Here is a 113572-nt window from a genome sequence, read left to right on the forward strand (position 1 = left end):
GAGCGGACGCGGCGGAGCGGGCATGGATGAGGATGGTCCTCGAGCGGCACCTGGCCTCGTACGAGCCCCTGTCGGATCAGCACGCGGCCCGTCTGGTCGCCGACGTCCAGAGCGTCGGCCTGCGGGACTACGCGGCGGCGATCATCACCCGCGGTCACGCCCGCGAGCACGGCGAGCTGTGGCGGGAGGTGACTACCCGCACCCCCGCTGAACTGCGGGCGCCGGCGGCGAGCCTGGCCGCCTACTCGTACTTCATGGGCGGCGACGGGCTCTCGACCCGCTTGGCCCTCCAACAGGCTCCTGAGGACTACCCACTGGCCCGCCTCATCGACACCCTCGCCCGCTCCGGCGGCAACCCGAACACGATGCCGATGCTCGGTGAGCTGCTCGCGACCCCAGAACCGCCCAGCCCGCTCGCCGACAGCCGCAGCGCCCCGTCCCCATCCCCGGGTGCACGGGCCCAGAGGGCCACCCCGCCGTCGCAGAACCCGCGGCGGCACAACCCCGGAGCGGCTCGGTGAACCGCGCGCCGGCTCGACACGAGTCGGACCTCGACGAGCGGCTCGGGCGCGAGCCGACACGTTCGCCCGAGGGAGGGGCCGATGGCCAGGCGTGAATACGAGTCCATGCACGAGGCCGCAGCACGAACAGGGGTGAGCGTCCGGACCTTGCGTCGTCGAATCGCAGCGGGTCAGTTGCGCGCGTACCGCAGCGGTCCTCGCATCATCCGACTCGACCCCAAGGACGTCGATGGGCTCTTGGTACCGATGGTCACCGTCACTACCGCCGGCCATTTCGCTCGGCGGTGATCCGGCTCGGATGCACCTCCAAGCTGCAGCGGAGCACGACGTCTCCGGGTTGATGGCTGCACTCGCACCCATCGAGTTCGCTATGTCCAGCGCTGGACGATCCGGCGCCGCATGCCGAGCTCCCAGGGGTCGTTGCTGGGGATTGTCCTGCAATGCGATTCCGGATGCAGGAGTGGTGACGTCACCGGGAGTCGACGAATGCGGCCAGCCGCCCGTGGGTTCCGCGCAGGGAGTCTCAGACACGCCGACGATGGTCAGGTTTGGGCGCGCAGTGGGCTTCAGATCCGGCCAGGTGGCCTTCAGTCTGCGTCACGACGCTTCGCGTCGTGATCGTGGCGCCATCTGTCACACCACTGACACACAGGCGGAGAACGACACAAAAGGGCAGGTCAGAGCGATCTAGGGGAAGTTCCCGCCACCTAGACGGGCAACCTCACGGTCACCGGCTGTCCGTGCAACACGATGTCGGACTCAATCGGGGTTTGCGGACTTGGGCAGTCAGGGCCTTGGGCTGCCCCCGGCCAGCTCGGACATTCTCGCGGCTATCGCGGCATCGCGGCCCTGGGCGGCGTGCTGATAGCGCAACGCGGCTTGCGGGGTGGAGTGACCGAGGCGGGCCATCAGCTCCGCAAGCGTGGCGCCGCTCTGCGCCGCCAGGACTGCGCCGGAGTGGCGCAGGTCGTGCCATCGAAGATCCGGGCGGCCCGCCGTGGCACGGGCTCGGTAGAACGACGTGTAGAGCGTCGAGGGCGCCAGGTTTGACACACCGTCCGCGGCGGGGAAGAGCAGTGCGTCAGGGGAGCCGTCGGTTAGCTCGTCGAGGTGGTGCTGAATTGAGGGCACGATGTGCGGGGGAATCGCGACGTCGCGTGAGCTGGCATCGCTCTTCGGGTCTCCGACGATGACGACGCCGTCGGCCCGCACGACGCCCCGGCGGACGCGGACCGTGCCCGCGTCGATGTCGACGTCTCTTCGGCGTAGCTCGGTCAGCTCGCCGAATCTCAGGGCCGTCCACGAGCCGAGCAGCGTCATTGCCCGGTACTTCTCGGGCATTGCCTGGACGAGGACAGCCAACTCGTCAAGTGATGCGGGCCGAATGGCGCGACGCCGTTTGGCGTTTCCCGCACCCCTGATCTGGCATGGGTTCACGGTGGCGTAGCGCTTCTCCACTGCGTGGTTCATCAGCGTACGTAGGAGGCTGTAGGCATGCGCCCGATAGGTGGGCGTCGCAGGATTGAGGGATGAATGCCAGTCCTCAACCATCTCGGGCGTGAGGGCCCGCACCTTCACGTTGCCGAGCGTGGGGTCGATGAATCGGGCTACGAGGTCTCGGTAGTGCGCCAGGGTGCGCGGTTTGAGCGGCTTGGACCGGGGGAGGGCGAGCCATCGGTCGGCGAGTTGCGCGACGGTGAGGTCTCCCTTGGCCCCGTCCGGGTTCCACACGTCGCGGGTGATATCGGCTCGACGCAGCGCCAGCCAGGCTTGCGCGTCGCCCTTTGTATGGAAGGTCGTGGGCGCCTTGTGTTCGCGCCCGTCTGGGCCGGTGTAGCGGGCCTGCCATCGTCCCGAGGGGAGTCGGCGGGTACTTCCAAACGATGCGCGCCGACCCTTGCTGTTGCCGCCTCCGGTGTGGGTCTCGCGCGTCACTGGGTCTCCACTCAACATCGACGGCACGTGCCAGATTCGTGCCAGAACGAGAGACTATCTCAGTCCATTTCTGTCCGCTACTGTCATTGGCAGCAGTCGGGAAATCGCAGGCCAGAGGCCTATTGCCGCAGGTTGAGGCGCGTCCCGAGTGTATGCGTGAATCTGGTTCAAACCCAGTATCGCCCACCATGGAACCGCAGGTCAGGCCCCCTTTCGAGGGGGCCTGACGCATTCCGGGACGTGCCCCGTCCCGTGGCGGTGGGTATCGCCGGCATCGCCGGTCGGCAACGGCTGTTGACGCACCGGCGTCAGGCCACCGCCGGGTCCCCGCGGTCAGCTCGCCTCGACGACTCCCATCATCCCGAGGTCCTCGTGGTCGAGGATGTGGCAGTGGTAGACGGTGCGGCCGCCGTGGTCCCGGATCGGTACCCGCACGGTCACCTCGGCCCGAGCGGGGACGATGACGACGTCGCGCCAGTCCGGTGGGTCGGGGTCGGAGCCCAGGAGCTGCATCGGCCACACGTGGAGGTGGAACGGGTGGTCCATCGTCGTCGTGTTGACGAGCGTCCACTCCTCGACCGTACCCAGCTGCAGCCGTTGGTCCACGCGGGCGGGGTCGAAGGTCTGCCCGTCGAAGCCGAACTCGGTCATCCCCATCCCCATCGTGCCTCCGGTCATCGTGACAGTCCGCGACCGGTCCACCACCGCGCCACGCAGGTCGGGCACCGCCGCCCCCGGGCCGGCCCACGGAACCGCCCGGGTGGATCCGCCGGACGAGCCGACGACGACGTTCGCCAGGACCGTCTCCGACGACGAGTCCCCACCCCCCGAGCCGCCCATCCCCATCCCCATCCCCATCCCCATGTCGCCACGGTCATGGGCCAGGGTGCGCAGGATCGTCGACCCGGCCTCGGCGGGTGACACGAGGACGTCGACGCGGTTGCCCGGGGCCAGGAGGAGGCGGTCGCGCGCTCGCGGCGCCTGGAGCGCCTGCCCGTCGTACCCCAGCAGCTGCCAAGAGTGCCCGTCGAGCCGCAGGTCGAGGAAGCGGGAGACGCACGTGTTGACGACGCGCCACCGCTCGGTGCTGCCCGCCACGACCTCGAGAGTCGGCTGCTGCACCCCGTTGACGAGCACGAGCTCGCCCTCCCGGCCGAGCATCGCGTCCATGTGACCGGCCGGGGCGACCGTGCCGTCGCCGGTCAGGGTGGTGTCGCTGACGACGAGCACCCGGTCGCGGTCGACCGTCGGGTCGTCGGGGCCCGCGACGACGATCGCGCCGAGCAGGCCGCCGAACACCTGGTCGGTGACCGTGCCGTGGTGGTGCGGGTGGTACCAGAAGGTGCCCGCCGGGTGGTCCTCGGGAACGAGGTACTCGTAGTCGGCCCACTCCCCCGGGCGCACGACGCGGAAGACGTTGTCGCTGCGCCCTTCCGGGGAGACGTGCAGGCCGTGCGTGTGAAGGTTGGTCGGTCGGTCCAACCGGTTGCGCAGGCTGACCCGAAGGGTGTCACCGGCCCGGACGAGAAGGGTGGGGCCGGGGCTTCCCCCGTTGTAGCCGAGGGCCCGGGTGCTCCTTCCCGCGAGTGTCACGCCGGGCGCGGCCTCGAGCGTCACGTCGAGGACACCGCCGGAGCTGGCGAGGACCGGGGGTTCGGCGAACGCGGTGTCCCCGGACCCGGACGTGCCGACGGCCTGCCACGTGCTCCACCCCCCGACCGCGGCGGCCGCGGCTCCGAGCCCGCCGAGGGTGAGCAGGCGCCGACGGCTGAACCGCGCGGACGTGGTGTCGCCGGTCACCGTCGCCTCCGCCCGACCGCCCACCAGGCGGCCAGGGAGAGGAGGGCGACGAGGAGCACGGCGGCCCCCCAGCCGCGGAGACCGCCGATCCCGGGACCGGCGGAGGCGGAGGCGAGGGCTGCGGTCGTCACGAGGGGGACCCGGCGCGGGAGACGTCCATGGTCCCCACCCTGCCCCCGCTGTGTGGAGCCGCGACCGCCTTCCCATGAAGAAGCCGTGAAGGTGCGTGCCGCCGGACCGGCGCACGCGGGGCCGCGGCACCCGGTGAGGGACGGATGACGGACACCGCCTGCGCACTCACCTCGCCCGTGACGACTCCGTCGGCTGCGACAGCCCGAGGAGTCCCGCGGGATCCTCCCATCGAGCGGCGCTCAGAGCAGCCGGTCGAGCGACCGGCCCAGGTCGAGGGTGCGGACGACGTGGTCACCCACGACGAGCAGCACCTCGACCTGGCCCCCGGTGCGAGTGGCGTGCAGAGCCGTCGCCCGGCCGACGGGGCGTTCTCCCTGCGTCCACGAGGCGCCGCCGTCCTCGCTGAGGGCCAGTCGCCCGGAGACCCCCACCCCGACGACGGTGTCCGGCTCGGCCCAGGTGACGGCGACGAGCAGCTCTGGCGCCGTGACGCGCGTCCAGGAGGCACCCCGGTCGATGCTCGCCAGCAGACCCTTCTCCGTGGTGGCGAGCAGCCGGTCACCCGACGGCGAGGCGGCGAGGGTGTGCGGCTCGGCCGGGAGGGTGCGCACCTGCCACGAGGAGCCGTCCGCACCCACCCGCAGGGAGCCGTCGAACCCGGCCACGACGCCCGGGGCGGCGGTCAGGGCGTGGAAGTCGGACTCGCCGGCTCGCGACAGGACGGTCCAGGACGCGCCCATGTCGTCGGAGCGGATGAGCCCGACCGGCTGCTCGAGGTCGACGCCGGCGCCCGGGTGGCCCGACCCGAGGTACCTGCCGTCCGGGGCGATGGCGAAGCCCATGAGGTCGACGACCGGACCCACCGGGACGGGGCCGCCCGGGTCGAGGCGGAACAGCCCGCCGTGGGTCGCGAGGAGGACGTCGCCGCTGCCCGGGTCGCGGGCCAGCCCGTGGACGTGGCCCATCGGTCGTGGCCGTGCGCCGGGTCGACCGGAGGGCGCTGGTGGAGTGGGGGTCGGCGTCGCGCCGGTCGCCCCGCTCGGCGCGACCCGGGGGCTGCGGTCCGGGTCGCCGGAGGACGTTCCGCAGGCCACGAGGGACAGGCCGAGGAGGATGGTCGCGCTGACGGACGCCACCCTTCGGGTCGGCGGGGTCGAGGTCGGCGCGGTCGGCATCGTGGCGGGCTCCGGGTCAGGACGGTCGGCGGTCAGGGCGTCGCCGGCGGTGCCCCCATCGGACGGGCACCGCATCAGCGACGTGTTCAGGGACCATGAAGAAACGACGAAGGATCGCGACCCGACCGCCGCTGCGTGGCCGCGGTGGGTCGTCGTCGGACAGACTGCCGGGGTGCCCGCCCCGGATGAGACCCCGTCGGCCACCGTCCTCGTCGTCGACGACGAGACCGCGTTGGCCACCCTGGTGTGCACCTATCTCGAGCGGGCCGGATATGACACGGCGCGGGTGGCCACCGGCCCGGACGCCGTCCGCACCGCGCGAGAGCTCGACCCGGACGTCGTCGTCCTCGACCTCGGACTGCCCGGGCTGGACGGGGTCGAGGTCTGCCGTCAGGTCCGGACCTTCAGCGACTGCTACATCCTCATGCTCACGGCGCGCTCGGAGGAGACCGACCGCCTCATCGGCCTGTCCGTGGGAGCCGACGACTACATGACCAAGCCGTTCAGCGTCCGCGAGCTCGTCGCGAGGGTCCACGTGCTGCTGCGTCGACCGCGTCGGAGCCAGGGCGCCGACGAGGCGGACACCCGGGTCTTCGGCGACCTGCGGATCGACCCCGGAGCCCGGCAGGTCTTCCTCGAGGACGTGCCCGTCGAGCTCACCCGGACCGAGTTCGACCTCCTCGAGGTCCTCTCCAGCCGGCCCCGCTACGCCTGGGCTCGCCGGCAGCTCATCGACGAGGTCTGGGACCCGGCGTGGGTCGGCGACGAGCACATCGTCGACGTCCACGTCGCGCACCTGCGCCGCAAGCTGGGCGACGACGCCGGGGAGGCGCGGTTCGTCGAGACCGTCCGTGGCGTCGGGTACCGGATGCTGCCGCCGTGAGCGCCGCACAGCCCGGTCGCTGGGACGGCTTCGCCACCCGCCTCATGCTCGCGCAGCTCGGGGTTCTCGTGGCCAGCGTGGTCACGGCCGCCGCGGTGGCGGCGGCCGTCGGTCCGCGGCTCTTCCACGAACACCTGTTGCGGGCCCGGGGATCGCTCAACGACAGCCAGGTCACCCACGTCGAGCGGGCCTATCTCGACTCCAGCCTCCTCGCCTTCGGCATCGCCTTCGTCATCGCCCTCGCCAGCGCAGGACTCGTCACCTGGGTCGTGGCGCGTCGGCTGCGCCGCCCGCTCGAGGACCTGTCCTCGGCGGCCCGGGCGATCGCCGGCGGGCGGTACGACCGGCGGGTGGGACCCACCGGCGCCGGGGCGGAGCTCGACGTCTTCGCCCGCTCCTTCAACGAGATGGCGATGCGGCTGCAGACCACGGAGGACACACGGCGGCGCCTCCTCGCCGACCTCGCGCACGAGATGCGGACCCCGCTCGCCACGTGCTCGGCCTACCTCGAGGCGCTCGACGACGGGGTCGCGACCTGGGGTCCGGAGGCCAGCGGGGTGATGGCCCAGCAGGTGACGCGGCTGTCGCGGCTGGCCGCCGACCTCGAGGACGTCAGCCGCGCCGAGGAGGGCCGGCTGACCCTCGACCTCAGGCCCGTGCCCGTGCAGCGCCTCCTCGACACCGCGGTCGCCACCGTCCGGCCGCGCTACGAGGACAAGGGCGTCTCCCTGGGGTTCCGGGGTGGCGCGGGACCGGTGCCGACGGTGCGCGTCGACGCCCAACGCCTGGGCCAGGTGCTGACCAACCTCCTCGACAACGCGCTGCGCCACACCCCGGCCGGCGGGCAGGTGTGGGTCGCTGCGGAGCTCGACGTCGACGAGGTCGTCGTCACCGTGCAGGACGACGGGGAGGGCATCGCCGACGACCAGCTGCCGCACGTCTTCGAGCGGTTCTACCGAGGAGACACCGCGCGCGACCGCACCGACCGTGGGTCCGGCATCGGTCTGACCATCAGCCGGGCCATCGTCGATGCCCACGACGGCTCGCTCACGGCGCGGAGCGCCGGCACGGGCCACGGGGCGACGCTCGAGGTGCGGCTGCCGGCGCATCGGGGGAGCGACGGATGACCGGCCTCGTCCTGAGCGCCGCCGTGGGCCTCACCGCGGTGCTCGTGGTGTACGCCGCACACTGGCTGCTCGTGCCGTGGCGGCGTCCGCTCCGGCCCCTGCCGTTCCAGTCCGGGTGGGAACCGGAGGCCCACGCGCTGTCCCGCTACCACGTGCGCTGGTACCTCGCGACACTCCTCTTCCTCGCCTTCGACGTCGAGATGCTCTTCATGTACCCCTGGGCCGTCGTCGTCGCGGCCCTCGGCGCCAGCGCCGTGACCGAGATGTTCGTCTTCCTCGGCGCCCTCCTCGTGGCCGTCGTGTGGGCCTGGCGGGAGGGGGCGCTGCGATGGGTCTGAGGCGGTGGCTGACCGGGCGCGCGGTGCGCGCCACGCGGGTGCTCGTCCTCGAGTGCCCCGGCTTCTGGGACGTGCGGGTCGCCGCCGAGCGTGCCCTGTCAGCGCGCGGCTGGCGGGTGGCCGACTCGCCGGCCAGCGCCGACGTGCTCCTCGTCGCCGGCCCGGCGACCGGCGAGCTCGCGGAGGTCGTCGAGCGGCTCTGGGACGCCCTGCCCGGCCCGCGCGCCCGCACGAACCTGATCGACGTGGCCGCCGCCGGGGAGGCGCTGGACGCGGCGGAGCGCCACCTGCGGGACGAGGACGCCCAGCGCGCCGACGCCGAGGCACGGCCGGGGCCGGCCGCCGACGGCGAGGTCGGCGGCACGGGCCACGAGTCGATGGACCACGAGTCGATGGACCACGGGCACCCGGGTCACGAGGGGATGGACCACGGCGACATGGACATGGCGCCGGACGGCATCCCCCTCGCGGAGGGGTCCGAGGAGGACCGCGACGGGCTCGAGATGGACGAGCTGCCGCTGCGGCTCGGGCCGGTCCTGCCGGGGTGGCCCGCCGGGCTCGTCCTCGAGGTCACCCTGCACGGTGACCTCGTCGTCGGTGCCGTGGGGCGCCTCGTCGGCGACCCCGCGGCCGGGGAGCCCGGCGACGTCGGACCGGCCGCCGCGCGGTGGTGCGACGACGTGGCGTCGGTGCTCGCCCTCGCCGGGGACGACGTCGGGGCCTCCGGCGCCCGGCGGGCGCGTGACGCCGTGCTGGACGGGAGGGAGGACGTCGCGGCCAGCCTCGTCCGAGCCCTCCGGCATCGGGTCGAGCAGTCGTGGACCCTGCGCTGGTCGTTGGGCGGCGCCGCACCCGTCACGGCGGACCGGGCGCTGGAGATCGGGGCGGGCGGCGACGTCGTCGGGGACTGTCGTGACCGGCTGCTCGTCCTGCTCGACCGGGCGGCCGGAGGGGCCAGGGCGGGCCATCAGGCCGTCCCGCCCGAGACGGTGGCGTCCCTCGTCACGGGCCTCGACCTCGGGGTCGCGCGGCTGCTCGTCGCGAGCCTCGGGTCCGCCACCGCCCAGGAGGCCGTCGATGCCTGACGCCGCCTCCTCGCTGACGACCGTCGGTCCGGCCGGTGTGCTCGTCTGGGCCGCCGTCCTGGTCGCCCTGGCCGTCGGAGCCGTCGTGCTCGACGGCCTCGTCGACGCGCGGGCCGAGCGGGTCCGGCTGCGGCCGAGCCTGACCCGACCGCTCGACGAGACGGCGCGCCTCCTCCGCCAGCGCCGACGGGCCCCCGTGTCGGCCGACAGCCTGCTCTGGCGGGTCGGGGGTGGCGGCCTGGTCGTCGCCGCGCTGCTCATGGTGGCGGTCGTCCCGCTCGGGGACCGGGTGCTGTCCGACCTCGACGTCGGCCTCGTCTGGTTCAACACCATGGACGTCCTCGTCTGGGCCCTCGTCTGGCTGCTGGGCTGGGGCGCGAACTCCGCGCACTCGCTGATCGGTGGGTACCGGTTCCTCGCCCTCGCCCTGGCCTACGAGCTGCCGCTGATGTTCGCGCTCGTCGCCCCCGCGGTCGGTGCCGCCAGCCTCGACGTCGGTGTGGTCGCGGCAGCCCAGTCGGGGCTGTGGTTCGTCGTCTGGATGCCGGTCGCGTTCGCGGTCTACTGCCTCGGCGTCGTCGCGTTCTCGGTCTGGGGGCCCTTCGCGCTCCCGGCGGGACGCGACATCGCCGGCGGGGTGCTCGCCGAGCTGAACGGCGTCGACCGGCTCCTCGTCCAGGCGGGAAGGTACGCGCTCCTCGCCGCCGGCGCGCTCTTCGCCGTGCCGATGTTCCTCGGCGGGGGCGCGGGCCCGCTGCTGCCCGGGTGGGCGTGGGTGCCGCTCAAGGCAGCCGTGCTGCTCGCGGTGCTCGTCGGCGTCCGGCGCCGGCTGCCGTCCCTCCGGCCGGAGCGGTTCATGGAGGTCGGGTGGGTCGTCCTGCTGCCCGCCGTTCTCGTCCAGGACCTCGTCGTCGCGGTCGTCGCCGCGGGAAGGGGGTGACCGGGTGCTCGTCGACATCGCCTTCTGGCTGCTCGGCGCCGTGGCCGTCGCCTCGGCGGTGGCCGTGTTCGTCGTGGACTCGATGGCCCGCGCCACCTACGCCCTCGCGCTGTCCTTCGTGGCGGTGGGCCTCGCGCTGCTCCTGCTGCAGCAGAACTACGTCGGGGTCGTCACGGTCCTCATGATGGTCATGGAGATGGCCGTCATGGCGGTGTACATGGTCATGTACATGGGGATGAACCCCGCCCTCATGCCCATGTCCATGGTCCACGACAAGCGGGTGGCCCTCGTGGTCTCGGTGCTCGCCTTCGTGGTCCTCGGCGCCGGCGCGGTGCTCGTGCCCTGGCCGACGCGTCGGGGGGCCCCGTCGCCCGACGTCACGGCCGCCCTCGGAGAGGCCCTCATGGGCCGGCACATGCTCGTCATGGTGGTCGTCAGCCCGGTCATGGTCGCCACGATCGTCGGGGGCATCGTCCTGGCCGCCGGCCGGTCCCGCTACGACCGTCTCGGCGACGACCTCGACGTGCGGCCGCCGCGCGACCCCGAGCGCGGGGGAGTGGACCGATGACCCTCCAGACCGTCCTGCTCGTCGCCGCGGCACTGTTCGGCGTCGGGCTCTACGGCGCGATCTCGCAGCAGGTCGTCGTCATGGTGATGATGGGCCTCGAGGTCATGGTCAACGCCGTGCTCCTCGCCGCGGGGGCGATGTGGTGGTTCCTCGCGCCCGACCCCACGGGGCAGGTGCTCCTCCTCGTGGTGCTCGCCGCCATGACCGTCGAGATGGCCATGGGCTTCGCCGTCGCGACCCTCGTCCACCGCCACCGGGGGAGCGACATGACCGACTCCGCGACGGACCTCTCCGGATGAGGTGGGCCGCCGCATGACCACCGCCCAGGCAGCCCTCTGGGCGCTCGTCGTGCTGCCCGCGGCCGCCGGCGGAGTGCTCCTGCTCGCCCCCGGGCCGGCCCGACGGCCGTGGGTCGCCCCGACCGTGGGTGTCGGGGTCGCGACCGTCACGAGCGTCCTCGCCGTCGTCGTCGTCGTGGCCCGCCCGGTGGCCGGCGTGCCGTTCCTCGCCGGGTCCGAGTTCGCTCTCGCCGTCGACGGGCCGGCGGCGGTCCTCGCCCCGGTCGTCGCGGTCGTCGCGACGCTCGCCCTGGTCGGCGGGTCCGCCGACGTCCGCGGTGCACGCCCGCGCTTCCACGGGCTGATGCTCCTCTTCACCGCAGGAGCCTTGCTCACCGTGACGGCGACGACCCTGCCGACGCTGCTCCTCGCCTGGGAGGTCATGGGGGCCACCTCGTACGCGCTCATCGGCTTCGTCTGGCGAGACGCCCGGCGCGTCGCCTCGGGCCTCACGGCGTTCCTCACGACCCGTGCCGCCGACCTCGGCCTCTACCTGGCGGCGGGCGCCGCCCTCGCCGGTGGCGCGGGGCTAGGCCTGGACCACCTCGCCGTGGCACCGGCCGGCTGGCGGGACGTCGTGGCCGGGGGCGTCCTCGTCGCCGCGCTCGGCAAGGCGGCCCAGCTGGTGCTCGCCTTCTGGCTCTCCCGGGCGATGGACGGGCCGGCCCCGGTCAGCGCGCTCCTGCACTCCGCCGCCATGGTCGCGATGGGCGGCTACCTGCTCCTGCGGCTCGACGGCCTGCTGCTCGCGACCTCCTGGGCGGGGTCCGTCACCGCCTGGTCCGGGGCCCTGACGACCGTCGCCCTCGGTGCGGTCGCGCTCGGACAGCGCGACCTCAAGCAGCTGCTCGCGGCCTCCACGTCCGCCCAGCTCGGCTTCGTCGTGCTCGCCGCGGGCGTCGGCGCCACGTCCGCCGGGGTCGGGCACCTCGTGGCGCACGCGGCGACGAAGGCGGCGCTCTTCCTCGCGGCGGGTGCCTGGCTCTCGGCGCTCGGCACGAAGTCCCTCGAGGGCCTGCGAGGCACGGTGGCGCAGTGGCCGGTCGTGCGGGTCGCGGCGACCGTCGCCCTGCTGTCCCTCGCCGGGCTGCCGCCGCTGTCGCTCTGGGCCACCAAGGACCTGGTCCTGGCGGCGGTCTTCGAGCAGTCGCCCGCCCTCGGCGTGGTCGCCGTCGTCGGTGCCGCGCTGTCGGCGGCGTACGCCGGGGTCGTCGTCCGCGTCCTGTGGGCCCCGGTGCGGGGCGGGGAGGCCGAGCGTGCCCGGACGCTGCGCGGCAGCGAGGAGGAAGCGCGAGGAACGGTCCCGGTCTCGCTCGGTGTGGCGGTCGCCGTCCTCGCCGCGGGGGCCGCACTGCTCGGGGGCGTCGCCGTCCCCGTCGTCGCCGAGCGGCTGGGTGCCGTCGTCGGCGGGCCGCTCACGCAGCCCACGACCGCGGCGATGGTCGGTAGTGGGGTGCTGTCGCTGCTCGTGCTCGCTTTCGTCGGGTGGGGACGCGCCCGGCTGGTCGGCCGCCCGGCCCGGGTGCTGCTCGCCTGGGGCGGGGTCGAGGCGGCCGTCCACGCGGTCCTCGTCCGTCCCACCCTCCGCCTGGCGCACGCCCTCGACCGGGTCGACGGGCAGCTCTCGGTCGCCGTCGTCGGCGCCGCCACCGCGACGCGCCGGCTGGCGGCCGTCGTCGGGGCAGCGGACGACCGCCGGGTGCGCGGGGCCGTCCTCGCGGTGGCGGCCTCGGTCCGCCGCGCCGGTGCGCTCGCCCGACGCCCGCAGACCGGCCAGCTGCACCAGTACTACGTCCAGGCCGTCGCGCTCGTCGCGCTCGGCACCGTCCTGATCCTCGTCGTGAGGTGAGCGTGCTCTCCCTGACCGTCTTCCTCCCGCTCGCGGCCGCGGGCCTGCTCCTCCTGCCGGGAGCGGCGCCGGCCGTCGCCCGCTGGGGCTGGGTCGCCGCCTCGGCGCTCGAGGTGGTCCTCGTGGGCGTCCTCTGGGCGCGGTACGACACCCCGCCGCCCGGCACCCTCGCGTTCGACGAGCAGGTGCCGTGGATCCCCGGGGTCCACGCCAGCTACCACGTGGGGCTGGACGGCCTGTCGCTGCCGCTCGTCGCCATGACGGCCGTGGTCTTCCTCGCGTGCGCCGTGTACTCCGTCCGCGACCCCGATCGGCCGCGCTCCCGGGCGGCCCTCTTCCTCGCGCTCGAGACCGTCAGCCTCGGCGTCTTCGCGGCCGCCGACCTCATCCTCTTCTTCGCCTTCTTCGACCTCACGATCGTCGGCATGTACGTCGTCATCGCGGGCTGGGGGCACGGTGACCGGGCCCGCTCGGCGCTCCAGTTCTTCCTCTACACCTTCCTCGGCTCCCTCGCCCTCCTCGCCGGCTTCATCGGCCTCTACCTCGCCGCCGACCCGCACACCTTCGACCTGCTCGAGCTGCGGCGCCAGGGGCCCTTCGCCGGAGGTGGCACGACCGCAGCCGTCGTGCTCGGCGCGATCCTGCTGGGCTTGGCCGTCAAGACCCCGACCGTGCCGTTCCACACCTGGCTGCCCCCGGCGCACACCGACGCCCCGGCCGTCGGGTCCGCCGTGCTCGCCGGTGTCCTCCTCAAGCTCGGGACGTACGGCTTCGTCCGGCTCGGCATGACCCTGCTGCCGGACGCCTGGCGGGCGTGGGCGTGGGTCGTCCTCGCCGTCGGCCTCGTGTCGGTGCTGTGGGGAGCGCTCGTCGCCCTCGCGCAGCGCGACCTCAAGCGGATGATCGCCTACACCTCGGTCAACCACATGGGCTACGTCGTCCTCGCCGTCGGCGCGGCAGGGGTCGTCACCGACGGCTCGGCCCGCGCCCGGGAGATCGCGGTCACCGGCGCCGTCACCCAGATGGTGAGCCACGGCCTGGTCACGGCCGCGCTCTTCCTCGTCGCCGGCGTGTTCCTGGACCGCGCCGGGACGTACGAGATCGACCGCTTCGGCGGGCTCGCCGGGACGGCACCGCGGACGACCGCGCTGTTCGCGGTCGGCGCGTTCGCGTCCCTCGGCCTCCCCGCGCTGTCCGGGTTCGTCGCCGAGTTCCAGATCTTCACCGGGAGCATCGCCACCGTCCCGTGGAGCGCCGTCGGGCTGCTCGGCATCCTCCTCGTCGCGGCCGTGCTCCTGTGGACCCTCCAACGGGTGTTCACCGGCGACCTCGGCCCGAGCTCGCGGGGGTTCACCGACGTGCGGGGACCCGAGCTGTGGGCCGTCGCGCCGTTGCTCGTGCTCTCTCTCGTCATCGGCCTCGTCCCGCGTCCGCTCCTCGACGTCGTCGAGCCCGCTGCCGCTTCCGTCGTCGACCTCGTCGGGCGCTGACCGGTGGAGTCCATGGCCATGCGGCCGCTCGCGATGCTCCCGGAGATGGTCCTCTTCGGGGCCGGCCTGGCCTGCCTGCTCGGTGGTTCGTTCACGCCGCGCCTGCGGCAGTGGCGGCTGCGGGTCCTCGCGAGCGCGGCCCTGGTGGGCGGCGCCGTGGCTGCGGCGGTCGGGTCGGGCTCTCCCGGGCCGGCGTTCGACGGCGCCTTCGTCGTCGACACGACGACGACGGTGGCACGGGTGGTGGTCGCCCTGGCGACCCTGCTCGTCCTGCTCCTGGGGGGAGACGAGCTCGCGGGTGACGACCGCGAGAGCGAGACGTATGCCCTCGTCCTCTTCGCCGCGACGGGGGCGCTCGTCCTCGCGGGCGCGCAGGACCTCCTCGTCGTCGCCGTCGGGTTCCTCCTCGCCAGCCTGCCGGTCTACGCCCTCGTCGGCCTGCGACGGTCGACCCGAGGTGCGGAGGCCGCCCTGAAGACGTATCTCCTCGGCGCCCTCGTCGGCATCCTCCTGCTGCTGGGCGTGACCCTCCTGTACGGGCTCGCCGGGACCACCGGCTACCTCGATCTCGCGATGAGGCTGGACGGCCTGCCGACCGTCGTCGTCGCGGCGGGCGCGGTCCTCGTCGTCGCCGGCCTGGCCTTCGAGGCCGGCGCGGTGCCCGCCCACTTCTGGGTGCCGGACGCGGCGCAGGGAGCGACGGGGCTCGCGGCGGTGTTCGTCACGACGGTGCCCAAGGTGGGTGCGGTCGTCGCGCTCTGGCGCCTCGTCCTCGCCCTCCCGGACACCGTGGCATGGGGGGCGCTCGTCGCGGCCCTCGCGGTCGCGAGCATGACGCTGGGCAACCTCGCGGCGTTCGCGCAGCAGGACCCGCGGCGGCTGCTCGGCTGGTCCACCGTGAGCCAGGCCGGCTACCTCCTCGTGCCGGTCGCGGTCGCGGGGCACAGTGACCTCGCCCTGCCCTCGCTGCTCGTCTACCTCGCCGGGTACGCCGTGACGAACGTCGGCGCGTTCGCGGTGACGGTCGCGCTTCCCGACGTCCGTGACCTCGCCGGTTACGCGGGACTGGTCCGCGCGCGGCCGGGGCTGGCAGTGGCGCTCGTCGTGGCACTCCTCGGCCTGGTCGGGACCCCGCCGACCGCGGTGTTCGTGGGCAAGCTGACCACGGCCACGGCAGCCTGGGACGGCGGAATGCCCTGGCTCGCCGTCGCTGTCCTCCTCAACTCGCTCGCGTCGCTCTACTACTACCTGCGATGGGTCGCGCCGTCGCTCGGACGGGCGCAACCGGCCGCGGCCTCGGCGAGGCCGTGGGCCGCTCGGACGGCCTACCTGGCGAGCGCGCTGGCGGTGCTCCTGGGTGTGCTGGCCGGTCCGCTCTGGGCGGCCGCCACGTGAGGTGAGGCCGGGCGTCATCGGAACTTCACGGGATCCACACGCAGCGCACAGGGACGGGGAGGACCGTGGAGGCCTCGGACGAAGGAGGTGCTCCACGTGTTCGGTCACGACGGGATGGGCTACGTGGGCTGGTGGGGACTGGGACTGGGGATGGTGGTGTTCTGGGCCCTGGTGATCGTCGGGATCGTGCTCGCCGTGCGCTGGGCGGCGGGACCGAGGAGCCCGGATGCCGGGGCCGCGCCGCATCGTCCGCCACGCGACGCGGACCGCCCCGACGCGCAGTGGATCCTCGACCAGCGCTACGCCCGCGGCGAGATCGACGAGCAGGAGTACCGCCGGCGGCGGGACGTCCTGCGCGGCGACTGACGGCGTCCGTCGGTCGGAACGCAGCAGCGTCCGCGTCGAGTCGGCCGCCACCGCGTCGCCTTCCGGCGACTCCACCAAGGGATGCTCGAGTGGCGCCTCGCCGGGCTCCCCGCCGACCAGGACGCGGCGTGGCCCCGGTCGACGGCGCCCGGCCCGCGATCGTTGGTCAGAGGTCGACCTCACGCTCACCGGCGAGCACCCGGGCGAGGACGGCTCCGGGCTGGTCGCCGAGCAGGCTCGACGCCACCCATCGGGCGGCGAGACCGTCGAACGCGGCGTGGTGGCGCAGCATCGAGTGGCTCCCCCCGCGCACGGTGACGAGACCACTGCGCCTGCCGAGGCCGTTCGCGGCGGCACGGACCCGGTCGACCGAGGCGACGCGGTCGGCGTCCCCGTGCACGAGGAGGACGTCGCGCCCGTCCACCGGGCCGACGGGGTCGGCCGGGCCGAGCCACGTCGCGAGACCCACCACCGAGCGCACGGCGGGGTCGTCGGCGGCGAGGAGCGCGGCCCGTCCGCCGAGGCTGTGGCCGACGAGGGCCACCGGCCGGTCGGCGCCGAAGCGCTCCCGGACCTGCCCGAGTGCCCAGCGCGCGTCGTCGACGGGGGATGGGCGCGTCCCCCAGCCACGGGTCGAGTTGAGCAGCCGCAGGACGGCGAGCCGTCCCCGTCCGGCGCGGGCGAGGCGCGTGGCGACGGGCACCATCCGGAGCACCGACAGCTGGGCCGGGCTGACGTCGACGGACCCGGGTCGCGCGCCGCCGCCGTGGAGGACGAGGACGACGCCCGCGGGGTCCGAGGGCGCCGTCGAGTCCACGAGCCGCGAGCGAACACCGTCCATGGGGGGACCGGTACCCGGGTGCGACGTCGGCCAACCGGACGGCCCCGTGGCGGGACCTTCGGCACTGGCGCCGGACGATCACGGTCGCGACGATCGTTGCCGTGGTATCCCCCCACCCGGCGACCCGGCACCGGTGGTCCGGGCCGGGACCCATCGAGCCCGCGGACGTCGAGCTGGCGGTGCTCGACCGCGACGGCGTCGTCGTGGCGGTCAACGACGCATGGGAGCGCTTCAGGGAGGCCAACGGCGGCAGCTCCGCGGCGTGCGGACCCGGCGCGTCCTACCTCGCGGCGTGCGAGGTCGCCGGGGACGGGGTGTCGGGGCAGGTGGCCGCCGTGCTGCGCGGTCTGTGCGCCGGCGAGCGCAGCGCCCCGGTGACGTTCACCATCCCGTGTGACGGACCCGCGAGCGGGCGCTGGTTCGACCTCGTCCTCTCGCCACGTCCCGACGACGCCGGGCACTCGGTCGGCTGCGTCGTGACCCTCACCCCCGTGGCCGCCCCGGCGCGGGTGCCGCGGGCGACGGTCGAGGACCTGACCGTCCTCGAGGACCCGCTGGTGCGGGAGATCCTCGAGAGAGCTCCCGATGCCACGCTCCTGGTCGCCGAGGACGGGTCGGTGGCCTACCTCAACCACCGGCTCGAGGAGATCTCGGGCTACTCCCGGGCGCAGCTCCTCGGGGAGTCCTTCGACCTGCTCGTGCCGCTGTCGGTCCGCGACCGCCACCGGACCTGGGAGCGGGCCTTTCGGAACGCCCCCAGGGTGCGGGTCATGGCGGAGGGTGGCGACGCGGCACTGCGGCGTGCGGACGGTGCCGAGGTGCCCGTCGAGATCGCCCTCTCGTCGGTCGAGGCCGAGGGCCACCGGCTCGTCCTCGCCAGTCTGCGGGACACCACGCGGCAGCGTGCGGAGGACCGCGCGCGACGCCGGCTGCTCCAGATGCTCGACATGGTGTCCGAGTCGGTGTTCGTCGTCGACGCCTCGAGCGGACGGATCGAGTACGCCAGCAGCGGAGCGAGCCAGCTGCTCGGTCGCACGCGTGAGCAGCTGTGCGCCGTGAGCCTCTACGACATCTCGCCGTCGGCGAGCCGTGCACGGGCGCGTTCCGTGCTCGCCGAGCACGAGCGCGAGGGACCCGGCCACGTGCACGCGCTCGAGGTGGTCCGGCGGGCCGCCGACGGCACCGACATCCCGTGCGACTCCTGGGGGCGCCTCGTGGTCACCGAGACCGGTGAGCGGAAGTTCCTCGTCGTGGAGCGGGACGCCCGGCCCCGGCTGACGGCCGAGCGGCGCAGCGGGCAGCGGGTCGAGCTCGCCGAGCTGGTGACCGACCTCATGGGCCTCGCCCTCTCGGGCACATCCCTCGCCGACCTGCACTCTGCCCTCGTCGCGGGCGTCGCGCAGCTCCTCGACTCCGAGAACGCCAGCCTCGTCGTGCACGACCCCCGAGCGCACCGGTTCACGACGCTGGCGGCGGTCGGCCCGGCGGCGACGACGCACCTCCGGGGCCGGGTGCGGCTCGACGCCGACACGCTCGGGGAGTGGGTCCGGGCCGGGGTGCCCCGTCGGCTCGCTGACCCTCCGCCGACCATGCCCCCCGCGTTGCGGCGGCGCGTGGGTCCCGGGCTCGTCGTCCCCTTCCACGACCCGTCCGGCCTCACCGGACTGCTCACGACGTTCCGCGCGGCGGGTCGGGCGCCCTTCGAGGCCGCGGACGAGGACCTCCTGGTCGACCTGTCCCGCGACATGACGATGGTGCTGACACTCGGGCAGAACCGGATCCACCACGAGCGACTCGCGCTCCTCGAGGAACGCCAGCGCATCTCGCGTGACCTGCACGACACCGTCCTCCAGGACGTCATCGCCCTCGGGATGATGGCTGCGCGCCCGAGCGACGACGACCCGGACCCGACCCGGCCGGGCATTGCTCGCGACGAGCTGCTCGAGCGGCTCGAGGCGGTGGTGCGTGACCTGCGGCTCATCGCCTTCGAGGCGCGTCCCGAGGACGACGCGACGTCCTTCACGCGCGGGGTCGCCCACACCGTCGCCGAGGTGGGACGGGTCCTCGGTCACCAGCCGCTGCTCGCGACCGAGGGGGACCTGGAGGGACTGCCCGTGGAGGTTCGCAGGCAGGTGCTGCCCGTGCTCCGGGAGGCCCTGTCCAACGTCGCCCGGCACGCCCGGGCCCGCAGCACCACCGTCACCCTCCGGGTCGCTGCCGACCGGCTGACCCTCGTCGTGGCCGACGACGGTCGGGGGTTCGCGGTGACGGCGCCCGGCGGCTCGGGGCTGGAGACCATGAGCGCGCGCGCGACGTCGCTCGGCGGGAGCTCGACGTGCACCTCGGCGCCGGGGCGTGCGACGGAGCTGGTCTGGTCCGTCCCGCTGCCCGGCTCGGGGCCGGGCTCAGGTCGCTCGTGAGGGGACGACGAGGACCGGGCACGGCGGGTGGGGGGTCAGGCCGGCACTCGTCGACCCGAGCAGCAGCCCGACGAACCCGCCACGGCCCCGCGTGCCGACGACCACCAGCCGGGCGATGCGCGCCTCACGGCGGAGCACCTCCGCGGGGCGACCCCGCTCGACGACCTCGCGGACCTCGACCTCGGGGTGCTCCTCGCGGTAGCCGGCCAACATCTCCGCGAGGGCGACGCGGTGCTCCTCCCTGACCTGCTCGGCGTCGACGTCCCACTCCGGGCCGGCCGTCAGCGGGTCCTCCTCGTGCCAGGTGCACACGTGCACGGCCACGAGGGGCGCGCGCCGACGGGAGGCCTCGGCGAAGGCGGCGGCCACGGCCGGGGCGCAGTGCGGGTCCGGGTCGACGCCGAGGACGATCGGCCCGGTGCCCCGTGAGGCGGGTTGCGGTGGCACGACGAGCACCGGACAGGCCGCGTGCGCCACGACCTGGTGCATGGTCCCCCCGACGACGGTCGCCGCACCGCGGCCCAGGTGGCCCGAGCCGACGACGACGAGCTCGGCGGTCGTGCTCGCCGCGACGAGCGCGCGCGCCGGCCGGTCGAGGACCGTCTCGGCGGTGACCCGCCGCGCGCCGAGGGACTCGAGGTCACGACGGACGGCGGCCAGCCGCGTGTCCTGGCGTGCCAGTCGGTCGGTGGTCCACGGGACGATGCCGACGTCGGCCGCGTTGACGAGGTGCACCCCGCGGTCGGTGCCCATCGACACCTCGGCGGCCGCCGCGAGCACCGCCTCACACGGCGCGTCGACGTCGACACCGACGACGACGGGGTTCCTGCTCGGGGCCTTCGGTGCGTCCATGGCGGTCCTCCTCACCCCTCGCCCCCACGATCCCGCCGGGCGGGCCGCGGCCGGAAGGGGCAAAGGTCCCGGCCGTCGGCGCCCCGGGGTGGTGCCCGCGCCGGCCCGGCGCGTGACCGGGACGACGGCCCCGACCTGCGGATCCGCCGACCGTGGTGGATGATCGAACCGCCTCATCCCCTGCTCACGAGGGTTCCCTGCATGCTCGTGCGGTTCCTGTCCTTCGGCCTCGCCCATGCCGCGGCCACGCTCCTCGCACGGAGCCGACGTGAGGTGCTGGTCATCGGTGCGGCGACGGGGGTCGTCGGGACCCTCGGGACCGCACTGGCCGGGAGTGAGGACCGGTGAGCGGTTCGCGACACCGACTGCAGCGAGGCACGGGGATCTTCGTGGTCCTCATGGCCGCGGCGGCCGGCGGCATGCTCTGGTTCGCCCTGACCCTGACCGGCCCCGCGACGAGGACCCCACCCGCCGAGGGCGTGCTCTTCGGGGTCTGGCAGGTCCTGTACGACACCCAGGCACCCTCGACGCAGCTGCTCGTCGCGGCCGTGGCCATCGCCCTCCTCCTCGCCGCCGGCGTGGCGCTGGTGGAGAGCCGGATCGCCACCCGGTACCGGCGCTCCGACGACGCGGGCGGGACGCCACTCGCGGCGAAGCCGGTCATGGCGCGCACCGCCGGCGTCCACCACGGGCCGGTCACGGTGACCGTCCTCATCCCGGCGCACGACGAGGAGGACCGGATCGCCGCGACGCTCGCCTCGCTGCAGGAGCAGACGAGACCTCCGGACCGGGTCGTCGTCGTCGCCGACAACTGCACCGACCGGACCGAGGAGCTCGCCCGGGCCGCCGGCGTCGAGGTGTTCCGCACCGTCGACAACACCCACAAGAAGGCCGGCGGACTCAACCAGGCGCTGGCCGTGCTGCTGCCGGAGCTGGGCGAGAACGACACGGTGATGGTCATGGATGCCGACACCGTCATCGGGCGCGAGTACCTCGCGACGGCCGAGAGCCGGATGACCGACGACCGGGCGCTCATGGCCATCGGCGGCCTGTTCACCGGCGAACCGGGGCACGGCGTGCTCGGGCAGTTCCAGCGCAACGAATACATCCGCTACGACAGGGACATCCGACGCCGTCGGGGCCGGCTCTTCGTGCTCACCGGAACGGCGTCGATCTTCCGGTCGCGGGCGCTGGCCGAGGTCGCCGCCCAACGGGGGAGGCTGCTCCCGGGCGTCCCCGGCGACGTGTACGACACGGTCGCGCTCACGGAGGACAACGAGCTGACCCTCGCCCTGAAGTCGCTCGGCGCGTTGATGACCTCTCCCGCGCAGTGCACCGTGGTCACCGAGGTGATGCCCACCTGGCGCGCCATCTGGCACCAGAGGCTGCGGTGGCAGCGCGGGGCGCTGGAGAACCTCGGGGCCTACGGCATCACCCCGCAGACATGGCGGTACTGGGTGCAGCAGTTCGGCATCGGCTACGGCGCTGTCGCGCTCCTCAGCTACTACGCCGCCGTCTTCACCATGGCGATGTCCCTCGACCGGTGGGTCTGGTTCCCGTTCTGGCTGGGCATCGGCGCCGTGTTCATGGTCGAGCGGGTCGTGAGCGCCTGGCGCGGGGGGTGGGCCGCGAGGGTCCTCGCCGCGACCCTCCTTCCCGAGCTCGCCTACGCCACGTTCCTCAACGTCGTGTTCCTCAAGGGTGTGTTCGACATCCTCCTGGGCCGACAGGCCCAGTGGTCGCACATCTCCCGTTCCGCCGACGGCAAGGTCGTCGTCAAGGGTGGTGGTCAGGGATGAGCGCGGGGATCCTGTTCCCCGAGAGCACGATCTTCAGCACGTGGTTCAGCGTCCTGAGCGTCTTCGTGGCCATCAACACGGTCATCTACGTGGCCCTCGCGGTGGCGAAGATCCTGCCCAGGGTCTACCCGCGGGAGTGGGTACCCCGCCGCTACACCAGGGGACAGACGCGGAGCATCCACCCCGACGCGGACGATCCCGGACCACGAGGCTCCTGACGGTCCGGTCATGGCCATCGCGGTGGCGGACGGGCTGACAACGTTGTCCCACAGGCAAAATCGTTTACATCACACGTAACCGGTGAGTAGCTGTGACAAGTCTCTCCGTTCGCGCCGCAGGGTGACGAAGGTCTCCCGGGTCGAAGCGCTTCCACCGTGGACCCCCCGGCCGCGCGTACGGTGCAATGGCTGTCTCGCAGGGCGGGACGCACGTGGCCGTGCGCCCGCCCTCGGGTTGACCTGCGTGACGACCGAAAAGGGTGAGCATTGTGGCCGACCTGGAGAAGTCCCTGGATGATGCGGGGCTGACCAACAGCAGCGTGCGGGAGTACGTCCGGTACTGGGCGGACTTCCTGGGCGCCCAGCGCATCGAGGTGGTGTCCGCGTCCGACGACGCCCGCCTCATCCGGGAGTCCCTCGACGCGGGGGAGATCCAGCCGGCCGGCGAAGGCCTGTACTACTCGCGCAGCTATGCCAAGGACACCGCGCGCTCGGAGGAGCGCACGATCGTCGCGACGAGCCGCCCGGAGGACGAGGGCGTCTACAACAACTGGCGGCACAGCGACGAGATCCGCCCGGTGGTCGAGGGCCACATGAAGGGCGCCATGGCGGGCAAGACGATGTACGTCATCCCCTACCTCATGGCCCCGCCCGGCAGCCCGCTCGAGCGGTTCGCCGCGGGTGTCGAGATCACCGACAACCGCACCGTGTGCCTCCACATGATCCGGATGGCGCGGGTCGGGGTGAACCACATCAACGAGCTCGCCGACCAGGACATGTTCGTGCGCGCGGTGCACGTCACCGGCGACCTGCCGAACCTCGGCCAGGGCACCCCGGACGACAAGCGCTACTTCGTGACGGTCGCCGACGAGCGGACCATCCTGCACTTCGGCTCCAGCTACGGCGGCAACGCCCTGCTCGGCAAGATCGCGCACGGCCTGCGCCAGGCCGCCTACGACGGCTGGGCCTCGGGGGAGTTCCTCGGCGAGCAGTTCATGCTCCTCGGCATCACCGACAAGGAGACCGGCGAGACCCACCACGTCTGCGGCGGCTTCCCGAGCGCGTCCGGCAAGACCAACCTCGCGATGACGCTCGCCCCCGACGCCCTCGGCGACCGCTACCACGTCTCCTTCTACGGCGACGACATCGCGTGGCTGTGGGTCGGCGAGGACGGCAACCTGTACGGGCTCAACCCGGAGAACGGCGTCTTCGGCGTCGCCAAGGACACCAACGAGAAGACCAACCCGACCGCCCTGGACTCCATCGCGCCGGGGACGCAGGCACTGTTCACCAACGTCGCCTACAACGAGGACACCCACGAGGTGTGGTGGGAGGGCAAGACCCCGCACCACCCGCAGGACGCCACCGGCTGGCGGGACTGGAAGGGCGAGCTGATCGCCGAGCGCAACCCCGACGAGGCCGGCGACCCGTGGGCGCACCCGAACAGCCGGTTCACGACGACCCTGGCCAACGTCCCCAACGTCGCGCCCGACTTCGAGGACCCGAAGGGCGTCAAGATCGACGCGATCATCTTCGGTGGTCGCACCCGCGACCGCTAGCCGCTCGTGCGGGCCATCACCGACCTCGCGGAGGGCGTCTACGACGGGCTGACCCTCGGCGCCGAGGCGACCTTCGCGGCGGAGGGCGTCGACGGCAAGCTGCGCTACGACCCCATGTCGATGCGGCCGTTCATGTCCTACCCCGAGGGCCCCTACGCAGCGCACTGGCTCAAGATCGTCGGCGCCGCGAAGGACCAGCCGATCTTCGCCCACGTCAACTGGTTCCAGCGCGACGCCGAGGACGGCCACTTCCTCTGGCCCGGCTACCGCGAGAACCTGCGTGCGCTGCTCTGGCTCGTCCAGCTGAAGAAGGGCGAGGTCACCGGTCGGCGCACGGCGGTCGGCATCCTCCCGCGCGAGGAGGAGCTCGACCTCTCCGGGCTCGACCTCGACGAGGGCGACCTCGAGACCATCCTCACCGTCGACGTCGAGCGCTGGCGCGAGGAGATCGGGCACCGCGAGGAGCACCTCAACCAGTTCGCGAACCTCCCCGAGGAGATCTGGGAGGCCCACCGCCGGGTCGCCGCCGCCCTCGAGGCCGAGGCCACCGTCACCGCCTGACCCGCGCGCCTCGAGGCCCGGTCCCCGCAGCACGCCGCGCGGGGCCCGGGCCTCGTGCGCGTCGGTCCTACGATGCTCGGCGTGGCGGTCGCTCGGTTCGGGAACCTCGAGGCGCACGGCGTCGAGGCCGTGGCCCACGACCCCGAGGCGCTGACCGGTGGCTTCTGGGTCGTCGTCGTCACCTTCGAGGGTGGGCTCACGGCGGTCCGGATGCGTGAGGTGCGCCGGCGCCCGCCGCCGAGCGACCGGGGCGACGGCTGGCCGAGGCTCGACGGTCCGTGGTCGAGCAGCCTCGAGCGCGGCGCCTACGTCGCCGGTGTGGAGGAGGTCCGCGAGCGGATCGCGGCCGGCACGGTCTACCAGGTCAACCTTTGCCGCGTCCTCGAGCACGACCTGCCCGAGGACGCGTCGCTGCTGGGGCTCGGAGAGGTCCTCGCCAGGGGCAACCCGGCACCCTTCGCCGCGACCCTCGACCTGCCCGAGGCGGGGCTCGAGGTGGCCTGCGCCTCACCCGAGCTCTACCTCGAACGACGCGGCGACCGGCTGCTGTCCGGACCGATCAAGGGGACCGCGACGAACCGGGACACCCTGCTGCCCAAGGACTGGTCCGAGAACGTCATGATCGTCGACCTCGTCCGCAACGACCTCGGGCACCTCTGCCTCCCGGGCAGCGTCGACGTCGAGGCCCTCTGCCGGGTCGAGGAGCACCCCGGCCTGGTCCACCTCACCTCCGACGTCGCCGGGCGGATGCGCCCCGGGACGACGTGGCGCGACGTCCTCGCCGCCACCTTTCCCCCGGGGTCGGTGAGCGGCGCACCGAAGCACACCGCCCTGCAGGCCATCGCCGACCTCGAGCCGGTGCCGCGCGGCCCGTACTGCGGTGCGGTCGGCTGGGTCGACGCCGACCGGGACGAGGCCGTGCTGGCCGTCGGCATCCGCACGTTCTGGGCGGCCCGGCGCGACGACGGCCGGCGGGTGCTGCGCTTCGGCACGGGCGCCGGCATCACGTGGGGCAGCTCGGCCGCGCACGAGTGGGACGAGACCGAGCTCAAGGCGGCGCGCCTCGTCGCCCTTGCGACGGGTCGGGTCGGCGCGTCTGGGAGGCTGTGACCCATGACGGACATCCGCGTCTGGGTCGACGGTGCCCGCGTCCCGGCCGACCGCCCGGCGGTGAGCGCCGTCGACCACGGCGTCACGGTCGGCGACGGCGCCTTCGAGACGGCGAAGGTCGAGGGGGGAGCGCCGTTCGCCGTGAGCCGGCACCTGGCCCGGATGGACCGCTCGACCGACGGCCTCGGCCTCCCGAGGGCTGACCACGACCGCATCCGCGAGGGCATCGCGGCGGTGCTCGACGGTGACCCGATCGACTTCGGCCGGCTGCGGTGGACGGTCACCGGGGGGCGCGGGCCGCTCGGCTCGGACCGCCTCGACTCCGGGCTCACGTACATCGTCACCGCGGTCGCGCACGCCCGGCCGCCGGCCTCGGGGGCGGTCGTCACCGTGCCCTGGGTGCGCAACGAGCGCTCCGCGACCGCCGGTCTCAAGACGACGTCGTACGCGGAGAACGTCGTCGCGCTGGCGCGCGCCCAGGAGCAGGGGGCGGTCGAGGCGCTGTTCGCCAACACCCGGGGCGAGCTGTGCGAGGCGACCGGCAGCAACGTCTTCGTCGTCACCGGCGGGGTGGTGCGTACGCCGCCCCTGGAGAGCGGGTGCCTCGCCGGCATCTCGCGTGGCCTCGTCCTCGAGTGGTGCCGGGCCGACGGCGTCGAGGTCGTCGAGGAGGCGATGCCGGTGGGCGTCCTCGAGGAGGCCGACGAGGTGTTCCTCACCTCGTCGATCAAGGACGTCCTCCCGGTCTCGGCCGTCGACGGGCGCGGGCTGCCGGACCCCGGGCCGGTGACCCGGCGGGTCATGGGCGTCTGGGCGGCGCACTCGACGCGGACGGTGGACCCGTGACCGACGCCGAGACCCGGCGGCCCTTCTTCCGCACGGCCGACGACCACGACGAGTGGGAGTGGCGCCGCCGGCTGCGGGCCAACCCCACGACCCGCCCGGTCCTGCGCTCGGTCGTCGCGGTCCTGGGTCTCGTGCTGGTGCTCGGCGGCCTCGCGCTCGTCCCGCTGCCCGGGCCGGGCTGGCTCATCGTCATCATCGGGCTCGCCGTGTGGGCCTCGGAGATCGAGCCCGCGTCCGACCTCCTCGAGTGGGTCAAGAGACAGGTCCGGCGCTGGGAGGAGTGGGTCAGGGCGCAGTCGCACGTGGTCAAGGCGCTCGTCGGGCTCGGGACGTTCCTGTTCGTCGCCGGCGTGCTCTGGGTGACGCTGCGGCTCACCGGCGTCCCGGGCTTCCTCCCGGACGCCCTCGAGGGGTGGCTGCAGGACACCGCCGGGCTCTGACGCGGCGCCCGCCCCGCGGGTCCCACCCCGATTTCCGCCCGCTCGGGCCGGCGGGTATCCTCGGCAGGCCGCGGCACGGATGTGTAGCTCAGTTGGTTAGAGCGTTCGCTTCACACGCGAGAGGTCAGGGGTTCGAGTCCCTTCACATCCACGGAAGGCCCCCGGGAGCGTCAGCGACCGGGGGCTTCGTGGTGTGTCAGTTGCGCTCGTAGGCCGTGCGCAGCCAGCCGGCGAGCTCGTCGTCGACCTCGTCGACGGAGCGCACGTCGACGGTGTGCGAGCACATCCCGCGCGCTGCCCGGAGCCGGTCGGTGGTCGGGTGGTCGCGCAGCTGGAGCCCCAGTCCGACCCGTGCCGCGCTGGGCGCCTCGACGACCGCGAACTGCGTCGAGCGACGCAGCGAGACCGCTGTCTTCTTCGGGGCCACCTCGACGTCGTCGCCGAGCTCGCGGGCGAGGGCGAGGAGCCGGTCGAGCACCGGGCGCAGCGCAGCCTTGGCGCCGGCGTACTGGGCGTCGACCAGAGCGTCGCCGGTGGGCGGTGCGTCCCCGGACCGGACGGCCAGCGCGATGCCGTTCGCGAAGCCGTGGCTCACACCGTGCTCCTCCTTGAGCCAGGCCACGATCTCGCCGTGCTTCTGGAGACCGCTGTGGGACACGAGCTCGACCCACTCGTGCATGGGGCGGCCGGTCCTGGCCTCGAGGTTGCGGAAGGGGTCGTCCATGGCCGTCATGGTGGCCCGTGGACGGGGCCGGGCGCCAGACCCCGGCCGGGGATGCCCGGAGCCGGGACGCGGGGGACCGATGGTCCACCGTGTCGGCCGGCAGGTGTATTGATAGACCTCATGACCATCTCGGTGCGGAGCATCCACACCTTCCCGGAGCGGGGCCACGACGGCGTCACCCACGACACCGCCGAGGTGGGGGTCGACGGCCTCGTCGGCGACCGGCCGAAGAAGGCGGCGGTGTCGGTCGTCGGCCACGACTCGCCGCACACCCGCGCCAACCTCGTCCTCGACGTGCCCACCGCGCAGGTCGAGTCCCTCGCGGGGCGGGTCGTGCGCGTGGGCGGGGTGCTCCTCGCCGTCGAGAGCACCGGCAACGCGTGCTCCGGTCTCTACGCCGCCGTCGGCCAGCCCGGCACGGTCCACGTCGGCGACGCCGTCGAGACCGTGGAGGAGGGCGCGTGACGGCCCTGGCCGGGCGCCTGCACGACGCCGGCGTGCAGCGGCTCCTCGACAGCTACCGCGCCATCCCGCCGGGCTCCCCGGTGCGGCTGGCCAAACGGACGAGCAACCTGTTCCGTGGCCGGACGCCCACGGACGCACCGGGACTCGACACGAGCGGCCTCACCGGCGTCGTCTCCGTCGACCCCGCGGAGCGGACCGCCGACGTCCAGGGGATGTGCACCTACGAGGACCTCGTGGACGCCACGCTGCCGCACGGGCTCACGCCTCTCGTCGTGCCGCAGCTGCGCACCATCACGCTCGGCGGGGCGGTCACGGGGCTGGGCATCGAGTCGGCGTCATGGCGCAACGGCCTGCCGCACGAGTCGGTCCTCGAGATGGACGTCCTGACCGGCAGCGGCGAGGTGGTCACCTGCGACCCCACCGACCGCCATCCCGACCTCTTCCGGGGGTTCCCGAACTCCTACGGCACGCTCGGCTACGCCACCCGGCTGCGGATCGAGCTCGAGCCGGTCGGGAGGACGGTGAGCCTGCGGCACGTCCGCTTCCACGACCTCGACGCCCTCGTCGCGGCGGTCGGCGGCATCATGGACACCGGCGAGCACGAGGGGGAGCCGGTCGACTACCTCGACGGCGTCGTCTTCACCGCCGACGAGTCCTACCTCGTCCTGGGCCGTCGCTCCGACGAGTCCGGGCCGACGAGCGACTACACCGGGCAGGGCATCTTCTACCGGTCGATCCAGCACGATGGTCCGCGCCCGACCCGCGACACCCTGAGCACCCTCGACTACCTGTGGCGCTGGGACACCGACTGGTTCTGGTGCAGCCGCGCGTTCGGGGCGCAGAACCCGCTCGTGCGCCGGGTCTGGCCGCGGCGCTGGCTGCGCTCGAGCGTGTACTGGAAGCTCATCGCCCTCGACCGGCGCTTCGACGTCGCCGACCGGCTCGAGGCGCGCAAGGGCCGGCCCCCGCGCGAGCGGGTCGTCCAGGACGTCGAGATCCCCCTCTCCGCCACCGCCGACTTCCTCCGCTGGTTCCTTCGCGAGGTGCCCATCGAACCGATCTGGCTGTGCCCGTTGAGCCTTCGTGACGAGGAGTCGTGGACCCTCTACCCCCTCGAGCCGGGGGAGCGGTACGTCAACGTGGGCTTCTGGTCCACCGTGCCGGTCGACCCCTCGGCCCCCGCCGGGGCCACGAACCGCCGCATCGAGGACGCCGTGAGCGAGCGCGGCGGCCACAAGTCCTTGTACTCGGAGGCCTTCTACGACGAGGAGACCTTCTGGCGCCACTACGGCGGCGCGCACTACCCGGCGCTCAAGGAGCGCTACGACCCGGACCACCGGCTGCCCGACCTCTACGCGAAGGCCGTGCGCGGTGCCTGACCACACCAGGAGGAGAGCGTGAGCATCGCCCAGATCGTCGAGTCCGTCGTCGACGGACCCCTGCCCTTGCGGGTCGAGGCCTACGACGGCTCCGCCGCCGGCCCCGACGCCTCGCCGGTGCGGCTGCGGATCGAGAACCAGCGCGGGGTGTCCTACCTCGCGACCGCCCCCGGCGACCTCGGGATGGCCCGGGCGTACGTCGTCGGGGACCTCACCGTGCAGGGCGTCCACCCGGGCGACCCCTACGAGCTGCTGACGACGATGGCGTCGCTGCGCTACCGCCGGCCGGGACGCGAGCAGGTGCTCGAGCTGTCGCGGATGCTCGGTCTCAGGGGCTTCACCCCGCCGCCCCCGCCGCCGCAGGAGTCGCTGCCGCGGTGGCGTCGGCTCGCCGAGGGGCTGCGGCACTCCAGCACCCGCGACGCCGAGGCGATCCACCACCACTACGACGTCTCGAACCGCTTCTACGAGATGGTCCTCGGACCCTCGATGACCTACACCTGCGCCTGCTACCCGAGCGCCGACGCCACCCTCGAGGAGGCGCAGGAGAACAAGTACCGCCTCGTGTTCGACAAGCTCGCGCTGAAGCCCGGTGACCGGCTCCTCGACATCGGGTGCGGCTGGGGCGGCATGGTGCGCTACGCGGCGCGCCGCGGGGTCTCGGTCCTCGGCGTCACGCTCTCGCGCGAGCAGGCGCTGTGGGCCCAGAAGGCGATCGCCGAGGAGGGGCTCGCCGACCTCGCCGAGGTCCGTCACTCCGACTACCGCGCCGTCACCGAGACCGGCTTCGACGCCGTCTCCTCGATCGGCCTCACCGAGCACATCGGCGTGCGCAACTACCCGGCCTACTTCGGCTTCATCCGTGACCGGCTGCGGGTGGGCGGCCTGCTGCTCAACCACTGCATCACCCGCCCGCACAACAAGCACACCGAGACCGGGGCGTTCATCGACCGGTACGTCTTCCCGGACGGTGAGCTGACCGGCTCGGGGCGGATCATCACCGAGGCCCAGGACGTCGGGCTCGAGGTGCTGCACGAGGAGAACCTGCGCGAGCACTACGCGAAGACGCTCGCCGGGTGGTGCGCCAACCTCGTCGAGCACTGGGACGAGTGCGTGGCCGAGGTCGGTGAGGGGACCGCCCGGGTGTGGGGTCTCTACATGGCCGGTTCACGGGTCGGGTTCGAGCGCAACGAGATCCAGCTGCACCACGTCCTCGCGGCCAAGACCGACGCGACCGGTCACCACGGCCTGCCGCTGCGCCCGTGGTGGAGCGCCTGACGCCGTCCGGGGTCAGTGGGCGGGGCGCAGACCGTCCCAGGCCAGGCCGGTGAGCGCGTCGGCGAGCTCGTCGGCGGTGCGCCCGCTCGCGGCGCCGCCGTCGGCGAGCCACGCGTCCGCGGCGGCGCGGACCATCCCGACGAGCGCGACGCCCCACAGGTGGGCGGTCGCGTCGTCGACCGTCGCCGCGAGGCGGTCCCGGACGAGGGTGGCGACGTGGTCGGCGATGCGGCCGGTCATCCCCGCGGTGACGTCGCCGTCCGGCCGCTCGCCGGGTGGGACGAGCGGGGCGTTGACGATGAACCGGTAGACCTCGGGGTCGTCCTCGACGAGGTGGAGGTAGGCCGCGATGACCGCCCGGATCACGTCGCGGGCCGGGAGCGGGGCGTCGTCCGAGGTGGCCGCGGCCCGGGTGATGCCCCGGATGATCGTCCCGTCGACCCGGTCCGCGACGGCGGCGTACAGCCCGGCGCGGTCGGCGAAGTGCCGGTAGACGACGGTCTTCGAGGTGCGTGCCGCCGCGGCGACCTCGTCCATCCCGACACCGGCGCCGTGCGTCCGGATCGCCTGCACGGTCGCCTCGACCAGCTCGCGGCGGCGGGCCAGCCGGTGCTCGTCCCAGCGTGCGCTGCGGCCGTCGGGCGTCGTGGGCGCGGTCACGGACACCGACGGTAGCAGGGACCGACGGTACCTGCTACCGTCGGTATCGGATATCTGGCGCAGGCGTCCGCCCGCGCCCCGACCCACACGCAGGAGCCAGACCGGTGCCCACCACCCGCCGCGCCGCCGTCCTCGGCGGCAACCGGATCCCGTTCGCCCGCCAGTTCGGCCCGTACGCCGAGGCCTCCAACCAGGACATGCTCACCGCGGCCCTCGAGGGCCTCGTCGCCCGGCACGGCCTGGCCGGAGAGCGCGTCGGCGAGGTCGTCGCGGGCGCCGTCATCAAGCACAGTCGCGACTTCAACCTCACCCGTGAGGCGGTCCTCGGCTCCAGCCTCGCCGCCGACACCCCCGCGTACGACATCCAGCAGGCCTGTGGCACGGGCCTCGAGGCGACCATCCTCGTGGCGAACAAGATCGCCCTGGGCCAGGCCGAGTCCGCGATCGCCGGGGGCGTGGACTCGGCGTCCGACGCGCCGATCGTCGTCCCCGAGAGGCTGCGGCGGAAGCTGCTGCGCCTCAACCGGGCCAAGACGCCGGCCGAGCGGGCGAAGGCGGCGGCCGCCCTGCGCCCGACCGACCTCGGCATCCAGGTCCCGGCCGCGACCGAGCCGCGCACCGGCATGTCGATGGGCGAGCACATGGCCATCACGGCGGCCCGCTGGGGCGTCACCCGCGAGGCCCAGGACGAGCTCGCCCTCGCCTCGCACCAGAAGCTCGCCGCCGCCTACGAGCGCGGCTTCTTCGACGACCTGCTGACCCCCTACCTCGGGCAGACCCGCGACCAGAACCTGCGGCCCGACACCACCCTCGAGAAGCTCGGCTCGCTGCGCACGGCGTTCGGGACCGGGCCGGACGCCACGATGACGGCCGGCAACTCCACGCCGCTCTCCGACGGCGCCTCGACGGTCCTGCTCGGCTCCGAGGAGTGGGCCGCCGCGCACGGGCTGAAGCCCCTGGCCTTCGTCGTCGACGGCGAGACCGCCGCCGTGGACTACCTCGGGGGCGAGGAGGGCCTGCTCATGGCCCCCGCCTACGCCGTCCCCCGGATGCTCGCCCGGCAGGGCCTGAGCCTCCAGGACTTCGACCTCTACGAGATCCACGAGGCGTTCGCCGCCACGGTCCTCTCGACGATGGCCGCGTGGGAGGACGAGGAGTTCTGCTGCGAGCGCCTCGGCCTCGACGCGCCGCTCGGCGGCATCGACCGCGCGAAGCTCAACGTCACCGGGTCGTCGCTCGCCGCCGGGCACCCGTTCGCCGCCACCGGCGGTCGCATCGTCGCCACCCTCGCGAAACTGCTGCACGAGAAGGGTTCCGGCGCGCGCGGGCTCATCTCGATCTGCGCGGCCGGCGGGCAGGGCGTCGTGGCGATCCTCGAGGCGGCCTGAGATGCCGCGCTCCGACGGCTACACCTCGTTCGTCAACAGCGGGGTCGGGAAGAAGGTCGCGTCCGCCCTGGGCCTGCCCCAGCCGGTGCCGCTGCGCCGGTACGCGCCCGGCCGGCCGCTCGTCGACGGCCCGGTGCTCGTCGGCGGGCACGCCGACACCCCCGCGGTCTCGGCCCTGCGCGACGGGCTGACCGCCGCCGGGGCCACCCTCGTCGACGCAGTGCCGGACGGTCCGCGCTTGGGCGGGGTCGTCGTCGACCTCACCGCCGCGGAGACGCCCGCCGACCTCGAGTCCCTGCGGGCCACCCTGGCGCCGGCCCTCAAGCGGCTCGGCCGCTGCGCCCGCGTCGTCGTCGTCGGCCGCGACCCCGAGCGGGCCGGTTCGGTGGCCCAGCGGGCCGCCAGGCGCGCGCTGGAGGGCATCACCCGCTCGGTCGGCAAGGAGCTGCGGGCCGGGGCGACGGCCAACCTCGTCCTCGTCGCCGACGGCCACGAGGCGTCCGCGCTCGGCACGGTGCTCTTCCTCCTGTCCGCCCGCTCGGCCTACGTCGACGGCCAGGTGGTCCGGGTCGGCGAGCGCGAGGTCCACGCGGTCCCGGTGGACGCCGAGCGTCCCCTCGCCGGCAAGGTCGCCGTCGTCACCGGCGCGGCGCGTGGGATCGGGGCCGACATCGCCCGCACGCTGCACCGGGACGGCGCCACGGTCGTGTGCGTCGACGTCCCGGCGGCCGGAGCGTCGCTCGCCGCGGTGGCCAACGAGGTCGGCGGCACGGCGCTCCAGCTCGACGTCACCGCCCTGGATGCCGGCACGCGCATCCTCGAGCACGCGACCACCCGGCACGGCGGCCTCGACGTCGTCGTCCACAACGCCGGCATCACCCGCGACAAGCTGCTCGCCAACACCGACGCCGAGCGCTGGGACTCGGTTCTGCGGGTCAACCTCCTCTCCATCCTGCAGATGAACGAGGCGCTGCTCGCCAAGGGCGGTCTGCGCGACGGCGGTCGGGTCGTCCTCGTGTCGTCGATCGCCGGCATCGCGGGCAACCGCGGCCAGAGCAACTACGCCGCGTCGAAGGCGGGCGTCATCGGCCTCGTCGACGGCTACGCGGCGGACCACGGGCTGGTGCGCCGCGGCATCACGGTCAACGCCGTCGCGCCGGGCTTCATCGAGACCGAGATGACCGCGCGCATCCCGCTGGCCACGCGCGAGGTGGGCCGGCGGCTCAACAGCCTCGCGCAGGGCGGTCTGCCCGTCGACGTCGCCGAGGCCATCGCCTTCTACGCGGCGGATGCCCAGGGCGCGGTGTCGGGCAACGTGGTCCGGGTCTGCGGCCAGAGCCTGCTGGGGGCGTGACCGTGGCCGTCGAGACCCTGTCGTCGGTGCCCGCGACGGCCCCGCTGCTGGCCCGTGCGGCCCTGACCGCCCGTGGTCGCCGGGGGAGCGAGGTGCCGGAGCGCACGCTGCGGGTCGAGGACGTGCGGGTCGACCGGGCGCGGCTCGCGGCCTACCAGCGGCTCACCGGGTACGACGTCTCCGACCTCCTGCCGCAGCCCTACCCGTGGGTGCTCGCCTTCCCGGTGCAGACCGCGCTGATGGCGCGCCCGGACTTCCCGGTGCCGTTGCCGGGGATGGTGCACCTCGAGAACCGGGTGACGACGCACCGGGCCCTCGACGCCGCGCAGCCGCTGACCCTCGAGGTCACCGCCGGTGCGCTGCAGCCGCACCGGCGCGGTCGCACCCTCGACGTGCGCCTCGAGGCCCGGGTCGACGACGAGCTGGTCTGGGAGTGCGACAGCGTCTACCTGTCCCGGGGCCGGGGCACCGAGGACGCCTCGCGCGGTGAGGCTCCGCCGGCCCTCCCGGAGGGCCCGGTGGCCGGGGTCTGGCGCCTGCCGGAGCGCCTGGGGCGCGAGTACGCCGGGGTCTCGGGCGACGTCAACCCCATCCACCTGCACCCGCTGGCCGCGCGCGCGATGGGCTTCCCGCGGCACATCGCCCACGGGATGTGGACCTACGCCCGCACCCTCGCGGCCCTGGGCCGCGGCTCGCTCGGGCCGTCGAGCAGCCGGGTGTGGTTCCCGAAGCCGGTCTTCCTGCCGAGCACCGTCGAGCTCGTCGTCGAGCGGTCGGGCCGCCACGTGCTGGCGGGGCTGCGGTCGCGGAAGGACCCGTCGACGACGCACGTCGTCGTGACACTCGACGACTGAGGCTCACTCGCCGAGTCGCAGCACCCGCGTGTAGAAGGCCAGCTCGCGCTCGAGGGCGTCGACGATGCTCTCGCGGCGGCGGAAGCCGTGGCCCTCGCCCTCGTAGACGGCGAGCTCGACGGCACGTCCGGCATCGCGCATCGCCGCGGCCATGTCCTCGGCCTGGGCCAGCGGGACGACGCGGTCGTCCGAGCCCTGGAGGAGCAGCAGCTCGCCGTGCAGCCGGTCGACGTGGTGGATGGGGGACCGCTCGCGGTAGACCGCCTCGCCCTCGGGCCACGGCGCGACGAGCGTGTCGAGGTAGCGCGACTCGAACTTGTGGGTGTCCTGCGCGAGGGCCGCGAGGTCGGCCACGCCGAAGAGGCTGGTCCCGGCGGCGAACGCGTCGCTCGTCGTCATCGCCCGCAGCACGGCGTACCCGCCGGCACTCCCGCCGCGGATGGCGAGGCGGGAGCGGTCGGCACGACCGGCACCCGCGACCGAGAGGGCGCCGGTGACGCAGTCGTCGATGTCGACCTCGCCCCACCGGCCGAGCAGCCGGTCGCGGTAGGCGCGGCCGTAGCCGGTGCTGCCGCTGTAGTTGACGTGCAGGACGGCGAACCCGCGGGTCGTCCAGAACTGGACGGCGGTCGCGTACGTGGCCTCGGTGCGGCTCGTCGGGCCACCGTGGACCATGACGACGAGCGGGGGCACCTCGTCGTCGGGGCCGGTGACGTCGGCGCTGCGGGGGCCGTGGAGGATGCCGTGCACCTCGTCGCCGTCGCGGTTGCGCCAGGTCCACGCTTCCGGCGGCGAGACGGCCGCGGGATCGAGGGCCGACCCGCCGGAGCCGCCGAGCACCCGGAACGGTCCGCCCGCCGGCCCGCGGACCACCTCGGGCAGCCGGTCGGGGTGGCCCCGCTTGAAGGCGACCTCGTCGCCGGCCACGACGAGGTGGTCGGCGAACGAGCCCGCGTCCGTGGACGGGGTGAGCGTCGCGCTCGACGCCTCGAGCACGCCGAGCCGCCGTCCGGTGCCCTCCCACCAGTGGACCAGGGCGTGGTCGCGGTCGAGGACGGCGAGGTCCTGCATCCCGAGCGACCACTGGGGCTGGGCGTGGTCGGCCTCGACGTCGTGCACGGGGTGCGGGCCGTCGCCGCCGTCGCGGTGCACGAGCCACCAGCCGGACTCGTCCGAGACGAACCACAGCGACCCGTCCGGCCCGAACTGCGCCTGGGCCACGGAGACGCCGTCGCCGCCCGCGACGACGTGCACGTCCTCGAGTCCGCCGTCGGTCAGCCGTCCGCGGAGGAGGCGCGTGGAGTTCCACGGCATGTTCGGGTGGTCCCAGACGACGAAGGCCACGAAGCGGCCGTCGGGGGAGACCGCCGGGCGCGACACGAAGTCGGTTCCGGTGTGCAGCACCTCGACGTGTGGCTCTCCCTCGGGACGGAGGGCGAACCGGACCAGCTCGTTCGCGGGCTCGGGCTCGCGGGAGTGGTCCTCACGGACGGCGAGGACCTGGCCGTCGTGGAGGACGAGGCCGCCGTGGCGCCACGGGCCCTCGGGGGTGAGCGGGACCGGGTCGGCCGCCCCGAGGTCGAGGCGGTACACGCGATCGTCCCCGAGGTGCGAGAACACGACCGTGCCTCCGGCGACGGCGTAGGCGCCGCCCCCGTACTCGTGGACCCGGGTGCGCACGTTCCAGGGGGCGGGCAGCAGGTCGCTCGCCGCCGAGCCGTCGTGGCGGACGAGGACCTGCCGGCCTCCCTCGGCCGGGCGGCCCTCCAGCCAGTAGGTGTCCGGGCCGTCGACCCGCACCTCGTCGAGGAACACCTGACCGCTCGCGAGGTCGTCCGGGCTGATCGGTGAGGGCCAGGTGCCGTAGGGGAGGGTCCGCATCCCCCGACCCTAGGGGTCCGCCCGAGCACCGGGCGGGCTGGGTAGAGTCCCTCCCATGCCTCGAGTCGACCAGGGCGTCGGCCGCCGCGGTGTACGGGCGACGGTCCACGGCTGGTCGGAGACCACCCGTGCCGCCGTGCGGGGCCCCGGCCCGGAACGCACGGACGCCCTGCTCCTCGTGAAGTCGGCCGTGGCGGCGGTCATCGCCTGGCAGTTCGCCGTCCGCGTGATGCACAGCCCCACGCCGTTCTACGCCCCCCTCGCCGCCCTGCTCGTCGTGGACCGGACGATCGTCCGCTCGATCTGGCAGAGCGTCGAACGCGTCGTCGCGGTCGTCGTGGGGATGAGCACCGCCTGGCTGGTCGGCACCCTCGTCGGGGTGACCTGGTGGTCGATGGTCATCGTGATGTTCCTCGCGCTGCTCATCGGCCGGTGGGACCGGCTCGGCGAGCACGGCATCCAGGTCCCCGTCATGGTGCTGCTCTCGCTCGTCACCCTGAAGTGGGACGACGTCGACTTCACCTACCTCACCCTCGTCGAGACCGTCGTGGGCGGCGTCGTGGGCGTGGGGGTCAACGCGGTCGTCCTGGCGCCCATGCACCTCACGGCGCCCCGGCGCGCGGTGGTCGAGCTGACCGAACGTGTGCGCGGGCTGCTCGAGGACATGGCCGACGGGCTGCGCGAGGGTTGGGACGGCGACCGCGCTCGCGACTGGCACGGCCGGGCCACCCGGATCGGGGAGGCCGTGCCCGAGGTCCTCGACGCGATCGAGATGGGCCGCGAGAGCACGAGGTTCAACCTCCGGCACCGGCTGCGCCCGGCCCGGATCGACTGGGACGGCTACGTGATGACCGTCGAGGCCGTCCGTCGCAGCCAGTGGCCGGTCGCGGGGATCGCCCACACCCTCGTCGACGCCGCGGACGACGCCCAGCACCTGCCGACCCCCTCGGCGGACTGGCTGACCGGGTACGCCGGCGTGCTGGAGCACCTCGCGGCGGCCGGCGCGCTGTTCGGCGTCCAGCGTGAGGAGGCCCGGCAGGAGATGGCCGAGCACCTCGACGCCGCCGACGTCTCCCTCCACCGGCTCTCGGACGAGGTCGAGTCGCTGCCGCCCGAGGACCCGGGGACCTGGCCGGCCTACGGGGCTCTGCTCGTGGAGGCGCGGCGGCTCGTGGCGGAGGTCCGCGCCGACGCCCCGGCGGCCGCCGTGCCGACCGACAGCGGCCCGCTGCGCAGCCCGCTCGCCGAGTCCGTTCCCGCGGTCCGCCAGCTCCAGGAGCAGGTGCCGATGGCCCGGGAGCGGTTGCGTCGGGTCATCGGGCCGCACGACGTCGAGGACGAGGCCGGCCCGCACGACCCGGCCGGACGACACGGGTCGCGGACGTGAGCGTCCCGCCCACCGGGTACGACGAGCTCGACGAGGAGTCGCAGGTCGAGGTGCTGCGGCCGGCCGCCCTCGAGGCCGCACACGCCTTCGGGCTCGAGGTCGCCCGGATGGAGCCGGTGCTGCACGCGTACAACACGACGTTCCGGGTCGACACGGCCGACGGCGAGCGGTTCGCCCTGCGGGTCGGCACCAACTCCAAGAGCTCCCCGGCCAACGTCCTCGCCCAGCAGGCCTGGCAGGAGGCCATCGCCACGACGACCGATGTCACCGTGTCACGCCCGCTCCGAACCACCAGCGGGGACTGGTTCACCCGCGCGGAGCCGGAGGGCCTCGGTCGGGAGGTCCTCGTCACGGCCGCGAGCTGGCTCGACGGCGACGGAGCGCGGGAGGACTCGGGGGCGGCGTGGGCCCGTGCCCTGGGCGAGGCGATGGCGCGGCTCCACCGCCAGGCCAGCACGTGGACGTTGCCGGCCGGCGCCGACCTCCCGGTGTTCGACGACCCGCTGTTCGGCGACCGCGAGATCCTGCCGGACGCGCCAGGGCTGTCCGCCGACGAGCGCGACCTCGTCGTCGCGGGCCTGCGCCGCACCCGGGAGGCGTTCGGCCGGCTCTACGACGGCGCCGACGTCGTCGCGCTGCACGCCGACCTCCACGGCGGGAACCTCACGTGGCACGACGGGCGGCTGGCGGTGTTCGACTTCGACGACGCCGGTCTGGGGATCCCGGTCCTCGACCTCGCCATCACGACCTTCTACCTGCGGCGCAGCGGTGCCGAGGGGGCCGAGGCCGCACTCCGCGAGGGCTACGCCGAGGTCGCCCCCCTGCCGGACGTCGACCCGGCCGACCTCGAGGCCCTCGTCGCCTCGCGCCAGCTCCTCCTCGCCAACGACCTGCTCGGCTCGAGCACCGCCTCGCTGCGGGCGATGGCCGACGGGTACGTCCGCACGACGGTGAGCCGGCTGCGGCACTGGTTCGCCACCGGCACCTTCCGCCTCGACGTCGAGGACTGAGCCCGAGCCGGCCGGTCAGAGCCGGTGGTGCACCCAGACCCCGGGCTCGACGTACACCGCGTGGTCGTGCTCGAGGCTGACGTGCACCGGGTTGAGCGCGAAGGGCACGACGACCTCGCCCGAGGTGTCGAACGGCTCACCGGTCCAGTCGCGCCACTCGGCCAGCGAGCCGGAGGTCGTCATCGCCCGCGGGCAGACCTTCTCGATGGTGGCGCCGGCCCGGACGTGGAGCCGCAGCCACGGGTCGGTGGGCAGGCCGTCCTCCCGGGTCCGCGCCGCGTACACGGCCATCGGGGTGTGGGGCTCGTCGGTCTTGCGGTTGGGTCGCACCGGCGCCACGAGGTCGTGGAACCCCAGCCGGGCCACGTTGGCCCGCTTGTGCTCGAGCAGGACGGAGGCGAGTCCGGTGCCGCGCAGGTCCGGACGGATCGCGACCTCGAGCGCCGAGACGTGGGTCGGCTCGCGGTCCTCGAGCTCGTCGAGCCAGGCCCACCGGATGACCCCGTCCCAGCCGTCGTCGGGCAGCTCGTCGCGGCCGGTCTCGCCTCCGAACGCGAACGGCACCGAGCAGGACCGTGCCACCGGGTGCTCGAGGTCGTCGGCGTCGAACGCGAGGAGCGAGTACGCGGCGAACGTGGTCGTCGCCCGGGCGAAGAACAGGTCGCCGACCGGGTCCTGCTGCATGAAGCGCGGCCAGACCGTCGCGAGGTCCCAGAGGTGGTGCGCGAGGTCCGGGCGGTCGGCGAGGCTGACGACGAGGAGGTCCACCCCGGCAGGCTAGGCCCCACCCGGGGCTGGACGGCGGGGTCCGCCCACCGGGGGAGGCGCCCGGGCCCGGCAGGTGCTCCGATGGAGGGACCGACCCCACCCGAGGAGGCGACGATGACCCTCTCGCTCACCGAGGAGCTCGTGCTCCTGACCCTTGACCCGCAGAGCGGGCGCCCGGCCCTGGACTCGGTCCGGATGAAGGCTGCCGTCGCCGGCGCGGCCGTCGCGCAGCTGACCCTCGACGGCGCCCTCGCCCTCGACGGCCCGGACGGCAGGCGCGCCCGGCTGCGGCGCACCGGCACCGCCGAGCCGTCCGACCCGCTCCTGCGGGAGGTGTTCGCGGTCGCCGACGGGCGGCGCCCCCAGGACGCCGTCTCGAAGCTCGGGGGAGCGGACGCCTGGCGCGACCGCGCGGGCGCCCTGCGCACCCACCTCCTCGAGCGGATGGCCGCCGCCGGAGTGCTCTCCCGCGAGGACGACCGGGTGCTCGGCCTCTTCCCGCGCACCCGTTGGCGCACCGTCGACCCCGCGACGACCGACCGGCTGCGCGTGCGGGTGACCGGCGCGCTCAACGGGGGGGACGGGCCGACCGACGCGCGGACCGCGGCCCTCGTCGCCCTCCTCGCGGCCACCGACCGGCTCTCGGCCGTCACCGGCCTGCCCCGGGCCGAGGCGCGCCGCCGGGCGGAGGTGGCGACGGCCGGCGACTGGGCGGCGCCGGCGGTGCGTGCCGCCGTCCAGGAGGTCCACGCCGTCCTCGCCGCGACGATGGTCGCGACGACGGCGGCCACGACGGCCGCCACGAGCTGAGCGCACCCCGGCGGAACTGCCGCGACCGGTGCCAGGACCCCTCGCTAGCATCGGACCGTGCCGGAGCACCGGCGCGACCCCCATCGCGAGGAGAGCCTCACCATGTCTGCCCAGATCACCGTCCACGTCGCCGGGAGCGAGCGACGGGTGGCCGGGGGCACGACGTACGGCGACCTCTTCGAGGGCGACCGCGAGGTGCTCGTCGCCCGGGTCGGCGGGGAGCTGCGCGACCTGCACCGCGAGGCCGCCGACGGCGACGTCGTCGAGCCGGTCACCGCCGCCGAGCAGGAGGGCCTCGACGTCCTGCGGCACAGCGCGGCTCACGTGCTCGCCCAGGCCGTCCAGGAGGTCCACCCGCAGGCGCGCCTCGGGATCGGGCCCCCGATCCGCGACGGCTTCTACTACGACTTCGACGTCGAGACCCCGTTCACCCCCGAGGACCTCAGGGCGCTCGAGAAGGTGATGCAACGCATCGTCAACGAGGGCCAGACCTTCCACCGCCGCGAGGTGAGCGACGCCGAGGCCGCCGTCGAGCTCGCCGACGAGCCGTACAAGATCGAGCTCATCGGCCTCAAGGGCGGCGCGGCCGAGGACGCCGCGGAAGGTGCGGCGGTCGAGGTCGGCGGCAGCCAGCTGACGATCTACGACAACGTCCGCCGCGACGGCTCGGTGGCCTGGGGCGACCTGTGCCGCGGCCCGCACGTGCCGTCGACCAAGGTCCTCGGCAACGCCTTCAAGCTGATGCGCAGCGCCGCCGCGTACTGGCGCGGCTCGGAGCGGAACCCGCAGCTGCAGCGGGTCTACGGCACCGCGTGGCGCACCAAGGACGACCTCAAGGCCCACCTCGAGCGGCTCGCCGAGGCCGAGAAGCGCGACCACCGCAAGCTTGGCGCGGAGCTCGACCTCTTCTCCTTCCCCGACGAGCTCGGGTCCGGGATGGCGGTCTTCCACCCGCGCGGCGGCGTCATCAAGCGCGAGATGGAGGACTACGTCCGCCGGCGGCACCTCGAGGAGGGCTTCCAGTACGTCGGGACCCCGCACATCAGCAAGGACGGGCTGTTCCACACCTCGGGGCACCTGCCGTACTACGCCGACACGATGTTCCCGCCGATGGAGCTCGAGCACGCGCAGTACCGCCTCAAGGCGATGAACTGCCCGATGCACAACCTCATCTTCCGCTCGCGCGGCCGCTCCTACCGCGAGCTGCCGATGCGGTTGTTCGAGTTCGGCTCGGTCTACCGGTTCGAGAAGTCCGGCGTCGTCCACGGCCTGACCCGCGTGCGCGCGATGACCCAGGACGACTCGCACTCGTACGTCACCCCGGAGCAGGCGCCGGCCGAGATCGAGCACCTGCTGCGCTTCGTCGTCGGCCTGCTCGAGGACTTCGGGCTCGACGACTACTACTTCGAGCTGTCCACCCGGGCCACCGAGGGCGAGAAGAAGGACAAGTTCATCGGCTCGGACGAGCAGTGGGAGGTCGCCACCGAGGTGCTGCGGAGCACCGCCGAGAAGTTCGGGGTCGAGCTCGTCGACGACCCGGGCGGCGCCGCCTACTACGGCCCGAAGATCTCGGTGCAGACCCGCGACGCCATCGGGCGCACCTGGCAGATGTCGACGATCCAGTACGACTTCAACCAGCCGCACCGCTTCGGGCTCGAGTACCAGGCCGCCGACGGCTCCCGCCAGGAGCCGGTGATGATCCACTCGGCGAAGTTCGGCTCGATCGAGCGGTTCATCGGGGTGCTCGTCGAGCACTACGCCGGCGCGTTCCCGGTGTGGCTCTCGCCGGTGCAGGTCCTCGGGGTGCCGGTCGCCGACGAGTTCGTCCCCTACCTGCGCGAGGTGGGGGAGCGGCTCGCCGCGCAGGGCGTGCGCTTCGAGCTCGACGAGTCCGACGACCGCTTCCCGAAGAAGATCCGCAACGCGAGCAAGGCCAAGGTGCCCTACGTCCTCATCGCCGGTGGCGAGGACCGCGACGCCGGCGCGGTGTCGTTCCGCTACCGCGACGGGTCGCAGAAGAACGGCGTGCCCGTCGAGGACGCCGTGGCCGAGGTCCTCGAGGCGATCCGCGCCAAGGCCCAGGTCTGAGGCCCCGGTCGCACCGTCCGGTGTCCGGATGGTGGGACCGCGGGGTCGCTGGTCGACCCGTCGTCACGCCCGTCACACGACACGCCGACGACACGCCGACGACCCTCACAGGCCCGGAAATTGGTGTCCCAAACCCCTTGCGGGACACTGCCTCCGAGGCATAGAAATATCCCACTCCACCACTTCGGTGGCGGAGGGATCGAGAAGGAGAAGGACGCCAGGCCGCGCGGTTCTGCCGCGAGGATCCACCGGGTGATGACGGTGGTGGCGACCGGACACCGACTCGTGAGACGCGGAGCATCATGCCGGGTCATCGAGGCCCCGGAACCACTCATACTGGTTCCGGGGCCTCACCTTTGTGGTCGGGACCCCTCCCGGGGCGCAGGCCCGTGGGCCATGCTGGGGGCGTGGAGACCGTGCGGCACGTCCGGGTGCGCGAGGCCGTGCCCACCGACGCGTTCTCGGTCGGTGCCCTGCACATCCAGGACGAGCGCGAGCGGGGCGCCTCGGTGCCGCCCGGCTTCCTCGACACCTTCGCCGACGCGTGGCTGCGCGACCGGGCCCGCCGCACCTGGCTCGCGGAGGATCCGACCGGCCGCCCGCTCGGGGTCCTCCACGGCACCCGGGTCCAGAAGCTGCCGAGCGCGCACCGCCCGGCGGACGCGTGGTTCCACGTCAGCCTGCTCTTCGTCACCCCGGACGCGCGGGGCCTCGGCCTGGGGGAGCGGCTGCTGCGCACCCTCCTCGCGTGGGCGCCGGCCGAGCGGGTCACCCGCATCCAGCTCAACGCCGTGCCGGAGGCCCGCACCCTCTACGAGCGGGTCGGCTTCGGCACCCCGTCCGACCGGCTCATGGAGCTGAGGCTGGACGCTCCCGCCTAGGGTGACGGGATGCAGCCCGCCACCCCCTCCCGGGGAGTCCTCGTCACCGGTGCCTCCCGCGGTGTCGGCGCGGCCGTCGCCCGGGCCTTCGCCGCCCGCGGCGACCGCGTCCTCGTCCACCACCGCGGTGCGGCGAGCCGGGAGCGGGCGGACGCGGTCCTCGGCTCGCTCCCGGGTGAGCGCCACGCGCGCGCCGCGGCCGACCTCGCGGACCCGGCGGCCGTCGCGACGCTCGCCGCCGACGCCGTCGCGGCCCTCGGCCGGGTCGACGTCCTCGTCAACAACGCGGCGATGATCGTGCCGCCCGGCTCCTCGGGCAGCCGGCGTGGCGACCACCCGCTCGACGCCACCGGGTACGCGGACTGGGTGGAGGTCTGGCAGCGCACCCTGGCCACGAACCTCCTCGGTCCGGCGAACCTCACCTGGTGCGTGGCCCGGCACATGCTCGAGGTGCCGCCGGCCGCGGGTGTCCCGGTCGGCCGGGTCGTCAACGTCGGCTCGCGCGGCGCGTTCCGCGGCGAGCCGGACATCCCCGCGTACGGGGCGAGCAAGGCGGGTCTGCACTCCTTCGGGCAGTCGATGGCCCAGCACCTCGGCCGGCACGGCATCGCGGTGACGAGCATCGCGCCCGGCTTCATCGCCACCGAGATGGCCGGCTACGCGATGGCCGACGAGGACGCCGCCGAGGCAACCCGCGCCCAGAGCCCGTTCCACCGCGTCGCCGAGCCCGAGGAGGTCGCGGCCGCGGTCGTGGCCCTCGCCGCGCCCGGCGCCGAGTGGGCCTCCGGCGCCGTGCTCGACTTCAACGGCGCGTCGTACCTGCGCTGAGGCCGGCCCGGGTCCCCGCCTAGGATCGGGTCATGCCGCAGACCGAGGACCCGGCCGACTTCGTCGGCGAGCCCGACGGCTTCGAGCGGCTGTGGACGCCGCACCGGATGGTCTACATCCAGGGCGAGCGCCCGGACCCCGACCCCGGCGAGGGCTGCCCGTTCTGCGCCGCCCCCGGGAAGAGCGACGAGGAGGGGCTCGTCGTGCACCGCGGCGAGCACTGCTACGTCGTGATGAACCTCTTCCCGTACAACCCCGGGCACGTCCTCGTCTGCCCGTACCGGCACGTCGCCCTCTACGTCGACCTCACCGACGAGGAGACCGCCGAGTTCGCCGCCCTCACCAAGGATGCGGTCCGCGCGCTCACCGCGGCCTCCGGGCCGATGGGCTTCAACCTCGGGATGAACCAGGGCGCGGTCGCCGGCGCGGGGGTGGCCGCCCACCTGCACCAGCACGTGGTGCCGCGCTGGGGCGGGGACAGCAACTTCCTGCCCATCGTGGCGCGCACCAAGGCACTGCCGATGCTCCTCGAGGACGTGCGAGCCCGGCTCGCCGAGCACTGGCCGTCCTGAGATGCGGGCTACCCCGCAGTAATCGACGTCATCACAGCCAGTACTGCGCCGTAGCGTGCGCCGTAGCGTGCGCCGGCGGCGGGAGGGCTGCTCAGTCGGAACGCCCCGCCGCGGCGAGGTGGTCGCGGGCGATCCGGTCCGGCAGCACCTCGTAGCCCCGCGGCTCGCGCCGGAAGCTGCCCGTGCCGTGGGCCAGCGAGCGCAGCGCGACGGCGTAGTCGAGCAGCTCGAGGCGCGGCACGGCGGCGACGAGGACCGAGCGGCCGGGCTCCTCGGCCGGCTCCGACCCGACGATCTGCCCGCGCCGCGTGCCGATGTCGGTCATCACCGCGCCGAGGTGCTCGTCGTCGACGGTGACGGTGACGGTGTCGATCGGCTCGAGGAGGCAGAGGGTCGCCGCGGACGCGAGCTCGCGCAGTGCCAGCCCGGCCGCGGTCTGGAAGGCGATGTCCGAGGAGTCGACGCTGTGCGCCTTGCCGTCGGTGAGCGTCACCTTGACGTCGGTCACCGGCCACCCGGCGATGAGACCCTTCGCGAGCTGGGCGTGGACGCCCTTCTCGACGCTGCCGATGAACTGCCGCGGCACGGCACCGCCGACGACCACCTCGGTGAACTCCACGCCCGAGCCGCGGGGGAGCGGCTCGAGGACGAGGTGGCAGACGGCGTACTGGCCGTGCCCGCCGGACTGCTTGACGTGCCGGCCCTGCGCCTCGGCGCGCCCGACGGCGGTCTCCTTGAGGGCGACGGCGACCGGCTCCTGCTCGACGCCGACGTTGAAGCGCTCGCGGAGCCGGTGCAGCACCAGCTCGAGGTGTGCGGGCCCGGTGGTCCACAGGACGACCTGGCCGGTCTCGGGGTCGTGCTCGATGCGCAGCGTGGGGTCCTCGGCGGCGAGCTCGCGGAAGGCGACGGGCATCCGGTCCTCGTCGGCCCGGGTCGCGGCCTTGACGGCGGCCGGCAGCAGCGCCTCGGGCAGGGCCCACGGCGTGACGAGCAGCGGCCGGGACGGGTCCGAGAGCGAGTCGGAGGTCTGGGCTCCGGCCAGCTTGGTGACGACGACCACCTCGCCCGCGACGGCCTGCTCCTTGGTCAGCAGCTCGCCGTCGAGGGAGGCCGCCACCGCACCGGGCCGGACGTCGTCGTCGTGCGCCTCGTGCCCCTCGCCGGTCGCCCCGTCGACGAGCTCGAGGTGGCCCGAGACGTGGACCGGACGGTCGGCCCGCAGCGTCCCGGAGAAGACCCGGACGAGCGAGAGGTGGCCGACGTACGCGTCGGACTCGGTGTGCACGACCTCGGCGACCAGCGGGCCGTCGGGGTCGGCGGTGAGGGCGAGCGGCTCGCCGCCGCCCACCGGGGTCACGGTCGGCAGCGGGTGCAGGCCGGGGTGGGGGAAGGCCGCCTCGACGAGGTGCAGGAGTACGTCGACACCGGCGCCGGTCTCGCCGGAGACGGGGAGCACGGGGTGGAACGTGCCGTGCGCGACGGCCTGGAGCAGGTCGCGCTCGAGCGTCGCGAAGTCGAGCTCCTCCCCGGCGAGGTAGCGGTCCATCAGCTCGGGGTCCTCGGACTCCTCGATGATGCCCTCGACGAGGCCCGGCCGGTGGGTGTCGAAGACGTCGGCGTGCTCGGGGCCGGCCGGGCGGACGGTCCGCTGCCCGCCCGCGTAGTCGTGGATCTCGCCGAGCAGCAGGTCGGCGATGGAGGTGACGGCCCCCTCGGCCCCGGCCACCGGCACGCCGAGCGGCTGGATGCCGGCGCCGAAGTGGGCCCGGCAGTCCTCGAGCGTCGCCTCGAAGTCGGCATCGCGGGCGTCGAGCTGGGTGACGACGACCGCGCGCGGCATCCCCACGATGGCGCACTCGTGCCACAGGGCGCGGGAGCGGGCGTCGGCGCCGTCCGCGGCCGAGACGACGAAGAGGGCGGCGTCCGCAGCGCGCAGACCCGCCCTCACCTGCCCGACGAAGTCGGGGTTGCCCGGGGCGTCGAGGACGGTGAGCACCACCTCCCCGAGCTCGAGGGTCGCGACCCGCAGGCCGCCGGACGCCTCCCCCCGGGGCCGGGCGCCGCGGCGCGGCGCGAGCGCGTCCACGACGTGGTCGAACAGCCGGGAGGTGCCGGCGCCGCTCGGTCCGACGAGGAGCACGTTGCGCAGGCGGGTGGTGTCGGTGACGCTCGGGGCCGCTGTTCCGCTCATGGCCCCAATCAACTCCTCCCGCGGGCCGGGCACAAGGGGAACGCCGGGCGGGCCCGGGAGACCTGCGCCACCCGGCGCGGCCGCGGGCCTCCACGGTGCCCGCGCGCCGCCCACTACGCTGGCCGCACCATGCTCAACCGATACGCCCGCGCCTTCTTCACGAAGCTGCTGACCCCGGTCGCCTCCCTCCTCATCCGGCTCGGCGTCAGCCCCGACGTCGTGACGGTCATCGGCACCGTCGGGGTCGCGGCGGGCGCGCTCGCCTTCTACCCGCGGGGCCAGTTCCTCCTCGGCACCCTCGTCATCACCGCGTTCGTCTTCTCCGACACCGTCGACGGCATCATGGCCCGCCGGCTCGGCCGGTCGAGCAGCTGGGGCGCGTACCTCGACTCCACGCTCGACCGGGTCGGCGACGCCGCGGTCTTCGGCGGCCTCGTGCTCTGGTACGCCGGCGACGGCGGGAACTCCTACATGGCCGCCCTCGCCCTCGCCTGCCTCATCCTCGGCAGCGTCGTCTCCTACGCGAAGGCCCGCGCCGAGGGCCTCGGGATGACGGCGAACGTCGGCATCGCCGAGCGCGCGGACCGGCTCGTCGCGGTCCTCGTCGCCACCGGCCTCACCGGCTGGTTCGACATCCCGCTCGTCTTCCTCGGCACCGTCCTCGCCCTGCTCGCGCTGGCCAGCCTCGTCACGGTCGTGCAGCGGATCCTCGAGGTCCGCCGGCAGGCCCTGGTCGCGCCGTGAGGGGGCTGCCGCGCGCCGCAGCGGACGCCGCGACGCTGGCCGGACACCGCCTCGGGTGGGCCGCGGTGCGCCGGATGCCGGAGCGCGTCGCGTACGGGCTCTTCGACCGCGTGGCCGACCTCACCGTCGCCCGGGGCGGGGCGTCCCGGATGCGGGCCAACTACGCCCGGGTCCGCCCCGAGCTCGACGACGCCGCGCTCGACGCCCTCGTGCGCGCCGGCATGCGCTCCTACCTGCGCTACTACTGCGAGGCCTTCCGCCTCCCCGAGCTCGGCCCCGACGACCTGGCCGCCCGCGTGCGGGCCGAGGGGGACGGCCCGGTGCGCGAGGTGCTCGAGGCGGGGGGCTCGGTCGTGTGCTTCCTCGGCCACCTCGGCAACTGGGACCTCGCCGGCGCCTGGGGGACGGTCCACCTCGGGCCGGTGACGACGGTCGCCGAACGGCTCGAGCCGGAGGAGGTCTTCCGCGAGTTCCTCGAGTTCCGCGAGGGGCTCGGGATGACCATCCTGCCGCTCACCGGCGGCCCGGACGTCTTCCCCGCGCTGCGCGAGGCGGCCCGTCGGCCCGGGCTCATCCCGCTGCTCGCCGACCGCGACCTCACCGCGCGCGGCGTCACCGTCGACTTCTGCGGCCTGCCGGCCCGGATGGCCCCGGGGCCGGCCGCCCTCGCCCTCGCCGAGCGCCGCCCGCTCTTCCCGGTGTCGATCCGCCACGAGCGACGGGGGAGCGGCTGGGGCATCGTCGTCACCTTCCACCCGCCGGTCGAGGTGCCCACGTCCGGCGCCACCCGCGAGAAGGTCGTCGCGATGACCCAGCAGTGCGCCGACGCCCTCGGCGCGGTCGTCCGCGAGCACACCGCCGACTGGCACATGCTCCAGCGGGTCTTCGTCGACGACCTCGACCCGGCGCGCCTCGCCCGGCAGGAGGTGGCCCGGTGAGGATCGGGATGGTCTGCCCCTACTCGTTCGAGGTGCCCGGCGGCGTGCAGTTCCACGTCCGCGACCTCGCCGAGGTCTTCCTCGCCCAGGGCCACGAGGTCTCCGTCCTCGCGCCGGCCGACGACGACGCCGAGCTGCCGGCCTACCTCACCTCCTGCGGGCGCGCCGTCCCGGTCCGCTACAACGGCTCGGTCGCCCGGCTCACCTTCGGACCGGTCACCTCGGCCCGGGTCACCCGGTGGCTCGAGGCGGGCGGGTTCGACGTCGTCCACCTCCACGAGCCGGTGACGCCCTCGGTGTCGCTCATGGCGCTGTGGGCCGCGGAGGAGCCGGTCGTCGCCACCTTCCACACCTCGACGGTTCGCTCCCGCGCGATGCACGCGGCCAACCCGCTGCTGCGCCCGTCGCTGGAGAAGATCCGCGGCCGGATCGCGGTCTCCGAGGACGCCGCCCGCACGGTGCGCCGCCACCTCGGCGGCGACACCTACATCATCCCGAACGGCGTGCACGTCGAGCGCTTCGCGCAGGCGCCCACCCGCCCCGACTGGGTCGGCCGTCCGGACGCGCCGACGCTGGCCTTCCTCGGCCGGGTCGACGAGTCGCGCAAGGGGCTCGAGGTCGCGCTCCGCGCGCTGCCCACCGTGCTCGACGCGCACCCGGGCACCCGCCTGCTCGTCGCCGGTCCCGGCGACGCCACCGACCTGCTCCGTCGTGCCGACCCCCGCGCGACGGCGGCCACGGTGGTCCTCGGCGCGGTCTCCGACGCCGACAAGGGGGCGCTGCTGCGCTCGGTCGACGCCTACGTCGCGCCCCACCTCGGCGGCGAGAGCTTCGGCATCGTCCTCGTCGAGGCGATGGCCGCGGGTGCCCCCGTCGTGGCCTCCGACCTGTCCGCGTTCGTCGCCGTCCTCGACCAGGGCCGGACCGGCGTCACCTTCCCCACCGGGTCCGCCGAGGGCCTCGCGGCCGTGCTCGTCGGCCTGCTCGGCGACCCCGTCCGCCGCGAGGAGCTCTCGATGCTCGGCCGCGACCGGGCCCGCACCTTCGACTGGTCGCGGGTGTCGGGGCAGGTGATGGCCGTCTACGAGACCGTCCTCGCCAGCGCACACGCGGAGGTCGACGTGGCGCCCCGCGGCCTGTGGAGCCGCTTCGTGCGCAGCGTGCCGGGAGGCGGGTCGTGAACGGCATCGACGTCGACGTCCTCCAGCTGGTGACGTTCGTCGTCATCCTCCTCATCGTCGCGGCCTGGTACCTCTCGTACGCCGCCGCCCGGCTCGACCGGCTGCACGCGAAGGTGGAGGGCGCCATGTCGGCGCTGGACGCCCAGCTGGTCCGTCGGGCCGAGGCCACGCTCGAGCTCGCGAACAGCGGCGCGCTCGACCCCGCCACCGCGCTGCTCCTCGCCGACGCCGCCACCGAGTCCGTCGAGCGCACGACCGAGCACCCGCTCGCCGAGGACCTCCTCGACGGCCAGCACTTCGGCGGCCGCGAGGAGGTGGAGACGGCACTGAGCGAGGTGCTCGCGGTCACCCTGACCGACGACGTCGTCGCCGGGCTGCGCGCCGGCGGCGACGAGCTGGTGGCCGAGTCGCTCGACCGGATCGGCTCCAGCTCGCTGCGGGTCCGGATGGCCCGGCGGTTCCACAACGACGCCGTGCGCGAGGTCCGGCGGGTCCGGCGCAAGCCCGTGGTCCGGGTCTTCCGGCTCGCCGGCCACGCGGCCCTCCCGGAACGGGTGGAGTTCGACGACGAGGTGCCGGCGGCGCTGGCCCGCTGAGCGCCTCCCGGACCGTGGTCCGGCGCACCCCCTCGGCGGACCTAGAATCGCGTCCATGACCGAGCAGCACACCACCCCCACGACCGGAACCGGCACCACGCGCGTCAAGCGCGGCATGGCCGAGATGCTCAAGGGCGGCGTCATCATGGACGTCGTCACGCCGGAGCAGGCGAGGATCGCCGAGGACGCCGGCGCCGTCGCCGTCATGGCCCTCGAGCGCGTGCCCGCCGACATCCGCGCCCAGGGCGGTGTCTCGCGGATGAGCGACCCCGACATGGTCGACGGCATCATCGAGGCCGTCTCCATCCCGGTCATGGCCAAGGCCCGCATCGGCCACTTCGTCGAGGCGCAGGTGCTGCAGAGCCTCGGGGTCGACTACATCGACGAGTCCGAGGTGCTGACCCCGGCCGACTACGCCAACCACATCGACAAGTGGCAGTTCACCGTGCCGTTCGTCTGCGGCGCGACCAACCTCGGGGAGGCCCTGCGCCGCATCACCGAGGGCGCGGCGATGATCCGCTCCAAGGGTGAGGCCGGCACCGGCGACGTCTCGAACGCGACGACCCACATGCGCACCCTCCGCGCGGCGATCAACCGGCTGCGCTCGATGGAGGGCGACGAGCTCTACGTCGCCGCCAAGGAGCTCCAGGCGCCGTACGACCTCGTCAAGGAGGTCGCCGAGACCGGCAAGCTGCCCGTCGTCCTCTTCACCGCCGGCGGCATCGCCACCCCCGCCGACGCCGCGATGATGATGCAGCTCGGCGCCGAGGGCGTCTTCGTCGGCTCGGGCATCTTCAAGTCGGGCAACCCGGCCCAGCGCGCCGAGGCGATCGTCAAGGCGACGACCTTCCACGACGACCCCGACGTCATCGCCAAGGTCTCCCGCGGCCTCGGCGAGGCCATGGTCGGGATCAACGTCGACGACATCCCGCAGCCGCACCGCCTGGCCGACCGCGGCTGGTGACCCCGCCGCGCCGCCGTCGCCTCAGGTGACGGTGGCGCGGGCGGTGAACTCGGGCCGCTCGTGCTCGGCGGCGTCGAGGACGGCCCGCAGCTGCTCGGCCGCGCGCAGGACGTCCGTGTGCGCAAGGTACATCGGCGCGAAGCCGAGCCGGACGATGTCGGGCTCGCGGAAGTCACCGACGACGCCGCGGGCGATGAGCGCCTGGACGACCCCGTAGGCGCCCGGGTGGCGCAGGCTCACCTGCGATCCTCGTCGCCCCGGCTCGCGCGGTGTCGCCACCTCGACCTCGGGGACGAGCGCGTCGAGGCACTCGAGGAAGAAGCCGGTCAGCGAGAGCGAGCGCGCCCGCAGGTCGGCGACCGACTCGCCGTCGTACGCGTGCAGCGCCGCCTCGAGGGCGAGCATCGACAGCAGCGGCGGGGTGCCGACCCGCCCGCGGGAGATGCCGGCGGCCGGCGCGAAGTCGGGGGCCATCGCGAACGGCGTCGCGTGCCCGTTCCAGCCGGAGAGGGGCTGGTCGAAGTCGTCCTGGTGGCGACGGGCGACGTAGAGGAAGGCCGGCGCCCCGGGGCCGCCGTTGAGGTACTTGTAGCCGCAACCGACCGCGAGGTCGGCGCCGTGCTCGTCGAGGCCCACCTCGAGGACGCCCGCGGAGTGGCAGAGGTCCCAGCAGGCCAGCGCCCCCACGTCGTGCGCGGCGCGGGTGATGCCGGGGAGGTCCCAGAGCTCGCCGGTGCGGTAGTCGACCGAGCTGTACGACGCGAGGGCGAGCCGCTCCCCGAGCGCGGCGACGCGCGCGGGCGCCTCCGCGGGGGAGACCCGTTCGACGACGAGCCCGGCGTCCCGGGCCGCGGCCTCGGTGACGTAGAGGTCGGTCGGGAAGGAGGCCGGGTCGGTGAGCACGACGTCGCGCCCGGGGCGCATCCGGGCGGCCGCGACGACGGTCTTGTAGAGGTTGACCGTCGTCGAGTCGGTGCAGACGACCTGCCCCTCGGCGGCGCCGACGAGCCGTCCGATGCGGTCCCCGACCCGGGTCGGGGCGCCCCACCAGTCGGCCTCGTTCCAGCTGGCGATGAGCCGGTTGCCCCACTGCCGGTGCACGACGTCGGCGACCGCCTCCGGGACGCCGGCCGGCAGCGCACCGAGCGAGTTGCCGTCGAGGTAGACCATCCCGGCCGGGAGCCGGAAGCGGCCGCGCAGGTCGGTGCCGGCGTGCTCGGTGTCGAGTGCCCGGGCCCGGTCGGTCAGCGCAGACGACATGGACCCGACGGTAGCGCGTCGGTGCGCCGGACGCCGGGAGGCGCCCGGCGAGGGGGGCCGATCGGCTGGTCCTCGGCCCGAGTTGTCGCGAACCGCACCACCCGCAGGTCAGAGCCGGTTCAGACTGCACGCCATGACCGCAGCGATGACGCCGGCACCCGCCGGTTCCCGGGCCCGGAGCGAGGCCCACCAGTCGCTGCTCGACGAGGTCCGCGCGCTGGTCCTTCCCGCGCAGACCCCGGGGGCACTCGACACCGAACTCCTCGCCGACCTGGTCCGGCGCGCCGAGAGGGAGGGGTGGGCCGACGTCGTCATGGCGGCCCAGTACGTCCGGGCGCTGGCCTCCGTCGGGGACCCGCACGACAGCACGCGGGCCCGCCTGGACGACCTCCTCGACCGCGCCGCGGCCGAGGGGGACCACGTCTGGGAGGCCCTGTGCCTCGCGATGGGCGCGACCGACGTCGTCGAGGACGCCCGCCCGCGGCTGGTCGCCGACCGCGACCTCGCCCGGGCGACCGTCCTCCTGCGTGACGCCCCACCGGGCCACGAGATGCTCGCCTCGGCCCACGTCGAGTGCGCGACCGGCTACCTCGACCGCGACATGTGGGACCTCGCCCTCGAGCACACCTCGGCCGCCGCCGCGTACCTCGAGAACCACGAGCGCGACGCGTGGCGGATGGCCACCGCGATGTACAACCGCGCCGAGATCCAGCTGCGCCGGCTGTGCGTGCTGCGCCAGGCCGGCCCGCGTCCCGAGGTCGACGAGGTCGGCGCCCGCGCCCGGGCGGCCATCCAGCGCGTGCCGGTCGAGCTGCTGCCCGCGGACTGGGCCCTCGACCTGCACATCTTCGAGAACCTCGTCGACGCCATCGCGCCGCCGGCCGGGGTCGCGCCGCGCCCGCTCGCGCGTGGTGACGACGCCGAGTTCGCGGCCTACCTCGACCTCGCCGCGTCCTTCACCGACCCCGACCCGCGCGCGGCCCGCCGCCACGTCGCACGCACCCTCGAGGCGTGGACGCGGATCCGCCAGCCCGAGCTGTACCTGCTCGCCCTGACCCGCGACGCCGAGCTCGAGGCCGCCCAGGTGGGCGAGGAGACGGCCGGCCTCCGGCTGTCCCGCGAGCTCGCCCTGCGCCGGCAGGAGGCGCGGGTCGCCGCCGCCGAGGCGATGGGCTCGCTCATCGAGAACGAGCAGATGCTCGCCGAGCACGCCCGCCTCCGGGTGGCCGCCGAGGTCGACGTGCTGACCGGCGTCGCCAACCGGCGCGGGCTCGCCGCGCACGTGGAGACCCTCCTCGAGGGCGCGCACTCCTCGGGGCGCGACGAGGTCACCCTCGTCCTCGTCGACGTCGACCACTTCAAGGGCGTCAACGACACGCACGGCCACGACGTGGGGGACGAGGTCCTCGTCCGCGTCGCGGCATCGCTGCGGACCATCGTGCGCGGCACCGACCTCGTCGTGCGCTGGGGTGGCGACGAGTTCCTCCTGCTCCTCGACACCGACCACCTCGAGGTCGCCGCGCGGCGCTGCCGCGAGGTCGCCGAGATGGTCCGGCACGACTTCTGGGACGACCTCGCCGACGGCCTGCGGGTCACCGTGAGCATCGGCCTCGCCGTCGGCAAGGTCGCCGACCTCGACGGCCTGCGCGACGCCGCGGACCGGGCCCTCTACCGCGCCAAGGAACGCGGGCGGGACGGGGTCGCGACCTGACCCGCGTCAGGGCAGGGTCATGACGAGCACCGGTGCGCGGTCGGCGGGAAGCCAGTGCGGTCGCACCTCGCCGACGACCCGCCAGCCACGCCGCCGGTAGAGGTCGGCGGCGACCGAGTGCTCCTGGACGACGTCGAGGACGGGCACCCGGTCGAGGGCCCGCGCGTGCGCGACGGCGGCGTCGAGGAGCCGCGTACCGAGGCCGAGGCCCCTCCGGTCCTGGTCGACGAACAGGGTGGAGACCGCGGCGAGGCGGCCGACCGGTTCGCCGGTGGTGCCGGTGAACGCGTCGGCCTCCCAGCCGGTCGCTGGGTGGAGGAGGGCGACGTGCCCGGCGACGCGCCCGTCGACGGTGACCACCCAGGCACCGAGCTCACCGCGCCGGACGACGAACTCCTCGACCGGGAACGGGAGTGGCCAGCGCACGGGGTACCCGGAGGCGGGCTGCTGCGCGGTCAGCACCGCGACGAGGGCGGGGACGTCGTGCGGGGTCCGGGGACGCACGGTCACGGGGGAGGCCACGTCCCGCAGGTTAGGCCCGAGCACCGACCCCGCCGCGTCCGCCCGTAGCATCGGGCCCCGTGAGCAACAGCCCGACGATCGGAGTCCTCGCGGTCCAGGGCGACGTCCGCGAGCACCTCGTCGCCCTCGAGCGCAGCGGCGCCGACGCGGTCACGGTCCGCCGTCCCCGCGAGGTCGAGGCGGTCGACGGGCTGGTCCTGCCCGGGGGCGAGTCGACGACCATCGACAAGCTCCTGCGGGCCTTCGACCTCCAGGGGCCGCTCCGCGAGCGGATCGCCGCCGGCCTCCCGGTCTACGGGTCGTGCGCCGGGATGATCCTGCTCGCCGACCGCCTCGCCGACGGCGCGGCCGGTCAGCAGACGCTCGGCGGGATGGACATCCTCGTGCGACGTAACGCGTTCGGGCGGCAGGTCGACTCCTTCGAGGAGGACCTGCACATCCGCGAGCTCGGCGGCGAGCCGGTTCGGGCGGTCTTCATCCGGGCGCCCTGGGTCGAGGAGGCCGGGGAGGCCGTCGAGGTCCTGGCCCGGGTCGAGCACGGACCCGCCGCGGGTAGGATCGTCGCCGCGCGACAGGGGAACCTGCTGGTCACGTCCTTCCACCCCGAGGTGACGGGCGACCACCGGGTGCACCGGCTGTTCGCCGACATCGTGAGACACAGTCTGAGGGAGCTTTCATGAGCGGCCACTCCAAGTGGGCGACCACCAAGCACAAGAAGGCGGCGATCGACGCCAAGCGCGGCAAGCTCTTCGCCAAGCTCATCAAGAACATCGAGGTCGCGGCCCGCCAGGGCGGCGGTGACCCCGCGGGCAACCCGACCCTCTACGACGCGATCCAGAAGGCCAAGAAGTCCTCGGTCCCGAACAGCAACATCGACAACGCGGTCAAGCGCGGCTCCGGCGCGACGGCCGGCGGCGCCGACTGGGAGACCATCACCTACGAGGGGTACGCCCCCGGTGGGGTGGCGGTCCTCATCGAGTGCCTCACCGACAACCGCAACCGCGCGGCCGCCGAGGTGCGCACCGCCCTGACCCGCAACGGTGGCCAGCTCGCCGACCCGGGCTCGGTCTCGTACGTCTTCGACCGCAAGGGCGTCGTCATCGTGCCCAAGACCGAGAAGGAGGAGGACGACCTGCTCGAGATCGTCCTCGAGGCGGGGGCCGAGGAGGTCAACGACAACGGCGACACCTGGGAGATCGTCTCCGAGGCCACCGACTTCGTCGCGGTCCGCAGCGCCCTCCAGGAGGCCGGGGTCGACTACGACTCGGCCGAGGCCTCGTGGGTCCCGAACCTCCAGGTGCCGCTCGACCTCGACGGCGCGAAGAAGATGATCCGCGTCATCGAGGCCCTCGAGGACTCCGACGACGTCCAGGACGTCTTCGCCAACGGCGACATCCCCGACGACGTCCTCGCCGAGCTCGACGCGGAGGACTGAGCGCCCGCGCGCGTGTCGCTGCCCGAGGGCGCCGCGAGCCTCCCGTAGCGTGGTCGCCGAACACGTGTTCTAACCCGTGAAGGAGCCCGCGTGCGCGTCCTCGGCGTCGACCCCGGCCTGACCCGGTGCGGCCTCGGCGTCGTCGACGGTCGACCCGGGCGGGCGAGCATGGTCGCCGTCGGTGTGGTGCGCACGCCCGGGGACGCCGAGCCGGGGGATCGGCTGCTCTACCTCGAGCGCGAGCTCGACGGCTGGCTCGACCGGTTCGCGCCGGAGGTGGTCGCCGTCGAGCGGGTGTTCGCCGACGTCAACGTCGCGAGCGTCATGACCACCGCGCACGCCACTGCCGTCGCGCTGCTCGGCGCCGCCCGCCGCGGCATCCCCGTGGTCTTCCACACGCCGACGGAGGTCAAGGCCGCGGTCACCGGTAGCGGCCGCGCAGACAAGGCGCAGGTCACCGCGATGGTCACCCGCATCCTGGGGCTCGACACGCCGCCGCGGCCGGCCGACGCCGCGGACGCCCTGGCCCTGGCCATCTGCCACGCGTGGCGCGGGGCGCAGGCCGCCCGGCTCGCGGCCCTCGCCGAGGGGAGCCTGCGGTGATCGCCTCGGTCCGGGGCACCGTCGGGCAGGTCGGCCTCGACCGCGTCGTCGTCGAGGTCGGTGGCGTGGGCATGCTGGTCCACACGACCCCGGCCACCGCCGCCGGCTGCCACCGCGGCCAGGAGGCGACGCTCGCGACGACCCTCGTCGTCCGTGAGGACTCGCTGACCCTCTACGGGTTCGCCGGTGCCGCCGAGCGCGACATGTTCGAGACCGTCCAGACGGTCTCCGGTGTCGGGCCCCGGCTCGCCCTCGCGATGCTCTCGGTCATGGGCCCGGACGAGCTCGCCGGGGCGCTGACCGCCGGTGACACGAAGTCGCTCACCGCCATCCCCGGGATCGGGGCGAAGTCCGCGCAGCGGCTGGTCCTCGAGCTGCGCGACAAGGTCGCGCTGGTCCACGGGACGGCCGCCGCCCCGGCACCGAGTGCCACCCCCGCCGGGGCCGGTGAGCCCTGGCGCGAGCAGGTCACCGAGGCCCTCGTGGGGCTCGGCTGGACCGGGAAGCAGGCGGGCGACGCCGTCGAGCGGGTCGCCGCCGACGCCCCGGCCGACGCCGAGGTCGCCACCTACCTGCGCCTGGCCCTGCGGGAGCTGCGCCGGTGAGCGCCGCGGCCGACGACCGCTACCGCAGCGAGATCCGCGAGGCGGACGGCTCGTACGAGGCGACGGCGCGGGTCGTCGACGCCGGCGGCACCGACGACGAGCGGGTCGTCGAGGCCGCGCTGCGCCCGCGCCGGCTCGCCGAGTTCCCGGGCCAGCCCCGGGTCCGCGACCAGCTCGGCCTGGTCCTCGAGGCGGCCCGGCGCCGGGGCAGCCCCCCGGACCACGTCCTGCTCTCCGGTCCGCCGGGGCTGGGCAAGACGACGCTCGCGATGATCGTCGCCGCCGAGCTCGAGCGCCCGATCCGGGTCACGAGCGGCCCGGCCATCCAGCACGCCGGGGACCTCGCCGCGGTGCTGTCCAGCCTCGACGAGGGCGAGGTGCTCTTCCTCGACGAGATCCACCGGATGAGCCGTGCGGCCGAGGAGATGCTCTACCTCGCGATGGAGGACTTCCGGGTCGACGTCGTCGTCGGCAAGGGGCCGGGTGCGACGGCGATCCCGCTCGAGCTGCCGCCGTTCACCGTCGTCGGCGCCACGACCCGGGCCGGGCTGCTGCCGGCGCCGCTGCGCGACCGGTTCGGCTTCACCGGGCACCTCGACTACTACGAGGTCGCCGACCTCGTGACCATCCTGCGCCGCTCGGCCGGACTGCTCGGGGTGCACGCCGACGACGCCGGCGTCACCGAGGTGGCCGGCCGCTCCCGCGGCACGCCACGGATCGCCAACCGCCTGCTGCGCCGGGTCCGCGACTGGGCGCAGGTGCACGGCGACGGCGCCGTCGACCACGACGCCGCCCGGGCTGCCCTCGCCCTCTTCGACGTCGACGACGCGGGGCTCGACCGCCTCGACCGGGCGGTCCTCGAGGCCGTGTGCCGGCGCTTCGGCGGCGGCCCGGTCGGCCTGTCGACCCTCGCGGTCGCCGTCGGCGAGGAGGCCGACACCGTCGAGACGGTGGCCGAGCCCTACCTCGTCCGGGAGGGCTACCTCACCCGCACGCCCCGCGGTCGGGCCGCCACCGCGACGGCCTGGCGCCACCTCGGCCTGCGACCCCCGGCCGACGCCCCGCAGCAGAGCGTCCTCCCACTCGGTGACGACGGCCCGGGGCGGCTCGGCGGCTGATCCGCGCGTCCACGGCGTCCCGGGCACGCGGGAGTGGCCCACTTCGTTGGTGAGGTGTCCGGCTCTCGCCTACAGTGGGTCCTCGGCCCGGGCGCGTCCGGGCCGATCCACTGTTCACCACCGCGCGGGGGACCCCCGCTCCGAAGGACCTACTCCGATGTCTGACGGCTCCGGCTCCGGCCTCGCCTACCTCGTCATCCTGGGACTGCCGTTCCTGCTCCTCGTCTGGATGTTCATCAGCCAGCGGAACCGGTCCAAGCAGGTGCAGACCCTCCAGTCCTCGCTCGAGGTGGGGGAGGAGGTCGTGACGACCTCCGGCCTCTACGGGACGATCACCGCCCTCGACGACACCGTCGCGACGCTCGACGTCGGGAACGGGGTGTCGATGCGGTTCGACCGCCGCGCCATCGGGATGCGCGCCCCCGAGGCGGTCTGAGGTGGCCGGCCCCGCACCGCGCACCGCCGCCCGGCGCGCCCTCATCGCGCTGACCGTCCTCGTCGCCGTCCTCGGCGGCCTGCTCGGCTACTCGATCGCCTGGGGCGACGGCCAGGCCACCCCGAAGCTGGGCCTCGACCTCAAGGGCGGCACCCAGATCATCCTCGAGCCGCGCACCAACGCCGGCCAGTCGGTCTCCGCGCAGCAGATCAACCAGGCCCGCGACATCATCGTCCAGCGCGTCGACGCCAACGGCGTCTCCGGCGCCGAGGTGACGACCCAGGGCGACCGGAACATCGTCGTCAGCATCCCCGAGATCCCCACGCAGGCCGTCCGCAACGCGATCAGCAAGTCCTCGCAGATGCAGTTCCGGCCGGTCCTCGCGCTGACCAGCGGTGTGCCCGTGCCGACCGGCTCGGCGTCGCCGGGCCCGAGCGGCTCCCCGAGCCCGTCCGCCTCACCGAGCGCGAGCCCGAGCGCCGGCGGCGAGGCGGTCTCGCCGGCCCCGAGCGCCTCCGCGACGAACAACAGCGCGGTCAACGACGCGCTGACCGCGACGACCCCGAGCCCGAGCGCCTCGGCGACCCCGAGCCCCTCGGCGTCCCCGAGCCCGGGTGCGAGTGCCAACTCCGGCACCTCGGCCCCGAAGGGCCCGACCGACCTCGCCTGGATCACCCCGGACGTGCAGCAGGCCTACGACGCGCTCAACTGCTCCGACCCCAAGGCGCTGGAGAACATCCAGGACGTCGCCACCAAGCCGCTCGTCACGTGCTCCGACGACGGCGCGACGAAGTACATCCTCGGCCCGGTCGCCGTCTCCGGCGACAAGATCTCCGACGCCAGCGCCGGCTACCAGACCAACCAGCAGGGGACGGTCACGAGCACGGTCGAGATCGCGCTGACCTTCAACGGCGAGGGCACCAAGCAGTACGCCGACATCAGCCGGACGATGGTCACCCTGCCGTCGCCGCAGAACCAGCTGGCCACGGTCCTCGACTCGCGGGTCATCGTCGCGCCGTACTTCCAGAGCGCCATCCCCAACGGCAAGGCGAGCATCACCGGCAACTTCACGCTCGACTCGGCCAAGGCCCTGGCCGACCAGCTGAAGTTCGGCGCGCTGCCGCTGTCGTTCGTCGAGCAGTCGACCGTCGACATCAGCCCCACGCTCGGCAGCGAGCAGCTGCAGTTCGGGTTCGTCGCCGGTCTCGTCGGCCTCCTGCTCGTCGTCGTCTACTCGCTGTTCCAGTACCGCGTCCTCGGTTTCGTGACCATCTCGTCGATCGTCGTGGCCGGCCTGCTCACCTACCTGACCATCACGGTGCTCGGCTGGGCGCAGAACTACCGCCTCGACATGGCCGGCGTCACCGGCCTCATCGTCGCCATCGGCTTCACCGCCGACAGCTTCATCGTCTACTTCGAGCGGGTCCGCGACGAGCTGCGCGAGGGACGGTCCCTGGCCAGCGCCGTCGAGACCGGGTGGAACCGGGCCAAGCGCACGGTCCTCATCGCCGACGGCGTCAACTTCCTCGCCGCGATCGTGCTCTACCTGCTCGCCAGCTCGAGCGTGCGCGGCTTCGCGTTCACGCTCGGCCTGACGACACTCATCGACGTCCTCGTCGTCTTCTGGTTCACCCACCCGCTGCTCACCCTGCTGACCCGGCTGCCGTTCTTCCGCGACGGCCACCGGCTCTCCGGGCTCGACCCGCGGCGGCTCGGGGCCAAGACCCGCACGTACGCGGGCCGCGGGAGGTTCACCCCCGTGACGCCCGCCGTCCGCGAGACCGAAGGGAGCCGGGCGTGAGCACCTCCTTCGCCGACTTCGGCAACGACCTCTACACCGGCAAGCGCTCGATCCCGGTCGTCGCGAGCCGCCGGAGGTTCTACCTCGGCTCGCTCGTCCTCATCGTCGTCGCGCTGCTCGGGCTCGGCGTCCAGCACCTCAACCTCGGCCTCGAGTTCCGGGGTGGCTCGGAGTTCCGGGTCGCCACGACGTCGGTCCCCTCGGGGTACGAGAAGACCGCACGCGACGCGGTCGGCGCCTCCGAGGGCGAGCAGGGCGTCAACGTCACGCTCGTCGGCAACAACACGGTGCGCGTCCAGACCGAGAAGCTCACCGACACCGACAGCCAGCAGGTGCGGGGCTCGCTCGCCAAGGCCTTCGGGGTCCCGGAGGACAACGTCTCGGCGACCTTCATCGGCCCGTCGTGGGGTGCCTCGGTCAGCGGTCAGGCGCTGCGGGCGCTCGTCATCTTCCTCATCGCGGTGGTGCTGATGCTCAGCATCTACTTCCGCAACTGGAAGATGGCGCTCGCCTCGCTCGTCGCCCTCGTCCACGACCTCGTCATCACGGTCGGCATCTACGCGCTCGTCGGCTTCGAGGTCTCCCCGGCGACGATGATCGGCTTCCTCACCGTCCTCGGCTACAGCCTCTACGACACGGTCGTCGTCTTCGACAAGGTCCGGGAGAACACCAACGAGGCCTTCGCGAACGGCCGGATGACCTACGCGCAGGCGGCCAACCTCGCGGTCAACCAGACGATGGTCCGCTCGATCAACACGACGGTCATCGGCCTGCTGCCGATCACGGCCGTGCTCGTCATCGGCTCGATCTTCCTCGGGCCGGGCGTCCTCGTCGACCTCTCCCTCGTCCTCTTCGTCGGCATCCTCGTCGGGGCCTACTCCTCGATCTTCATCGCGACGCCGGTGCTCGTCTCGCTGCGGCGCAAGGACGCCGCGGTCGTCGACCTCGCCAGGCGGGCCGAGCGGACCCAGGCGAAGAAGGCGCGCGACGTCGCGGCCGCGGAGGAGGCGAGCGCGCGCGGCGAGGCGGTCCCCGCGAGCACCCTCGTCGGTGGCGCGGCCGAGCGCGAGGAGGGCGAGACGCTCACCGGGCGCACCGTGCACCAGTACGCCCGCTCGGGCCCGCGCAACCAGCCGCGGCGCACCCCGAAGTCCAAGCGCTGACGGTGCCCGAGGCGGTCTCGCGGGTCGTCGCGCGCTCGTTGCGCGACGTCGCCGACTTCCCGCAGCCAGGTGTGGTGTTCAAGGACATCACGCCCCTGCTCGCCGACCCCGCCGCGTTCGGGACGGTCGTCGACGCCCTCGCCGACGGCCGGCGCGGGGAGGTCGACCTCGTCGCCGGGGTCGAGGCGCGCGGCTTCGTCGTGGGCGCCGCCCTGGCGCACGCGATGGGCGTCGGGTTCGTGCCGGTCCGCAAGGCCGGCAAGCTGCCCGGCGACACCGTCGCCGCGTCGTACGACCTCGAGTACGGGTCGGCGACCATCGAGGTGCACGCCGACGCCGTCCCGACCGGCGCGCGCGTCGTCCTCGTCGACGACGTCCTCGCGACCGGCGGCACGGCCCTCGCCGCGTGGGACCTCCTCGAGCGGGTCGGCGCCCGGGTCGTCGGGTTCGACTGCGTGGTCGAGCTGGCCTTCCTCGGCGGTCGGTCGCGGCTGGGCGAACGGGCCGTGAGAGCGCTGCACGTCGTCTCCTGAGCCGCGTCTAGACTCACTCCATGGCGGAGCACACGACGGCCGCCACCTCGGGGAACACCGCGGCCGGGGTGGGTTCCCGGGCCAGGGCGCGGGCCGCCCTCGCGCGGGTCGGGCGCAACCGGCCGCCGAGCAACCCGGTGCTCGAGCCGCTGCTGCAGATCGTCCGCAGCACGCACCCGAAGGCCGACATCGCGCTCGTCGAGCGGGCCTACGCCGTCGCCGAGCGGGCGCACCAGGGCCAGAAGCGGCGCAGCGGCGACGACTACATCACCCACCCGCTCGCGGTGACGACCATCCTCGCCGAGCTCGGCATGACCCCGACGACCCTCGCGGCGGCCCTGCTCCACGACACCGTCGAGGACACCGCCTACAGCCTCGAGGCACTGCGCCGCGACTTCGGCGACGAGATCGCGATGCTCGTCGACGGGGTGACCAAGCTCGACAAGGTCACCTACGGCCAGGCCGCCCAGGCCGAGACGGTGCGCAAGATGGTCGTCGCGATGGCCCGCGACATCCGGGTGCTCGTCATCAAGCTCGCCGACCGGCTGCACAACGCGCGCACCTGGCGCTACGTCTCCCAGGAGAGCGCGCAGCGCAAGGCCAAGGAGACCCTCGAGATCTACGCGCCGCTCGCGCACCGACTCGGGATGAACACCATCAAGTGGGAGCTCGAGGACCTCTCGTTCCAGACCCTCTACCCGAAGGTCTACGACGAGATCGTCCGGCTCGTCGCCGAGCGCGCCCCGGCCCGCGAGGAGTACCTCACCGAGGTCCGCGACGAGGTGGGCTCCGACCTGCGCGCGGCGAAGATCAAGGCGACGGTCACCGGGCGGCCGAAGCACTACTACTCCGTGTACCAGAAGATGATCGTCGGCGGTCGCGACTTCGACCAGATCTACGACCTCGTCGCGGTCCGCGTCCTCGTCGACACCGTCCGCGACTGCTACGCGGCGCTCGGCGCCCTCCACGCGCGGTGGAACCCGGTCCCGGGCCGGTTCAAGGACTACATCGCGATGCCGAAGTTCAACATGTACCAGTCGCTGCACACGACGGTCATCGGGCCGGGGGGCAAGCCGGTCGAGATCCAGATCCGCACGCACGACATGCACCGGCGGGCGGAGTACGGCGTCGCGGCGCACTGGAAGTACAAGGAGGACCCGGCCGAGAAGGGGACCAAGACCCCGGGCGCCCTGGTCCGCGACGGGCACGCCGAGCCGGGCGGCGACATGGCGTGGCTGCGCCAGCTGCTCGACTGGCAGAAGGAGACCGCCGACCCCGGCGAGTTCCTCGAGTCGTTGCGCTTCGAGATCACGGCGAGCGAGGTCTACGTCTTCACCCCGAAGGGCCAGCTCGTCGGCCTGCCGGCCGGGGCGACGCCGGTCGACTTCGCCTACGCGGTCCACACGGAGGTCGGCCACCACTGCATCGGCGCCCGCGTCAACGGGCGGCTCGTCCCGCTCGAGTCGCGCCTCGACAACGGCGACGTCGTCGAGGTCCTCACCTCCAAGGCCGACTCCGCCGGTCCCTCTCGCGACTGGCTCCACTTCGTGCGCTCCGCCCGGGCCCGCAACAAGATCAAGCACTGGTTCACCAAGGAACGCCGCGAGGAGATGATCGAGGAGGGCAAGGAGGCCCTCGCCAAGGCGATGCGCAAGCAGGGCCTGCCCCTCCAGCGACTCACCTCGGTCGAGTCCCTCACCGGCGTCGCCGAGGAGCTGCGCCACCCGGGCATCGACGCCCTGTACGCGGCCGTCGGGGAGGGTCACGTCTCGGCCCAGCACGTCGTCTCCCGGCTCGTGGCCTCGGTGGGCGGCGAGGAGGGGGCCAGCGAGGACATCGCCGAGGCCGCCTCCCCGGTGCTCACCCGCCCCCGGTCCCGCCGGTCCGGGGACCCCGGCGTCGTCGTCAAGGACATGTCGGACGTCTGGGTCAAGCTCGCCCGGTGCTGCACCCCGGTCCCCGGTGACGACATCCTCGGCTTCGTCACCCGCGGCAACGGCGTCTCGGTGCACCGTCGCGACTGCACGAACGCCGACTCCCTCCTCGCCCAGCCGGACAAGATCATCGAGGTGGAGTGGGCGCCCACGTCGGGCAGCCTGTTCCTCGTCCAGCTCCAGGTCGAGGCGCTCGACCGCTCGCGGCTGCTCTCCGACGTCACGCGGGTCATCTCGGACCACGGTGTCAACATCCTCTCGGCGTCGGTGCAGACCTCCCGTGACCGGGTCGCGGTGCTGCGCTTCACCTTCGAGATGGGCGACCCCGGCCACCTCGGCCACGTCATCCGGGCGGTGCAGCGGGTCGAGGGCGTCCTCGACGCCGAGCGCGTCACCGGGGGCCGGCGCGAGCGCTGAGCCGGCCGGTCAGCCCTTCGGCAGCCGTCGCAGCAGCATCGTCACGTAGACGTTCGCGATGTCCTGCGGCGTCGAGATGACGAACACCGCGCCGCCGCCCCCGCCGCCGCGCGGGACCGCCGCCGCCACCGGCGCCAGGGCCTTCGCGTCGACGCCCCCCATCCCGATGAGCAGGACGGTGACCGGTTTGTCGGCGTCCGCCCGCTTGGCCAGGTCGGCCCTGAGGGCGGCGAGGCTCAGCCCGCCGGTCGTGTCGTCGTTGACCCCGTCGGTGAAGATCGCGACGAGGTTGACCGCCTGCGGGTCGTAGCCGGCCAGGACGGAGGCGTAGGCGGCGTCGAGGGTGTCGTACAGGCCGGTGTCACCCCCGAGCCGGGAGCCGAGCGAGCCGAGGGCGAAGGACAGCTTCGAGCGCTGGTCGTTCGCGCCCAGGCGGGCGACCGGCTCGAGCTCGGTCCAGTCGCGTGTGCCCTTCTGCGCGGTCGAGAACGTCCACAGCCCGACCGCGTTGTGGTCGGCGAGCAGCTGGACGGCCCCCGAGGCCGCCCGGCTGGCGACCGCGATCCGTGAGCCGCCGCCCACGGCCGACGGGTTGCTCATCGACCCGCTGGTGTCGATGACGGTGAGCAGCCGGGTCGGACGGTCGATGGCGGCCCACATCTGCTGGGCCGCCTCGACCTGCTCGGGGGAGGGGGTCGCGGTGAGCGCCTCGGCGGGCGGGCCGCCGTCGACGACGGGGGAGAGGTCGTCGGGTGTGCGGAACCCGGCCTCCCGCAGCAGCTTTCGCCCGGCCGTCGAGGTGAGGGCCCGGGCCAGGGCCGCGACCGGCTCCTTCGGGGAGCTCGCGCTCGTGACGAGCGGGAACTCCAGCGGTGGCGTCGCGGACGCCGGTACCCGCACGGTGAGGTCGGCGACGGCCGCCGCCTTGACCTGCTGCTCGGTCGTCGGGAAGAGGGAGGCGTCGGACTGCCCGGCGTGCACCGAGAGGAGGGTGTCCTCCGGGACGACGCGGCTGAGCATCCCCCCGACGCCGGAGAGCGCGGCCGAGCGCTGCGCGGCCGGCATCGCGTCGATCTCGGCGAGCCCGACCATCAGCGCGACGCTGCCGACGGTCGAGGTGTTCGGGTCGGGCAGGCGGCAGGCCTCGGTGACGATGGTCTGCCCCCACCGGACCGGGTTCGGGGCGCGGGTGCCCTTCGGCACGGCGAGGACCACCGGGGTCACGGCAACGGGTGCCGAGACGGTGAGCCCCTGGGTCCCGGAGGCGACCTGCTCGGCGAGCAGCCGGGAGTCCGGCAGCCACGCGGCCGGTGCTCCCGTGCCGCCGGCCTCGAACCGGCGGGCGGTCGCGGTCGCCGGCTCCGCGGTCACCGTGAAGGTCGCGCACGCGCTGGTGACGGTGCGCACGACCGACTCCACGGCGTCGCGCATCGCCGGCGTCGTCGTGACCCGGACGGCGGTCGGGGAGGTGCAGGTCAGGGCCGTCGTCGTCGTGCCCGGTCCGAGCCGCTCCCAGGCCTGCCAGCCGCCGACGCCGAGGACGGCGGCGAGGCCGAGCACCCCGAGGACGCTCGCCGAGCGACCCCGCTGCACGGTGCCACCGTGTCGACCCATGGCTCACGACCTCCCTGCCCGCGTGCCCGGCAGCACGCCGGGCACATCCTGCCGTGTGCGGGGCGCACGGGAAAGGGGGTGCAGGTGTGAAGTGGGTCAGCCGCCGAACTCGTCGAGGCCGGCGCGGGCCTGGTCGAGCCACTGCTGCTGGGCAGCCAGCCGCTCGCGCGCGGCGGCGGCCTTCGTGGCGTCACCGGCGGTCTCGGCCTTGGCGACCTCGGCCTCGGCCTTCGCGACCGACGCCTCGAGCTGGTCGACCATGCTCTGCGCCCGGGCCGAGAGCTCGGGGTTGGTCGAGCGCCACTTCTTCTCGTCGGCCTCCCGGACGGCGGTCTCGACGCGGCGCAGCCGCTTCTCGACCCGCTCGAGGTCGCCGCGGGGGACCTTGCCCGCCGCCTCCCAGCGTTCCTGGACACCCCGCAGCGCGGTCTTGGCCGCCTCCACGTCGGTGACCGGCAGCAGGGCCTCGGCCTCGACGAGCAGCTCCTCCTTGACGGCGAGGTTGCCGCGGAACTCCTCGTCCTCGACGGCCGCCGCGGTGTCCTTCGCGGTGAAGAACGCGTCCTGGGCCGCCCGGAACCGCTCCCACAGCGCGTCGTCGTCGTGGCGGCTGGCCCGCCCCGCCTGGCGCCAGCGGTCCATCAGCTGCTTGTACGCGCGTGCGGTGGGGGCCCAGTCCGTGCTCGTCGCGAGCGCCTCGGCCTCGGCGACGAGGGACTCCTTGGTCGCCTTCGCGTCGGCGCGGGTGCTCTCGAGCTCGGCGAACCAGGCGCGGCGCGCCTTGTCGAAGGTGTTGCGGGCGTGGCTGAAGCGCTGCCAGAGCGCGGTCTCGGTCGGCTTGTCGAGCTTCGCGGCGCTGCGCTGGTGCTGCTTCCAGTCCTCGAGCAGGGCCCGCATCCGCTCCCCGCTCTGCTTCCACTGGGTGCTGCCGGCCGGCTGGGCCGCGATCGACTCGGCCTCGGCGACGATGGCCTCGCGGGCGGTGGCCGCCTCGGCGCGGGCCACCCGGCGGTGCTCGGCCTCGGCGGCGCGCTTGGCCTCCAGGCCGCCCTCGACGCGCTCGACGGTGCCGTGCAGCGCGGCCAGGTCGCCGACGACGTGGGCCTGCTCGACGTGCTCCTTGAGGGTGGCGAGGCCGTCGGCGACCTCCTTGGCCGAGACGTCGGGGTTGGCCAGCCGGGCCTCGAGCAGTTCGGCGGACGCGGCGAGCTCGTCGTACTTGCGGGCGAAGTACTGCAGCGCCTCCTCGGGGCTGGCCCCCGGGTAGGCGCCCACCTCGCGCTCCTCGTCACCGACCGTCACGAAGACGTGGCCGGACTCGTCGACCCGTCCGAAGCGGGCGGAGTCGGAGTGTGGCGCCGGGGCCACCGGCGGCGCGACCGGGCGGGCGGCCACGCGGCGCGCGAGCGCGGCCGGCGACGGCACGGGCGGACGGGGGACGGGCTGGTCCTCGGACACGGTCAGGACTTCTCCTCGGTGACAGCAACCCGCAGGATGCTGATCGGTGCGGCCGGTGCGCCGTCGTCGGGGGAGGTGTCGTTGGGTGCGACCCCTTCCGCGGCGACCCGGTCGACGATATCCAACCCCGAGGTGACCGTGCCGAACACGGTGTACCCGCTCGGGTCGGGGATCTTCGTGTCGCCGTAGACGATGAAGAACTGGCCGCCGTTGCCGTTCTTCGGGTCGGTGGTGCGGGCCATGGCGAGCGTCCCGCGCGTGTATGTGCCGTCCTTCGGGGCGTTCTCGACGCCGAAGCCGTAGCCCGGCTCGCCCTGGCCGGTGCCGGTCGGGTCACCGCACTGGAGGACCTTGAAGGTCGCGCCGGTCGTGAGGCGGTGGCACGGGGAGTTCTTCCAGTACTGCTCGCGGGCGAGCTGGAGGAAGGACGCGACCGCCTGCGGTGCCTTCGTGCCGTCGAGCCGCACGACGAGGTCGCCGCAGTTGGTCGTGATCGTCGCGGTGAACGTCTTGCCGGCCGCGGTCTTCTTGTCCGGGAGGGTGAGCTCGGCGCCCGTCCCGAGCGGAGAGGGGGGCGGCTGGCACCCGGCGACGACCTCGGTCGACTGGTTGTCCTTGCCCGCGCCCGCCGCGTCGGACGTGCCCGAGGAGCGCCCGACGGTGAGTCCGAGGACGACGAGCAGACCGACGACGAGGACGACGACGCCGCCGACGGAGGCGACCCGCAGCAGCCGGGCGCGGTCGGCCTCGCGCTGCGCCTGACGGGCCTGCTGCTTCTCCCAGCGCCGGCGGGCCCGTGCGCGTTCCTGCTTCCTGGTCACCCCGTGGTCCTTCGTCGTCGTCGAACGAACAGCGGCGCCCAGTGTAGGCAGAGGCCGCCGTTAGGCTCGCCGCGTGCTCGCCGTCGCCTTCCCCGCCGCCGCCTTCGGGACCAACTGCTACGTCCTCGCGCCCGGTCCGGGCGAGGAGTGCCTCGTCGTCGACCCCGGCATCGGGGTCGAGGACACCCTGCGCGACGTGCTCGCCGAGCACCGGCTCCGACCGGCCGCGGTGCTGCTCACCCACGGCCACCTCGACCACGTCTACTCGGTGACCCCCGTGTGCGGGGGCCGGACCGCGGCGTACGTGCACGCCGAGGACCGGTACCGGCTCACCGACCCGCTCACGAGCATCGACCCCGGCACGCTGGCGATGATGGAGGCGCAGTTCGGTCAGCGGGCGACGTGGCGCGAGCCGGAGCGGGTCGTCGACGTCGCCGACGGCCAGCGCCTCGACCTCGCCGGCCTCGGGGTCGACGTCCTCCACGCCCCGGGGCACACCGAGGGGTCGGTCATGTTCGCGCTCGACGTCGTCCCCGACGGGCTCCCGGCCGAGGAGGGACTGGACCGCACGGTCGTCTCGGGCGACGTGCTCTTCGCCGGCTCGATCGGCCGCACCGACCTGCCCGGCGGCGACGGGGCCGCGATGCAGCGGTCGCTGCGTGACGTCGTCCTCCCGCTGCCGGACTCCACCCTCGTCCTCACCGGCCACGGCCCGGCCACGACGATGCGCCGCGAGCGGGCCACCAACCCCTACCTGCGAGGATTGACCGCGTGAACGCGCCCGCCACCAAGGTCACCCCGATCTCGGGCTTCCCCGAGCTCCTGCCCGCCGATCGGCTCCTCGAGCTGCACTTCCTCGACGTCATCCGCGAGGTCTTCGAGCTGCACGGCTTCGCCCCGCTCGAGACCCGGGCGGTCGAGCCGGTCGAGCGGCTGCTCGGCAAGGGCGGCGACGCCGACAAGGAGATCTACGGCATCAGCCGGCTGGCCGGTGACGACAGCGGCCGGGATGCCGCGCTCGGCCTGCACTTCGACCTCACCGTGCCGTTCGCCCGGTACGTGCTCGAGAACGCGGGGAGGCTGGCGTTCCCGTTCCGCCGCTACCAGGTGCAGAAGGTCTGGCGCGGCGAACGGCCCCAGGAGGGCCGGTTCCGCGAGTTCACCCAGGCCGACATCGACGTCGTCGACGTCGGCGAGCTCGCGCCGCACTTCGAGGCCGAGATGCCGCTCGTCATCGCCGAGGCGTTCGGCCGCCTGCCGGTGGGGGAGTTCCGCATCCAGGTGAACAACCGCAAGATCCCCGAGGGCTTCTTCCTCGGGATCGGGCTCACCGACGTCGTCACCACCCTGCGCATCGTCGACCGGCTCGCTCGCGTGGGGCCGGGCCCGGTGGCCGAGATGCTCGTCGAGTCGGGTGCGTCCGAGGACCAGGCGCGGCTGGTGCTGGAGCTGGCCGGCATCCGCGCCGACGACCTGTCCTTCGTGGAGGCCGTGCGCTCGCTCGGTGTCTCGCACCCGACCCTCGACGAGGGGCTCGAGGCGCTCTCGGCCGTCATCGCGGCCGGGATGGAGCAGGCGCCCGGCGTGCTCGTCGCCGACCTCAGCATCGCCCGCGGGCTCGACTACTACACCGGCACGGTCTACGAGACCCAGCTCGTGGGGTCGGAGTCGTGGGGGTCGGTCTGCTCCGGTGGGCGGTACGACTCCCTCGCCTCGGACGGTCGCACGACCTATCCCGGCGTCGGCATCTCGATCGGCCTGACCCGGCTCGTGCACCTGCTCGTGACCAAGCGCGGGCTCACCGCGAGCCGGTCGACGCCGGCGGCGGTCCTCGTGGCCGTCAACGACGAGGAGTCGCGCGGTCGTTCGCGCGCCGTGGCGGCGGCGCTGCGGGCCAACGGCATCCCGTGCGAGGTGGCGCCGAGCGCGGCGAAGTTCGGCAAGCAGATCCGCTACGCCGACCGGCGCGGCATCCCCTTCGTGTGGTTCCCCGGCGCGGGCGACGACGGCGGCGACCAGGTCAAGGACATCCGCTCCGGGGAGCAGGTCGACGCCGACGCCACGACGTGGGAGTGCCCGGCGGCCGACCTGCGCCCGACCGTCGTCCCGCCCCCCGCCTGACCCCACCCGTCCCTCGCGTATCGGGTGACCCGATAACGCGGCGCTTCGCCCGGGAACGGTTCCGGGGTGGAGCGCGGTCGTATCGGGTGACCCGATACGCGTGTGACCCGGGGCCGGGGCCGGGGCGTCGTCAGGCCGGCGGGCTGGGCGGGGGCGGGCGCAGCCCCGACTCCCGCAGCTCGAGGACGGCCAACGCCCGCACGACGTCCGGCTCACCACGCCGCCACGCCCCCGCCGGGTCGTCGCAGATGCGGGCGAGCCGCGTCATCGGCTGGTTCGCCATGGCCCGCAGGGCGAAGAGGTCGAGGTCCGGGGCCGCGTCGACGAAGCGCTGGGCCGCGGTCGCGCGGCGCGCGAACCGCCACCGGAGCAGCAGCCACGTGGCGACGACGAGGAGGATCGGCGCGAGCGCCACGACGAGGCCGAGCAGGGTCGCGAGGCGCTCGACCGCGCCCACGAGGTCGCGGCCCGCCGACGCGAAGTCGTCGCCGATCCCGGCGGCCGAGCGGAACGGCGCCGCGACCCGGTCGTCGAGCAGCGGCAGGCCGTCGACCGAGTTGCCCGCGTCGGTCATCCGGCCACGGAAGCCGGTGCCGGCGGCCTCGAGCCGGCGGCCCGGCTCGGCGAGGGTCAACGTCGTCTCGTGGACCCGCTGGCCGACCCGGACCCAGAGGTAGACCCAGCCGACGACACCGACGTCGGCGAGCACCTGCGCGGTGCGTCGGGCGGGCAGGTCGCTGTAGAGCTTCACGGGGGTCCTCCCTGGTTCGGGGCCGGTCGGGCCAGCACTAGACTTCCATCGCGCTCCAGCCGAAAGGCGGCTCCGTGGGCAACGACGCCCGCGGCCCTCGACACGAGACAGGCACAGATCACCGTGAAGGTCGGCATCCCCACCGAGGTCAAGAACAACGAGTTCCGGGTCGGCATCACGCCGGTCGGCGTCAACGAGCTGGTCCGCCGCGGCCACGAGGTCCTCGTCCAGCAGGGCGCCGGCCTCGGGTCCTCGATCACCGACGACGAGTACGTCGCCCAGGGCGCGCGCATCGTCGGCGACGCCGACGACGTCTGGGGCGACGCCGACATGGTGATGAAGGTCAAGGAGCCGGTCGCGGAGGAGTACCACCGCCTCCGCGAGGGACTCACCCTCTTCACCTACCTCCACCTCGCCGCCGACGAGCCGCTGACCCGCGAGCTCGTCGAGAAGAAGGTCACGGCGATCGCCTACGAGACCGTGCAGCTGCCGTCCGGCCTGCTGCCGCTGCTCTACCCGATGTCCGAGGTCGCCGGCTGTCTCGCACCGCAGGTCGGCGCCCACGCGATGATGAAGGCGCAGGGCGGGCGCGGCGTCCTCATGGGCGGCATCGGCGGCGTGGCCAACGCCAACGTCGTCGTCCTCGGCGCCGGCGTCGCGGGCCAGAACGCGGCGAACATCGCGCTCGGGATGGGCGCCAACGTCACCCTCCTCGACACCGACCTCGACAAGCTCCGGATGAGCTTCTGGCGCTACGACAACCGGGTGGCCCAGATCGCGTCCTCGGCGATGTCGGTGCGCGAGCAGGTGCTCGAGGCCGACCTCGTCATCGGCACCGTCCTCATCCCCGGCGCCAAGGCGCCCAAGCTGGTCACCGACGAGATGGTCAGCCAGATGAAGCCCGGCTCGGTGCTCGTCGACGTCGCCATCGACCAGGGTGGGTGCTTCGAGAACAGCCGGCCGACGACCCACGCCGACCCGACCTTCCCGGTGCACGACTCGGTCTACTACTGCGTGGCGAACATGCCCGGCGCGGTGCCGCACACCTCGACGTGGGCGCTGACCAACGCCACCCTCTCCTACGCCACCAAGCTCGCCGACCAGGGCTGGCTCGAGGCCTCCCGCGCCGACCGCGCCCTCGCCCTCGGCCTCAACACGCACGCCGGCCACATCACCTACGGCGCGGTGGCCGAGGCCTTCGGGATGGACAGCATCTCCCTCGACGAGGCGCTCTCCTGACCGCGAGCGACCCGCCGTCGACGGCCCGTCCCACGCCCGTGGGGCGGGCCGTCGACGCGTGGCTGACCCACCTCGACGTCGAGCGGGGCGTCTCGGCCAACACCCTGGCCGCGTACCGCCGCGACCTCGCCCGGTGGGCCGGGCACCTCGCCGCCGCCGGCGTGACCCGGCCGGAGGAGGTGACGGAGGCGCACGTCACCGAGTTCCTCGCCCGCCTGCGCGAGGGGGACGCCGAGCACCGGCCCCTCGCGGCCTCGTCGGCCGCCCGCACCCTCGTCGCCGTCCGGGGACTGCACCGCTTCCTGGCGCTCGAGGGGGTCCTCGCGGACGACCCGTCCCGTGACGTCGCGCCCCCACGCACCCCGGACCGGCTGCCGAAGGCCATCCCGCTGGCCGACGTCGAGCGGTTGCTCGACGCGGCGTCGGTGGGGGACACCCCGACCTCGCTGCGCGACCGGGCCCTCCTCGAGGTGCTCTACGGCACGGGCGCGCGCATCTCGGAGGCGGTCGGGCTCGACGTCGACGACCTCGACACCGACGAGGGCGTGGTCCGGCTGCGCGGCAAGGGCGGCAAGGAGCGGATCGTCCCGCTCGGGTCGTACGCCGCCGCCGCCCTCGCGGCGTGGCTCGTCCGCGGGCGCCCGGCGCTGGGCGGGCACGGCCGGGGGACCCCGGCGGTCTTCCTCGGGGTGCGGGGGGCCCGGCTCTCGCGACAGAGCGCGTGGGCGGTGCTGCGGGCCGCCGCCGAGCAGGCCCAGCTCACCGGGCACCTCTCGCCGCACACGCTGCGGCACTCGTTCGCGACCCACCTGCTCGAAGGCGGGGCCGACGTGCGCGTCGTCCAGGAGCTGCTCGGGCACGCCTCGGTGACGACCACCCAGATCTACACCCGGGTCACCGTCCAGCAGCTGCGCGAGGTCTACGCCCAGAGCCACCCGCGCGCCCGCTGAGCAGGACCGCGTGCGCTGATAGGGTCGAGCCCGATCAGCGAGAGGCTGACCGACGCACGAGAGGCACCGGGGAGTAGAGAGTTGGCCGAGACCGACGCGGCGTTCCAGATCCGCATCGACGGACAGGTCGGACCGACGGGTCGCCCGATGCCCGACTTCCCCGTTCCCGCCCCGCTGACCAGCCACGGGCCGGCGCGGATCATCGCCATGTGCAACCAGAAGGGCGGCGTCGGCAAGACGACGACGACCATCAACCTCGGCGCGGCCCTGGCCGAGCTCGGTCGCCGGGTGCTGCTCGTCGACTTCGACCCCCAGGGGGCCCTGTCGGTCGGCCTCGGCATCAACGTCAACGAGCTCGACGTCACGGTCTACAACCTGCTCGTCGAGCGCGGCCACGACGTCCGCGACGTCATCCAGCAGACGAAGGTCGCGGGCCTCGACGTCCTGCCGGCCAACATCGACCTGTCCGCCGCCGAGGTCCAGCTCGTCGGCGAGGTGGCGCGCGAGCAGATCCTGGCCCGCGTGCTGCGCCCGGTGATGGACGACTACGACGTCGTGATGGTCGACTGCCAACCTTCGCTCGGCCTGCTGACCGTCAACGCGCTCACCGCCGCGCACGGGGTCGTCATCCCGCTCGAGTGCGAGTTCTTCGCGATGCGCGGGGTCGCCCTCCTCGTCGAGACGATCGAGAAGATCACCGACCGGCTCAACCCGCGGCTGACCATCGACGGCATCCTCGCGACGATGTACGACGGCCGCACGCTGCACTCCAAGGAGGTCGTCGCGAGCGTCGTCGAGCACTTCGGCGACCAGGTGTTCCACACCGTCATCTCGCGCACCGTGAAGTTCCCGGACGCCTCGCTGGCCGCCGAACCGCTCACGACCTACGACGGCGCGCACAAGGGCGCCGAGGCCTACCGCCAGCTCGCCCGCGAGCTCATCGCCCGCGGCGGGGCGGCCTGACCCGCATGTCCTCGCCCCCCGGGGCCGCGGAGCAGGAGGCGGTCGTCCCCGGCGGTGTCATCACCCGCCGGGCGGCGGCGACCCCGTTCGAGGTGCACCTCGAGAACTTCTCCGGCCCCTTCGACCTCCTCCTCGGGCTGATCAGCAAGCACAAGCTCGACATCACCGAGATCGCCCTCGCGTCGGTGACCGACGAGTTCATCGCGTTCATCCGCGCCGCGCGCGAGGGCGAGACCGAGTGGGACCTCTCGCAGGCCACCGAGTTCCTCGTCGTCGCCTCGACCCTGCTCGACCTCAAGGCCGCCCGGCTGCTGCCGCAGGCCGGCCCCGAGGACGAGGACGACCTCGCGCTCATCGAGGCCCGCGACATCCTCTTCGCGCGGTTGCTGCAGTACCGGGCCTTCAAGGACATCGCGCACACCTTCGGCGAGCGGATGGCCACCGCCGGCCGCCGCCAGCCGCGCTCGGTCGCGCTGGAGCCGCACCTGGCGGCCCTGCTCCCCGAGCTGGTCATGACCGTGACGCCCGAGCAGCTGGCGATGATCGCCGCGCGGGCGATGACCCCGAAGGCCCCGCCGACCGTCGGCCTGACCCACCTCCACGCGCCGCAGGTCAGCGTGCGCGAGCAGGCCGGGGTCATCGGCGCCCGGCTGCGCCGCGAGCGGGTCGCGTCCTTCCGCAGCCTCGTCGCGGACGCCGACAGCACGCTCGTCGTCGTCGCGCGCTTCCTCGCCCTCCTCGAGCTGTTCCGCGAGGCGGCCATCGGCTTCGAGCAGGCCGAGGCGCTCGGCGAGCTGACCGTGCGCTGGACCGGTCCGGAGGAGGGCGACATCGAGGTCACCGACGAGTTCGACGAGTCGCCGCCGGGCGAGGACGACCCGCCGGCCGACCCCGCACCCCCGAGCACCGAGGAGACCCCCGATGAGTGAGCCCGAGCCGGAGGTGGCCGCGGCCGCCCCCGACGCCGCACCGGAGGAGCAGCTGGCGCTCGACGTCGCCGAGTTCCCCGGCGGCATCCACGGCGCCCTCGAGGCGGTGCTCATGGTCGTCGACGAGCCGGTCACGACGCCGGCCCTCGCCTCGGCCCTCGAGCAGCCGGTCGCCGACGTCGAGGTGGCCCTCGCCGAGCTCGAGGACGGCTACGCCGCCCAGAACCGCGGGTTCACGCTGCGCCAGGTCGGTGGCGGCTGGCGGATGTACAGCCGGCACGAGTACGCCCCGGTCGTCGAGCGGTTCGTCCTCGACGGCCAGCAGGCCCGGCTCACCCAGGCCTCGCTCGAGACGCTGGCCGTCATCGCCTACCGGCAGCCGGTCTCCCGCTCGCGCGTCGCCGCGGTGCGCGGGGTCAACGTCGACGGCGTCATCCGCACGCTCCTCACCCGCGGGCTCATCGAGGAGGTCGGCCAGGACCACGAGTCCACGGCCACCCTCTACGGCACGACGTCGTACTTCCTCGAGCGCCTCGGGCTGCAGTCCCTCGAGGAGCTGCCCGCCCTCGCCCCCTACCTGCCGGAGGTCGACGTGCTGGACGAGATCGCCGAAGGAGGCCGGGGATGACCCCGCCGAAGGGCCGGGGCGGCCAGCGCTCCGGGGACCGCCAGCAGCGGCCGCGCGGCGCCGGGGGAGCCGGCCGCGGGGGTGGCAACACCCGGCGCAGCCAGCCGACCCGGCCCAAGCCCGAGCCGCAGCGCCCGGTCGTCGACGTCCACGACCCCGACGGCGTCCGCCTGCAGAAGCTGCTCGCCGCGGCCGGCGTCGGCTCACGTCGGGTCTGCGAGGACCTCATCAGCCAGGGCCGCGTCGAGGTCGACGGCCAGGTGGTGCGCGAGCTCGGGGTCCGGATCCGGGCCACTCAGGTGGTCCACGTCGACGGTGAGCGGGTGCAGCTCGACGAGTCGCGGGTCTACCTCGCCTTCAACAAGCCGCTCAACGTCGTCACCTCGATGAGCGACGAGCTCGGCCGGGTCGACATCGGCGACTACTTCGGGGACCGCAAGGAGCGGCTCTTCCACGTCGGCCGGCTCGACGCCGACACCGAGGGCCTGCTGCTGCTGACCAACGACGGCGACCTCGCGCACCGGCTGCAGCACCCGCGCTACGGCGTCCTCAAGACCTACCTGGCGCAGATCCCCGGCCCGGTGCCGCGCGACCTGGGCCGGCGGCTGCGCGAGGGCGTCGAGCTCGAGGACGGCCCGGTCGCGGTCGACTCCTTCAAGGTCGTCGACTCCCAGCCGGGCAAGGCCATCGTCGAGGTCGTCCTCCACGAGGGGCGCAAGCACATCGTCCGGCGGATGCTCGCCGAGGTGGGCCACCCGGTCCAGTCCCTCGTGCGGACGCAGGTGGGGCCGGTGCGCCTCGGCGACACCAAGCCGGGGAAGTTCCGGGCGCTGTCGAGCACGGAGGTCGCGGCCCTCTACAAGGCCGCCGGTCTCTGATGCGCGTCCACGTCGTCGGCACCGGGCTGATCGGCACCTCCCTGGGCCTCGCGCTGACGCGGCACGGCGACGAGGTGACCCTCGAGGACGCCGTCCCGACGCACGCGGCGCTGGCCCGCGACCTCGGGGCCGGCCGGCTCCCGGCTCCGGGGGAGGAGCTCTCGCCCGACCTCGTCATCGTCGCCGCGCCGCCGGACGTCACCGCGGCCTGCGTGCTCTCGGCGCTCGAGCGGTGGCCGGCCGCCGGCGTCACGGACGTCGCGTCGGTCAAGGGGGCCGTCCTCGCGGCGCTGAGGTCGGCGGGCGCCGACCTCGCCCGCTACTGCGGCTCGCACCCGATGGCGGGGCGCGAGCGGTCCGGCGCGGTGTCGGGCCGGCACGACCTCTTCGACGGCCGCGCGTGGGTGCTCACCCCGACCGACGTGACGCTGCCCGAGGTGCTCGAGCTCGTCACCTCCGTCGCACGGGCGGCGGGCGCCGCGGTGCGCCGGCTGCCGCCGGAGGAGCACGACCGGGCGGTGGCGGCCGTCTCGCACGTGCCGCAGCTGGCGGCGAGCCTCGTGGCCGCGCGGCTCGAGACCCTCGACGAGGCGGCGGTCTCGCTCGCCGGGCAGGGGCTGCGCGACGTCACCCGGATCGCCGCGAGCGACCCGCACCTGTGGACCCAGATCCTCGCCGGCAACGCGGGAGCGGTCCGTGAGGTGCTCGCCGCCCTGGCCGCCGACCTGGACGGTGTCGTCGCGGCCCTGGCCGCGCTCGAGGGCGGCGAGGACGCCGTCGGCGCCCGTGGCACGCTCGCCCGGGCCATGGCGGCCGGCAACGCCGGCCAGGCCCGCATCCCGGGCAAGCACGGGGCCGCCCCGACCGCGTACACGACGGTCCGGGTGCTCATCCCGGACGAGCCGGGCCAGCTCGGGCGGCTGTTCGCCGACATCGGCGAGATCGGGACCAACATCGAGGAGTTCCACCTCGACCACGGGCTCGGCCAGCCCTTCGGGCTCGCCGAGGTCGACGTCGTGCCGGCAGCGGCCACGGACCTCGCCGAGGCGCTGGCCGCCCGGGGCTGGCGCCTGCACGGCTGAGGTCCTCAGTAGGCTCTCCACCCATGACCGCGCCGCTCACCATCGCCATCGACGGTCCCTCCGGCTCCGGGAAGAGCAGCGTGGCGCGGGCCGTGGCGCAGCGCCTCGGGGTGGGCTACCTCGACACCGGGGCGATGTACCGGGCGCTCGCCTGGTGGTGCCTCGCGCAGGGCATCGACCTCGAGGACCGGCTCGCCGTCGCCGAGGCCGCGGCCCGCTACCCGCTCGAGCTGAGCACCGACCCCGAGCACGTCACCGTGTCGGTCGGCGGCACCGACGTCACCCGGGCGATCCGCGAGACCGACGTGACGGCCGCCGTCACCGCGGTGGCCACCAACCCCGACGTGCGTCCGGTGCTCCAGGAGGCCCAGCGGCGGCTCATGGCGCAGACCGCCGAGCGCACCGGGGGCGTCGTCGCCGAGGGGCGCGACATCACGACCGTCGTGGCACCCGACGCCCGCGTCCGGGTCCTGCTCACGGCCTCCGAGGAGGCCCGCCTGCGTCGCCGCTCCACCGAGCTGCACGGCTCCGCCGACGCCGCCGCGGTCGAGGCCACCCGCGACCAGGTGGTCCGCCGCGACCGCGCCGACTCCACCGTCTCCGCGTTCACCGAGGCGGCCGAGGGCGTCGTCCTCGTCGACACCTCCGACCTCGACCTCGACGAGAGCATCGAGGCGGTGCTCGACGTCGTCGCGACCGCCACCGAGTCCGAGCGCTGACCGGCGCTCGGAGGAGGACGATTCGGGGGAGCGGGCCCCGGTACGGGAGGATGGTGCGGTGAGCACCGAGGACCCGACCCAGACCCAGGACCCCGAGGCCGTCGAGCGCGCCCTGCGGGCCGGCCTCGAGGACTTCGAGCTCGACGACGACGACCGCGCCCTCCTGGACGCCGAGGGCGGGCTCGACGACGACGCCGACCTGCGCGGCCCGTCGCCGGTCGTCGCGATCGTCGGCCGCCCGAACGTCGGCAAGTCGACGCTGGTCAACCGCATCCTCGGCCGGCGCGAGGCCGTCGTCGAGGACGTCCCGGGGGTCACCCGTGACCGCGTCGCCTACGACGCCGAGTGGACCGGGCATCCGTTCACCGTCGTCGACACCGGCGGCTGGGAGGTCGACGCCACGGGCATCCACCTGCGCGTCGCCGAGCAGGCCGAGATCGCCGTCGAGCTCGCGGACGCCGTGATGTTCGTCGTCGACGCCACGGTCGGCGCCACCGACGACGACGAGGCAGTGGTCCGGATGCTGCGGCGCGCGGGCAAGCCGGTCGTCCTCGTCGCGAACAAGGTCGACGACCAGCGCACCGAGGCCGACGCCGCGGCGCTGTGGAACCTCGGGCTCGGCCAGCCGTGGCCGGTCTCGGCGCTCCACGGACGCGGGAGTGGTGACGTGCTCGACGCCCTCCTCGAGGTCCTGCCCGAGGTCTCGGCGGTCGGGGCCTACGCGCGGGGCGGGCCGCGACGCGTCGCCCTGCTCGGCCGGCCGAACGTCGGCAAGTCCTCGATGCTCAACAAGCTGACGGGCACCGACCGCGTCGTCGTCGACGACGTCGCCGGCACCACGCGTGACCCGGTCGACGAGGTCGTCGAGCTCGGTGGCCGCGCGTGGCGGTTCGTCGACACGGCGGGCATCCGCCGCCGGGTGCACCAGACCCGCGGCGCCGACTTCTACGCCTCGCTGCGCACCCAGACCGCGCTCGAGAAGGCGGAGGTCGCCGTCGTGCTCGTCGACGCCAGCGACACGATCGCCGAGCAGGACGTGCGGGTGATCCAGCAGGTCATCGACGCCGGGCGCGCGCTCGTCATCGCCTACAACAAGTGGGACCTCACCGACGAGGAGCGCCGGCACTTCCTCGAGCGCGAGATCGAGCGCGACCTGGTCCAGGTGCCGTGGGCGCCGCGGGTCAACGTCTCGGCCCGCACCGGCCGCCACCTCGAGAAGCTCGTCCCGGCGATCGACCGAGCCCTGGAGTCGTGGGAGACCCGCATCTCCACCGGGCGGCTCAACGCGTTCCTCGGCGAGGTCGTCGCGGCGCACCCGCACCCGGTCCGCGGCGGCAAGCAGCCGCGCATCCTCTTCGCCACCCAGGCCGGCACCCGGCCCCCGCGCTTCGTCCTCTTCGCCTCCGGCTTCATCGAGGCGGGCTACCGCCGGTTCGTCGAGCGCCGGCTGCGCGAGGAGTTCGGGTTCGAGGGGACCCCGATCGAGATCTCGGTCCGGGTCCGCGAGAAGCGCAACGCCCGCCGCTGACCCGCCGTCCCGCCCCCCTCGCCCCACGAGTATCGGGTCACCCGATACGGCCGCGCTTCACCCCGGAACCGTTCCCGGGTGGAGCGCGACGAAGCCGGGTGAGGGCCCCGGGCGGGGCCGGGCGCCGCTCCGCCCCGGACCGATTGGGTCGGGCGCCGCGCGGTGGGATAAGGTTTCGACCGCTCCCGCGAGGGGGCGAGCCACGGGCTGTGGCGCAGCTTGGTAGCGCACTTGACTGGGGGTCAAGGGGTCGCAGGTTCAAATCCTGTCAGCCCGACCGCGAGCGAGGGCCGCTGCAGATCGACGGAGTCGATCTGCAGCGGCCCTCGTCGCACGTCGGGACTGACGGGATGCCGGGAGCGCGAGCGCCCTGCGAGGGACGAGCGAGGCAGGAGCGCGGCGTCCTGTCAGCCCGACGGGATCCCGGGAGCGCGAGCGCCGCGACGGACGAGCGGGGCAGGAGCGCGGCGTCCTGTCAGCCCGACCGGATGCCGGGAGCGCGGCGTCCGGTCTGCCCGGACGCGAGGCCGGGGGCTACGGTGCCGGAATGAGCATCGACCGGGACTGGGACCGCCGGGCCGACGAGCTGGCCGCCGCCTCGGTCGCCGAGAGCCCGACGCGTTGGTTCGTGCAGCTGTGGGGTGAGGCCGCCGAGGACCGGATCGACACCCCGTGGGCCCGGACCGCGGCCTACCCGCCGGTCGTCGAGCACGTCGCCGCGACCGGCCCGGGGGAGGGGCGCCGCGCGGTGGTCGTCGGGGCCGGGCTCGGGGCCGACGCCGAGCACCTCGCGACGCAGGGCTGGGCGACGACCGCCTTCGACGTCGCCCCGGCCGCCGTCGAGCTGGCCCGCGACCGGCATCCCGGCACGAGCGTCGACTACCGCGTCGCCGACCTCCTCGACCTCCCGCCGGACCTCGTGGGTGCGTTCGACCTCGTCGTCGACGTCTTCACGGTCCAGGCGCTCCCGCCGAGGGTGCGGCCCGAGGCGGTGGCGGGGGTGCGGGCGCTGCTGGCCCCGGGTGGGACCCTGCTCGCCGTCCAGTTCGTCCGCGAGCGCGGCGAGGACCCGGGGGTCGACCCGCCGTGGCTGCTCGACGAGGACGAGGTGCGCTCGCTCGCCGCGGGCGACGTGGTGCTGCACTCGCTCGAGCGCCGGGGGCACCCCCTCAACCCGGCCGGCCCGGACGTCTGGGTCGCGGTCCTGCGGCGCGGGACCTAGAGGATCGAGGCCATCCGGCGCACGGCCTCCTCGAGGATCTGCGGGGAGGTGGCGAAGTTGAGCCGGACGAACCCCCGGCCGGCCTCGGCGCCGTAGCGCGGGCCGGACCCGAGGGCGACCCGTCCCCGCTCGCGGAAGACGGCCGCGGGGTCGTCCCCGAGCCCGAGCGCGCGGCAGTCCAGCCACGCGAGGTAGGTGGCCTCGGGGCTCACCCAGCGCACCTGCGGCAGGTGCTCCCCGAGGAGCCGCCCGACGAGGTCGCGGTTGGCGGTCAGCTCGGTGCGCAGCCGGGCGTGCCACTCGAGCCCGTCGCGCATCGCGGCGACGTGCGCGATCTCGCCGACGTGGGACGAACCGTGCGTGTGCACCTCGGGCATCCGGGCGAGGTCCTCCCGGGCCTGCCGGCCGGCCACGACGACCGCCGACTTCAGGCCGGCGAGGTTCCAGCCCTTCGACGGGGAGAAGACCGAGAAGGCGTCCTCGGCGCCCGGCACGGTGAGGTACGGCGTGAAGCGGGGTCCGCCGTCATGGACGAGCGGCGCGTGGATCTCGTCGGCGACGACCCGGACCCCGAACTCGCGGGCCAGCGCGGCCAGCGTCGCGAGCTCGTCGGGGGTGTGGACCGCGCCCGTCGGGTTCTGCGGGTTGCACAGGAGGTAGCCGACCCGGCCGCCGCCGGCGGTGGCCTCGCGGAAGGCGGCCCGCAGCGCCTCGGGGTCCAACCGCCCGTCCGCACCGAGCGGTGCGTCGACCCGACGGCGGCCGATGGCCTCGACGAAGCCGAAGAACGAGTCGTACACCGGGGGAGAGACGACGACGGCGCCGCGCTCGTCGGTGAGCATCCGCAGCACCTCGCTCGCGCCGATCATCACGTCGGCGACGACGAGCATCGAGCTCGGGGCGACGTCCCACCCCCACGCCGTCCCGGCGTAGCGCGCCACCGTCTCGGCGTACCTCGGTGCCCACCCGTAGCCGGTGTCGCCGCGGGAGACCGCGGCGGTCACCGCCTCGACGACCGCGGGGCAGGGCGAGCAGTCCATCTCGGCGACCCACAGGGGCAGCACGTCCGGCGGGTAGGCCAGCCACTTGACACTGGTCCGGTCGCGCCGCAGGTCGGCCTCGTTCGCGCCGAGGATGCTCGTGCCCATCCCGCCACCCTAGGGGCCGGTGGCGCGCCGACGAGGTGGCGCCCCGTCGGCCGGGTCTCCCGCACGCAATACAGTGGCGCCCATGACGGGCGCGGGGTCGCAGGGCGGCGTGAGCACGCGTGTCCTCACGCTGCCCAACGTGCTGAGCGCGCTCCGGCTCGTCGGGGTCCCGGTCTTCCTCTGGGCGATCCTCAGCCGGCACGACGCGCTGGCCCTCGTGCTCCTCATGGTCTCGGGGCTCACCGACTGGCTCGACGGCAAGATCGCCCGGGCCTGGGGCCTGGAGTCACGGCTCGGGCAGCTCCTCGACCCGGTCGCCGACCGGCTCTACATCGCCTCGACGCTCCTCGGCCTCGCCTGGCGCGACATCCTCCCGTGGTGGGTCGTCGTCGTCCTCTTCGCCCGCGAGGCCTTCATGGGCGTCGTCGTCCTCGTCGCCAAGCGGCACGGATGGGTCGGCCTCCCGGTCCACTTCGCCGGCAAGGCGGCCACCTTCAACCTCCTCTACGCCTTCCCGCTGCTCCTCCTCGCCGACGGCACGGGCCCGGTGGCGCGCATCGCCGAGCCGGTGGGCTGGGGCTTCGCGTGGTGGGGTATCACGCTGTACTGGCTGGCCGGCGTGCTCTACGCGATGCAGCTGCGGAGGCTCCTCGCGCACGAGCGGGCGGTCCCCGCGTGAGCGCGGCGCCGGGGGGCCGTCGTCCGGACGCGTCGATGACGCTCATCCGCACGATGATGGAGCGCCCCCTCGACCCGGGCTACCGGGCCGCCGCCGACCGGCGCGAGGCGCAGGGGCTGCCGCGCTCGACGTCCCTGCGCTCGCCACGGCTGCTCGCCGCGACCCTGGCGATCGGGCTCGTCGTCGGCGGCGCCGCCGCCAACCTCAGGGCGACGAGCAGCCCCCGCTCCGCCGCGCGCGCCGACCTCGTCAAGCAGATCGAGTCGCGCCGGGTCGAGGTCGACCGCCTCTCCGTCGAGGCCCAGCGCCTCCAGGCCCAGGTCGCCACCCTCGAGGCAGCCCAGCTCGGGCCGTCCGCCGGGGGCGGCGAGCGCGGACGGCAGCTGGCCATGGCCGCCGGCGCGGTCGCGATGACCGGGCCGGGGATGCTCGTGACCCTCGACGACGCACCGGACGCCGACACCGCCACGGGTGACCAGGCCGACCAGCAGCGCGTCCTCAGCCGCGACCTGCAGTACGTCGTCAACTTCCTGTGGCAGGCCGGCGCCGAGGCCGTGAGCATCAACGGCAACCGGATCACCTCGGTCTCTGCCATCCGGTTCGCGGGGTCGGCCATCATCGTCGACTTCCGCCCCCTGACCCGGCCCTACCGCATCACCGCCCTCGGCGACCCGCGCACCCTGCCGGGGGCCTTCGCCGACGGCGCCGGTGGGGCCTACCTCACGACCCTGCACAACATGGTCGGGGTGCGAGCCGACACCGAGGTGCACGACGACGACGACCTCTCGGTGCCGGGGGCGGTGGGCCTCACCACCCGGTACGCGCAGACGGTGGATACTGGGGCGTCCCCGACGAGCGGGGCGCCCACCGACCCGGAGGACGGCTCGTCGTGATCCCTGCCATCGGCCTGGCCCTCGGCATCCTCGTCGGGCTGCTCCTGCAGCCCGCGGTGCCGGTGTGGCTGCAGCCCTACCTCCCGATCGCCGTCATCGCCGCGTTGGACGCGGTCTTCGGCGCGGTCCGGGCCATCCTCGACGGCATCTTCAGCGACAAGGTGTTCGTCGTCTCGTTCCTCTCCAACGTGGTCGTCGCCGCGTTCATCGTCTTCCTCGGCGACAAGCTCGGGGTCGGCAGCCAGCTCTCGACCGGCGTCGTCGTCGTCCTCGGGGTGCGGATCTTCTCCAACGTCGCCGCGATCCGCCGGCACCTCTTCGACGCATGAGCGAGGAGCCGGGCGGCCCCGGACGGGCGCCGCGCGACGCCCGGCACGCATGGGCCCGGCTGCGGCGCGCCGGGTCGCCGCGCCCGAGCCGGTCCAACCTCCTCGCGATGCTGCTCGCCGCCGCGCTGGGCTTCGCGATCATCGCCCAGGTCCGGCAGACCTCGATCCAGGGGCTGGAGACCCTCCGCGAGGACGAGCTGGTCCGGATCTTCGCCGACGTCGACCAGGACGGCGACCAGCTCTCCGGCGAGGTGCGCGACCTGCAGTCCTCGCTCGACCTCCTCAAGAGCCGCACCACGGGCGAGCAGGAGGCGCAGCGGGCGGCCCAGCAGCGCCTCGACGCGCTCGGCATCCTCGCCGGCACGGCGCCGGCCACCGGACCCGGCGTTCTCGTCCGGATCGACGACCCGCAGGGCAAGGTCCGCCAGACCATCATCCTCGACGCCGTCCAGGAGCTGCGGGCGGCGGGCGCCGAGGCCATCCAGGTGGGGTCGGTGCGCGTCGTCGCCTCGACGTGGTTCGCCGACACCGACGCCGGCATCTCGGTCTCGGGCACCGAGGTGCGCCCGCCGTACCTCATCCGCGCGATCGGCGACTCCGACACCCTCGCCGGCGCCATGCAGATCCCCGGTGGGGTCACCGCGACGGTCCGCCGGGCCGGGGCGGAGGCCACCGTCGAGATCCAGGACAAGGTCGAGGTGGGCGCGTTGCTCAGCGTCCGCACGCCTCAGTACGCTCGGCCGGTACCCACGCCCACCCCCTGACGCGACACCCGCGCACCGGACAGGAGAACCATGAGCGACCTCGAGTACCCCGCAGGCCTGCGCTACACCGCCGAGCACGAGTGGGTCCGCGAGGAGGGTGACGTCGTCCGCATCGGCATCACCGCCTTCGCCCAGGAGGCCCTCGGCGACGTCGTGTACGTCAGCCTCCCGGGGGTGGGGGACACCGTGACGGCCGGCGACACCTGCGGGGAGGTCGAGTCGACCAAGTCGGTCAGCGACCTCTACGCGCCCGTCTCCGGTGAGGTCACCGCCGTCAACCCCGCCCTCGACGCCACCCCCGAGCTCGTCAACTCCGACCCGTACGGCGAGGGCTGGATGTACGAGCTGCGGCCGGCCGACGCTGCCGACGTCGCGGCTCTCCTCGACGTCGACGGGTACACCTCCCAGCTCTCCTGAGCCGCGCACACCTCGCAGGTCACCCCGGGCGCGGGACTTCCACGCCGTCGTGATCTAGGGTGGGCACTCCCCGGGAGACACCGAGGAAAGGGTGGTAGGGACGAGATGACCAGCGACGAGCGCGGAGGCGACCAGCAGCCCGTGCCGGAGCCCACGACCATGCGCCTCCAGGCGGTCGAGGGTGCCCGCGTCGAGCCGCAGGGCGAGGCCGAGCACGTCCTGACCAAGGCCGACCTCGCGACCGTCGAGGCCCTGCGCCCCGGGACCGCGCTCCTCGTCGTCCTCCGTGGCCCGAACACCGGGGCCCGCTTCCTCCTCGACGACGACGAGGTGCTCGCCGGGCGGCACCCGGACAGCGACATCTTCCTCGACGACGTCACCGTCTCGCGCAAGCACGCCCAGTTCCGCCGCTCCGGTGGCACCTTCGTCGTCCGCGACGTCGGCTCGCTCAACGGCACCTACGTCAACCGCGACCTCGTCGAGGAGGCCACCCTCTCCACCGGCGACGAGGTGCAGATCGGCAAGTTCCGCCTCGTGTTCTACGCGGCGGCGAGCGACTGACGGCAGGCGCCGGTGCGCCCCCTGACCATCGGGGCCGTCGTCACGGCCCTCGCCGAGGAGTTCCCGGACGTCACCGTCTCCAAGGTGCGCTTCCTCGAGGCCGAGGGCCTCGTCACGCCGGAGCGCACCGGGTCCGGCTACCGCCGGTACGCCCCCGCCGACGTCGAGCGGCTGCGCTACGTCCTGCGGGCGCAGCGGGACCTCTTCTGGCCGCTGCGGGTCATCAAGGACTCGCTCGCGGCGATCGACCGCGGTCTCGTCCCGGCCGGCGCCGAGCTGCGGCCGGTCGTCCCCGAGCCGGCGCCCGACCCCGAGGTGCCCGACGCCGCCGCCCTCCTCGAGGAGGCCGCGCTGCGGCTGACCCGGGCCGAGCTCGCGACCGCCGCCGGGCTCGACGACACCGCCGTCGCCGACCTGCTCGACCACGGCCTGCTGCGCCCGGACGCCGACGGGCTGCACGGCGCCGACGACCTGCGGGCGGCGCGGGCCGCCGCCGGCCTCGCCCGCTACGGGGTGCAGGCGCGGCACCTGCGCGGCGCCCGGACAGCCGCCGACCGCGAGGTCGGGCTCGTCGAGCAGGTCACCGGCACCCTCCGCGGGGCGGACGGCCGGCGCGCGGCGGCCGAGGTGACCCACCTGGTCCTTGCCCTCCACGCCGCGCTCGTCCGCGGCGGTCTCGCGGCCGGCGGCTGACGGACCGGACCCGGCGCCCGACACCGCTGCGGGGGAGCGGGGTACGGTGGCCGTGTGAAGGTCATGGACGTGCTCGGGGTCCGGGTCGAGATGCCGAACAACCAGCCGATCGTGCTGCTCCGTGAGCGCGACGGGCTGCGCTACCTGCCGATCTGGATCGGGGCGGCCGAGGCCACCGCCATCGCCTACGCCCAGCAGGGCGTCGTGCCGCCCCGGCCGTTGACCCACGACCTGCTCCGGTCGGTCATCGACGACCTCGGCCACACCCTGACCCGGGTCCGCATCGTCGCGCTGCGCGACGGCGCCTTCCACGCCGTCCTCGACATCGACGGCGGCGCGCAGGCCGGGGGCACCGACGTCGACTCGCGCTCGTCCGACGCCATCGCCCTCGCCCTGCGGGCGGGCGCCGAGATCGTCGCCGAGGACGAGCTGCTCGACGAGGCCGGGGTCGAGATGGCCGAGACCGAGGACGACGAGGTCGAGAAGTTCAAGGAGTTCCTCGACCAGGTCTCGGCCGACGACTTCGACACCGACCCGGAGTCCTGAGACCGCCTCGCGCGTGCCGACCGCCCCGCGCGCCGCGACACGCCGGTGAGCGTGCCGGGTCGACGGTCGTTGACCACTGTCACATCCGTCTCTACTGTCACACCAGTCACAGAAGTGACCGAGGGAGTGACGCCGGTGTCATTTCCCGGCGTACAGTCGGCCAGAGACGTCGGCAGCACCAGGAGGTAGGCGTGAGCTCCACGGGAGAAGCGCGGCAGGGCGGTCGTCCCGCACCCACCGTCGCGCAGGGCGTCCTGTTCGCCGACGACCTGCCCGAGCTCGACGACGAGGTCGGCTACCGCGGCCCGACGGCGTGCAAGGCTGCTGGCATCACCTACCGCCAGCTCGACTACTGGGCACGCACCGGGCTCGTCGAGCCCTCGGTCCGTGCGGCCGGCGGCTCCGGCACCCAGCGCCTGTACGGCTTCCGCGACATCCTCGTGCTCAAGGTGGTCAAGCGCCTCCTCGACACCGGCGTCTCGCTCCAGCAGATCCGTGGCGCCATCACCGTGCTGCGGGCTCGCGGGGTCGAGGACCTCGCCGGCATCACCCTCATGAGCGACGGCGCCTCGGTCTACGAGTGCACCTCCACCGACGAGGTCATCGACCTCCTGCAGGGCGGGCAGGGCGTCTTCGGCATCGCCGTCGGCAAGGTCTGGCGTGAGGTCGAGGGCACGCTCTCCGACCTGCCGAGCGAGCGTGCGGAGGGGGAGGGCGGCGCCGAGGCGCTGCACCCCGACGACGAGCTCGGCGCCCGTCGCGCCGCGCGCCTGGCCTGAGGCCCGCAGCACCGGTCCACCGGCCCCGCCGGTGGTAGGTTGAGGGTGCCGCTCACACCGTGCGGGAGAGTCCTCGGCACAGCAGGCCGGGGCGCCGAAGGGGCAATTCTCCCCAGAACCTCTCAGGCGCAAGGGACCGCGCGGGACAGGCACCTCTGGAGGGACCACGCGCTCCGACAGAGGGGGAGGACGCCGTCACCGTCTGCCTCCGGAGGACCTTCGTGAGCACGCCCGCCCGTCCCGCCTTCGCCGCCCGCCACATCGGCCCCCGCGAGTCCGACCTCGCCGGGATGCTCAAGGTCGTCGGCCGTGAGTCCCTCGAGGACCTCGTCACGACCGCCGTCCCCGGGGGCATCCGGTTCGAGGGAGACCTCGACGTCCAGCCCGCCGGGTCCGAGGCGGCCGTCGTCGCCGAGCTGCGCGAGGTCGCGGCCCGCAACCGCGTCGTCCCCTCGCTCATCGGTCTCGGCTACTACGGCACGCTGACGCCCGCGGTCATCCAGCGCAACGTCCTGGAGAACCCGGCCTGGTACACCGCCTACACCCCGTACCAGCCGGAGATCTCGCAGGGCCGGCTCGAGGCGCTGCTCAACTTCCAGACCGTCGTCGCCGACCTCACCGGGCTCCCGACGGCGGGCGCCTCGCTCCTCGACGAGGCCACGGCGGCGGCCGAGGCGATGACGCTGATGCGGCGCTCCTCGAAGGTCGCCGCCGACGCCGTCCTCCTCGTCGACGCCGCCGTCTTCCCGCAGACCCTCGGGGTCGTGCGCACCCGCGCCCTGCCGCTCGGGCTGGACGTCGTCGTCGCCGACCTCTCCGACGTCGCCAGCGCCGACGCGCTGCGCGAGGCCGCCGGCGGCCGGGAGGTGTTCGGTGTCCTCGTCCAGTACCCCGCGGCCGACGGCCGGCTGCGCGACCACCGGGCCCTGGCCGCCGCGGCCCACGAGGCCGGTGCCCTCGTCACCGCCGCCGCCGACCTCCTGGCGCTGACCCTCGCGACCCCGCCGGGGGAGTGGGGCGCCGACGTGGCGGTGGGCACGACCCAGCGCTTCGGGGTGCCGATGGGCTTCGGCGGCCCGCACGCCGGCTACATGAGCGTGCGTGCCGGCCTCGAGCGCACCCTGCCCGGTCGCCTCGTCGGGGTCTCCCTCGACGCCGACGGCGCGCCCGCCTACCGCCTCGCGCTGCAGACGCGCGAGCAGCACATCCGCCGCGAGAAGGCGACCTCGAACATCTGCACCGCCCAGGTGCTCCTCGCCGTCATGGCCAGCATGTACGCGGTGTACCACGGCCCCGAGGGGCTGCGCGCCATCGCCCTCACCGTGCACGCCCATGCCCGCGCCCTCGCCGAGGCCCTGCGGGCGGGTGGCGTCGACGTCGCCGACGGTCCGTTCTTCGACACACTCGCCCTGCGCGTGCCCGGCCGGGCCGACACCGTCGTCGCGGCTGCCCTGGCCGAGGGGGTCAACCTCTGGCGCCACGACGACGACACGGTGTGGCTGAGCGTCGACGAGACGACCGACACCGTCCTCCTCGGCAAGGTCTGCCGGGCCCTCGACGTCGAGCCGCCCACCGCCGTCGAGCTCGCCGCCCCGGCGTGGCCGGAGGCCCTGACCCGCACCTCGGAGTACCTCACCCACCCGGTCTTCTCCGCGCACCGTTCCGAGACGGCGATGCTGCGCTACCTGCGCCGCCTGGCCGACCGCGACTTCGCCCTCGACCGGGGGATGATCCCGCTCGGCTCGTGCACGATGAAGCTCAACGCGACGACCGAGATGGTCGCGATCACCTGGCCGGAGTTCGCCGAGCTGCACCCGTTCGCCCCGCACGAGCAGACGCGCGGCATCCGCGGCCTCGTCGACGAGCTGTCCGCGTGGCTGTGCGAGATCACCGGCTACGACGCGGTGTCGCTCCAGCCGAACGCCGGCAGCCAGGGCGAGCTCTCCGGGCTGCTCGCCATCGCCGCCTACCACCGGGCCAACGGCGACGACGCCCGGCGGGTCTGCCTCATCCCGAGCAGCGCGCACGGCACGAACGCCGCGAGCGCGGTGATGGCCGGGATGAAGGTCGTCGTCGTCGGCACCGACCCGGTCTCGGGCAACGTCGACCTGGAGGACCTGCGGGCCAAGGTCGAGCAGCACCGCGACACCCTCGCCGCGATCATGGTCACCTACCCCTCGACCCACGGCGTCTTCGAGGACACCATCACCGAGCTCTGCGCGATGGTGCACGACGCCGGCGGGCAGGTCTACGTCGACGGGGCGAACCTCAACGCGCTCGTCGGCGTCGCCCGGCCGGGCCGGTTCGGGGCCGACGTCTCGCACCTCAACCTGCACAAGACCTTCTGCATCCCGCACGGCGGCGGGGGTCCCGGCGTCGGGCCGGTGGCCTGCCGCGAGCACCTCGCGCCCTACCTCCCCAACCACCCGCTCGACCCGCAGGCCGGCCCGGAGACCGGGGTCGGCCCCGTCTCGGCGGCGCCGTACGGCTCGGCCGGCATCCTCCCGATCTCGTGGGCCTACGTCCGGCTCATGGGTGGCGAGGGCCTGCGGCACGCGACCGAGGTGGCGGTGCTCAACGCCAACTACGTCGCCTCGCGGCTGCGCGACCACTACCCGGTCCTCTACTCGGGCACCGACGGGCTGGTCGCCCACGAGTGCATCCTCGACCTGCGCGGCATCACGAAGGAGACCGGGGTCACCGTCGACGACGTCGCCAAGCGGCTCATCGACCACGGCTTCCACGCGCCGACGATGTCGTTCCCGGTCGCCGGCACCCTGATGGTCGAGCCGACCGAGAGCGAGGACCTCGGCGAGCTCGACCGGTTCTGCGACGCGATGATCGCCATCCGCCGCGAGATCGACGAGGTCGGCTCGGGCGGGGTCGCCGTCGCCGACAGCGTGCTGCGGCAGGCGCCGCACACGGCGGTGTCGCTGGCCGGCGACTGGGACCACCCGTACGACCGGGCGACCGCTGCCTACCCGGACGGGGTCGACCCGACGGCCAAGTACTGGCCGCCGGTGCGTCGCATCGACGGCGCCTACGGCGACCGGCACCTCGTGTGCTCCTGCCCGGCGCCCGAGGCGTTCGAGGAGGACTGAGGACGTTCAGGCCGCGGGGGCGGCGTCGCCGGCCCGCACCTCGACGTCGCTCCCGGCCGTTCCCTTGGTGACGACGACCTGGTGCCCGATCCGGGCCCGCAGGTCGGCGACGTGGCTGACCACGCCGACCGCCCGGCCGCCCTCGCGCAGGCCGTCGAGGACGGAGACCACCTGCTCGAGGCTGTCGTCGTCGAGGCTGCCGAAGCCCTCGTCGACGAAGAGCGTGCCGAGGTCGAGGCCGCCGGCCTCGTCGCGGACCGCGTCCGCGAGGCCGAGGGCCAGGGCGAGCGAGGCCATGAACGACTCGCCGCCGGAGAGGGTGGCGGTGTCGCGGACCCGGCCGGTCCACTGGTCGAGGACCCGCAGCCCGAGGCCCGAGCGGGCCCCGCGGGCGGCGCGGTCGTCGGTGTGCTCGAGGAGGTAGCGGCCGGCGCCCATGACGGCGAGCCGCTCGTTGGCCAGCGCCGCCACCTTCTCGAGGCGGGCGGCGAGGACGAACGAGGTGAGCCGCATCCGCAGCGTGTTGTCGCCGCCGGTGCCGCCGACCGTGTCGGCGAGTTCGCGGACCCGGTCGTGCCGGTCGGCGAGGGCGACGACGCCCGCGACGTGCTCGGCGAGCCGTGGCCGCAGCCGCTCGACGGCCCGGCCGGCCCGGACCAGCGCGTCGTGCCCGGAGGTGCCCGCCAGCACGGCCCGGCGGGCCTCGGCGTGCGCCTGCTCGAGGGCGGCGAGGTCGGGCGGGTCGGCGGCCAGGGCGGCCGCGACGTCGGGCTCGGCGAGGGTGGCCAGCGCGGTGGCGCGGTCGCGGTCGTGGGAGAGGACCTCGTCGCGGAGCCGGTCGGTCTCCGAGACCGAGAGCAGGGCCGCGGAGGCCGCTGCGGCGGAGGGGAACCCGGAGTCGTCGAGGGCTGCGATGAGGGCCTGCTCGGCCTCGGCGTGGCGTTCACGGGCCGCGTCGAGGGCGGTCTCGGCGGCCGCGAGCTCGGTGAGGGCCCGGCGCACCGTGACGTGCCGGGCCGGGTCGCTGGAGGCGCACGGGCAGTCGGCGTGGGCGGCGAGTCCGGCCTCGAGACGGCCCCGGACCTCCTCGGCCTGGGCGGCGACCTCGGCCGTCCGCTCGTCGAGGGCCGTCGCGGCCGTGACCGCCTGCTCCAGGGCGGCGGCCACGCGGTCGGCCTCGGCCCGCGTGCGCACCTGCTCTGCGTCGGCCTCGGTGAGCCGGCGCTTGGCCTCGCGGGCGGACTCGAGCGCGGGCCGGGCGTCGGCGAGCGCGGCGACGAGGGCGCCCCGCGGGGGGGGCGCGGGGGGGGGCCAGCGCCGCCGCCCGCCGGGACTCGAGGGCGGCGACCTCGGCGCGGGCGACGGCGACCATCTCGTCGGCGGCGGCCAGCGCCTCGGGGGTCACGGGGTCGGCGGCGACGGCGGGGGACGGGTGCTCGCGCGCGCCACAGACCGGGCAGGGCGCGCCGTCGGCGAGCCCACCGGCGAGTTCGGCGGCCATCTCGTCCAGGCGCCGCTGCTGCAGCCCGATGAGCGCCGCGAGCGCCGAGGAGAGGTGCTCGCGGGCACGGACCAGCTCGGGGTCGAGGGCGGCCACCCGGGCCCGGTCGGCGTCGACCTCGTCGAGGAGGGCGACGCGGCGCTCCTGCTCGACGACGGAGGCCGCGAGGTCGTCGGTGCGGGACCCCTCGGCCGTGAGCCGGGTGACCGCCTCCGCGGCGGCCTCGGCCGCCGCGCGGGCCACCGGCAGGGCGTCGGCGAGCCGGGCCCGCCGTTCCTCGAGGTGAACCCGGCGGGCGGTCCCCTCTTCGAGGGCGGCCGCGAGGTCGCGGGCGACGGCGGCGTCCCGCCCGATCGCCGCGGCGGCGTCGTCGAGCGCGCTCGTCCGGTCGGCGAGCTCGGCGGCCGGCGCCTCGCCCGTGGTCACCTCCAGGGCGTCGAGCCGTGCGGCGCGTCGCACGACGGTCTCGGTGTGCTCCGCGACCTCGCGGTCGAGGCGCTCGAGCGCCGCGAGATGGCCCCGCAGCGCGGCGGCGCGGTCGGCGGCGGCGAGCCGGTCACGGAGGGCCTCATGAGTCAGGGCCTCGGTGTCGAGCACGGCGATCCGGTCGCGCGCCTGCTCGCCGCGGCGCCGGAGCGCGGCGACGGCCCGGGCTTCGGTGAGCGCCTGCTGGGCCCCTGTTTCCACGGTCTCGGCAGTGTCGAGGGCCGCGAGCGAGGTGGTGAGCCGGGTGGCGACGTCCGCGGCGACGGCGTCGAGCCGCGCCGGGAGGAGGTCGAGGGGGGTCTCGGCCACGGGTGGCCCGGCGGCCTCCGGGTCGTCGCCGGCGGCCAGCGGCTCGAGGGCGTCGGAGAGCCGGACGAGGTCGTGGTCGAGGGCGGCGCGCGCGGCCTCGAGCTCGGCGGCGCCGTCGCGCCGGGCGTCGGCCAGCCACTGCTCGACGTCGGCGTAGACCCCGATGTCGAAGAGCCGCTGGAGCAGCTCGCGACGCTCCTCGGGTTCGGCACGCAGGAACGTCGCGAACCGGCCCTGGGGGAGCAGGACGACGGTGGCGAACTGCTGCAGGCCCATGCCGAGGAGGTCCTTGACGACGTCGGCCACCTCGTCGTGGCGGGTGCTCAGCCCCTCCCAGGTGCCGCCGCGGCGCTCCTCGAGGAGCACCGAGGGCTGGACGCGCGTCGTGCCGTCGCCGCGCTTCTTGGGGCGGTGCCACTCGGGGGAGCGGGTGAGCCGCAGTCGACGACCCGCGACGGTGACCTCGAGGACGACGACCGGGGCCGTGCCGGGTGCGGCGTGGTCCGAGCGCAGCGACCGGCGCGAGCGCGAGCCCGGGACGTCCGCGTAGAGGGCGAAGCAGACGGCGTCGAGGAGGCTCGTCTTGCCCGAGCCGGTCGGACCGTGGACGAGGAACAGCCCGGCGGCCGAGGCGGCGTCGAGGTCGACGACGACGCGGTCGGCGAACGGCCCGAAGGCCTGGACCTCGAGCCGGTGGATCCTCATGCCGCTCCCGTGCCCCGGGCCGGCGCGGCGACGCCCTCGTCGTCGGCGAGGCCGCGGGCGACCCGCGCGGCGGTGACCGCCTCGTCGAGGAGCGCGCGCTCGGCGTCGTCGGCACCCCGCCCGCCGCGCACGTGCCCGAGGAAGTCGCAGCAGACCTCGACGGCCGACGCCTCCCGGACCCGGGTGGCGTACGGGCGCAGCGGCACGGCGGCGCCCTCCGGCTCGAACCGCAGCTCGAGGGTGTGCGGGAAGCGGCGGCGCAGGCGTTCCATCGCGCCGAGCGGACGGGTCGGGTCGGTGAGCGTCACCTGGCACCAGGCACGCTCGGCGTCGGTGTGCCGCGGGTCGGCGAGGAGCTCCTCGAGGCGCCCGCGCAGGACGGCGAGCGAGCGCTGCACGGGGGCGTCGACCTCCTCGACGACGGGAGCAGCGCCCGCGAGGTCGACGAGCAGCCCACCCTTGCGGTGCGCCCACTCGCTGAACGACATCGCGACCGGCGACCCGCTGTAGCGCACGGTGTCGGAGACCCGCTGGCGGCCGTGGAGGTGCCCCAGGGCGGCGTAGTCGACGCCGTCGAAGACATCGGCCGGGACGAGCGAGACCCCGCCGACCGAGATGTCGCGTTCGGACTCGCTGCCGACCCCGCCGGAGACGAACGCGTGCGCCATGACGACCGTGCGCCCGCCACGGACGGCGGCGTCGGCGCGCACCCGGTCCATCGCCGCCCGCAGCACCGCCGCGTGGGTGCGCTCCGGGGCCCCGAGGACGTCGGCGACGAGCGCCGGCTCGAGGTAGGGGAGTGGGTGGACGGCCACGTCACCGAGCAGCACCGGCCGGCCGACGTCGGCGACCGAGGTGCGGATGTGGACCCCGGCCCGCTCCAGCAGCCCGGAGGCGAAGCCGAGGCGGATGGCGGAGTCGTGGTTCCCGCTGGAGAGGACGACCGCGGCCCCGGCGTCGACGACGCGCTCGAGGGTCTCGGAGAGGAGGGCGACGGTGTCGGGGGCGGGCATCGCGCGGTCGTAGACGTCGCCGCTGACGAGGACGGCGTCGACGCGCTCGGTGCGGACCACGTCGACGAGGTGGTCGAGGTGCGCGGCCTGGGCAGCGAGGAGCCCGACCCCGTGGAACGAGCGCCCGAGGTGCCAGTCGGAGGTGTGGAGCAACCGCACGGACCCCACGCTAGGAGAGGGCACCGACGGACCCGTGGACCGAAACGCGCCTCCGGCTTCCGCGCCACCGCGGGATGTGGTTGGTTGTCGTCATGGGAGCCGAGGTCACCGCGCAGAGCTACTCGCGTGAACAGCGGCAGCGCTACCGCGAGAAGGTGCGCCAGAACCTCGACGTCTTCGAGCGGATGCTCACCCAGAGCTCGTTCGAGTTCGACCGGCCGATGACCGGCCTCGAGATCGAGCTGAACCTCGTCGACGAGCACCAGCAGCCGCACTTCCACAACGCCGAGGTGCTCGAGGCGATCGCCGACCCGGGCTACCAGACCGAGCTGGCGCGCTACAACATCGAGCTCAACGTGCCGCCGCGCCCGCTGCCCGGTGACGCCGCCCTCGAACTCGAGCACGACCTGCGCGAGAGCCTCAACGCCGCCGACCGCAAGGCGAAGGAGGTCGGCTCGAAGATCGTCGCCATCGGCATCCTCCCGACGATCATGCCCGAGCACTACGAGGGCGACTGGATCAGCGCGAACAACCGCTACACGGCGCTCAACGACTCCATCGTCCTGGCCCGCGGTGAGGACGTCTACCTCGACATCGAGGGCCCGACCGGCGAGCGGGTCGCCACCTACTGCAGCTCGATCGCCCCCGAGTCGGCGTGCACGTCCGTGCAGCTGCACCTCCAGGTCGCGCCGCACGAGTTCGCGCAGCACTGGAACGCCGCGCAGGCGCTGTCCTCGGTGCAGCTCGCCCTCGCCGCGAACAGCCCCTACTTCTTCGGCAAGCGCCTGCACGCCGAGACCCGCATCGAGCTCTTCAGCCAGGCCACCGACACCCGCCCGGTCGAGCTGAAGAACCAGGGCGTGCGGCCGCGGGTGTTCTTCGGGGAGCGCTGGATCACCTCGATCTTCGACCTCTTCGAGGAGAACGTCCGCTACTTCCCGACCCTGCTCGCGGAGATCACCGACGAGGACCCGATGGCCAAGCTCGAGGCCGGCATCGCCCCCGAGCTCGCCGAGCTGCGGCTGCACAACGGCACCGTGTACCGCTGGAACCGGCCGATCTACGACATCGTCGGGGGCACGCCGCACCTGCGGGTCGAGAACCGCGTCCTGCCGGCCGGCCCGACCATCGCCGACGTCCTCGCCAACGCCGCGTTCTACTACGGCGCCGTCCGAGTCCTCGCCCACGCCGACCGCCCGGTCTGGACCAAGCTGAGCTTCGCCGCCTGCGAGGAGAACTTCCGGCGGGCCGCCCGCGACGGGATGGACGCGCGGGTCTACTGGCCCGGGTTCGGCGAGGTCTCCGCCGACGAGCTGGTCCTGCGCCACCTGCTGCCGATGGCCCACGAGGGCCTGCGCCAGTGGGGTGTCTCGGATGCCGTCCGCGAGCGCTACCTCGGCATCATCGAGGGCCGGGCGACGACCGGGGTCAACGGGTCGGAGTGGCAGACCCGGATGGTCGAGCACGTCGAGGCGCAGGGCCACGACCGGCGCGAGGCCCTGCGACGGATGGTCGAGCGGTACGCCGAGCTGATGGACGCCAACGACCCGGTGCACACCTGGCCGCTGCCGTAGCCACGGCGCCGGGTCCGCGGCTCACCCGCGGGCGTTCCACGCGCGGATCGCCGGCCGGTCGTGCTCGTGCCCGAGGACGCACAGCGCACCGGCGTCGAGGACCACGCAGGCCCCGAAGCGTGGCTCCTGCCGGAGGTAGGTCGCGGTGAGGACCCGCAGGGCGTGGCCGTGCCCGACCAGGACGACGTCGTGCGCCGCCAGGTCCGGTCCGACCCGCTGCAGGACCCGGGAGGCGCGGGCCGCGACCTCCTCGACGGTCTCACCGGGGGTCTCGCCGGGGACGACGCCGTCCTCGAACACCGTCCAGGCGTCGCCGCGACGCCCACGGATCTCGGGCGTCGTCAGCCCCTCGTAGCCGCCGTAGTCCCACTCGCGCAGGTCCGGGTCGACCCGGTCCACGCGCAGCCCGGCCAGCTCGGCGGTGCGGCGGGCCCGCTGCAGCGGGGAGCACACGACGAGCCCGACGTCGAAGGCCGCGAGCGGCCCGCGCAGCGCCTCCGCGTCCCGCTCGCCCGCGGGAAGCAGCGGCAGGTCGGTGCTGCCGGTGTGTCGTCCGTCCCGGGACCACTCGGTCTCGCCGTGCCGGACGAGGAGGAGACGGCCGCGGGTGGACATGCCCGCCATCCTCGCAGCCGGGTGACAGGATGGCGGGGGTCAGCCGCCGCCGAGAAGGGGAGCCTGAGATGACCGACGAGACCCCGCCCACCGGAGGCACCGGCCTCGGTCACCGCAGCGTGACGATGACCCGCCTCGAGAAGGGCCTCTACGAGGTGACCAACGTCCGGGGCGGCACGATGCTCGTCGGTGGCGGTGGTGACTCGGCCGAGTTCACCCCGGTCGAGCTGTTCCTCACGGCGATGGCCGCCTGCAGCGCCACCGACGTCGACTTCATCACGAGCCGGATCGCCGAGCCCACGTCCTTCGAGGTCGGCTCCGAGGGCGTCAAGAGCCGGGACGAGGGCGGGAACCACCTCGCCGACATCGAGATCACCTTCCGCGTCCGCTTCCCGGAGGGCGAGGACGGCGACCGGGCGCGCGAGCGGCTGCCCCGGGCCATCGCCCAGAGCGGGGACCGGCTGTGCACCGTCTCCCGCACGGTCCAACGCGGCGCCCCGGTGACGTACCGCTCGGAGTGAACCGGGCCTAGGCTGCGGGGATGGCGCGCTACCTCGACGTCCACCCCGTCGACCCGCAGCCGCGGTCCATCGCGCAGACCGTGGCCGTCCTCGACGAGGGCGGCCTGGTCGCCTACCCGACCGACTCCGGCTACGCCCTCGGGGCCCGGATGGGCGACCAGCAGGCCAAGGAGCGGATCCGGGGCATCCGGCGGCTCGACGACCGGCACCACTACACGCTCGTCTGCCGCGACTTCGCCCAGCTGGGGCAGCTCGTCCACGTCGACAACCACGTCTTCCGGGCGGTCAAGGCGGCGACCCCGGGCCCGTACACCTTCATCCTGCCGGCGACGCACGAGGTGCCGCGGCGGCTGCTCCACCCGAAGAAGCGCACCGTCGGCGTCCGCATCCCCGAGCACCCGGTGGTCCGGGCGCTGCTGGCGGCCCTCGGCGAGCCGATGCTCTCCTCCACCCTCATCCTCCCCGGCGAGGAGGAGCCGATGACCGACGGCTGGGCGGTCAAGGAGGCGCTCGACCACGTCGTCGACGTCGTCCTCGACTCGGGGGAGTGCGGCACCGAACCGACCACCGTTGTCGACTTCACGAGTGGCGAGCCGACCGGCGAGGTGGCCCGGCAGGGCGCCGGGGCCTGGCCGGCCCGCTGAGCCCTCGCGGCCCCCGACACGTGTGAGCCCCCGGCGCCGGTGAGCCGGCCGGCGCCGGGGGCGAGAGGTGGTCGGCCCGCGCGGCCGGAGGGGGAGGACAGGCGACGCCGCTGGGGGCGTCGGCGGCCGGCTGGGTGCGGGCGGTGTGACCACCTCCGACCACGGTAGGAGCCGCACGGTCATCGTGGGACCAGTGGCATGTCAGGACTCGGTAAGAGTTCGGTCAGGGTGGCCCCGGGTCGCGCTCAGCCGGTCGGGGAGCCCCGCAGGACCGCGAGGACCCGCCGGTCGATCGCGCCGGGGGAGTGCCGGGTCTCGAGGTTGACCTCACCCATCCACGCCTCCAGGGCCGGCTCGACGGGACCCGCGTGGCCGGCCGCGGCGAGCAGCCGCGACACCTCGTCGCGGAGGGGTCCGGTGAGCGGCTCGACGTCCTCGGCCGTGCCGAAGTAGAGCGTCGAGAGGCCGTGGACGCGCGCGAGCTCGGTGGGCGCCTCCGGGTGGTCGTCGACCCGCAGGTCGGCGACGACGCCGCACCCGTCGTAGCCGGCGCCGGGGGCCTTGACGAGGAGCGCGGCGCTCTGCCGGCCGCGCGCGTCGCCGCCGGCGGCGTCCCCGGCGAGGAGGACCGCGAGCAGCCGGGCGTCGAGCGCGTGTCCCCGGTGTGCGTGCCACGCCGAGACCATCGCCTCGACCACCTCGGGACCGGTGAGGATGTTGCCCTGGACGGCGAAGGCCGTCTGCGAGTCCCCGGCCGCCTCCCCACCCGCCCAGTGCATGCACCCGGAGCCGGTGAACGTCGCGGCGCCGTCCGCGCCGACGACCCCGACCTGACGGTCCTCGCGCCCGGCGTCCCCGGCCGTGGCCCGCTCGAGGGCGGCAGCGGCCGTCAGCCCCTCGAGCAGGCCGTCCTCGACCTCGTCGAGGTAGGCGACCCGGGCCATCGCCTGGGTGGCCAGGGCGCACCGGCCGGGGACGACGCGGGGGACGACGGAGCCGACGGCGAGGAACCTGCTGGCGACGGCGACGCCCCAGGCCTCGCCGTCGTGGGCGGCGATGGAGAAGGTCATGCCCTCGACCCTAGGCGTCAGACGACGTCGAACAGCTCGGTGTGGATGTGCTTGGAGGGGATGCCCCGGTCGCTCACGATGCGCGTCGCGGCGGCGACCATCGGGCCGGGGCCGCAGACGAAGACGTCGACGACGTCACGGCCGCGGCGGCGGGGGAGCGCGCGCTCGAGGACCTCCTCGGTGAACCGGCCGACCTCCCCGTCCCAGTCCTGCGGGGGTTCCTCGAGGATCTCGACGATGCGCAGGTCGAGCTGCTCGCGCAGGTGCTCGCCGTCGGTGCGGTGGAGCAGCTCGTCGGCGGTCCGTCCGGCGACGACGAGGAGCACCGGGCGGCGGTCGCCCCGCGCCGCGAGGGTGCGCAACATGCTGAGCATCGGGGTGATGCCGACGCCGCCGGCGATGAAGACGAACCGGTCCGAGCGCAGGCCGTCGAGGGTGAAGGCGCCGTGCGGGCCGTCGAGGAAGACCTTGCGCCCGGGCCGCAGGCCGGCGACGAGCTCGCTGAAGTCACCGATGCCCTTGATCATGAACTCCTTGCGCCACGGCTCGGTCGACGGCGAGGCGATGGTGAACGGGTGCTCCTCGAACACGAACGGGGAGGTGCCGATCTTCAGCCAGGCGAACTGGCCGGGGCGGAAGGGCACCCCGCGGTGACCCGTGGCGTGGAGGACGAGGGTGACCGCGGTCGGTGACGCGCGGCGCACCTCGTCGACGACGTAGCGGTTCCGCAGTGAGCGCAGCGGTCGCCACAGCCACCGGAACGCGAGGGCGCCGAGCATCAGGCCGCCGAGCGCGACGAACCACACCCGGGCCTCGGGGAACCGGGTGAGGTCCTCGAGCCAGAGGACGTGCAGGGCGGTCGCGAGCACGGCGACGTTGGCCAGCACCACGTGCGCCAGCCGCCAGCCCTCGTACCGGGGTCGCCGGCGGCGCCGGGTCAGGCCGAACACGGCGAGCCCGGTGAGGGCGAGGGTGGCGGTGCTCGCCGCCCAGACGCGCGGTGGCGCCGTGCGCAGGTCGAGGACGGCGAGGCCGATCCCCGGGCGCAGCACGACGGCGAGCACGTGGAGGAGCACGAGCCCGACCGCCACGAGGGCCAGCGCCCGGTGGCTGCGCAGGAGCCGTTCGACGCCGAGGTACCCGGTGAGCGGCCGGAAGCGGCTCGGGAGGAGGTAGGTGAGGACGAGCAGGGAGGCCGCGCCGAGCGCGGCGACGAGCGAGGTGACCCGCCAGGCGCCGTGGTGGACCCACTCGGGCGCCTGCCAGAGGGCCCAGACGGGTACCGCCACTCCGACCGCCACCAGGGCGGCCCACACCGCGGGGGCGACCCGACGGCGCGCGGCGCCGCCACCGCTCGCCCGGACGCGGCCCCTGCCAGGCCCGATGCGCACTTCCGTCTCCTTCGACGCGCACCCTGCTGGGGTGACGGTACGACCGCGGAGGGGCGTCGTACGTCAAGGCAGCGATAAGCCGGTGTCAAACCGGCGCGAGAGCTTCACGGGGTGGCCCGTGCGTCAGCGACGGCGCAGGAGCAGGACGGTCTCGACGTGCCGGGTCTGGGGGAACATGTCGACGACGCGGCCCTCGACGGGCTCGAGGCCGGGCATCGCCTCGAGGTCGCGGGCGAGGGTGTCGACGTTGCAGCTGGAGTACACGACGTGGGTCGCGCTCGAGGCGTCCAGCCGGGCCGCGAGGGCGGGCCCGATGCCGCGTCGCGGAGGGTTGACGACGACGAGCTCGGGCTCGCCGGGGACATCGGTGGTGGCGTCACCCGAGACGAAGGTGACCTCGAGCCCCGGTGCGACCGAACCCATCTCGTCCGCGGAGCGCCGGGCAGCCGCCACGGCCTCCTCCGACGTCTCCACCCCCGTCACCCGCCGGCCGGGAGCGGCGAGGTGGAGGGCGAAGCCGCCGACACCGCAGTACAGGTCGGTGACCGAGGACGGCTCGAGGTCGTCGGCCCAGGCCCGGGCCTGCGCGTAGAGCGCGGCGGCGACGCTCGTGTTGGTCTGGAAGAAGGCTCGCGGCCCGAGGTGGAGGGTGACGTCGCCGACCCGCATCGGGAGGGTCGACTCCTCGGTGAGGACGACCTCCTCCTCACCCTCGAGGACCGCCTTGTGCTCCGGGTGGAGGTTGACGCTGACCACCCGCGCCGAGGGAAGGGCCGCGCGCAGGTCCGGCAGCAGCCGGCGGACGGCCTCGCTCCCGAATTGCGTGCGCACCACGAACCGGACGAGGTGCTCGCCGTCGGGGGAGTGGGTGACGAGGGCGTACTTGAGCTCGCCCCGCCGACCGCGCACGTCGTACGGCTCGATGCGATGGTCCGCGAGCACCCGGTGCAGGGGATCGAAGGTGGCCGAGAGGCCCGGCTCGTAGAGACCGCAGCGCCGCAGGTCGACCCCGCGGCCACCGGGGTCGAGGATGCCGAGCGTGGGCCGCCCGGCCCGCCCGCCGACGACGAGCTTGGCCTTGTTGCGGAAGTGCGAGGCGGGGGAGCGGACCGGGGCGGACCACCGCATCGTCCCGGTGTACGGCGCGAGGGTGGCGCGGACGCGGTGCTCCTTCTCGGCGAGCTGGGCGTCGTACGGCGTGCCCATCAGCGTGCACGACCGGCAGCGGCCGGCGTCGAAGTAGTCGCACTGCATCGCCGCACAGCGTACGACGCGACGGCGGGGTGTCGCCGCGGCCGGGTCCGGTCCCACGCGTAGCGTCGGAGAGGTGGCCGACCTCACCGAACCCTGTCCCATGTGCGGCACCCTGATGCGCTGGGAGACCTCGCACGAGCGGTGCGACGGGTGTGGGTGGATCCGGCCCTGCTGCGAGGGCGCGCCGTGCCCGGTCCCGAGTGCTGCCGCGTCGACGCCGGGAGCGGCCGGCTAGGAGCCGAGCGCCTCCAGCACGTGCGGCGCGAACGTCCGCGCGAGCTCCGCGTAACCGGCGTCGTTGGGGTGGAAGAAGTCCGGCGCGAGCCGGCCGCGCCAGCTGGTCGGGCCTTCGGCGCGCATGTCGACCTTGACGAGTTTCCCTGTGGCAGACGCTGACTCGATGTGGATGTTGGCTGCACGGGCGGCGGCGCGGGGCTGCGGCAGGGTCGCGACGACCGCACCGCGGGGGAGGGCAGCGACCATCCGGGCGAACTCCGCCGGGAGCCGTCGGCGCACTCCGCCACCGGCGAAGAGGTCGTTGGACCCGACGAGGACGGTGACGAGGTCAGGGCTGCTGGTGCCCTCGGCCGGCGGGAGGGCGCGCAGCACGGGGAGCTGCTGGTCGGTGACGTCCGCGGTGCGGGCTCCGGTGGCGGAGAGGTTGACGACGACGAGCGGGTGGCCCTGTGCGGCGAGCGTGGTCGCGAGCTGGTCGACCCAACCGGCGTCCCACGCGGAGGCGCCCACCGCCTGGGACATCGAGTCGCCGAGGACGACCCAGCGCCGGCCCGGGGTCGCGAGGGCCCGCCGGTTGTGGGCCGCCCAGGCGGCCGCGTAGGGCTCGACCTGGGCCTGCACGCCGCGGACACCGGGCAGGACCAGCCCGAGGGCGCGGACGCCGCGCCCACCCGGTCGGCCGGTCCGGTTGTCGTAGGCGAACCCGGGGGAGGAGGTCATCGCCGGTCCTCGCGGAGGGCGGCGAGGGACCGGCGCTGGTGCCCGCGCCCGTCGTGGTTCGACGGATCGAGCCAGGCGCGCAGGGCGTCGCGGACCCACGGCCAGTCCGCGTCGGTCATGCCGAACCACGTCGTGTCGCGGGTGCGGCCCTTGGTGACGAGGGCCTGTCGCCACGTGCCCTCCTCGGTGAAGCCGAGCCGGAGCGCCGCACGGCGCGACGGGGCGTTCAGCGAGTCGCACTTCCACTCGTAGCGGCGGTAGCCGAGCGTGTCGAACACGTGGTCGGCGAGCAGCAGCTGGGCCTCGGTGGCGGCGGCCGTGCGCTGCAGGGCGGGGGACCAGACGATGGCTCCCACCTCCACCGAGCCGACGGCCGGCTGGGCCCGCATGAGGTGCACCCGGCCCAGGAGGGCTCCACCGGCCGGGTCGACGACGGCGAACGGCTGCGTGTCGTCCGCCGCGGCGGCCGCCTCGATGACGGCCCGGGCGTCCTCGGCGGTCCGGGGCGCCTCGGTGGACTGGTAGGTCCACAGCTCGTCGTGGACGCCGAGGACGGCGGCCAGCTCGGCGGCGTCGTCGGGGACGAGCGGGCGGAGCCGGACGAGCCGGCCGTCGAGCGTCACCGGGCGCACGGGCTGCGCGGTGGTGAACGCCACGATGTCGCCGATCGGCTGGCCGTGCTGGTTGAGGCGGGGCACGACGCCCAGCGTAGGTCGGCCGTCCTCGCCGCGGGCCGGGGCCGGAGGAGGGTGGACGGGCTGGTGAGCTCAGCAGAATGACATAATGTCGATTATCGGCGTTCTGCCGAGTCAGTCCGCGACGGCGACCTCGTGGCAGTCGTAGGTCTCGATCCGGCTGACCAGGCCCCCTCGCAGGGTGACGAACTGGGCCAGGTGCGCCCGCAGTCGCTGCCCGCGCCGGAACGGTCCGGCGTCGCGGGCGACGACGGCGCTCCACGTGCAGCGCACCGCGGCCACGTCACCGGAGACGATGACGTCACGCACGTCGTAGCGCTGCGTCTCCAGCAGCTGTGCTCCGGCGGTGGACGCCACCCGCATGGCCTCGCGGTCGGCGGTCCCTCCGGAGGGCCGCAGCGCGTTCGGGTGCTCGACGGTCACGACGTCGTCGGTCATCAGGGCCAGGAGCCGATCCCCCGAGAGGCCGTCCTCCAGGGCTCGGTAGAGCGTGCGCACGGCGGTCTCGACGTCGGTCATGACGGTGACCGTAGCCCGCTGCGGCACTATCCACAACCTAGGTTGTGTACTGGTACGGTCCTCCGGTGAGCGACATCCGGCCCGAGGACCTCGACCTGACCGTCCTGGCCGCGATCGCCGGGGCCGCCGCCGGCGACGCGGTCCTCGCCGGCCTGCACGACGCCGGCTACCCGGGGGTCCGTGCGGGCCACGGCTACGTGGTGCAGGTCCTCCTGCGCGACTCCCCCACCGTCGGCGAGCTCGCGCTCGAGCTCGGCGTGAGCCAGCAGGCCGTCTCGAAGACGGTCGGCGAGCTCGAGCGCCTCGGGCACGTGACCCGGCGTCCCGCGCCGGAGGACGCCCGGGTGCGGCGGATCGAGCTGACCGACCGCGGTCGGGGCCTGGTCGAGGAGACCCGGGCGCGTCGTGCCGCCCTCGTCGACCGGGTGCGGGCGGCGGTGGGGTCCGAGCCGCTCGAGGCCGCGTCCCGCGCGCTCGTCGCCCTGCTGGACGCCGCCGGAGCCCGCGAGCAGGTGGTCGCACGGCGGGTGCGGCCACCCGGGTGAGGCCGGTCAGCCGCCCACGTAGGCCGCGAGGTGCTGCCCGGTGAGCGTCGAGGCTTCGGCGACGAGGTCGGCCGGGGTGCCCTCGAAGACGACGCGGCCGCCGTCGTGGCCGGCGCCGGGGCCCAGGTCGATGATCCAGTCCGCGTGGGCCATGACGGCCTGGTGGTGCTCGATGACGAGGACCGAGGTGCCCCCGTCGACGAGCCGGTCGAGCAGCCCGAGGAGCTGCTCGACGTCGGCGAGGTGCAGCCCGGTCGTCGGCTCGTCGAGGACGTAGACCGCGGCATCCTCGCCCATCCGCGCCGCGAGCTTGAGCCGCTGCCGCTCGCCACCGGACAGCGTGGTCAGCGGCTGCCCGAGCGTGAGGTAGCCGAGCCCGACGTCGGCCAGCCGCTCGAGCACCCGGTGGGCCGCCGGCACCCGGGCCTCGCCCTCGGCGAAGAACGCGACCGCGTCGGTGACCGGCATCGCGAGGACCTCGGCGATGTTCCGGCCGGCGAGCGCGTAGTCGAGGACGGCCGCCTGGAAGCGCCGGCCCTCGCAGACCTCGCAGGTCGACTCGACGGTGGCCATGACGCCGAGCTCGGTGTAGATGACGCCCGCGCCGTTGCACGTCGGGCAGGCACCCTCGGAGTTCGAGCTGAAGAGCGCCGGCTTGACGCCGTTCGCCTTCGCGAAGGCCTTCCGGACCGGCTCCAGGAGCCCGGTGTACGTCGCGGGGTTGCTGCGCCGGGACCCCTTGATGGCGGCCTGGTCGATGACGACGACGCCGTCGCGCCCGGCGACCGACCCGGTGACGAGCGAGCTCTTGCCGGACCCCGCGACACCGGTGACGACGCAGAGCACCCCGAGCGGCACGTCGACGTCGACGTCGCGCAGGTTGTGCGTGGAGGCGCCGCGGACCTCGAGGACGCCGGTGGCCGCCCGTACCGACGGCTTGAGCGACGCGCGGTCGTCGAGGTGGCGGCCGGTGACCGTGTCGCTCCCCCGCAGCCCCTCGACGGTGCCCTCGAAGCACACCGCTCCCCCGGCGGACCCGGCGCCCGGCCCGAGGTCGACGACGTGGTCGGCGATGGCGATCGTCTCCGGCTTGTGCTCGACGACGAGGACCGTGTTGCCCTTGTCGCGCAGCCGCAGGAGCAGCTCGTTCATCCGCTGGATGTCGTGCGGGTGCAGCCCGATCGTCGGCTCGTCGAAGACGTACGTGACGTCGGTGAGGGCCGACCCGAGGTGGCGGATCATCTTCGTGCGCTGCGCCTCACCGCCCGACAGCGACCCGGCCGGCCGGTCGAGGGACAGGTAGCCGAGGCCGATGGTGGTGAACGAGTCGAGCAGGTGCTGGAGTCCCGCCAACAGCGGTGCGACAGAGGGCTCCTCGAGCGCGCGCACCCACTCGGCGAGGTCGCTGACCTGCATCGAGCACAGGTCGGCGATGTTCTTCCCGGCGATCCGCGAGGCCCGCACCTCCGGGCCCAGGCGGGTTCCGTCGCACTCGGGACAGGTCTGGAACGTCACCGCGCGCTCGACGAACCGGCGCACGTGCGGCTGCATCGCCTCGGGGTCCTTGGACAGCATCGACTTCTGGATCCGCGGGATGATGCCCTCGAAGGTCAGGTTGACGCCCTCGACCTTGATCTTGGTCGGCGGCGCGTAGAGCATCGTCTCGAGCTGGCGGGCCGTGAACTCGTCGATCGGGACGTCCATCGGCAGGCCCATGCCGGCGAAGAGCCGTCCGTACCAGCCGTCCATCGAGTACCCGGGCACGGTCAGCGCGCCGTCGGAGAGCGAGCGCGTCCCGTCGTACAGGGCCGTCCGGTCGATGTCGCTCACCTGCCCCATGCCCTCGCAGCGCGAGCACATGCCGCCGAGGTACACGGCACCCTTGACGACGCTCTTCTCGACCCGGCCGTCCTTCTCGGTGGACATCACGCCGCTCGCGGTGCGGGTGGGCACGTTGAACGAGAACGCGGTCGGCGGCCCGACGTACGGGTCGCCGAGCCGGCTGAAGAGGATGCGCAGCATGGCGTTGGCGTCGGTCGCCGTGCCCACGGTCGAGCGGGGGTTGGCGCCCATCCGCTCCTGGTCGACGATGATCGCCGTCGTCAGCCCCTCGAGGCGGTCGACCTCGGGCCGCGCGAGCGTGGGCATGAAGCCCTGGACGAACGCGCTGTAGGTCTCGTTGATGAGGCGCTGGGACTCGGCGGCGATCGTCCCGAACACGAGGGAGCTCTTCCCGGAGCCGGAGACCCCGGTGAAGACGGTGAGCCGGCGCTTGGGCAGCTCGAGGGTGACGTCCTTGAGGTTGTTCTCGCGAGCGCCCTGCACCCGGATGAGGTCGTGCCGGTCGGCGACGTCGTGCGTCCGGTCCCCCGTGGTCTGCGCGTCCATCCGCACAGGCTAGGGGGATCCCGCCCCTCGTGCTTCTCCGGACCTGACCGGCCGGGGGCGGGCGGGTGGTAGCCGCCGAACGCGGCTGGCCTCGACCTCGTAGCGGCTGACCGGTGCCGCCCCGGCACGGAAGAACCGCCGCCGGATCGCGCCGTCGACCTCGACCCGCTCCCCCACGACGAGACGGCCCGCGACCCGTCGGGTGGCCGGACTCCAGCAGGCGACGTCGACGGTGTCGGCGGCCGCCCGCGACGCCCCGGGGCGGAGCGCGCGGGTCACCGTGACGCGCAGCCCGTGGACGACGTCGCCGCTCGGGAGGCTGCGTGGCTCGTCGAGCGAGGTGACCCGCCCGCGCAGGTGGACGGTGTTGAGGTCCGGCTCGTCCGTGGTCGGTGTCATGGGCTCCCCCTCGGGCTCGGGCCGGCCCGGTGCCGGCCAGGCGTCGAGCACACCGCCAGACGCGGTCGGTGGCAACCCTCCTGCCGGAGGTTGTGGACGAGGGCTCCGGGTGCGGGTGCCTGTGGACGAGCGCGCCCGAGGTGGTCCCCCGGGGCCGCAGGGGCGGGTGAGGTACGAGTTCCTGTCAGCAGCCTGACGGTTCGATGACCTTTTTGCTCCCACCCCCTGCGCACCGTGGATCCTCCGCCTATCGTGGAGCCAGGTGCACGAGCAGGGCGTGTACCGGGTGCCCCGCGGGGCGCCCTGATGAGACGAAACGAGTCGTGGTGCGTTCTTCCGAGGGCCGTGGGGTGGGTCTGCGACGCGTCGTCGCGTCCCTGGCCGTGACGGTCGTGCCGCTCGTCCTCGCCGCGGGTCCGGCCCTCGCCGACACCAGCGGGCAGAGCACCGACTCCGGCCGGCTCTTCACCGTCGACCTCCTGGCGCCCGAGCCCGCCCCGTCGCCCACCCCCACGGGCGACACCTCCGGCTCCCCCACGCCGACCCCCACCTCGACGAGCAGCGCCACTCCCACCCCGGCGCCGACCGTGCTGCCCCCGGACGGCGACGGCGGGCACCAGGAGCCGGCCGAGGAGCCCCCGCTCAGCGGTGCCGCCCTCGCGGCCCAGATCGCCGAGGCCGACCGCATCGCGGCGCTCATCGAGGGCTCCGGCTCGGCCGTGGCCGCCGAGATGCGCACCATGGACCAGCTCTCGGTCCGCTCGAACGCGGTCCTCGAGGAGCTCGCCGCGGCCACCGAGACCGAGTCCGCCGCCCGCGAGGAGGCCGACTCCGCCCGGGCCGACCTCGTCCGGCTCGAGGGGCGGCTGGCCACCGCCCGCGGCGTCGTCAAGGACTGGGTCTTCGACGTCTACTCGGGCGGGGGTGGCAACTCCGACATCGCCGGCATGTTCTCCGCCCTCGACGCCGACGACAGCCAGGTCAGCGACCCGCTCGGGGACCTGTCGTACCTCACCGACCAGCGCACCCGCGCCCTCCAGGAGGTCCGGGTCCTCACCGCGGAACAGGTGCGCCTCACCGCCACCGCCGAGCAGGCCGAGGCCGAGGCCACCGACGCCCGGGGGCGCATCTCCGCCACCCACGCGAAGCTCGACGTGCTCATGCGCGACCAGCGCGCGAAGATCGGCCGGCTCCGGACGCTGCAGATGGCCGAGGTCGACAAGGCCGGCCCGATCGCCAACGCCCTCGTCGGCGCCCGCACCCCCCAGGCCCGCGCCGCGGCCGAGCGCCTGCGGGCGGCGCTGTCGACGGCGGTCATCGAGACGGCGCACGTCGGCAAGCCGTGCAGCGACGACACCGGCGACCACCCCAACGGGATGTTCCCGGACGCCGCGCTCTGCCCGGTGTGGAGCGCCCCCGGGGAGCGCCTCTCCCCCGCCGCAGCGGCCGCGTTCAACGCGATGAGCCAGGCGTACGCGGCCCAGACCGGCGCGCCGCTGTGCGTCACCGACTCCTACCGCTCCTACCCGGAGCAGGTGTCCGTCAAGGCGACCCGCGGCGCCTTCGCGGCCACCCCCGGCACCAGCCGGCACGGCCTCGGCCGGGCAGTCGACCTCTGCGGCGGCGTCGACGACTTCGGGTCGGCGGCCCACCACTGGATGCGCCAGAACGCCCCGCTCTACGGCTGGTTCCACCCCGGCTGGGCGGAGGCCGGGGGCTCGCTCCCGGAGCCCTGGCACTGGGAGTACGCGGGCTGACCACGGCCGCCCGGGCGGGGCGCGCGTGACGCGCTCGACCGAGTAGCGCGACCTACGGCGCGCACGGCCGGTCGTGTGGAACGCTTCGCGTCATGACGACGCAGTCGGAGGCGGTCGACGCCTACGCGGAGACCGCCCGCTACCACCGCCCCTGGTACTGGTACGACTGGGCGAACTCCGCGTTCGTCACCACCGTCGGCACGGTCCTCTTCGGGCCGTACCTCACGTCGGTCGCGAAGGAGGCCGCCTGCCCCGGCATCGCCGAGGGCGAGGTCTGCCGCACCGACCTGCACGTCGTGCCGGCCGCGGCCGGCCTGCCCGGGTGGGTCGCAACGCTGGCCTTCGTCGTCACCATCGGCCTGCTCGTCCTCCTCGTCGGCTCGGCCGTCGCCTTCGCCCGCGGTGCCCGGCTCCCGGTGCGCCCCTCGGCCCTCGTGCCACCGCTCGCCGTCGCGGCGCTCGCCCTCGTCCTCACCGCTCCCCTCTCCCCCGGCTCGGTCGCCTCCTACACGGTGACCCTCTCGACCATCGCCTCGGCCGTCCTGCTCATCGCGGTCGGCGCGATCAGCGACCGCTCGCGTCGGCCGGCGCGGCTGCTCGGCCTCTTCGCCTGGGTCGGCTCGGCCGCGGCGTGCGGGCTGTTCTTCCTCGCCGGCACGAACTGGCGCTTCGGCGCGTCGATGATGATCATCGCCTCGATCAGCCTCGGCGCCTCGCTCGTCGTCTACGACTCGATCCTCTGCCGCATCGCCCGCCCGGACGACCGCGACAAGGTCTCGAGCCGGGGCTGGGCGCTCGGCTACCTCGGGGGCGGGCTCCTGCTCGCGGCCAACCTGGCGATCGTCGTCCAGCCGGACCTCGTCGGCGGCACGGCGATGGCGGTCCGGATCAGCATGCTGTCGGCGGGGCTCTGGTGGGCGGTCTTCACCCTCATCCCGGTCATCGGGCTGTGGAGCCTGCGCGGCACGGCGCGCGAGGACCTCGACGCGCCGCGGGCGGGGGTCGTGCGCGGCAGCCTGGCCCAGCTCGGTCACACCTTCCGGGACCTGCGCAGCTACCCGAACACGATGCTCTTCCTGCTCGCCTACCTCTTCTTCAACGACGGCATCCAGACCGTCATCTCCTCGAGCAGCATCTACGGGGCCGAGCAGCTCGGCTTCGAGAGCAGCCAGCTCATCACGCTGATCCTGCTCGTCCAGTTCGTCGCCTTCGGCGGGGCGCTGCTCTTCGGGGCCTTCGCCGCCCGCTGGGGGGCCTGGCGCACCATCCTGCGCAGCCTCGTCGCGTGGGCCGCGATCGTCGTCGCCGCCTTCTTCCTGCCGGCCAAGGCGTTCGTGCCGTTCGTCGTGCTCGGGGTGCTCATCGGCATCGTCCTCGGCGGCAGCCAGGCCCTCAGCCGCTCCCTCTTCTCCCAGCTCGTGCCGCGCTCGCGCGAGGCGGAGTTCTTCGCGCTCTACCAGGCGATGGAGCGGGGCACCTCCTGGCTCGGGGCCTTCCTCTTCGGCCTGGTCCACCAGCTGACCGACTCCTACCGTCCGGCGATCGTCGCGCTCATCGTGTTCTTCGGCCTGGGTTACCTCGTTCTCCGACGCGTCGACGTCCGAGCGGGCATCATCGACGCGGGGAACGAGCTGCCCCGCGTCGTCTGACCGGCCGTGTGATCCGTGTCACAACGTGCGGGGGCATCCGGGGCCGTGCGGAACAACGAACCCCGGGCGCACGTTCTCTCACCATTGACCCGACCGCGCTGACCCCGGTCGGGACATCAAGAACCCCCGGGAGACACCCATGGCAGAACGCAGCCTGCGCGGCAGCCGACTCGGCGCCCTGAGCATGGAGACGGACGACAACGTCGTCCCCTCCGAGCGCAACATCACGACCTACCTGTGCCCCAACGGGCACACCATCGAGCTCCCCTTCTCCGTGGAGGCCGACGTCCCCCCGACGTGGGAGTGCCGGTGCGGCGCGGTCGCGAAGCTCCAGGGCGGTGGTCCGGAGCCGGAGGGCAAGCCGGTCAAGCCGCAGCGCACCCACTGGGACATGCTGCTCGAGCGTCGCTCCATCCCCGAGCTCGAGGAGCTCCTCGAGGAGCGCCTCACGCTGCTGCGCGCGTCGCGCGGCGAGAAGACCCGCAAGACCGCCTGACGCACCGGGCCTCCGAAGGACGCGCGAGCGCCGGTCACCCGCGTGGTGGCCGGCGCTCCGTCGTGCGCGGGGACGTCACTCGACGACCTCGCCCCGGACGACGTCCGGCGGGCCGTCCCCGTTCCGTCCGCCTCCCCCGCCGCGCGGACCCGGCCAGTCGCCGAAGGGGCCGAGCAGGCGGCGGGCGACGGCCGCCTCGAGCCAGGCGCGGGTGATCGGGCGCGTCCACGGCAGGATGACGAGGAAGCCGACCACGTCGGTGACGAATCCGGGGGTGAGCAGGAGGGTGCCGCCGACGAGCACCAGCGCGGCGTCGGCGAGCTCGCGGCTCGGCATCGTCCCGCTGCGCAGCGCACCGCGCAGCGCGGCCCAGGCACGGCCGCCCTCGCGCTTGACGATCCACGCCCCGAGCAGTGACTCGAGCAGGAGCAGCAGGAAGGTCGGCCACCCGCCGATCGCTCGCCCGACGAGGACGATGACGGCGATCTCGAGGAGCGGCACGACGAGGAGGGCGAGGAAGACGCCGCGCAGGACGAGCGCCCGGCGACGCCCGCCGGGCCGGCGGTCTCCCGCGGCGGTCACAGGGTGTGCCACCGCTCCGGCCGCCGGACGAGCTCGCGTGCCTGGGCGGCACGGTGCCGGACGCCCCAGCCGGTGATCCGGCGCAGCGACTCGGTCATGATGTCGCGGCTCATCTTCGAGGCGCCGACCTCGCGCTCGACGAACGTGATCGGCACCTCGAGCACCGTGAGCCCGGCCCGGACCGCCCGCCAGGTGAGGTCGGTCTGGAAGCAGTAGCCCTGCGACGCGACGTCCTCCAGGCCCATCTCGCGCAGCGCGTCCGTGCGGTAGACCCGGAAGCCGGCCGTCGCGTCGTTGACCGGCATGCCGAGGAGCACCTTGACGTACAGGTTGCCGCCGACGGAGAGCGCCTTGCGGTGCAGCGGCCAGTTGACGACCTTGCCGCCCGGCACCCAGCGCGAGCCGATGACGGCGTCGGCGTGCTCGGCCGCCGCGAGGAGGGCCGGCAGGTGCTCGGGGC

110 protein-coding genes, 2 tRNA genes, 1 pseudogene and 1 riboswitch (1 of these 114 cut by a window edge) are annotated in these 113572 nt (G+C 74.1%); of the genes and pseudogenes, 81 read left to right on the forward strand and 32 right to left on the reverse strand.

The features are described from left to right. Together PKA89_RS06605 and PKA89_RS06610 are read left to right on the forward strand one after the other, a co-directional pair. Positions 1-521: DUF4192 family protein (locus PKA89_RS06605; RefSeq protein ID WP_324417813.1), on the forward strand; the 521-nt coding region annotated here is incomplete at its 5' end. 105 nt (positions 522-626) lie between these two features. Next, positions 627-809 (forward strand): excisionase family DNA-binding protein, encoded by a 183-nt coding sequence (locus tag PKA89_RS06610; protein ID WP_324417815.1) that lies wholly within the window; start codon positions 627-629, stop codon positions 807-809. A gap of 498 nt (positions 810-1307) precedes the next feature. Here PKA89_RS06610 and PKA89_RS06615 read toward each other — a convergent pair whose 3' ends face one another. From PKA89_RS06615 to PKA89_RS06630, 4 genes are all read right to left on the reverse strand, one after another. Further along, complete coding sequence (locus PKA89_RS06615; protein WP_324417817.1) at positions 1308-2456, reverse strand: tyrosine-type recombinase/integrase; 1149 nt, start codon at positions 2454-2456, stop codon at positions 1308-1310. 333 nt (positions 2457-2789) lie between these two features. Next, positions 2790-4256, reverse strand: a complete 1467-nt coding sequence (locus tag PKA89_RS06620) for a multicopper oxidase family protein (RefSeq protein WP_324417819.1) — start codon at positions 4254-4256, stop codon at positions 2790-2792. Beyond that, positions 4253-4387 carry a hypothetical protein gene (locus PKA89_RS06625; protein WP_324417821.1) on the reverse strand — a complete coding sequence of 45 codons (135 nt, stop codon included), beginning with the start codon at positions 4385-4387 and terminating at the stop codon, positions 4253-4255. The genes PKA89_RS06620 and PKA89_RS06625 overlap by 4 nt, the downstream gene beginning before the upstream one ends. A gap of 240 nt (positions 4388-4627) precedes the next feature. Beyond that, positions 4628-5353, reverse strand: a complete 726-nt coding sequence (locus tag PKA89_RS06630) for a F510_1955 family glycosylhydrolase (RefSeq protein WP_324417823.1) — start codon at positions 5351-5353, stop codon at positions 4628-4630. Between the two features lie 382 nt (positions 5354-5735). Here PKA89_RS06630 and PKA89_RS06635 point away from each other — a divergent pair, with 382 nt between their 5' ends. From PKA89_RS06635 to PKA89_RS06685, 11 genes are all read left to right on the forward strand, one after another. After that, positions 5736-6446, forward strand: a complete 711-nt coding sequence (locus tag PKA89_RS06635; protein ID WP_324417825.1) for a response regulator transcription factor — start codon at positions 5736-5738, stop codon at positions 6444-6446. Next, entirely contained in the window at positions 6443-7573 is a 1131-nt protein-coding gene (locus tag PKA89_RS06640) for an ATP-binding protein (RefSeq protein WP_324417826.1), read from the forward strand. The genes PKA89_RS06635 and PKA89_RS06640 overlap by 4 nt, the downstream gene beginning before the upstream one ends. Then, entirely contained in the window at positions 7570-7911 is a 342-nt protein-coding gene (locus tag PKA89_RS06645) for an NADH-quinone oxidoreductase subunit A (RefSeq protein WP_324417828.1), read from the forward strand. Before PKA89_RS06640 ends, PKA89_RS06645 begins: the two co-directional genes overlap by 4 nt. Then, the gene (locus tag PKA89_RS06650) at positions 7902-8996 is read left to right on the forward strand and encodes a hypothetical protein (protein ID WP_324417831.1); all 1095 of its coding nucleotides are present in this window, start codon (positions 7902-7904) and stop codon (positions 8994-8996) included. The genes PKA89_RS06645 and PKA89_RS06650 overlap by 10 nt, the downstream gene beginning before the upstream one ends. Next, on the forward strand, positions 8989-9936 hold the full coding sequence (locus tag PKA89_RS06655; RefSeq protein ID WP_324417833.1) for an NADH-quinone oxidoreductase subunit H: 948 nt from the start codon (positions 8989-8991) through the stop codon (positions 9934-9936). Before PKA89_RS06650 ends, PKA89_RS06655 begins: the two co-directional genes overlap by 8 nt. Positions 9937-9940: 4 nt before the next feature. Further along, positions 9941-10504 (forward strand): NADH-quinone oxidoreductase subunit J, encoded by a 564-nt coding sequence (locus tag PKA89_RS06660; protein ID WP_324417834.1) that lies wholly within the window; start codon positions 9941-9943, stop codon positions 10502-10504. Continuing rightward, positions 10501-10803 carry an NADH-quinone oxidoreductase subunit K gene (locus PKA89_RS06665; RefSeq protein ID WP_324417836.1) on the forward strand — a complete coding sequence of 101 codons (303 nt, stop codon included), beginning with the start codon at positions 10501-10503 and terminating at the stop codon, positions 10801-10803. Before PKA89_RS06660 ends, PKA89_RS06665 begins: the two co-directional genes overlap by 4 nt. 13 nt (positions 10804-10816) lie before the next feature. After that, positions 10817-12691, forward strand: coding sequence for a proton-conducting transporter membrane subunit (locus tag PKA89_RS06670; RefSeq protein ID WP_324417838.1), 1875 nt, complete (start codon positions 10817-10819; stop codon positions 12689-12691). Continuing rightward, positions 12688-14181, forward strand: coding sequence for an NADH-quinone oxidoreductase subunit M (locus PKA89_RS06675; protein ID WP_324417840.1), 1494 nt, complete (start codon positions 12688-12690; stop codon positions 14179-14181). Before PKA89_RS06670 ends, PKA89_RS06675 begins: the two co-directional genes overlap by 4 nt. A 12-nt stretch (positions 14182-14193) precedes the next feature. Next, complete coding sequence (locus tag PKA89_RS06680; protein WP_324417842.1) at positions 14194-15576, forward strand: proton-conducting transporter membrane subunit; 1383 nt, start codon at positions 14194-14196, stop codon at positions 15574-15576. Positions 15577-15672: 96 nt separating this feature from the next. After that, entirely contained in the window at positions 15673-15942 is a 270-nt protein-coding gene (locus tag PKA89_RS06685; RefSeq protein WP_324417843.1) for an SHOCT domain-containing protein, read from the forward strand. Positions 15943-16108: 166 nt separating this feature from the next. Here PKA89_RS06685 and PKA89_RS06690 read toward each other — a convergent pair whose 3' ends face one another. Beyond that, a complete protein-coding gene (locus PKA89_RS06690; RefSeq protein ID WP_324417844.1) occupies positions 16109-16783 on the reverse strand; it encodes an alpha/beta fold hydrolase in 675 nt (224 codons plus the stop codon). 101 nt (positions 16784-16884) lie between these two features. Here PKA89_RS06690 and PKA89_RS06695 point away from each other — a divergent pair, with 101 nt between their 5' ends. Next, on the forward strand, positions 16885-19203 hold the full coding sequence (locus PKA89_RS06695) for a PAS domain S-box protein (protein ID WP_324417846.1): 2319 nt from the start codon (positions 16885-16887) through the stop codon (positions 19201-19203). Here the strand turns inward: PKA89_RS06695 and PKA89_RS06700 are convergent. Next, positions 19189-20055 (reverse strand): universal stress protein, encoded by an 867-nt coding sequence (locus PKA89_RS06700; RefSeq protein ID WP_324417848.1) that lies wholly within the window; start codon positions 20053-20055, stop codon positions 19189-19191. The two genes, PKA89_RS06695 and PKA89_RS06700, sit on opposite strands and share 15 nt — an antisense overlap. Before the next feature lie 201 nt (positions 20056-20256). Between PKA89_RS06700 and PKA89_RS06705 the strand changes: the two genes are divergently transcribed. The 8 genes and pseudogenes from PKA89_RS06705 (at position 20257) to PKA89_RS06740 (ending at position 26739) form a co-directional block, all read left to right on the forward strand. After that, the gene (locus tag PKA89_RS06705; protein ID WP_324417851.1) at positions 20257-20403 is read left to right on the forward strand and encodes a hypothetical protein; all 147 of its coding nucleotides are present in this window, start codon (positions 20257-20259) and stop codon (positions 20401-20403) included. After that, a complete protein-coding gene (locus PKA89_RS06710) occupies positions 20400-21854 on the forward strand; it encodes a glycosyltransferase family 2 protein (protein WP_324417854.1) in 1455 nt (484 codons plus the stop codon). Before PKA89_RS06705 ends, PKA89_RS06710 begins: the two co-directional genes overlap by 4 nt. Next, a complete protein-coding gene (locus tag PKA89_RS06715; RefSeq protein WP_324417856.1) occupies positions 21851-22072 on the forward strand; it encodes a hypothetical protein in 222 nt (73 codons plus the stop codon). The genes PKA89_RS06710 and PKA89_RS06715 overlap by 4 nt, the downstream gene beginning before the upstream one ends. Positions 22073-22392: 320 nt before the next feature. Next, positions 22393-24192: pseudogene (locus tag PKA89_RS06720) on the forward strand (phosphoenolpyruvate carboxykinase (GTP)). 81 nt (positions 24193-24273) lie between these two features. Continuing rightward, positions 24274-25302, forward strand: coding sequence for a chorismate-binding protein (locus PKA89_RS06725; protein WP_324417858.1), 1029 nt, complete (start codon positions 24274-24276; stop codon positions 25300-25302). Positions 25303-25305: 3 nt separating this feature from the next. Beyond that, complete coding sequence (locus PKA89_RS06730) at positions 25306-26148, forward strand: aminotransferase class IV (RefSeq protein WP_324417860.1); 843 nt, start codon at positions 25306-25308, stop codon at positions 26146-26148. Beyond that, positions 26145-26588 (forward strand): TIGR02611 family protein, encoded by a 444-nt coding sequence (locus PKA89_RS06735; protein WP_324417862.1) that lies wholly within the window; start codon positions 26145-26147, stop codon positions 26586-26588. Before PKA89_RS06730 ends, PKA89_RS06735 begins: the two co-directional genes overlap by 4 nt. 77 nt (positions 26589-26665) lie before the next feature. Beyond that, positions 26666-26739, forward strand: a tRNA-Val gene (locus tag PKA89_RS06740). Positions 26740-26784: 45 nt separating this feature from the next. Here PKA89_RS06740 and PKA89_RS06745 read toward each other — a convergent pair. After that, positions 26785-27312 (reverse strand): DUF4287 domain-containing protein, encoded by a 528-nt coding sequence (locus PKA89_RS06745; RefSeq protein WP_324417864.1) that lies wholly within the window; start codon positions 27310-27312, stop codon positions 26785-26787. A 120-nt stretch (positions 27313-27432) separates the two neighbouring features. On the opposite strand from PKA89_RS06745, the gene PKA89_RS06750 reads away from it, so the two are divergent. Genes PKA89_RS06750 through PKA89_RS06760 form a run of 3 tightly spaced genes read left to right on the forward strand, consistent with a single transcriptional unit; the run spans position 27433 to position 30434 of the window. After that, positions 27433-27777, forward strand: coding sequence for a hypothetical protein (locus PKA89_RS06750; protein ID WP_324417866.1), 345 nt, complete (start codon positions 27433-27435; stop codon positions 27775-27777). Beyond that, positions 27774-29156, forward strand: a complete 1383-nt coding sequence (locus PKA89_RS06755) for an FAD-binding oxidoreductase (protein WP_324417868.1) — start codon at positions 27774-27776, stop codon at positions 29154-29156. The genes PKA89_RS06750 and PKA89_RS06755 overlap by 4 nt, the downstream gene beginning before the upstream one ends. An 18-nt stretch (positions 29157-29174) precedes the next feature. Further along, the gene (locus PKA89_RS06760; RefSeq protein ID WP_324417870.1) at positions 29175-30434 is read left to right on the forward strand and encodes a class I SAM-dependent methyltransferase; all 1260 of its coding nucleotides are present in this window, start codon (positions 29175-29177) and stop codon (positions 30432-30434) included. Positions 30435-30446: 12 nt separating this feature from the next. Here the strand turns inward: PKA89_RS06760 and PKA89_RS06765 are convergent, their stop codons facing one another. Further along, complete coding sequence (locus PKA89_RS06765; protein WP_324417872.1) at positions 30447-31094, reverse strand: TetR/AcrR family transcriptional regulator; 648 nt, start codon at positions 31092-31094, stop codon at positions 30447-30449. Between the two features lie 104 nt (positions 31095-31198). Here PKA89_RS06765 and PKA89_RS06770 point away from each other — a divergent pair, with 104 nt between their 5' ends. Genes PKA89_RS06770 through PKA89_RS06780 form a run of 3 tightly spaced genes read left to right on the forward strand, consistent with a single transcriptional unit; the run spans position 31199 to position 34690 of the window. After that, the gene (locus tag PKA89_RS06770) at positions 31199-32482 is read left to right on the forward strand and encodes an acetyl-CoA C-acetyltransferase (protein WP_324417874.1); all 1284 of its coding nucleotides are present in this window, start codon (positions 31199-31201) and stop codon (positions 32480-32482) included. A gap of 1 nt (position 32483) precedes the next feature. Continuing rightward, positions 32484-33836: a 3-oxoacyl-ACP reductase gene (locus tag PKA89_RS06775; protein ID WP_324417876.1), complete on the forward strand. Its 1353-nt coding sequence runs from the start codon at positions 32484-32486 to the stop codon at positions 33834-33836. A 2-nt stretch (positions 33837-33838) separates the two neighbouring features. Further along, positions 33839-34690 (forward strand): MaoC/PaaZ C-terminal domain-containing protein, encoded by an 852-nt coding sequence (locus tag PKA89_RS06780; protein ID WP_324417877.1) that lies wholly within the window; start codon positions 33839-33841, stop codon positions 34688-34690. Positions 34691-34693: 3 nt separating this feature from the next. Here PKA89_RS06780 and PKA89_RS06785 read toward each other — a convergent pair whose 3' ends face one another. Beyond that, a complete protein-coding gene (locus tag PKA89_RS06785) occupies positions 34694-36571 on the reverse strand; it encodes a prolyl oligopeptidase family serine peptidase (RefSeq protein WP_324417879.1) in 1878 nt (625 codons plus the stop codon). A gap of 55 nt (positions 36572-36626) precedes the next feature. Between PKA89_RS06785 and PKA89_RS06790 the strand changes: the two genes are divergently transcribed. Next, the gene (locus tag PKA89_RS06790) at positions 36627-37958 is read left to right on the forward strand and encodes an FUSC family protein (RefSeq protein WP_324417881.1); all 1332 of its coding nucleotides are present in this window, start codon (positions 36627-36629) and stop codon (positions 37956-37958) included. Continuing rightward, positions 37955-38968 (forward strand): phosphotransferase, encoded by a 1014-nt coding sequence (locus PKA89_RS06795; protein ID WP_324417883.1) that lies wholly within the window; start codon positions 37955-37957, stop codon positions 38966-38968. The genes PKA89_RS06790 and PKA89_RS06795 overlap by 4 nt, the downstream gene beginning before the upstream one ends. 15 nt (positions 38969-38983) lie before the next feature. Here the strand turns inward: PKA89_RS06795 and PKA89_RS06800 are convergent, their stop codons facing one another. Then, positions 38984-39736, reverse strand: a complete 753-nt coding sequence (locus PKA89_RS06800; RefSeq protein WP_324417885.1) for an N-acetyltransferase — start codon at positions 39734-39736, stop codon at positions 38984-38986. A 114-nt stretch (positions 39737-39850) separates the two neighbouring features. On the opposite strand from PKA89_RS06800, the gene PKA89_RS06805 reads away from it, so the two are divergent. The 5 genes from PKA89_RS06805 (at position 39851) to PKA89_RS06825 (ending at position 44915) form a co-directional block, all read left to right on the forward strand. After that, on the forward strand, positions 39851-40546 hold the full coding sequence (locus PKA89_RS06805; RefSeq protein WP_324417887.1) for a GPP34 family phosphoprotein: 696 nt from the start codon (positions 39851-39853) through the stop codon (positions 40544-40546). A 102-nt stretch (positions 40547-40648) separates the two neighbouring features. After that, positions 40649-42634, forward strand: a complete 1986-nt coding sequence (thrS, locus tag PKA89_RS06810; protein WP_324417889.1) for a threonine--tRNA ligase — start codon at positions 40649-40651, stop codon at positions 42632-42634. A 407-nt stretch (positions 42635-43041) separates the two neighbouring features. Then, a complete protein-coding gene (locus PKA89_RS06815; protein ID WP_324417891.1) occupies positions 43042-43515 on the forward strand; it encodes a GNAT family N-acetyltransferase in 474 nt (157 codons plus the stop codon). A gap of 9 nt (positions 43516-43524) precedes the next feature. Further along, entirely contained in the window at positions 43525-44343 is an 819-nt protein-coding gene (locus tag PKA89_RS06820) for an SDR family oxidoreductase (RefSeq protein ID WP_324417893.1), read from the forward strand. Positions 44344-44375: 32 nt separating this feature from the next. Then, a complete protein-coding gene (locus PKA89_RS06825) occupies positions 44376-44915 on the forward strand; it encodes an HIT domain-containing protein (RefSeq protein ID WP_324417895.1) in 540 nt (179 codons plus the stop codon). Positions 44916-45006: 91 nt separating this feature from the next. Here PKA89_RS06825 and PKA89_RS06830 read toward each other — a convergent pair whose 3' ends face one another. Continuing rightward, a complete protein-coding gene (locus PKA89_RS06830; RefSeq protein WP_324417897.1) occupies positions 45007-47109 on the reverse strand; it encodes an elongation factor G in 2103 nt (700 codons plus the stop codon). 129 nt (positions 47110-47238) lie between these two features. Here PKA89_RS06830 and pgsA point away from each other — a divergent pair, with 129 nt between their 5' ends. The 5 genes from pgsA to pdxS are packed head-to-tail and all read left to right on the forward strand — an operon-like array spanning position 47239 to position 51532. Beyond that, positions 47239-47853 (forward strand): phosphatidylinositol phosphate synthase, encoded by a 615-nt coding sequence (gene pgsA / locus PKA89_RS06835; protein WP_324417899.1) that lies wholly within the window; start codon positions 47239-47241, stop codon positions 47851-47853. After that, complete coding sequence (locus PKA89_RS06840; RefSeq protein WP_324417901.1) at positions 47850-48791, forward strand: phosphatidylinositol mannoside acyltransferase; 942 nt, start codon at positions 47850-47852, stop codon at positions 48789-48791. Before pgsA ends, PKA89_RS06840 begins: the two co-directional genes overlap by 4 nt. Then, positions 48788-49972: a glycosyltransferase family 4 protein gene (locus PKA89_RS06845; protein WP_324417902.1), complete on the forward strand. Its 1185-nt coding sequence runs from the start codon at positions 48788-48790 to the stop codon at positions 49970-49972. Before PKA89_RS06840 ends, PKA89_RS06845 begins: the two co-directional genes overlap by 4 nt. Next, positions 49969-50568 (forward strand): hypothetical protein, encoded by a 600-nt coding sequence (locus PKA89_RS06850; RefSeq protein ID WP_324417905.1) that lies wholly within the window; start codon positions 49969-49971, stop codon positions 50566-50568. Before PKA89_RS06845 ends, PKA89_RS06850 begins: the two co-directional genes overlap by 4 nt. Positions 50569-50623: 55 nt before the next feature. Further along, a complete protein-coding gene (gene pdxS, locus PKA89_RS06855; RefSeq protein WP_324417907.1) occupies positions 50624-51532 on the forward strand; it encodes a pyridoxal 5'-phosphate synthase lyase subunit PdxS in 909 nt (302 codons plus the stop codon). Between the two features lie 21 nt (positions 51533-51553). Here the strand turns inward: pdxS and kynU are convergent, their stop codons facing one another. After that, on the reverse strand, positions 51554-52792 hold the full coding sequence (gene kynU / locus PKA89_RS06860; RefSeq protein ID WP_324417909.1) for a kynureninase: 1239 nt from the start codon (positions 52790-52792) through the stop codon (positions 51554-51556). Between the two features lie 133 nt (positions 52793-52925). On the opposite strand from kynU, the gene PKA89_RS06865 reads away from it, so the two are divergent. Further along, positions 52926-54503: a GGDEF domain-containing protein gene (locus PKA89_RS06865; protein WP_324417911.1), complete on the forward strand. Its 1578-nt coding sequence runs from the start codon at positions 52926-52928 to the stop codon at positions 54501-54503. A 6-nt stretch (positions 54504-54509) separates the two neighbouring features. On the opposite strand, the gene PKA89_RS06870 is transcribed toward PKA89_RS06865, so the two are convergent. Further along, positions 54510-55025 carry a GNAT family N-acetyltransferase gene (locus PKA89_RS06870; protein WP_324417913.1) on the reverse strand — a complete coding sequence of 172 codons (516 nt, stop codon included), beginning with the start codon at positions 55023-55025 and terminating at the stop codon, positions 54510-54512. 59 nt (positions 55026-55084) lie between these two features. On the opposite strand from PKA89_RS06870, the gene pdxT reads away from it, so the two are divergent. The 10 genes from pdxT (at position 55085) to PKA89_RS06920 (ending at position 65070) form a co-directional block, all read left to right on the forward strand. Beyond that, the gene (pdxT, locus tag PKA89_RS06875; protein ID WP_324417915.1) at positions 55085-55705 is read left to right on the forward strand and encodes a pyridoxal 5'-phosphate synthase glutaminase subunit PdxT; all 621 of its coding nucleotides are present in this window, start codon (positions 55085-55087) and stop codon (positions 55703-55705) included. After that, on the forward strand, positions 55702-56460 hold the full coding sequence (locus PKA89_RS06880) for a YebC/PmpR family DNA-binding transcriptional regulator (RefSeq protein ID WP_324417917.1): 759 nt from the start codon (positions 55702-55704) through the stop codon (positions 56458-56460). Before pdxT ends, PKA89_RS06880 begins: the two co-directional genes overlap by 4 nt. Positions 56461-56550: 90 nt before the next feature. Next, positions 56551-57063 carry a crossover junction endodeoxyribonuclease RuvC gene (ruvC, locus tag PKA89_RS06885; RefSeq protein ID WP_324417919.1) on the forward strand — a complete coding sequence of 171 codons (513 nt, stop codon included), beginning with the start codon at positions 56551-56553 and terminating at the stop codon, positions 57061-57063. Continuing rightward, entirely contained in the window at positions 57060-57668 is a 609-nt protein-coding gene (gene ruvA / locus PKA89_RS06890; RefSeq protein WP_324417921.1) for a Holliday junction branch migration protein RuvA, read from the forward strand. Before ruvC ends, ruvA begins: the two co-directional genes overlap by 4 nt. 32 nt (positions 57669-57700) lie before the next feature. Continuing rightward, complete coding sequence (gene ruvB, locus PKA89_RS06895; RefSeq protein ID WP_324418031.1) at positions 57701-58786, forward strand: Holliday junction branch migration DNA helicase RuvB; 1086 nt, start codon at positions 57701-57703, stop codon at positions 58784-58786. A gap of 157 nt (positions 58787-58943) precedes the next feature. Beyond that, positions 58944-59222, forward strand: coding sequence for a preprotein translocase subunit YajC (gene yajC, locus PKA89_RS06900; protein WP_324417923.1), 279 nt, complete (start codon positions 58944-58946; stop codon positions 59220-59222). Position 59223: 1 nt separating this feature from the next. After that, positions 59224-61023 (forward strand): protein translocase subunit SecD, encoded by a 1800-nt coding sequence (gene secD / locus PKA89_RS06905; protein ID WP_324417925.1) that lies wholly within the window; start codon positions 59224-59226, stop codon positions 61021-61023. Further along, positions 61020-62186 (forward strand): protein translocase subunit SecF, encoded by a 1167-nt coding sequence (gene secF / locus PKA89_RS06910; protein WP_324417927.1) that lies wholly within the window; start codon positions 61020-61022, stop codon positions 62184-62186. The genes secD and secF overlap by 4 nt, the downstream gene beginning before the upstream one ends. Before the next feature lie 2 nt (positions 62187-62188). After that, positions 62189-62719, forward strand: coding sequence for an adenine phosphoribosyltransferase (locus tag PKA89_RS06915; protein ID WP_324417928.1), 531 nt, complete (start codon positions 62189-62191; stop codon positions 62717-62719). A gap of 20 nt (positions 62720-62739) precedes the next feature. Continuing rightward, positions 62740-65070, forward strand: coding sequence for a bifunctional (p)ppGpp synthetase/guanosine-3',5'-bis(diphosphate) 3'-pyrophosphohydrolase (locus tag PKA89_RS06920; protein WP_324417929.1), 2331 nt, complete (start codon positions 62740-62742; stop codon positions 65068-65070). Positions 65071-65079: 9 nt separating this feature from the next. Here the strand turns inward: PKA89_RS06920 and PKA89_RS06925 are convergent, their stop codons facing one another. The 3 genes from PKA89_RS06925 to PKA89_RS06935 all read right to left on the reverse strand — a co-directional run bounded on the left by PKA89_RS06925 (position 65080) and on the right by PKA89_RS06935 (position 68963). Next, positions 65080-66663, reverse strand: coding sequence for a substrate-binding domain-containing protein (locus PKA89_RS06925; protein WP_324417931.1), 1584 nt, complete (start codon positions 66661-66663; stop codon positions 65080-65082). A 117-nt stretch (positions 66664-66780) separates the two neighbouring features. Next, a complete protein-coding gene (locus PKA89_RS06930; RefSeq protein ID WP_324417933.1) occupies positions 66781-68142 on the reverse strand; it encodes a DUF349 domain-containing protein in 1362 nt (453 codons plus the stop codon). A 2-nt stretch (positions 68143-68144) separates the two neighbouring features. After that, positions 68145-68963, reverse strand: a complete 819-nt coding sequence (locus PKA89_RS06935) for a peptidylprolyl isomerase (RefSeq protein ID WP_324417935.1) — start codon at positions 68961-68963, stop codon at positions 68145-68147. A gap of 73 nt (positions 68964-69036) precedes the next feature. On the opposite strand from PKA89_RS06935, the gene PKA89_RS06940 reads away from it, so the two are divergent. Together PKA89_RS06940 and hisS are read left to right on the forward strand one after the other, a co-directional pair. Then, the gene (locus tag PKA89_RS06940) at positions 69037-69738 is read left to right on the forward strand and encodes an MBL fold metallo-hydrolase (protein ID WP_324417937.1); all 702 of its coding nucleotides are present in this window, start codon (positions 69037-69039) and stop codon (positions 69736-69738) included. Next, positions 69735-71084 carry a histidine--tRNA ligase gene (gene hisS, locus PKA89_RS06945; RefSeq protein WP_324417939.1) on the forward strand — a complete coding sequence of 450 codons (1350 nt, stop codon included), beginning with the start codon at positions 69735-69737 and terminating at the stop codon, positions 71082-71084. The genes PKA89_RS06940 and hisS overlap by 4 nt, the downstream gene beginning before the upstream one ends. Before the next feature lie 130 nt (positions 71085-71214). Here the strand turns inward: hisS and PKA89_RS06950 are convergent, their stop codons facing one another. Next, on the reverse strand, positions 71215-71835 hold the full coding sequence (locus PKA89_RS06950; protein WP_324417941.1) for a hypothetical protein: 621 nt from the start codon (positions 71833-71835) through the stop codon (positions 71215-71217). Between the two features lie 123 nt (positions 71836-71958). Between PKA89_RS06950 and ald the strand changes: the two genes are divergently transcribed. From ald to PKA89_RS07005, 11 genes are all read left to right on the forward strand, one after another. Beyond that, positions 71959-73074 (forward strand): alanine dehydrogenase, encoded by a 1116-nt coding sequence (gene ald / locus PKA89_RS06955; protein ID WP_324417943.1) that lies wholly within the window; start codon positions 71959-71961, stop codon positions 73072-73074. Positions 73075-73112: 38 nt separating this feature from the next. Further along, complete coding sequence (gene xerD, locus PKA89_RS06960; RefSeq protein WP_324417945.1) at positions 73113-74024, forward strand: site-specific tyrosine recombinase XerD; 912 nt, start codon at positions 73113-73115, stop codon at positions 74022-74024. A 147-nt stretch (positions 74025-74171) separates the two neighbouring features. After that, positions 74172-74987 (forward strand): AAA family ATPase, encoded by an 816-nt coding sequence (locus PKA89_RS06965; RefSeq protein ID WP_324418033.1) that lies wholly within the window; start codon positions 74172-74174, stop codon positions 74985-74987. Between the two features lie 5 nt (positions 74988-74992). Further along, a complete protein-coding gene (locus PKA89_RS06970; protein ID WP_324417947.1) occupies positions 74993-75916 on the forward strand; it encodes a ScpA family protein in 924 nt (307 codons plus the stop codon). After that, the gene (scpB, locus tag PKA89_RS06975; RefSeq protein WP_324417948.1) at positions 75909-76544 is read left to right on the forward strand and encodes an SMC-Scp complex subunit ScpB; all 636 of its coding nucleotides are present in this window, start codon (positions 75909-75911) and stop codon (positions 76542-76544) included. The genes PKA89_RS06970 and scpB overlap by 8 nt, the downstream gene beginning before the upstream one ends. Continuing rightward, positions 76541-77422, forward strand: a complete 882-nt coding sequence (locus PKA89_RS06980) for a pseudouridine synthase (RefSeq protein WP_324417949.1) — start codon at positions 76541-76543, stop codon at positions 77420-77422. Before scpB ends, PKA89_RS06980 begins: the two co-directional genes overlap by 4 nt. Next, positions 77422-78504 (forward strand): prephenate dehydrogenase, encoded by a 1083-nt coding sequence (locus PKA89_RS06985; RefSeq protein ID WP_324417951.1) that lies wholly within the window; start codon positions 77422-77424, stop codon positions 78502-78504. Before PKA89_RS06980 ends, PKA89_RS06985 begins: the two co-directional genes overlap by 1 nt. A 23-nt stretch (positions 78505-78527) precedes the next feature. Then, positions 78528-79223, forward strand: a complete 696-nt coding sequence (gene cmk, locus PKA89_RS06990; protein ID WP_324417953.1) for a (d)CMP kinase — start codon at positions 78528-78530, stop codon at positions 79221-79223. Between the two features lie 58 nt (positions 79224-79281). Beyond that, on the forward strand, positions 79282-80751 hold the full coding sequence (der, locus tag PKA89_RS06995) for a ribosome biogenesis GTPase Der (RefSeq protein WP_324417955.1): 1470 nt from the start codon (positions 79282-79284) through the stop codon (positions 80749-80751). A gap of 203 nt (positions 80752-80954) precedes the next feature. After that, positions 80955-81028: transfer RNA gene (locus PKA89_RS07000), tRNA-Pro, on the forward strand. Positions 81029-81298: 270 nt separating this feature from the next. Then, positions 81299-81973, forward strand: a complete 675-nt coding sequence (locus tag PKA89_RS07005; protein ID WP_324417957.1) for a class I SAM-dependent methyltransferase — start codon at positions 81299-81301, stop codon at positions 81971-81973. On the opposite strand, the gene PKA89_RS07010 is transcribed toward PKA89_RS07005, so the two are convergent. Then, positions 81970-83121 carry an aminotransferase class I/II-fold pyridoxal phosphate-dependent enzyme gene (locus tag PKA89_RS07010; protein WP_324417960.1) on the reverse strand — a complete coding sequence of 384 codons (1152 nt, stop codon included), beginning with the start codon at positions 83119-83121 and terminating at the stop codon, positions 81970-81972. The two genes, PKA89_RS07005 and PKA89_RS07010, sit on opposite strands and share 4 nt — an antisense overlap. Positions 83122-83203: 82 nt before the next feature. Here PKA89_RS07010 and PKA89_RS07015 point away from each other — a divergent pair, with 82 nt between their 5' ends. From PKA89_RS07015 to gcvP, 10 genes are all read left to right on the forward strand, one after another. After that, on the forward strand, positions 83204-83800 hold the full coding sequence (locus PKA89_RS07015) for a CDP-alcohol phosphatidyltransferase family protein (protein ID WP_324417961.1): 597 nt from the start codon (positions 83204-83206) through the stop codon (positions 83798-83800). A 35-nt stretch (positions 83801-83835) separates the two neighbouring features. Further along, entirely contained in the window at positions 83836-84693 is an 858-nt protein-coding gene (locus PKA89_RS07020) for a DUF881 domain-containing protein (RefSeq protein ID WP_324417963.1), read from the forward strand. After that, positions 84690-85022 (forward strand): small basic family protein, encoded by a 333-nt coding sequence (locus tag PKA89_RS07025; protein ID WP_324417965.1) that lies wholly within the window; start codon positions 84690-84692, stop codon positions 85020-85022. Before PKA89_RS07020 ends, PKA89_RS07025 begins: the two co-directional genes overlap by 4 nt. Continuing rightward, positions 85019-85786 (forward strand): DUF881 domain-containing protein, encoded by a 768-nt coding sequence (locus PKA89_RS07030; RefSeq protein WP_324417967.1) that lies wholly within the window; start codon positions 85019-85021, stop codon positions 85784-85786. The genes PKA89_RS07025 and PKA89_RS07030 overlap by 4 nt, the downstream gene beginning before the upstream one ends. Before the next feature lie 30 nt (positions 85787-85816). Next, complete coding sequence (gene gcvH / locus PKA89_RS07035; RefSeq protein ID WP_324417969.1) at positions 85817-86203, forward strand: glycine cleavage system protein GcvH; 387 nt, start codon at positions 85817-85819, stop codon at positions 86201-86203. Positions 86204-86362: 159 nt separating this feature from the next. Continuing rightward, positions 86363-86764, forward strand: a complete 402-nt coding sequence (locus PKA89_RS07040; protein ID WP_324418035.1) for an FHA domain-containing protein — start codon at positions 86363-86365, stop codon at positions 86762-86764. Positions 86765-86776: 12 nt separating this feature from the next. After that, positions 86777-87457: a MerR family transcriptional regulator gene (locus PKA89_RS07045; RefSeq protein ID WP_324417972.1), complete on the forward strand. Its 681-nt coding sequence runs from the start codon at positions 86777-86779 to the stop codon at positions 87455-87457. A gap of 54 nt (positions 87458-87511) precedes the next feature. Beyond that, the gene (locus PKA89_RS07050; protein ID WP_324417974.1) at positions 87512-88003 is read left to right on the forward strand and encodes a bifunctional nuclease family protein; all 492 of its coding nucleotides are present in this window, start codon (positions 87512-87514) and stop codon (positions 88001-88003) included. 191 nt (positions 88004-88194) lie between these two features. After that, positions 88195-88782 carry a MerR family transcriptional regulator gene (locus PKA89_RS07055; RefSeq protein WP_324417975.1) on the forward strand — a complete coding sequence of 196 codons (588 nt, stop codon included), beginning with the start codon at positions 88195-88197 and terminating at the stop codon, positions 88780-88782. Positions 88783-88834: 52 nt separating this feature from the next. Further along, positions 88835-88931: riboswitch (glycine riboswitch) on the forward strand. A 72-nt stretch (positions 88932-89003) separates the two neighbouring features. Then, positions 89004-91883 (forward strand): aminomethyl-transferring glycine dehydrogenase, encoded by a 2880-nt coding sequence (gene gcvP / locus PKA89_RS07060; RefSeq protein WP_324417977.1) that lies wholly within the window; start codon positions 89004-89006, stop codon positions 91881-91883. 6 nt (positions 91884-91889) lie between these two features. On the opposite strand, the gene PKA89_RS07065 is transcribed toward gcvP, so the two are convergent. From PKA89_RS07065 to PKA89_RS07075, 3 genes are all read right to left on the reverse strand, one after another. Then, positions 91890-92396, reverse strand: coding sequence for an SbcC/MukB-like Walker B domain-containing protein (locus PKA89_RS07065; protein WP_324418037.1), 507 nt, complete (start codon positions 92394-92396; stop codon positions 91890-91892). A 430-nt stretch (positions 92397-92826) separates the two neighbouring features. Next, positions 92827-94884, reverse strand: a complete 2058-nt coding sequence (locus tag PKA89_RS07070) for an SMC family ATPase (protein ID WP_324417979.1) — start codon at positions 94882-94884, stop codon at positions 92827-92829. Further along, the gene (locus PKA89_RS07075; RefSeq protein WP_324417981.1) at positions 94881-96056 is read right to left on the reverse strand and encodes an exonuclease SbcCD subunit D; all 1176 of its coding nucleotides are present in this window, start codon (positions 96054-96056) and stop codon (positions 94881-94883) included. Before PKA89_RS07075 ends, PKA89_RS07070 begins: the two co-directional genes overlap by 4 nt. Positions 96057-96148: 92 nt before the next feature. Between PKA89_RS07075 and PKA89_RS07080 the strand changes: the two genes are divergently transcribed. After that, positions 96149-97630, forward strand: coding sequence for a glutamate-cysteine ligase family protein (locus PKA89_RS07080; RefSeq protein WP_324417983.1), 1482 nt, complete (start codon positions 96149-96151; stop codon positions 97628-97630). A 21-nt stretch (positions 97631-97651) separates the two neighbouring features. On the opposite strand, the gene PKA89_RS07085 is transcribed toward PKA89_RS07080, so the two are convergent. Beyond that, complete coding sequence (locus PKA89_RS07085; protein ID WP_324417985.1) at positions 97652-98245, reverse strand: histidine phosphatase family protein; 594 nt, start codon at positions 98243-98245, stop codon at positions 97652-97654. Between the two features lie 68 nt (positions 98246-98313). On the opposite strand from PKA89_RS07085, the gene PKA89_RS07090 reads away from it, so the two are divergent. Both PKA89_RS07090 and PKA89_RS07095 read left to right on the forward strand, forming a co-directional pair. Then, positions 98314-98766, forward strand: coding sequence for an OsmC family protein (locus tag PKA89_RS07090; protein ID WP_324417987.1), 453 nt, complete (start codon positions 98314-98316; stop codon positions 98764-98766). 20 nt (positions 98767-98786) lie between these two features. Beyond that, on the forward strand, positions 98787-99410 hold the full coding sequence (locus PKA89_RS07095; protein ID WP_324417989.1) for an L-threonylcarbamoyladenylate synthase: 624 nt from the start codon (positions 98787-98789) through the stop codon (positions 99408-99410). 245 nt (positions 99411-99655) lie between these two features. Here the strand turns inward: PKA89_RS07095 and PKA89_RS07100 are convergent, their stop codons facing one another. The 6 genes from PKA89_RS07100 to PKA89_RS07125 all read right to left on the reverse strand — a co-directional run bounded on the left by PKA89_RS07100 (position 99656) and on the right by PKA89_RS07125 (position 105296). Further along, the gene (locus PKA89_RS07100) at positions 99656-100480 is read right to left on the reverse strand and encodes a DUF1028 domain-containing protein (protein ID WP_324417991.1); all 825 of its coding nucleotides are present in this window, start codon (positions 100478-100480) and stop codon (positions 99656-99658) included. A gap of 17 nt (positions 100481-100497) precedes the next feature. Continuing rightward, positions 100498-101871 carry a ferric reductase-like transmembrane domain-containing protein gene (locus PKA89_RS07105; RefSeq protein ID WP_324417993.1) on the reverse strand — a complete coding sequence of 458 codons (1374 nt, stop codon included), beginning with the start codon at positions 101869-101871 and terminating at the stop codon, positions 100498-100500. A gap of 123 nt (positions 101872-101994) precedes the next feature. Further along, the gene (locus PKA89_RS07110) at positions 101995-103125 is read right to left on the reverse strand and encodes a methyltransferase domain-containing protein (RefSeq protein WP_324417994.1); all 1131 of its coding nucleotides are present in this window, start codon (positions 103123-103125) and stop codon (positions 101995-101997) included. A 231-nt stretch (positions 103126-103356) separates the two neighbouring features. Continuing rightward, on the reverse strand, positions 103357-104082 hold the full coding sequence (locus PKA89_RS07115) for an SGNH/GDSL hydrolase family protein (RefSeq protein ID WP_324417998.1): 726 nt from the start codon (positions 104080-104082) through the stop codon (positions 103357-103359). After that, entirely contained in the window at positions 104079-104780 is a 702-nt protein-coding gene (locus PKA89_RS07120) for a GNAT family protein (protein ID WP_324418001.1), read from the reverse strand. The genes PKA89_RS07115 and PKA89_RS07120 overlap by 4 nt, the downstream gene beginning before the upstream one ends. A gap of 111 nt (positions 104781-104891) precedes the next feature. Further along, entirely contained in the window at positions 104892-105296 is a 405-nt protein-coding gene (locus tag PKA89_RS07125) for a nuclear transport factor 2 family protein (RefSeq protein ID WP_324418003.1), read from the reverse strand. 65 nt (positions 105297-105361) lie between these two features. On the opposite strand from PKA89_RS07125, the gene PKA89_RS07130 reads away from it, so the two are divergent. After that, positions 105362-105841 carry a MarR family transcriptional regulator gene (locus PKA89_RS07130; RefSeq protein WP_324418005.1) on the forward strand — a complete coding sequence of 160 codons (480 nt, stop codon included), beginning with the start codon at positions 105362-105364 and terminating at the stop codon, positions 105839-105841. Between the two features lie 6 nt (positions 105842-105847). On the opposite strand, the gene PKA89_RS07135 is transcribed toward PKA89_RS07130, so the two are convergent. Continuing rightward, positions 105848-108229: an excinuclease ABC subunit UvrA gene (locus tag PKA89_RS07135; protein ID WP_324418007.1), complete on the reverse strand. Its 2382-nt coding sequence runs from the start codon at positions 108227-108229 to the stop codon at positions 105848-105850. Between the two features lie 9 nt (positions 108230-108238). Beyond that, on the reverse strand, positions 108239-108628 hold the full coding sequence (locus PKA89_RS07140) for a single-stranded DNA-binding protein (protein WP_324418009.1): 390 nt from the start codon (positions 108626-108628) through the stop codon (positions 108239-108241). Positions 108629-108978: 350 nt separating this feature from the next. Here PKA89_RS07140 and PKA89_RS07145 point away from each other — a divergent pair, with 350 nt between their 5' ends. The 3 genes from PKA89_RS07145 (at position 108979) to PKA89_RS07155 (ending at position 112530) form a co-directional block, all read left to right on the forward strand. Further along, complete coding sequence (locus PKA89_RS07145; protein ID WP_324418011.1) at positions 108979-110385, forward strand: M15 family metallopeptidase; 1407 nt, start codon at positions 108979-108981, stop codon at positions 110383-110385. A gap of 92 nt (positions 110386-110477) precedes the next feature. Then, the gene (locus PKA89_RS07150; protein ID WP_324418013.1) at positions 110478-112034 is read left to right on the forward strand and encodes an MFS transporter; all 1557 of its coding nucleotides are present in this window, start codon (positions 110478-110480) and stop codon (positions 112032-112034) included. A 139-nt stretch (positions 112035-112173) separates the two neighbouring features. After that, positions 112174-112530 (forward strand): RNA polymerase-binding protein RbpA, encoded by a 357-nt coding sequence (locus PKA89_RS07155; RefSeq protein WP_324418014.1) that lies wholly within the window; start codon positions 112174-112176, stop codon positions 112528-112530. 75 nt (positions 112531-112605) lie between these two features. Here PKA89_RS07155 and PKA89_RS07160 read toward each other — a convergent pair whose 3' ends face one another. Both PKA89_RS07160 and PKA89_RS07165 read right to left on the reverse strand, forming a co-directional pair. After that, complete coding sequence (locus tag PKA89_RS07160) at positions 112606-113112, reverse strand: FxsA family protein (RefSeq protein WP_324418015.1); 507 nt, start codon at positions 113110-113112, stop codon at positions 112606-112608. Next, positions 113109-113572 carry the 3' portion of a polyprenol monophosphomannose synthase gene (locus PKA89_RS07165; RefSeq protein ID WP_324418016.1) on the reverse strand. Its footprint extends 316 nt past the window's final position, so the window shows 464 of its 780 coding nt (coding positions 317-780); its start codon lies beyond the right edge, outside the window — the gene reads right to left on this strand; its stop codon occupies positions 113109-113111. Before PKA89_RS07165 ends, PKA89_RS07160 begins: the two co-directional genes overlap by 4 nt.

Origin of the sequence: Phycicoccus sp. (assembly GCF_035325325.1) — a bacterium.
In the GTDB taxonomy this organism is placed as follows: domain Bacteria; phylum Actinomycetota; class Actinomycetes; order Actinomycetales; family Dermatophilaceae; genus Phycicoccus.

Coding starts and splice junctions, on each gene's coding strand:
- PKA89_RS06610 (WP_324417815.1), top strand. CDS start 627: ATGCACGAGGCCGCAGCACGAACAGGGGTGAGCGTCCGGACCTTGCGT.
- PKA89_RS06630 (WP_324417823.1), bottom strand. CDS start 5,353: ATGGGCCACGTCCACGGGCTGGCCCGCGACCCGGGCAGCGGCGACGTC.
- PKA89_RS06645 (WP_324417828.1), top strand. CDS start 7,570: ATGACCGGCCTCGTCCTGAGCGCCGCCGTGGGCCTCACCGCGGTGCTC.
- PKA89_RS06650 (WP_324417831.1), top strand. CDS start 7,902: ATGGGTCTGAGGCGGTGGCTGACCGGGCGCGCGGTGCGCGCCACGCGG.
- PKA89_RS06655 (WP_324417833.1), top strand. CDS start 8,989: ATGCCTGACGCCGCCTCCTCGCTGACGACCGTCGGTCCGGCCGGTGTG.
- PKA89_RS06665 (WP_324417836.1), top strand. CDS start 10,501: ATGACCCTCCAGACCGTCCTGCTCGTCGCCGCGGCACTGTTCGGCGTC.
- PKA89_RS06670 (WP_324417838.1), top strand. CDS start 10,817: ATGACCACCGCCCAGGCAGCCCTCTGGGCGCTCGTCGTGCTGCCCGCG.
- PKA89_RS06680 (WP_324417842.1), top strand. CDS start 14,194: ATGGCCATGCGGCCGCTCGCGATGCTCCCGGAGATGGTCCTCTTCGGG.
- PKA89_RS06690 (WP_324417844.1), bottom strand. CDS start 16,783: ATGGACGGTGTTCGCTCGCGGCTCGTGGACTCGACGGCGCCCTCGGAC.
- PKA89_RS06700 (WP_324417848.1), bottom strand. CDS start 20,055: ATGGACGCACCGAAGGCCCCGAGCAGGAACCCCGTCGTCGTCGGTGTC.
- PKA89_RS06705 (WP_324417851.1), top strand. CDS start 20,257: ATGCTCGTGCGGTTCCTGTCCTTCGGCCTCGCCCATGCCGCGGCCACG.
- PKA89_RS06715 (WP_324417856.1), top strand. CDS start 21,851: ATGAGCGCGGGGATCCTGTTCCCCGAGAGCACGATCTTCAGCACGTGG.
- PKA89_RS06730 (WP_324417860.1), top strand. CDS start 25,306: ATGACGGACATCCGCGTCTGGGTCGACGGTGCCCGCGTCCCGGCCGAC.
- PKA89_RS06745 (WP_324417864.1), bottom strand. CDS start 27,312: ATGGACGACCCCTTCCGCAACCTCGAGGCCAGGACCGGCCGCCCCATG.
- PKA89_RS06750 (WP_324417866.1), top strand. CDS start 27,433: ATGACCATCTCGGTGCGGAGCATCCACACCTTCCCGGAGCGGGGCCAC.
- PKA89_RS06775 (WP_324417876.1), top strand. CDS start 32,484: ATGCCGCGCTCCGACGGCTACACCTCGTTCGTCAACAGCGGGGTCGGG.
- PKA89_RS06785 (WP_324417879.1), bottom strand. CDS start 36,571: ATGCGGACCCTCCCCTACGGCACCTGGCCCTCACCGATCAGCCCGGAC.
- PKA89_RS06790 (WP_324417881.1), top strand. CDS start 36,627: ATGCCTCGAGTCGACCAGGGCGTCGGCCGCCGCGGTGTACGGGCGACG.
- PKA89_RS06805 (WP_324417887.1), top strand. CDS start 39,851: ATGACCCTCTCGCTCACCGAGGAGCTCGTGCTCCTGACCCTTGACCCG.
- thrS (WP_324417889.1), top strand. CDS start 40,649: ATGTCTGCCCAGATCACCGTCCACGTCGCCGGGAGCGAGCGACGGGTG.
- PKA89_RS06820 (WP_324417893.1), top strand. CDS start 43,525: ATGCAGCCCGCCACCCCCTCCCGGGGAGTCCTCGTCACCGGTGCCTCC.
- PKA89_RS06825 (WP_324417895.1), top strand. CDS start 44,376: ATGCCGCAGACCGAGGACCCGGCCGACTTCGTCGGCGAGCCCGACGGC.
- PKA89_RS06830 (WP_324417897.1), bottom strand. CDS start 47,109: ATGAGCGGAACAGCGGCCCCGAGCGTCACCGACACCACCCGCCTGCGC.
- pgsA (WP_324417899.1), top strand. CDS start 47,239: ATGCTCAACCGATACGCCCGCGCCTTCTTCACGAAGCTGCTGACCCCG.
- pdxS (WP_324417907.1), top strand. CDS start 50,624: ATGACCGAGCAGCACACCACCCCCACGACCGGAACCGGCACCACGCGC.
- kynU (WP_324417909.1), bottom strand. CDS start 52,792: ATGTCGTCTGCGCTGACCGACCGGGCCCGGGCACTCGACACCGAGCAC.
- PKA89_RS06865 (WP_324417911.1), top strand. CDS start 52,926: ATGACCGCAGCGATGACGCCGGCACCCGCCGGTTCCCGGGCCCGGAGC.
- PKA89_RS06880 (WP_324417917.1), top strand. CDS start 55,702: ATGAGCGGCCACTCCAAGTGGGCGACCACCAAGCACAAGAAGGCGGCG.
- yajC (WP_324417923.1), top strand. CDS start 58,944: ATGTCTGACGGCTCCGGCTCCGGCCTCGCCTACCTCGTCATCCTGGGA.
- PKA89_RS06920 (WP_324417929.1), top strand. CDS start 62,740: ATGGCGGAGCACACGACGGCCGCCACCTCGGGGAACACCGCGGCCGGG.
- PKA89_RS06965 (WP_324418033.1), top strand. CDS start 74,172: ATGCCCGACTTCCCCGTTCCCGCCCCGCTGACCAGCCACGGGCCGGCG.
- PKA89_RS06970 (WP_324417947.1), top strand. CDS start 74,993: ATGTCCTCGCCCCCCGGGGCCGCGGAGCAGGAGGCGGTCGTCCCCGGC.
- scpB (WP_324417948.1), top strand. CDS start 75,909: ATGAGTGAGCCCGAGCCGGAGGTGGCCGCGGCCGCCCCCGACGCCGCA.
- PKA89_RS06980 (WP_324417949.1), top strand. CDS start 76,541: ATGACCCCGCCGAAGGGCCGGGGCGGCCAGCGCTCCGGGGACCGCCAG.
- PKA89_RS06985 (WP_324417951.1), top strand. CDS start 77,422: ATGCGCGTCCACGTCGTCGGCACCGGGCTGATCGGCACCTCCCTGGGC.
- cmk (WP_324417953.1), top strand. CDS start 78,528: ATGACCGCGCCGCTCACCATCGCCATCGACGGTCCCTCCGGCTCCGGG.
- PKA89_RS07005 (WP_324417957.1), top strand. CDS start 81,299: ATGAGCATCGACCGGGACTGGGACCGCCGGGCCGACGAGCTGGCCGCC.
- PKA89_RS07010 (WP_324417960.1), bottom strand. CDS start 83,121: ATGGGCACGAGCATCCTCGGCGCGAACGAGGCCGACCTGCGGCGCGAC.
- PKA89_RS07015 (WP_324417961.1), top strand. CDS start 83,204: ATGACGGGCGCGGGGTCGCAGGGCGGCGTGAGCACGCGTGTCCTCACG.
- PKA89_RS07020 (WP_324417963.1), top strand. CDS start 83,836: ATGACGCTCATCCGCACGATGATGGAGCGCCCCCTCGACCCGGGCTAC.
- PKA89_RS07030 (WP_324417967.1), top strand. CDS start 85,019: ATGAGCGAGGAGCCGGGCGGCCCCGGACGGGCGCCGCGCGACGCCCGG.
- gcvH (WP_324417969.1), top strand. CDS start 85,817: ATGAGCGACCTCGAGTACCCCGCAGGCCTGCGCTACACCGCCGAGCAC.
- PKA89_RS07040 (WP_324418035.1), top strand. CDS start 86,363: ATGCGCCTCCAGGCGGTCGAGGGTGCCCGCGTCGAGCCGCAGGGCGAG.
- PKA89_RS07065 (WP_324418037.1), bottom strand. CDS start 92,396: ATGCGGCTCACCTCGTTCGTCCTCGCCGCCCGCCTCGAGAAGGTGGCG.
- PKA89_RS07070 (WP_324417979.1), bottom strand. CDS start 94,884: ATGAGGATCCACCGGCTCGAGGTCCAGGCCTTCGGGCCGTTCGCCGAC.
- PKA89_RS07080 (WP_324417983.1), top strand. CDS start 96,149: ATGGGAGCCGAGGTCACCGCGCAGAGCTACTCGCGTGAACAGCGGCAG.
- PKA89_RS07085 (WP_324417985.1), bottom strand. CDS start 98,245: ATGTCCACCCGCGGCCGTCTCCTCCTCGTCCGGCACGGCGAGACCGAG.
- PKA89_RS07090 (WP_324417987.1), top strand. CDS start 98,314: ATGACCGACGAGACCCCGCCCACCGGAGGCACCGGCCTCGGTCACCGC.
- PKA89_RS07095 (WP_324417989.1), top strand. CDS start 98,787: ATGGCGCGCTACCTCGACGTCCACCCCGTCGACCCGCAGCCGCGGTCC.
- PKA89_RS07100 (WP_324417991.1), bottom strand. CDS start 100,480: ATGACCTTCTCCATCGCCGCCCACGACGGCGAGGCCTGGGGCGTCGCC.
- PKA89_RS07110 (WP_324417994.1), bottom strand. CDS start 103,125: ATGCAGTGCGACTACTTCGACGCCGGCCGCTGCCGGTCGTGCACGCTG.
- PKA89_RS07115 (WP_324417998.1), bottom strand. CDS start 104,082: ATGACCTCCTCCCCCGGGTTCGCCTACGACAACCGGACCGGCCGACCG.
- PKA89_RS07125 (WP_324418003.1), bottom strand. CDS start 105,296: ATGACCGACGTCGAGACCGCCGTGCGCACGCTCTACCGAGCCCTGGAG.
- PKA89_RS07135 (WP_324418007.1), bottom strand. CDS start 108,229: ATGGACGCGCAGACCACGGGGGACCGGACGCACGACGTCGCCGACCGG.
- PKA89_RS07140 (WP_324418009.1), bottom strand. CDS start 108,628: ATGACACCGACCACGGACGAGCCGGACCTCAACACCGTCCACCTGCGC.
- PKA89_RS07150 (WP_324418013.1), top strand. CDS start 110,478: ATGACGACGCAGTCGGAGGCGGTCGACGCCTACGCGGAGACCGCCCGC.
- PKA89_RS07155 (WP_324418014.1), top strand. CDS start 112,174: ATGGCAGAACGCAGCCTGCGCGGCAGCCGACTCGGCGCCCTGAGCATG.